The following is a 115,343-nucleotide window of genomic DNA, read 5'->3' as shown; positions in this document are numbered from 1 at the left end:
TCAGTCCATATGGCCCCTCTGAGATAATATTATTTAAAGGTATATCCTTTTCTAAAAAATCAGCAATTGAATACTCAGCTGATCTTCCCATGAGAATCTCAACATTCCCCATGCCGATATCCAAATCGAATAACAATACTCTGTGGCCCGTTTTGGATAGGGAAATAGAGAAATTCAATGAAAAATTTGTTTTCCCTACTCCCCCTTTTCCGCTTACCACTGCTATTGTTTTAAATTGATGACTTCGTCTCTCTTCTTCTTTCAGCCTTGACCTTAGCCTTTCTGCCTGATCGTTCATTTCTTATTCCCCATGAGTTGTTTTACAATAGCTTCCGGCCCTGCCATCAGGATATCATCCGGAACATCCTGGCCATTTGTAATATAAGCTGCGCCTTTTTTGTATTTATGAATGATGTTGTACATGGCACCGTAAGTTGACGTTTCATCTGCCTTTGTGAAGATAAGTTTATCAATGTCAATAATTGAAAACTGGTTATATATATCTTCCATATCCTTTTGTTTCGCGGTAAGCGACAGCACTAAAAAGGTTTCCATATCCTTCTCAAAGTCAATCACATTCTTCAAATCTTCCACATACTGTCTGTTTCTGAAATTCCGTCCGGCTGTATCTATTAGTACAAGGTCGTAATCTTTCAGTTTCTCTGCTGCCTGTCTGAAGTCATCTATTGTATAGCAAACTTCTAAAGGTATATCCAAGATGCCTGCATATGTTTTTAATTGATCGATCGCCGCGATCCTGTAGGTGTCGGCTGTGATAAATGCAGCCTTTTTTTTATGTTTAATTACACACTCTGCTGCCATCTTCGCCAAGGTAGTTGTTTTCCCTACGCCAGTTGGACCTGCTACATTGATATATTTTTTGGTGAATGAAATCCCGCTGAATGGAATATTCTCAATTTGCTTTATCAGTTCTTCATGCAGCCAGGCTTCTACTTCAGCAACTTTAGCTTTGGCACCGCCAAGGTACCATTTTTCCAGCATTACTTGCAGCACCTGGTCCTGAATAGAATTGTCAATTTCCTGTTCATAAAGAACATGCATGACTTTTCTTATCGCTTCAGGGTAAACAGTACTTGTCTGCTGTCCACCGGCCAATGAGGACATCATTTTTTTCAGGCCGTTTATCTCTTTAATCAGCTCATCTGATGTTCTAGATCCGGGAAATTGAGACTCTTCAGTGGTTCCCTTGAAATGATTTGAAGCAGCAGGGATGGCTGCAGGCTTAACAGCAGGTTTTTGCTCTATCTCCTTATATGAATCCGCTGCCGCCATCACTTCTATATTTCTCTTTTTAAAAAAGCCTAAAACCCCGCCGGTATATACTACTCGTGAATTCAAAATTACGGCATCCTTACCCAGTTCCGCGCGTATCTGTTTCATCGCATCAGGCATGGAAGCAGCCATGAACTTTTTTACCTTCAATCTATATTCACCACCCCGACACTTTGAACTTCCGCATTTGCTTCCAGCTCGTTATAGGAAAGGATCGGTATCTGCGGGAAATACCTTTCTGTTAATTGCCTGACATACATTCTGACTGCTGGAGAACAAAGGACAATAGGCGTCTGCTCCATCAAGGAAAGCTGTTCTACCTGGGAAGCAATCGATTCAAGAATATTCTGCGAGACCGTTGGATCCATGGATAAATAATTGCCATGTTCTGTCTGCTGAACACCTTCAGCAACCATTTTCTCGACTCTCCCTGATAGGGTAACGACTTTTATAGAGTCACCCTGCTGTGAAAACTGGTTCGTAATTTGTCTGGCCAAAGCCTGACGGGCATATTCTGTAAGCAAATCTGTATCACTTGTAGATTTGGCAAAATCGGCAAGCGTTTCAAAAATAACCGGCAAATTCCGGATCGAAACGTTTTCCCTCAATAACTTTGCAAGCACCTTTTGAACTTCACCAACAGACATTGGATTTGGTGTAACTTCTTCAACAAGGATCGGATAGCTTTCCTTAACATGATCAATCAGCTGTTTTGTTTCCTGGCGGCCTAATAACTCATGGGCATTGCTTTTTATTACTTCTGTGATATGAGTAGAAACAACTGATGGAGGGTCAACGACTGTATAGCCGAAAATTTCTGCCTGCTCCTTCATTTCTTCTGTTATCCATTTTGCAGGCAGGCCAAAGGAAGGTTCAATTGTATCAATTCCTTCGATGCTATCATCTTCAATACCGGGACTCATTGCCAAATAATGATCTAGCAGAAGCTCGCCGCGGGCCATTTCATTTCCTTTAATCTTCAATCTGTATTCATTCGGCTGCAGCTGAATATTATCACGTATTCTAACTACCGGAATGACTAGGCCCAATTCAATCGCCAGCTGTCTTCTGATCATGACAATCCTATCTAGAAGGTCCCCGCCCTGATTCGTATCGGCAAGAGGTATTAACCCATAGCCAAACTCGAATTCTATCGGATCTACATTTAATAGGTTAACCACGCTTTCAGGACTTTTCATTTCATCGGTTTCGACCTCTTCTTCCATCTCCAGCAACTGATCTTTATCTGGCTGTGGAGTCTTAGCTATCGTATATCCGCCAAAAATCATCAAGCCGCCAATCGGCAGTGTTAAAACGAGCCCTATGGGTGTCAACAACCCTAGCAGAATGATAGTTCCGCCAGTAACATATAACATTTTAGGATAAGCAAACAGCTGGGAAGTAATGTCCTTTCCAATATTTCCATCTGATGCTGCCCTTGTTACTACAATACCCGTCGCGGTGGAGATTAACAGGGCCGGAATTTGACTGACGATTCCGTCCCCAACCGTCAGCATTGAATATTTCATGGCAGCCTCTGCAAACGGAAGCCCCAGCTGCATCATTCCGATGACAACTCCGAATAGAAGATTTATTAGAGTTATAATGATTCCTGCTATGGCGTCACCTTTTACAAATTTACTCGCACCATCCATTGCACCATAGAAATCAGATTCACGGCTGATTTTTTCACGGCGTTCCCGGGCTTCGTGCTCAGAGATCATTCCTGCATTCAAGTCTGCATCGATGCTCATCTGTTTACCCGGCATGGCATCAAGTGTAAAACGCGCTGCCACTTCGGAAACCCTCTCAGATCCTTTGGTAATGACGATAAATTGAATAATAATGAGGATTAAGAAAACAACGAGTCCGACTATAACATTACCGCCGGTTACGAATGAACCAAATGTTTCAACGACCTTTCCTGCTTCCCCTTCAGATAAAATGGACCTGGTTGTAGAAACATTCAATCCCAGCCTGAATAATGTCATTAACAATATTAAGGAAGGAAAAATGGAAAATTCGAGCGCTTCCTTCATATTCATGGCCATCAGCAAAACCATAAGTGCAAGCGCAATATTAATGATTATCAGTACACTTAAAAGCCAATGCGGAAAAGGAATAATAAGCATGGCTACTATTAAAATTACACTCATCAATACTGATAAGTCTCTTAATTGCATTGAAAACTCTCTCCTTACAAAAGCGGAAACGCCTTGGCAGCCATCCAACAGCTTCCTAAGACCAGCTATTTCATATTTCTCTGGTTAAATTTTGTTTTTAGTTCTGTACACATAAGCTAGAATCTCTGCAACAGCTTTGAAAAACTCTTCAGGGATAGCCTGGCCAATTTCTGCCTGACTATAAAGAGCCCTGGCAAGCGGCCTGTTTTCAACAGCGATTACATCATGCTCCTTTGCGATTAATTTAATCTTTTGGGCAACAAAGTCCACACCTTTCGCCACTACAATAGGAGCATCACTTTTTGTTTCTTCATAGCTCAAGGCTATGGCAAAATGTGTCGGATTGGTAATAACCACATCTGCTTTAGGGACTTCCTGCATCATCCTTCTCATTGCCATTTCCCTCTGTCTTTGCTTAATCTTGGATTTAATTAACGGATCCCCTTCAATATTTTTGTGTTCATCCTTAATGTCCTGTTTTGACATGCGAATGTTCTTTTCAAAATCATATTTTTGATACAGATAGTCCAGGACGGATAAAAATAGAAGTGCCGCTGAAGCAATTAAACCCATTTGAACGGTCAGGCTGGCAATTGTGGCCATCGCCGTTCCTACTGATTTTTGAGAAAGAATTAATATTTCATCTATCCTTAACCATAAGACGGTAAACGCAGCGACACCGACAAAAGCAATCTTAAGCATTGACTTTAGCAGCTCCACGATCGCCCTCATGGAAAAAATGCGCTTAAAGCCTTTTATCGGATCCAGTTTCTCCAATTTAGGCTGTATGGCTTCTGTTGAAAAAAGAGTACCTACCTGCATGAAGTTTGCAGCTACACCCGCAAGCATAGCAATCAGCATGATAGGAGCTAAAAAAAGCACCAGTTCCTTTAGTACATCAAGAAAAATCACCTGAACATTCGCCTCTGTCAGCGGCATCATCATATAATCATTAAATGAATGCGTAAATATATAAAGGATGATATTCTTCAAATACGATCCGGCAAACAGCAAAAATAGAAACACAGCTAAAAGGACGATGGCTGTATTAACATCCTGGCTTTTGGCTACTTGTCCTTTTTTTCTGGAATCCTGCCTTTTTTTCGGAGTGGCTCTTTCTGTTTTTTCTCCGGAAAACAGCTGAAGATCTAAAGAAAGCAGTAACCTCATTCTATGAACCTCCCATAAGCTCCATAAGCCCTCTCATTGTCTGCAGCATCGTTTCAATTGCAAGGGAAAAAGCATATATTAATACACTCATAACAACGATCAGAACAATAAAACTGACGCCTATTTTCAAAGGAAGTCCTACGACGAAAACATTTAGCTGAGGAACTGTCCTGGCGACAATCCCTAAAGCAACATCTACAAGAAACAGACTGCCGACAACAGGGATGGACATCTGAAAGGCAATAACGAACATCGTATTCATGGCTTTAATGACATATTCAGCCATATTTTCATCCCCGAAAGAAATCCATGCCTGATCCAGCGGGATAAAATTATAGCTGTAAAACACTCCATCTAGCATGAGATGGTGGCCATTAACGGTTAATAAAAAAAAGAGAGCGATCGTATACAAATACTGTCCCATTAAAGGGCTCTGCGCTCCTGTCTGCGGATCAATCACATTCGCAATGGCAAAGCCCATCTGAAAATCAATAAATCCTCCGGCAATTTGAATGGCTGAAAGGATTAAATAGGCAATAAATCCAACCATCAGCCCAACCAATGCTTCTTTTATGATTAAAAGAAAAAATGTGCCGTCAATTTCAAGTGCAGGGACATCCATGCCCAGGAACATAATCCAGGCCAAAAAGAAGCCAAGGCCAATTTTATGTGATGCCGGGATGGATCTGTAAGAAAAAAGAGGCATCATTAAAAAGAAAGATGTCACCCTTACAAAAATAAGTAAAAAAGCCGGAAAAGAAGGCAGAAAATCTAACATGTCATCAGCCTACAAACCTGGTCAAATTAGAGAAAATCTCATTTGCATACGAGAGCATGTGGCTAAGCATCCAAGGACCAAAGAATACAACACCGACAAGGACCGCTACAATTTTAGGAATGAAAGCCAGCGTCTGTTCCTGAATTTGAGTTGTAGCCTGAAAAATGCTGACAACTAAGCCGACTACTAGTGCCAGAATTAGCAAGGGACCGCAAATCATCAATACTGTGATGATCCCTCTTTCTGCAATGGATATAACTGTTTCTGGAGTCATTCTGAATGTTCACCTGCTTAAAAGCTTTGTAAAAGGGATTTAACTACTAAGTACCATCCGTCCACCAGTACAAATAATAATATTTTGAACGGAAGCGAAATCATAACCGGAGGAAGCATCATCATCCCCATGGACATCAACACACTGGCAACAACCATGTCGATAACCAGAAAAGGAATAAAAATCATAAAGCCAATTTGAAAAGCTGTTTTAATTTCACTTATAGCAAATGCCGGAACAAGACTCGTAAGCGGAATATCTTCAATGGAAGCCGGAGCTTCAGCCCCGGAGTATTCAAGAAATAGAGCCAAGTCCTTCTGCCTTGTGTGGGCACTCATAAATTCCTTGAAGGGTATTGATGCTTTTTCGTACGCTTGTTCCAGATTTATTTCTTCATTGAATAAAGGAGTTAAAGCCTGTTCGTTCACTTCCTGCATGGTTGGAGCCATAATAAAGAATGTCAGGAATAAGGATAGGCCGATTAAAACCTGGTTCGGCGGCATTTGCTGAGTAGCAAGCGCCGTTCTGACAAAGGAAAGAACGATGACAATCCTTGTAAAGCATGTCATTAATATTAGAATACTCGGTGCGAGAGAAAGTACCGTCAGCAATAAAAAAAGCTTCACAGATGTAGATACATTTTCAGGAGAGCTGCTATTAAAAAACTCCATGAATTCATTCATCTTTCTTCTGGCCCTTTCTTTCTAATTCATCAAACAGTTTTTTTCTGCCCTTTTTCATTTCAGCCAGCTGAATCCCGAGCAGTGTACTGAAATTTTGGCTGCCTTGCTTGCTTTCCTCTGTTTGCTGTGTTCTTTTCATCACCTTTGTCACAATATCGCTTGGACGGATAAGCTGTTCCAGTTTGTCATTATGCTCTTTGATGATCTGGCTGTACTCTTCTGAGTTGTCTATTTCTTTTAACAGCTGAATATTTTCTCCTACCCCTACTACCAAAATGCGTTGTCCAACTTTAATCAGCTGTATTGACCTGTTTGCACCTAAAGCTGTCCCTCCGAGGTTTTCAACCAATTGCGACCTGTTATACACCTTACTTTTTTTATTGATGAACTTTAGAAGACCATACAGTAATCCAATCGTGAAGCCTGTTGCTAAAATCATCTTTATAAAATCCCAAAAAGTAAGACCAATTTTGCCGCTTTCATCCTGTTGGTTCTGTCCTTCTGCCGTCTTTGAATCCTTTGATTCTTTTAATTCCTGTTTTCCGCATTCCTCAGAATTTTTCATACATTCTTTAACACTATTATTCAATTGCTCTGCCTGGGCCTGCGGCTGCACGCCCAGCAGAACAATTGAAAACAACAGCAGCAAAGAAATCACTTTCTTTACATTACACACTATTTTGCACCCTCTAAAAAGAATAATGACTAGCCCAAAGTTTTGCCGATTGCTTCCAGTACTCTATCAGCCTGGAACGGTTTTACGATAAAATCCTTTGCCCCAGCCTGAATAGCATCAATAACCATCGCCTGCTGGCCCATTGCAGAACACATAATGACTTTTGCAGCTGGATTTAATTTTTTAATTTCTTTCAGAGCTGTAATTCCGTCCATTTCCGGCATGGTTATATCCATTGTGACAAGGTCAGGCTGTGTTTCCTTATATTTTTCAACAGCCTGTGCACCGTCAGCAGCTTCGCCTACTACGTCATACCCATTCTTGGATAAAATATCTTTGATCATCATTCGCATAAAAGCTGCATCGTCAACTATTAAAATTTTATGTGCCATTCTAATAACCCCCACTTTTTATCTTAATTTTTTTATTCGGTCACTCTGGCTGATAATATCTGTAACTCTCACACCAAAGTTTTCATCAATGACAACCACTTCTCCCTGCGCAATTAACCGGTTATTCACCAGAATATCAACAGGTTCACCTGCCAGTTTATCCAGTTCTATAATTGAACCGGAAGACAATTCAAGAATCTCCTTTACGGAACGTTTGGTTCTTCCCAGCTCGACCGTTACCTGAAGAGGAATATCCAAAAGCATATCCAAATTTTTTGTTTCAGTCTCTTGCATATGGTATGGTTCAAAACTCGAAAAGGCTGCGGGCTGTACATTCGGCTGCACTCCATTTGCATAAGAGCCTCCGAAATGCTGCGGTCCTGAATGCTGAGCCTGGTTTTGAGCAGGTGGATAGCTTTGAGGGTTTGATGCCTGACCCATAACCGGCTGCGAATATGTCGGCTGCTCTCCGGAATAACTCGTTTGAGTGTATGGCTGATCTAATCCGCCTGTGTGTACTTCAGGTTTATGATCATACGAAAGCTGACTTTCCTGATAATCGGGCTGTGTTTGCGCCACTGGCTTCTCTTCAGTTACAGCGCTATTTTCTGGAAGATTCTGACCCGGATTTAATAATTCATTTACTAGGCTTTTGCCAAATTCCAAAGGAAGCAGCTGCATAATATTCGAGTCAATCAGACTGCCAATTTTTAATCGGAACGAAATCCTTACAAGCATTTCATCAGCCGGGACTCGTTCGGCACCTTCTCCCTGAGGCAAATCAAGGATGTCGATTGCCGGCGGTGAAATATCTACCTTTTTACCAAAAATGGTTGACATCGAAGTGGCTGCAGAACCCATCATCTGGTTCATTGCCTCCTGAACAGCGCTTAACTGAATTTCTCCCAGTAGGTCAGCCGGGCTGGTTCCGTCGCCCCCAAGCATTAAGTCAGCAATGATGGCTGCATCTGATTGCTGTATTACAAGCAGGTTGCTTCCAAAGAAACCTTCCGTATAACTCACCTGAATTGCTACATAAGGATGCGGGAATTCATCAGCTAATTTTTTGCGCAAAACAACTGATACAGCAGGTGTTGTGATATCAACTTTTTGATTTAACAAAGTAGACAATGCTGTTGCAGAGCTTCCAAAAGAGATATTGCCGATTTCACCTAATGCATCCTGCTCCATATGGGATAAATAATCTTCTGTTTGAAAAAATGCCTCATTATAACTTTCCGTTTCGTCGCTGTCGTCAGCTGCTCCCCTTAATAGAGCATCAATTTCATCTTGCGAAAGCATATCATCACTCATCATCCTCATCTCCCCCTTTCACAGTGTCTAAAATTTGCACTGCCATTTTTTTATTCATTTTTCCGGGCTGCCCGATGAATTTTGGGATATTGCCGACTTTTATTGTAAGCGCCTGGTCAATCCCCTGGTTTAACTCAATGACATCTCCAATATCGAGTGTTAAGAAATCCTGAATGGCTATGTCAGAACTGCCGAGTTCACATATGACCGGAACTTCCGCTTTCTGAATGTTTCGTTCCAGCCGGGCAATGACCTCCGGCTCCCTTTCCTTTTTGTCCGTCTGCATCCAATAATGTACAGACAGCTTAGGAATAATGGGCTCAAGAACAACGTGAGGGATACATATATTAATCATTCCGCTCGTTTCCCCAATGATCGTATTTAGTGAGATCACGACAACTGTTTCATTTGGAGAGACCATTTGCAGAAATTGCGGATTTACCTCAAAATCAAATAATATCGGATCAATGTCAGCGATTGTACTCCAGGCTTCCCTTAAGTTTTCAAAAGCCCTTTCAAATGTAGCTGACATGATTTTTGTTTCAATTTCTGTTAAATTATCAATTTTATTGATGCTTGTTCCTCTGCCGCCCATCAGCCTGTCCATCATGGCATAGGCCACGTTCGGGTTCACTTCCATGAGAATTCTTCCATCCAGAGGGGGCACTTCAATTACATTCAATATGGTCATTTTCGGTATGGACCGGATAAATTCTTCATATGGTATCTGGTCCGCAGAAGCAACCGAAATCTGCACATAGGTCCTTAGCTGCGCAGAAAAAAAGGTAGTTAAAAGCCGGGCAAAATTCTCATGAATTCTCGTTAAACTTCGTATTTGATCTTTAGAAAATCTTAATGCTCTTTTAAAATCATAAACTTTTACTTTTTTCTCAGTTTGTTCCTTTTTCAGCTCATCTGCATCCATTTCTCCGGTAGAGAGAGCCGAAAGCAGGGCATCAATCTCGCTCTGCGATAAAACCTCACCTGACATGAATCTTCACCTCCATCTAATGCAGTTAATTATTTGGTTATCACTGGAGGAGAGATTCGGTAATGTACACCTGAACGATCTTTCCTTCTTGCATTAAACCGTTAATCTTGGTTTTTAAATCTTCCTGCAGCTTGATTTGGCCTTCTTTCCCCTGTATATCCTCTGCTTTCATTTCGGACAATTCCTGAATGATGAGATTTTTCACCTGAAAATCTCTTTTTTGCAATTCCTCTTTTGCTTTTTTGTTTTCAGTCTGAATTTTAAAAGAAATCCTGATATAATCATCACTCGCTAAATTAGCTGTTACCTGCGGAATATCAACAGAGGCCTCCAGAACTTCATCTATGTCTGGCTCATTTGAACCATCATCATCCGTAAATTTCATCACAATCACCAGGGCAATAGCTCCTACAAGCGTGATCGCTACAAGCATCATTAACATAATCATTAATAGCTTATTATTCTTCATTTTCATTCCCCTCCGCCAGCTGCTGCCCCAGTAGATTAACAGATTGATAAAATTTAATAATCGATTGCATGACTCGATCTTCAGATTCCTTTACAACATACTTCTTCCCATTCGTGAGCGTAATTGTAGTATCTGGAAAAGACTCTACTGTTTCTATGTACAAAGCATTCAATACAAAAGTTTTGCCGTTCAGGCGAGATACTTTAATCAATGTTTTTTTCAGGGCTAAAGATCCTGTACCTTCAGCCCTGACCCTCCTTTAGATTAACGTTTTAAATTAACAAGCTCCTGCAGGATTTCATCAGATGTTGTTATGATGCGGGTGTTTGCCTGGAATCCGCGCTGCGCTGTGATCATTTCAGTGAATTCTTCTGACAGGTCTACATTGGACATTTCCAGGGAGCCGGAAGCGATTGAGCCACGTCCATCACCTGCTACATTGATATTTGCTGTACCAGAGTTAATAGATTCCTGGAATAAATTGTTGCCAGCTTTGGTTAGACCTGATGGATTGCTGAATTTAGCTAATGCTAATTGACCTAAAGTCACAACTAGACCATTAGAATATACACCATTAATCTCTCCAAGAGCACCGATATTAAAGCTTTCTAAAGCACCTTCTGTGTTTCCATTAGGATTTACTAAAGCAGTAGTTGTCCCATTTTTCTGTGTTAAATTACTAAAATCAAAACTTACTGTTATATTCTTAACACTTTCATCAGCAGCAGCAGTACTTGGGTCATCATTTATACCTGAAGGAATACTTATCGACTTACCTGTAACAAGAGCATTAGCAGCATTTATTTTACCATTTACAAAAGTTAATGTGTGATCAGGAGTAACACCGGCACCATTAGGATCTTTATTAATAAATAATTCCCATTGATTGCTTGTAGTTGTCTTTTTAAAATGAACCTCTACTGATCTTTCTTCTCCAAGCTCATCAACAATCTTTATTTGTTGAGTAAAGATAGAACCATTATTAGAATTTGCAGCTAAGTTTTCAGAAAATGTTATTTTGTCCGTTTTTACAGCAGGTAATAAAGCATTAACATTCACTGAAACATCGCCAATTTGACCAGTTGATTTCCCGGTAGCAGGATCAACTTCATAAGCTTGAACTTTCATACCATCGCCATTAACTAAAGTTCCATTATCATCTAAATAAAGATTTCCTGCTCTGGTAAAAAATTGTGCATCCCCTTGTTTTACAACAAAATATCCATCACCGGAAATAGCAAGATCAAGTGATCGTCCAGTAGTTTGCAAACTAGATTGCGTATGAATCGTATCAATCGTAGCAATCGTCGAACCCAGTCCAACCTGCATCGGGTTTTTACCACCGCGATTATCCTGGGCGGCACTTGCTCCGGAAATTGTCTGGTTCATCGTATCTTTAAAAGTTACACGGCCCTTTTTGTAGCCGAATGTGTTTACATTCGCAATATTATTTCCAATAACATCAAGCTTCGTTTGGAAGTTTTTCATACCGCTTATTCCTGAGTACATAGAACGTAGCATATCTTAAATTGCTCCTCTCATTATTGGCAGCTTCTGTCATTCCGCAGCCCAGGCTTCCTTTATAAAGGTCCAGCCTTGTTAATTTAATCAAGAATAATAGTTCCATTAATGTTGGTGAATATTTGAGTACCTGCTTCTTGTCTATCCATAGCAGTTATTACTGTATTGTTTTTGGCGCTTACAACAAGTGCAGCATCTTTCAGTAATACAAGCGATTCATTTACACCCAGCTTTTTTGCTTCACGCATTTTATTTTCAATTTGATGCCAGCGTTCACTTGTAATTTCTATGCCTCTTTGGTTCATCCGCTGTTCTGCATGTTTACTGACAATTAGTTTGCAGTTATTTTCCAGGGCAGTCTGCAAATGATTTGAAAAACCATTTTGCACCTTGTTTGGTAAATGAACAGTGCTAGCCTGTTTGGTGACTGCATTCTGGGTATGGATCGGACGAAACATCAACTTATCCATCCAATCACACTCCTTTGTTTATTCAACACCGATTATTTGAGACGCTGTTATGCTCATTTTGCCATCTTCCAATTGGAAAAGTGTCTTGCCATCTCTAAAAGAAACTGACTTGATTATAGAAGAATCTTCCTTTTCGTCAGCATTCAGAAAAGTAACCTTTTTGCCTATCATCATACTGGCCTGCTGTACATGACTATCATTAGATGCTTCTTTAACCTCTGATATATTTGCAGGTTCCAGCTTGGTTCCATCTTCTAAGATAAAGAGGACACTGCTGTCCTTAAATAGAATAGAAGCTACTTTGCCATTCCCCTCTTCAATAGTTGGCGGCTTAGCTGGATCATCTGATTCTTTCAATTTATGCCATGTAACATTCTTCCCAACAAATTGATTGTATGAAATTAATTGATTTTGCTCATTGGCTTGTACAAACTTCTCCATCGTCTTATTCATATTGGTCATCTGCTCCAAAGACGAGAATGTTGCCATTTGCGCAATGAAGTCTTTGTCCTGCATCGGATTCATGGGATCCTGGTTTTGCAGCTGTGTCATTAGAATTTTCAGAAAATCATCTTTGCCTAATATATCTGAGCCGGTTTTTCGAGTTTGGCTTTGGTAGTTTGATAGCATTAAGGAAGAATCTATTGTATTTGCCATTTACTATCACTCCTATGCTTCTGTATTAAGAAGTGCTTCTTCAAAAGAGCTGTTAAATTCTCTCTCAGGCTGCGTATTATCATCCTTATTCTGCTGCTGCCTCTGTTCCTGCTGCTGAGGATCTTTGTTGAAGGCCCGATCCTGCTGTGTCATTTGCTGAGAGATTTCTATTCTCTCTATCTGGATACTTTGTGAACTAAAGGCCTGCTTCAATCCGTTAATATGTGAATCCAGAATTTCTTTTGCTGCTCCAGAGGAAGTAAGTATCCTGGCAATCATCGCAGAGTCCTTTTGAATAAGCTCTATACGCAGCGCTCCAAGATGGTCAGGGTTAAGCTTAATAAATAGCTTTTGTGTCCCTCCCGTTTTAAGGAAGCTGCTCCGGGATAATATGTTTTCAAATTGCTGCATAATCTGGTCTGCACTTACTGTCTTTCCCTGTGGATTTAAGAGAGACATCTGTTCAGGTTTAGAAAAGGTTTGAACCTGAATAAATCCCTGTAAACCAGTTTCTGCTCTGTGAACAATTTTAGCGGCAGTCTGACCCGCAGGTTCATTAGCAGCATTCTTTTGTTGTTTTAAAGAGTTTAATTCGCTTGCGAGCGGGGTAACAATTTTCTGTAAAATACCCTCTCTATTGTTTAGCAGACTCTCAATTTTCACTTGAACATCTTTCAGGAAATCTTTCAGATTTAATTTACTAGTGTGAAAGTCTTGTTTCGAAGAAAGCAATTCATACAATTTCAGAACCTTTAATGCCCCGCTAAGATCTTTGCCCTCCAAGTTGATGCTTATCTTATGATTTGATATTGCAGAAATTAGTAAACTGATTTTATTTTCTGCATCTATATCTTCTTCAGGATATACATCCTTACGCTTTACTTCCGGAAGAACATGTCCAATAAAACCTTCAAGCATTTGCACCAATTCTTCCTGTGAAAGATCCAGCTGCTCTGAAATGATTTCAATGATGTCAGTTCCATTTTGAAAGGAATTCTTCCCTAGCAGCTCGCTTCCATTTTCTATTTCAGAGATCTCACTTACTTTAAGAAATTTAATTATTTCCTGTAACTGTTCAATCCTATTCTCATCTGCAGCAGAAGTTAAGCTTTCTCCTTGAGCTTTAGCGGTTCCGGTTAAAGCGGAGAAAAGACTTCCAAAACCACTGCTGGATGCATCCTGCAGAGATACTTTATCTTCGGATGAATATTGTGACTGAATAAATCCCAATCCTCCAATTTCCACTTAGTTTCACCTCCTCTCAAAACTTGGTGTTAATCATCCGATCCGCTTTTTTCTTTGGCTGCCGTCAGGAGTGCTGTATATCGAGCGGCATCTTCCGGGTTCATCTTCTCCATAATGGCAGCCAGCGCGTCAGAATTAACATTTGATAATATTTTTACAGCTTCTTCATCCTTCATCTCAGTTAGAATGGGTGCTGCTTTTTTAGCAGAAATATTTTCATAAGTCTTTACGATATCTTTAAAGGCCCGCTTGTTCTCTTCCTTTATAGCCGTAAGCTCGCTGATTTCTTCCTCCAGCCTTTGCTTTTCGAGCCCTGCTCTTTCTATTTCCAGCTCTTTGCTGTCAAGCTCGCTTTCCAGCTGAGATATTCTTGCTTCACGATCTTTAACTTCTGCCTGCAGTCCGATGAGCTGCTCTTCCATTACTTCCTGTGAACGGGACTTCTTATCATCAAACACCGTAGCTAAAAATGGCACTTCCTGGCTATATTTTTTGGCTGTTTCAAAAATATTGTTTCCTGATAGCGTGAAAACCAGCAGGGCTACAGTTATTACGAACAGGATCGGGATTAAGAAAGCAAATATAAACCATTGAAACCGGCTAGTTTTGCGTGTCTCTTGCTTTTCTGGTATTTTTTCCATTTAACCACCTAATTTCCCCGATTCATATACAGCTGAATCGAGATATCATCCATTTGCCTTCCTTCTGCTTGCTTCATGCTTTCCAAAAATCCTGCTAAATCTTTTTCTTGAATTTTTTCAAATTTCTTTACTTCAATATTTTTTTCCATTAGTTTTTCCTGCTGGAAATTCATTTGGCTTCTTGCATTTGCGACCATCTTTTGATAATGGTCAATTGTTTTCTCAATGCTGCTCACAAAATGCTGGTGATGCCTGATTTCCTGAACCGGAAGTCCTTCAGCCAGTCTTGATTGCTGATATTCTTCCAGATCTTCTTTCTTTTTCAGCAGATCGTACAGTTTCTTTGCAGTTTCTTCAAATCGTTTTACAGCCTGATTATATACATCAAATGCCTGATCTTTTTCTCTTTCTTTAATCGTCAGGATTTTATTGAATTTAAATTGGTACTGCATTTATTATTCCCCTTTTCCAGCTAATCCCTTTAATTGGCCAACGCTTTCCAAGATAGAAATTTTTTCGTTCGTTTCTTGTTTCAAAAAAGAGATGATCGAAGGATATAATCGTATAGCTTCATCTATTTCCATCGATGAGCCGCGTTTGTAGGCTCCAATATTAATTAAATCCTCTGCATTGATATATGTGCTCAGCATTTCTCTTACCTTTTCAGCTGATTTAACATGAGATGCATCTGCTATATGATTCATTACACGGCTTACACTTTTCAATACATTAATAGCTGGATACTGTCCCTTGTTCGCTAATGACCGGTCAAGAACAAAGTGTCCATCCAATATTCCCCTGACTGTATCCGCGATTGGCTCATTCATATCGTCCCCGTCCACCAGTACGGTATAAAATGCCGTTATAGAGCCGTATTCGTTTGTACCTGTTCTTTCAAGAAGCTTAGGCAATACAGCAAAAACAGATGGCGTATACCCTTTAGTTGTTGGCGGTTCTCCGACTGCAAGACCGACTTCCCGCTGAGCCATTGCCACCCTGGTTACTGAATCCATCATTAACATGACATTTAAGCCTTTGTCCCTGAAATATTCAGCAATTGCTGTGGCTGTGTATGCCCCTTTAATTCTCATGAGTGCCGGCTGGTCAGACGTAGCGACAACCACTATGGATCTTCTCAAACCTTCCGGCCCCAGGTCCCTCTCAATAAACTCCCTGACCTCTCTGCCCCTCTCGCCAATAAGGGCAATCACATTTAGATCTGCATTAGTATTGCGGGCTATCATTCCAAGAAGAGTGCTCTTCCCAACTCCGCTACCTGCAAATATCCCGACCCGCTGTCCGTTTCCTACAGTCAGCAGACTGTCGATCATTCTTACACCTACTTCAATAGGTTCAGAAATCGGCGGTCTTTTCAGAGGATTAGGAGGAGTTTGTTCCGTTAGGACTGGCGTCAGCCCTTTTGGCAGCAAGGACCCGTCGAGAGGCTGTCCCAGTGAATCTATTGCTTGTCCAATTAGAGCCGGGCCTATCTTCACCTCAAGAGGTCTCGAGGTTGTCTCGACAAGAGAGCCTGGTGAAATATCCTGTACATCTGTATAAGGCATAAGTATCACATTCTCATTCTTAAATCCGACTACTTCCGCCTGGATCTTTCTTGTGCGTCCTTTGCCGATATGAATAATGCATACATCCCCAATAGAACTTTCCGGGCCTTGGGACTCAATCATCAGACCCACTACTCTTTTTACTCTGCCAAAACGCTTAAAGCTATCAATTTTTTCTATCTCGCTGATCAGCTGTTCAAGTTTCAATTTGGTTCACTCTCCAGCATCTCAAAGAGTTTTCTTTTTATTTCTTCAAGCTGGCTGTCAACACTGGCTTCAATTCGTCCGTTGGCTGATTCAATTATGCAGCTTGTATTACTTAGTTCCTCATCCGGATAAATATATAAATCTGTCTCTTTAGGAAATACCCGGATTAGTTCTTCCTTATGAGACAAAAGCAAATCATAGTGCATTGGGTGTACATGAAGCTGAATCTCAGTATATTCTCTCGCTTCTTTTAAAGCCCTTTTTACTATAGAAAGGAATTGGTCACTATTCTGTTCAAGAACTTCGCTGAGTATTTTCCCTGCAACCTTTAATCCGAGGTTCAGTATGGTCCGTTCAGATGATTCGATGTGCTGCTGATAATCATGTTTGGCTGTGTTTACAACTTCTCTTGCCATATGAATCAGTTCACTGTATTCCCTGAGACCGCTTTGTCTGCCTTCATCAGCTCCAGCAGCAAACCCTTGTATTCTGGCTTCTTCAAATATTTTTTGTTTTTCCTGTTCAAGCGCCATGCGTTGTTCGTCCATTTGCCGGGCCACATTTTCAGAATCTATTCTTGCAGCGTTTAGAATCCTCTCAGCTTCCTCACGGGCACTGTTCAGCATAGCTTGAAGCTCTTCATGGGGACTCGCAGCACTCTGCTCCACTGTCTCTTCTTTGTGATTTGAATTACTTTGCAGCAGTCTGATCGAAATGACTTTCTTTTCTTCTTTTGGCACTGCGGGAGAGTATGATTTTATTAGCCTAGACAATAATATCATCTCCTCCGCCGCGAGCGACGATGATCTCCCCTGATTCTTCCAGTCTTCTTATTATGCCAACTATTCTTGATTGAGCTTCTTCAACATCTCTTAATCTCACAGGACCCATGTATTCCATTTCATCCTTAAAGGTTTCAACCATTCTGGAAGACATGTTTTTAAAGACAATTCCTTTAACTTCTTCACTGGATACCTTGAGTGAAAGCATAAGGTCTTCACTTTCACAATCCCGGATAACACGCTGTATAGCGCGACTGTCAAGAGTAACGATGTCTTCAAACACAAACATCCTCTTCTTAATTTCTTCAGCAAGCTCCGGATCCTGAATCTCCAGTGCATCCAGAATAGTCCTTTCTGTTGCACGATCAACTCCATTAAGAACATCTACCACAGACTCGATGCCGCCGGTCTGAGTATAATCCTGAGTTACAGTAGAAGACAGCTTTCTTTCAAGAATCTGTTCAACTTCATTAATAATCTCAGGAGATGTACTATCCATAACAGCAATCCTTCTTGCAATATCCGCCTGCATTTCCTGCGGCAGCTCTGACAGAATTTGCCCTGCCTGTGCTGGATCTAGATAAGATAATATCAAGGAGATCGTTTGCGGATGTTCATTCTGAATAAAATTCAGGATTTGTGCCGGATCTGCTTTTCTGGCGAAATCGAATGGCCTTACCTGCAGAGAAGACGTCAATCTGTTAATAATAGCTGAAGCCTGCTCTGTACCGAGTGCTTTTTCCAGAACTGTTTTTGCATATCCAATTCCTCCCTGCGTAATATAATCCTGCGCAAGGGCAATTTGATGGAATTCTTCGAGAATTTCTTCTTTTGCAACCGAATCAACTTTTCGGACTCCTGAGATCTCCAGGGTCAATTTTTCAATTTCTTCCTCGCTTAGGTGTTTATAAACAGAGGATGCAACATCAGGACCAAGAGAAATAAGAAGAATAGCCGCTTTTTGCTTACCTGTGAGTTCTCTTTGTTCTTTTTTTGGCATTTTTTATCCTCCTTAATCTTCTGCGATCCATGTGCGAAGAAGCTTCGCAAAGTCTTCAGGCTTTTCCTTTGCCATTTTCTCCAGCTGTTTGCGCCTCATTGTACTTTCTGTTTCATGCTCGTCATTAACATCCGGAAGGTTGAATGTCTCTGGTTCCTGTAATTCAATCTCTTCTTCTTGTTTCTGCTTCTTTCTGGCTTTGGCAAAAAGGAAGATTAATAGAGCAATGATAATAAGCAATACTCCCCCGATTGCATAAATCCACCAGGGAATGCTGGTGCTTGCCTGATCAGGGAACTCAACTTTACCGTTGAATGGCTGTACTGAAACGACAATTTTATCCTGAATTGCCTCATCTGTTAATTCTGCATCAGCTGCCGCATCCTTATTAATTGTCGTGCGGACTACAGTTCCAAGAATTTGAGTAATATCATTAATTCTCTCTTGCGGAAGCGATGCAGGGTCATCCGCTGTCGGCGGTTCCACCATTACCTGAATGCCCAGGTCTCTGACTTTATATGGGCTTTCAACGATCTCTTTGCGGATTTTATTTACTTCATTATTAATAGTCTCTTCTATTCGTTCATAATCCCCGTTGGAATTTCCGCTTTCCTGATAAGTAGCAGCGTCAGTGCCCGCAGGTTCATCATTGCCTCCAGCCGGAGTAAATCCGCCTGCAGCATCACCGTTTCCAGTAAACGTTTCCGTAATCTTTTGAGCACTGATCGCTATACCTTCCATATTTTCTTCATCAACAGGCGTAACCAGGTTTTCTTCCCTGTTTTCCTGGGTAAAGTCAATATCGGCAGTTACGGATACAACCACCTTATCCTGTCCCATTAAAGTGCCCAGCATATTCTGTACCTGGCGCTGTACATCACGCTCAATTTCTTTTTTGATTTCATGCTGTGCCGCAAAAGTGCTTTCAGGAGAAGAATTTTGTTCATTTTTTAAATCAAAATACTCAAAAAACTGGTTGGTAATGACGATATTATCAGTGGGAAGGTTTGGTACACTTTTCGCAGCCAGGTGATAAAGCGCCTGAATTTGCGATTCTTCAAACTGATGACCTGGTTTTGTGTTAAGGACAATAGATGCGGAGGCTTCCTCTGAAGGATCATTTACAAAGATGCCTTTCGCCGGGAGGTTAATCATTACCTTGGCATCATTGACTCCATCGATCCCTTTCATCAAATTCGCAAGCTCAGTCTGCATTGCTTCCAGCTTTAGAACATTGAACTCGTTTTCTGTCATGCCAATCCCTGCATTTTGGCTGAAAAATGAATAATCAATGCTTCCTGATTTCGGAATTCCTTCTGCTGCCAGTTCTACTTTCAGGGTATCTACTGACTCTTCAGGTACTTTAATTGTAGTTCCGCCATCTGCTATTTCTGATACAATTCCTCTAGTATCGAGACTTTCTTTTATCGTTCCAGTTTCTGAAGGTGTCAGGTTGCTGTATAGAGGAACGAGATTGGTCCTGGTACTAAAGATAGCTGCAGCTGCAATCAGCAGTATACATATTGCAGCTGCACTAATCATAATTGTCTTTTGTTTTTTTGACCTGCTTCCCCAGTACTCTTTCAATTTGCTTATATATCTCTGCAGCGTCTCTTTCATCACAATCCTCCGGTTATTCTGTCTTAGCTAATAACCGCCATAACTAGTTTTTAGCTTTAATCAATTTCCTTCATTAAAAAATTGAAAAAACCCCACCAATCAGCGGATTCTTTCAATTCCTAAGTTTTTTCAATGAAACAGCTGTATTATTAAACCTGCATTCTCATAGCTTCCTGATAAGCTTCAATAACTTTATTTCTAATTTCCAGTGCAGCCTGCATTGTAATGCTCGCTTTTTGAGATGTAATCATCACCTGGTGAAGATCAATATTTTCTCCCCTAGCAAGTTTTTCAGTCATAACATCTGACTGAATCTGTGCATTATTGATGTTTTCAATTGATTGCTTTAAGACCGACGAAAAACTCTGCTGAGCATCGAATGATGTATACGTATGAGTCTTTTGATTTTCAGCAGGCTTTATAGCATTTACTGGCATAAAAGTTACATTATTCATTTAAGGTTCTCCTTATTTGCCGATTTCCAAAGCTTTCATCATCATGCCTTTAGAGGCATTAAAAACCGTTACATTTGCTTCATAGGATCTTGTTGCACTAATAAGATCTGTCATTTCTCTCAAAGGGTCCACATTGGGCATTTCAACATATCCATCTTCATTAGCATCAACATGGGAAGGATCATAAACCATTTTAGTTGGGGTCACCCGATCTTCTACAATTCTTGACACCTTTACTCCATTCCCTGCAGAACTACCTCCTTTTTGGCTCATGGCCATATTTAAAAAAGAGGAAAATTGTCCTTCTCTCGGTTCCAGTACTACCGACTTCCTTCTGTAGGGTCCATCTCCATTTATACTTCTTGTAGAATCTGCATTGGCCATATTAGAAGAAATTACATCCATACGGAGCCTTTGGGCAGTTAGTGCCGATGCAGTGTTATTCATACTATGAAACATAGACATTACTATTTGCCTCCCCGCAATACATTCTGCAGACTGGAAAACTTACCGCTTACCCGTTCAATAACTGCATTATAGTAAATCTGATTTGTAGCCAGTTCCGCCATTTCCTTATCTAAATCAACGCTATTGCCATTATGATTGTAAGAAGTATCAGGTTTTGTCACTATACCTTGCCCTGAGGATGAACCATTTTTAAAATCGTAATGTCTGTAGTCACTTTTTTTTGCTTCCATTGAATCATTTAAAGCGTTTTTGAAAGCAGCTTTAAAGCTGGCATCTTTTGCTTTATAGTTTGGAGTATCTGCATTTGCAATATTTTGTGATATTACTTTTTGTTTAAGCGAAGAATAGTTCAGTGCTTGTTCTAATGTAGATATAGTACCGGAAAACAGCTTCAATCATAACACCTCGTATTAAAAACAATTTTTACATGGTAATTATTGTAGAATTTTGGTGATAATGGACAAAATATGTCATCATAAACATTATTGTAATGAATATGAAATAATATGTCTATGTACTTAAGGTTAAAATTAGTGATTCTTTCGACCTATTTTCGACAAATCTTTTAAATATGCTGAAAGTTATATAAGTATTTTTGTAATAATTACCATAATTACTATATCCTTTATCCTTTCTGATTTTTCCTTACATCTCCTTCAATAGTTCTTTTTTACTATTTTTTTTAATATTACACTTTATGATTAGGTTATCTATGACTAATGAACTTATAAATTTTGTTTTAATTACATAAATTTACCAAATTTATTCGTAATAATTTTGTAACAAAAAAACCCGCCACTGAGGGACGGGTTTCAGATTATATTAGTTGGATTTAAGCTTTTCCAATTCAACCAGGAACTTATCATTTAGGACTTTAATATACGTACCCTTCATTCCTAAAGAACGGGACTCAATAACTCCTGCACTTTCCAGTTTTCTTAGGGCATTTACGATTACAGAGCGGGTAATTCCTACACGATCAGCAATTTTTGACGCAACAAGAAGTCCTTCGTTGCCGTTAAGCTCTTCGAAAATATGCTCGATCGCTTCAAGCTCGCTGTAAGAAAGAGAACTGATTGCCATTTGCACAACAGCTTTGCTGCGCGCTTCTTCTTCAATTTCTTCCGCTTTTTCACGCAGAATTTCCATGCCAACTACAGTAGCACCATATTCAGCAAGAATTAAATCATCATCATGGAACTGTTCCTGCAATCTCGCAAGAATAAGTGTGCCGAGACGCTCACCGCCGCCAATGATTGGAACAATTGTAGTCAAACCACTTGCAAAAAGGTCCTTGTTTTCAACTGGGAATGCAGTATATTCGCTTTCCATATCCAGGTTTGATGAAGTTTCCTGGATGTTAAATAAGTTTTTCGTATATTCCTCAGGGAACTGACGATCTTCAAGCATTTGCTTCATGCGTTCATTCTCGATTTGCTGGTTTACTGCAAATCCAAGCAGTTTGCCCCTGCGGCTTACTACGAAGATATTTGCTTCGATTACATCACTAAGTGTTTCTGACATTTCTTTGAAGTTAACCGGCTTTCCGGCTGCCCTTTGAAGCATTGCATTAATTTTTCTTGTTTTTGTTAATAAATCCATTGTATTTCCTCCTATTTGCTGCAACCCATAAACATATATTTTGTTAAAATTAGATATCTAATTGCTTCTGTTTGAATCAAAAGTAATTTTACTTTTTTCAGGATTCACTTTCCGTTACCCTCTGTCCTTAATCTTTAAACTATGAGATCACAGAATAAACTGGCTTAAATCCTTATTGCGGGATATGGCTCCGAGCTTTTCCTCAACATACTGAGGGGTAATCGTGATTTTTTCCATGGTGATGTCCGGTGCTTCAAACGATAAATCTTCGAGCAGCTTTTCCATGATTGTATGAAGACGCCTTGCACCGATATTATCTGTATTTTGATTAACTTCGAAAGCAAATTGAGCAATCCTACGAATAGCATCGTCAGAAAATTCAATTTGTATACCTTCAGTTACCAATAATGCTTCATATTGTTTAATTAAGGCATTATCGGGCTCCACAAGTATTTTGTAGAAGTCTTCTACCGTTAGCTTTGTAAGCTCGACACGAATCGGAAAACGTCCCTGTAATTCAGGAATAAGGTCAGAGGGCTTAGCCATATGGAAAGCACCCGCAGCAATAAACAATACATGATCCGTTTTAACAGAACCGTATTTGGTTACTACTGTTGAACCTTCTACCACCGGCAAAATATCTCTTTGAACCCCTTCCCTTGAGACATCTGCTGATGAACCGCCGCTGTTTTTGCTGGCAATTTTATCGATCTCATCAATGAATATTATTCCTGACTGTTCAGCACGGAATACAGCCTCCTGGCTGACTTCATCCATATCAATCAGCTTTTGGGCTTCTTCATTTGTCAGGATCTTTCTGGCTTCCCTTACAGTCAGTTTTCTCTTTTTCCTTTTCTTTGGCATAAGGCTGCTGAGGGCATCCTGCATATTCATGCCCATTTGCTCCATCCCAGAGCCCTGCAGCATGTCAAACATGGAAGGCTGCTGCTCTTCCACCTCAACGGTAATCACTTCATTTTCCAATTCGCCAAGTGCAAGCTTTTCTTTTACAATCTTGCGCTTTTCCTGAAGATTTAAATCTTCTGTCTGATTCGTATCCTGCTGCTGATCATTACCTCCGCCAAATAGCATTTCAAGTGGATTTTTATAATTAGCGGCCTTTTTGGCACCAGGCACAAGCAGTTCAAGTATGCGGCGGTTGGCACTTTCTTCTGCTCTTTCCCTTACACTGGCCATCTTCTCTTCTTTTACCAGACGGACGGATGTTTCCACAAGATCTCTGACCATGGATTCAACATCCCTGCCCACATATCCTACTTCAGTGAATTTGGTTGCCTCCACTTTTACAAATGGTGCGCCCACCAATTTAGCCATTCTGCGCGCTATTTCAGTTTTTCCAACACCAGTTGGCCCGATCATCAATATATTTTTAGGATTTACTTCTTCCCGCAATTTTTCTTCCAGCAAGCTGCGGCGATAACGATTTCGAAGAGCTATAGCAACCGCTTTTTTTGCATCCTTTTGACCGATAATATATTGATCCAAGCGCTCAACAATTTGGCGCGGAGTTAAGCTTGTTCCTTTACCCATTCAACAGCACTCCTTTATTAGAGTTCTTCCACAATAATATTGTGGTTTGTATATACACATATTTCGGCAGCCATTTCAAGTGAGGCCTTGGCAATTTCTCTTGCTGACAAGTGTTCGCCTGCGAACCTTTTTAAAGAACGTCCTGCTGCCAGAGCATAATTGCCTCCTGATCCAATAGCCAGAATTCCATCATCCGGCTCGATAACTTCACCTGTACCTGAGATAAGCAGCAGACTATCCTTGTTCATAACGATAAGCATTGCTTCAAGCTTGCGCAAAACCTTGTCGCTTCTCCATTCTTTTGCAAGCTCCACAGCTGCTCTCTCAAGGTTGCCATTATACTCTTCAAGCTTTCCTTCAAACATTTCGAATAACGTAAAAGCATCAGCTACTGAGCCTGCAAATCCAGCAAGCACCTTCCCGTTAAAAAGCTTTCTGACTTTTCTTGCAGTGTGTTTCATTACAACTGCATTTCCAAAGGTAACCTGGCCGTCGCCAGACATTGCACATTCTCCATTATGATGCACAGCAAATATTGTTGTTGCATGAAATTCGGACATGAAAGACTCCTCCTTTGGAGCATATTGCCTTTGATTTTTTTCTGCAGACTATTCGATAATGGCTGTTTTTCCGCTACGCCCGCGGATGATGGGCCATATACGTTTTTTTCAAGTATTCATTCGTAACATGTGTATATACCTGGGTCGAAGAAAGAAATGCGTGTCCCAGCAATTCCTGGACCGTTCTCATGTCAGCCCCATTAGCCATTAAATGAGTCGCAAATGTGTGGCGAAGCATATGGGGATGAATTTTGCCTGTTAAGGATGATTTCTCTATGATCCGGTCAAGAATTGTCCTGATTCCCCTTGCTGTAAGAGGACCGCCCCGGGCGTTCAAAAACAAATTTTCCTGCACGTTCCCATTTGCAAGCAATTCTTTACGTCCATGGTTTATGTATGTGTCAATTGCGTCCTGGGCGAAGCTGCCGAAAGGAACATATCGTTCTTTGCTGCCCTTTCCCCGTACAAGAACAGTTGATAAATGCATATCCAGGTCTTTTAAGCGGATTTGACTGCACTCACTTACACGGATGCCGGTTGCATATAATAATTCAAGAAGGGCTTTATTTCTTTGCCCAAGAGGAGTGCTGGATTCACAAGCATTAAAAAGCTGTTTCATTTCCTCTTCATAGAAAAATTCCGGCAGCTTTTTCTGTGCTTTGGGAATGGAAACAAGTGCGAAAGGATTCTCAGCGACTATCTCTTCTCTTAGCAAAAATTTAAAAAAGCTCCTTAGACTTGATATCTTTCTGGCAACAGACTTGCGTGACATCTTTCTTTCAAAAAGATTAGTGAGATGTATCCTGACATCCTGATACTCGACTTTTGTTAAATCTGAAATGGCTTGTTCAGACATGAACATAAAGAACTCACTTATATCATGCTGGTAATGTTCAATAGTATATTGTGAATAATTTTTCTCTATTTGTAAATATTCAATAAACAACTTTAAAGAAACGTTCACATTTTCAGACATTAATTGGTCACCTCGCATGGGCTACTAAATAGTATCACAACTCAGCAGCGCACGCAACATAATTTACAAATTTTTCATAAAGTTCTGAATTGTTCCTAATGCTCTTTCTGCATGTTTTTCATTTCTTTCTTTTTTTCCTCTAATTTTTTCAGGAAGTTCCGGGAATAATCCAAAGTTAGCATTCATAGGCTGGAAACTCTTCGGATTTGCTGTAGTAATATATCGAGCCATACTTCCAATCGCCGTTTCATGAGGAAACTCTATTGGATCTTCTCCTGTAACAAGCCTTGCAGCATTGATGCCTGCCACAAGTCCGCTGGCTGCAGATTCCACATACCCTTCAACTCCGGTCATTTGTCCTGCAAAGAATAAATCATCCCTATTCTTGAACTGATATGTTGCACGAAGGACTTTTGGAGAATTGATGAATGTATTCCGGTGCATAACACCATATCTTACTATCTCAGCATTTTCAAGACCAGGAATCAATCGGATTACTTCTTTTTGAGGACCCCATTTCAGATGTGTCTGAAAACCTACTATATTATAAAGAGTTCCTGCTGCATCATCCTGGCGAAGCTGGACAACTGCATATGGCCTTTTTCCTGTTTTAGGATCTTCTAATCCAACAGGCTTCATCGGGCCGAAAAGCATGGTTTTCTTCCCCCTGTTTGCCATCACTTCTATTGGCATACAGCCCTCGAAAAAGATTTCCTTTTCAAATTCCTTTAACGGAACTGTTTCCGCTGTGGTAAGAGCCTCGTAAAAGCGGTCAAATTCTTCTTCTGTCATTGGACAATTCAGATATGCCGCTTCTCCCTTATCATAACGTGATTTCAAATAAACTTTATTCATATCGATTGAATCTTTTTCGAGAATTGGAGCAGCCGCATCATAAAAATATAAATAATCTTCCCCGGACAGCTCTTTTAATTTTGCGGATAAAGCTTCACTTGTGAGCGGTCCAGTAGCAATAACAGTTGGCCCTTCCGGAATATCTGTTACTTCTTCGTTTATTACTGTTACGTTCGGATGGTTTTTGACTTGTTCGGTTACGCGGGCAGCAAAATCATGGCGGTCAACTGCCAATGCGCCACCGGCAGGAACTGCACTGCTGTCAGCTGAATGGATAATGACAGAATTCAGCTTTCTCATTTCTTCTTTTAAAACCCCGACTGCATTTGTTAAAGTATTTGCACGCAGGGAGTTGCTGCAGACAAGTTCTGCAAATTTATCTGTGTGATGAGCAGGAGTCTGCCTTACCGGCCTCATTTCATATAAATTTACCTTTATCCCCCTGCTGGCAAGCTGCCAAGCGGCCTCACTGCCTGCCAATCCTGCGCCAATTACATTCACTGCTGTATCTTTCATAAATTGAACCTCCATATATATTTATGATGACGATATCATGAATAATTTATATTTATTAAAAACAGTCTCTCTTACTTTACCCTGTTCTTATTCATTTTGCCATTTTACAATACGATTTAAAAATAAAAAAGTTTCATGTACTAATTCCTTTGAAAATAGCCAGACTGAAAGTATTTTGGATCCTCATCCCTCAATAGAAAAGAGTGAGCATTTAAGCTCACCCTTAACTTTGCTTTTCTTCCTTATAGTCGCATTCAACACACTGAACCTGAACACCTTTTTTGAGTTTTTTCTCAACCAGCAGGTTATCACATTTTGGACAGCTTCTCGGCAGGGGCTTATCCCAAGAAATAAAGTCACATTCAGGGAACCTGTCACAGCCGTAGAAGATCCGGCGTTTTTTGCTTTTTCTTTCAATGATATTGCCTTCTTCGCACTTTGGACATTTCACACCGATATCCTTGACAATCGGTTTAGTATTGCGGCAGTCAGGGAAATTGCTGCAGGCCATGAACTTTCCATAGCGTCCCATCTTGAACACCATAGGATTTCCGCATTGTTCGCAATCCTCACCGGCAGGTTCATCCTTAATTTCTACTTCCTGCATTTCCTTTTCCGCTATTTTAAGATTTTTTTCAAAATCTATATAGAAATCATCTATGATCTGTACCCAGTTGACTTTGCCTTCTTCAACATAGTCCAGGTCTTTTTCCATTTTCGCGGTAAACTCGATATCAAGGATTTCAGGGAAGAATTCCATGATTAATTCCAGGACGATTTCACCCAGTTCGGTCGGTATAAAACGTTTATTATCCAGAGCAACATAGCCCCGTTTTTGGATTGTATCAAGTGTCGGAGCGAAGGTGGATGGCCGCCCAATGCCCTGTTCTTCAAGTGTTTTTACCAGCCTTGCCTCAGTATACCTTGGAGGGGGCTGTGTGAAGTGCTGTTTAGGTTCGATGTCTTTTTTAAGGACTTCATCCCCTTCCTTCAGATCAGGGAGCATATTATCTTTTTCCTCCGACTGGTCATCAGTGCCTTCAACATATACTTTCATGAATCCTGCGAATTTCACTTTTGAGCCTGTTGCCCGGAAGATCACTTCACCATTTTTCAAATCAACACTCATGGTGTCCATAACCGCTGGTGCCATTTGGCTTGCAACAAATCGTTCCCATATAAGCCTGTATAATCGAAGCTGATCACGCGACAAGTATTCTTTTAAACTTGCAGGCGATCTTAATGTGCTTGTCGGGCGGATGGCCTCATGGGCATCCTGGGCATTGCTGTTTTTCTTTTCTTTTTTCTTTTCACTCTGCAGGAACTCTTTCCCGTAAGAGCTTTGAATATAGTCCGCAGCTTCACTTTGCGCAATTTCGGATATGCGTGTTGAGTCAGTTCTCATATAAGTGATTAAACCGACAGTTCCTTCCTTGCCGAGTTCAATTCCTTCATAAAGCTGCTGTGCAAGCATCATCGTTTTCTTGGCACGGAAATTTAATTTTCTTGCAGCTTCCTGCTGAAGTGATGACGTAGTAAAAGGGGCTGCCGGATTCCGCCTTCTTTCCTTCTTGGTAACCGATTCCACCTTGAATTTATTGCCCTTCATTTTACTTAAAATATTTTGAACATCGCTTTCCGACTTCAATTCAACTTTTTCATTCTTAAATCCGTAAAATGATGCATCAAAGGCTGTTTTTCCTTTAAGGAATTCCCCATCAATTGACCAGTACTCTTCTGGGATAAAGTCCTTAATTTCCTTTTCACGGTCGATGATCAATCGGACAGCAACAGACTGTACTCTCCCCGCACTTAAGCCTTTTTTCACTTTCTTCCATAGTAAAGGGCTGATATTATAGCCGACCAGTCTGTCCAGCATCCTTCTTGCCTGCTGCGCATCAACAAGATCCATGTTGATCGGCCTAGGATGTTTGAAGGATTCTTTAATGGCATCTTTCGTGATTTCATTAAAGACAACACGGCAATCCGACTTAATATCCATATCCAGGCTATGTGCCAAATGCCAGGCAATGGCTTCACCTTCTCTGTCGGGGTCAGCCGCGAGATAAATTTTCTTAGCTTTTTTGGCCGCTGTCTTAAGCTCCTTTAATACAGGGCCCTTTCCGCGAATTGTTATGTATTTGGGTTCAAAATTATTTTCCACATCAATGCCCATTTGGCTTTTGGGCAGATCCCTGACATGTCCCATGGAAGCTTTTACTTTATATTTTTTTCCTAAATAACGTTCAATCGTTTTTGCCTTTGCAGGTGACTCAACGATAACAAGAAACTCTGACATCAATAGTCCTCCTTGAGAGGGAATTTTAAAACACTCAGGCAAAATCTTTTTGAAACACGGTATTTTTCACCTGCTAAAATTGCCTGTCTTCTTTATCTATATCAATAGAACAGCCTCTTTATTGCATGTGTATTGAAATATTCATTATTATTCTACATTCTATTCAAGTTTGTCAAACTTAATCGGATTATTTCCGCAACCGTTTCCAAGAAAAGATCCTAAATTAACGAACTAAGCATTCTCTTACTTTCATTCATACCTGTTGCAAAATGTATAACAGTTTTAATAGAATTTCAACCTTTTTGTAAAAAATCCTTTAAATAAACAAATTTATTATGACTAATGAAAGATTAGGAGCCTTTAATCTATATCAAGGCTCCTTTTTTATTTGACCTGATCAGTAATGGAACTCCTCTAAGATTTCTTCAGCTGATTTAACCAGTTTGGCGCCTTGCTGAATTAGCTCATTGGTTCCACACGAGAATGGGCTAAAAATATTCCCTGGTACCGCAAACACTTCCCGGCCTTCTTGCACAGCATAATTAGCTGTAATAAGAGAGCCGCTTTTGCTTTTCGCCTGAATAATCAGTGTTCCTCTGCTAATGCCGCTTATGATTCGGTTTCTCATTGGAAACTGCCATCTTGAGGGCCTTGTGTCTGGCGGATATTCAGAAATAACCAGATGGTTTTTCATCATTTCATAAGCAAGCTTCTGGTTTGCCTGTGGATAAATATTAAACAGGCCCCCGGCTATGACACCGATTGTTTTTCCTTTATTTTTTATTGTTTCTTTATGCGCAATGGCATCGATGCCGGCCGCCAGCCCGCTTACAATAATAACCCCCTGTTCAATAAGCTTGGGGAAAATGGACTGAATGGCTTTTTCGCCATAATCTGTTGCCTGTCTGGAACCAACAACGGCCAGATGGACTCCGCTATTCAAAAGACAGGTATCACCCCGGGCATATAAAACCCAAGGCGGCTGGTATGTTTCTTTTAACAGAACCGGATATTCCTCGTCAAAAATTGTAATGGCTTTAATGCCATTTGGTGAGTATTGGCGAATTTGTTCCTGGATTCGATTAGAATGCAGATCCTCGAGTGCATTGGAAAGTGTTTCCTGAGTGGTGATTACCTGGGGCATAATTTGGCGGGGTGTATCATTATACAGAAATTTCAATTCGGGATCTGTTTTCAGAATGTAATAAATCATCTTCCAGCTCATTCCTCTGCAGTGGTGGAGATGGGTGAGCCTCATATTAAATTCATTCATGGGAGCCTCCTGAAATGTTTTTTAAAAAACGGGGTAAGTGGGGGGATAACCGTATTTGACAATGCAGAAATAGTCCCTCAAAAAGAGGGACTACTCTTTAGTTATTCGAAAAGATTAGTGTGTTTTACACTGGTCATAAAGGCCTTTTTCTTTCAGGACCTTAATCAGGGTTTCACCCATTACGGATGGAGTGTCAGCTACCTGAATTCCGCATTCATTCATTACACGGATCTTTTCATCAGCTGTTCCTTTGCCTCCTGAAATAATTGCGCCTGCATGGCCCATACGCTTTCCTGGAGGTGCAGTGCGCCCTCCGATGAAGCCTACAACAGGCTTAGTCATGTTCTCTTTAACCCATTCTGCAGCTTCTTCTTCAGCAGTTCCGCCAATTTCACCAATCATGATGACAGCATAAGTTTCAGGATCTTCATTGAATGCTTTTAAAACATCAATGAAGTTTGTTCCGTTAACCGGATCTCCGCCGATTCCAACAGCAGTAGATTGGCCGATTCCTTCCTGTGTCAGCTGATGTACAGCTTCATAAGTCAATGTTCCGGAACGGGACACAACTCCAACATGGCCTTTAGTGTGGATGTAACCAGGCATAATGCCGATCTTACACTCTTCAGGAGTGATAACACCTGGGCAGTTAGGACCTACAAGGCGTGTCTTCTTGCCTTCCATATAACGCTTAACTTTAACCATATCCAATACTGGAATATGCTCAGTGATACAAATTGCAAGATCCAATTCTGCATCTACAGCCTCAAGAATAGCATCTGCAGCAAATGGAGCCGGAACATAGATTACGGAGGCATTTGCACCCGTTGCCTTAACTGCTTCCTCCACTGTATTGAAGACAGGAACACCCTCTACTTCAGTACCGCCTTTACCCGGAGTTACACCGCCGACAATTTGCGTTCCGTATTCAAGCATTTGCTTTGTATGGAAGAGGGCTGTTGAGCCGGTAATCCCTTGAACTATAACTTTAGTATCTTTATTAATAAATACGCTCACATTAATTCTCCTTCCTGGTCTAAAGAGTGCCGTCATATGCTCAAAGGCTTAAATCAAAAACTGAAGATCGGTTTCCGCTATATGCCTTTAATGCTGAACGGCCGCTCATTTTTAATTCTTAGCCTACTAAAGAAACGATTTTTTGTGCGCCGTCAGCCATGGATTCAGCTGCGATAATATCGATATCGGATTCAGCAAGAATTTTCTTGCCCATTTCAACATTCGTGCCTTCCAGACGTACAACTAATGGCACATTCAAGCCTACTTGCTTCGCTGCTTCCACTACACCAGTGGCGATGATGTCGCACTTCATGATTCCGCCGAAGATATTTACAAAAATACCTTTTACGTTTTTATCAGAAAGGATGATTTTGAAAGCTTCTGTTACTTTCTCAGCTGTTGCTCCGCCCCCAACATCAAGGAAATTGGCCGGGTCTCCGCCATAATGCTTAACGATATCCATAGTAGCCATCGCTAAACCTGCACCGTTAACCATGCAGCCGATGTTTCCATCAAGGGAAATATAGCTTAGGTCATATTTTGATGCTTCGATTTCCTTTGCATCCTCTTCTTCAAGGTCACGAAGATCCATGATGTCTTTTTGACGGTAAAGGGCATTCCCATCAAAGTTCAGCTTAGCATCCAGAGCCATAACCTTGCCGTCGCCAGTTACAACTAATGGATTGATTTCAGCAATAGAGCAATCTTTTTCAATATAAGCTCTGTATAAGCCCATCATGAATTTAACAGCTTGTCCGACAAGCTTTGATGGAATATTGATATTAAAAGCGATTCTCCGGGCCTGGAATGCTGTTAAACCAAGAACAGGATCGATTTCTTCCTTGAAGATTTTTTCTGGCGTTTTTTCAGCCACTTCTTCGATTTCTGTACCGCCCTCTTCTGAAGCCATTAATACTACGCGAGATGTAGCTCGGTCCAGTACAAGGCCCACATAATATTCCTTCTTAATGTCACAGCCCTCTTCAATAAGTAAACGTTTTACTTCCTTGCCTTCCGGGCCTGTTTGATGTGTAACAAGTGTTTTTCCTAAGATTTCACTTGCATATGTACGAACTTCGTCAAGATTTTTGGCAACTTTTACACCGCCAGCTTTACCGCGTCCTCCGGCATGGATTTGCGCTTTAACCACACACACCTCAGTGCCAAGTTCTTTCGCAGCTTCAACAGCTTCTTCAACTGTAAATGCAACTTTTCCGTTCGGAACGGCTACCCCGTATTGTCTGAGGACTTCTTTACCTTGATACTCATGTATATTCATTTCCCATCCTCCTATCTAACTCTTCAAAAAAATAGACTGCGCTTTCATTTTATTAAATGACACAACCCTTGTCTACCATTTACTCTAAAATATTATATTTCTTTAAAAATTATAAATATTGGTCAGTGCACAAACCCTGTTATCATAGCGGATTTGAACCTGATCTCACAGGAAAATATTTTATTAAAATAAAAAAAAACTGCCCTTCGACAGCTTTCGATTCTAGTTGATTTAAGTATTATCCCGTTTTTTTATACTTGGAATGATTACTTTAAGAGAAACATATTGGTTTACCAGAATAGATTATTTACTATTTTTCCTCTTTCCAGCCTCCTGATCAGCCCTGTAGATGAAAGCAAATACCTCAGCAACAGCCTGATAAAGCTCTTCAGGAATCCCTTCATTGATATTAAGCTTGCCAAGAAGCTCAACAAGGGCAGGGTCTTCCTGAACCGGAATACCATGTTCCTTAGCCTTTTCAAGGATATTTTCAGCTGTCAGACCCTTCCCTTTTGCAGATATCCTAGGTGCCCCATGACTCTCAGAATCATATGTTAATGCTACCGCTTCTTTCCTTTGTGCAACACGCTCTTTTTTCATATTCTAATATCTACTCCGCTGAATTGATTTGCCTGTACAATTGATGTCATTGTTTCTCTTGCTAAAAGTGAATCACCTTCAGGCTCAGGCTTCTGGAAGGAAACCGAGGACATCTTATAATTTAATTTCAATAAATTTGCTTTTAATTCAGCTGCAAATGGAGCTGTCAAATCCTTTATTTCGCTGTGCCCGTTAATAACTGAAATGCTGATGATTCTGTTTTGGACCTGAAGGTCGATAATCGTTTCATTCAGGTGCTCCAAATCTAAATAAAAGATAACACGGCAATGGTTTGGATCAATATTTCCGCCTTCTGTTCTCCTTCCGCTCCACTGCATTGTCATATCAGAGATCTTTCCCCATAAAGAAACCGGAAGCTGAAAGATAAAATGCTGCAATGGCCCTGATTCCTGCGAGAGAGCCTGAAAGCCGGTTATTTTATGCAGCAGCCGTTCCGCTGCATCTTTAGCTGCATGTGCTGGTTCTTCGGTTAAGAAGCCCATCAGAAGCTGTTTGAGAGTATCCAGATTTTTGACGGCTCCATCATCATGCTGTTTTAATAACTTTAGGACGTCATGTTCATGAGAAAACCCTAATGCTGTGATTATTCTCTTTAACTCACTATGTATATTACGCTGATCATATGGGAAATGAGATTCGGGACGCAGGCTATTTTTTATTTCTTCCAGCATTGTGATTTCCTGAGGGCTTAGTGCAGCTGCAGCGAAGGGTTTTTCACCGCCCAATAATTTCCCCGCCTGAACAGCAGCCAGACGGAACTTGTCTCCATCTAATAAATGTTCTATATCATCATTAATTATAAGAGATAGGACCGATTTAAAAACGGTGTTAAGTATATTTTTTTCTGCAGGAAAAGATATACTGCCATTTCGAAAATCATTGAGTAAGTTTTGTAGAGCTTGTGCTTGTCCGCTGCTTTTAGAACTTTGTACGATAACTCCATTGAGTTTGGCTAAATTCAATATAAATTGCTGCCTGTTCCCTGATTCGCTTGTTTTCAGAAGGTCATTCAGTGTTTGAATAATCGGTATATTTTGCACGCCGTCCCCAATAAGCTTTTTTATGGCAGCACCCTCGTCAGCCTCAGCTGGAAACATCCCCACTGCTTTCAGGAGCTGGAAAGCTGAGAGGGATCCTGCCTGATCTTTTGCATTCAGCCACTCTGAAAACAGTCTGACAACTGCCTGCTGGCCAAGTTTGTCCCTTGAAGTCTTTGTCATATTGCCCAGCAGGGAGTATATTTTCTGCCCATTGGATGATAAATCGGCTCTCTTTAACTCATCCTGTAATTCTCCCATAATCGAAGAAAGAGAGTCACCGTTTAAGACTGAAAATAGCGCTGAATAAACATCTTTCGAAAAGGGAAGCTGCCTTAATATCATCTCTTTTACCGTCCTCAGGCCTTCCGCTGCAGATTTGCTTTCATAGATCCATTCCGATGCCATTCTTAAAGTTTCACCTGTAATCGGCAGCTGCTCTTTAAGAAAATATTGAATCAGCATTTTATTTTCCCTGGACAATTTCATTCCCAGCTGACTTAAAAGGCTTTCAGCAGGAGCTCCTTTACTTTGGCCGTTTACAGATTCCATAACTCTTAAGCGCAGCAGTCCTTCACCAGTTTCTACTCTGAACCAATATCTATTGTCCGCTGACAAAGGGGTTTCAAGCTGCGCAATCACTTTATGTGACCCGATCTGCACCTCTGCCGTTTGATTAGGAAATAGCTTTGCTACTTTTCCGCTGACAATTTGCCCTGGCCTGAGCGCAGCCGTCTTTTCTGCATTGCTCTGGTCATGCCTTATGATTTTTTGAATTATTTCAGACGGCTTCATACCTTCACCTTCTATTCTATTTCAATAAGAATCTTTTATTGGCGCAAAACTTTTCCGGTGATAAGGCGTAATTCCATGAAGTGTTATCGCTTCAAGATGCTCCTTAGTTCCATAGCCCATATTTTTCCCGAATCCATACTGTGGAAACTCTTTGTCTATTTCAGCCATCATTCTGTCTCTTGTAACCTTGGCTATGATTGAGGCTGCAGCAATCGTTGCGCTTTTGCCATCTCCCTTAATGATTGCTTCCATTGGATAAGGTGTTAAAAGTTTTACGGCATCTACAAGCAGGAATTCCGGTTTTGGATTCAGGCCTTCAATCGCTGACAGCATTGCCTTTTTTGTCGCTTCAAAAATATTGATGCGGTCGATTTCCTCTGGCTCGATGATCCCAACGCTGACCGCCTCGGCCTCAGCGTTAATGATTTGAAAATATTCTGCTCTTTTTTGTTCAGGCACTTTTTTTGAATCATCTAATCCCGGCAGATAAAAGTTTTCAGGCAGAATAACTGCTGCAGCTACTACCGGCCCCGCAAGCGGCCCTCTGCCGACTTCATCTATTCCGGCAATTAATTGAAAACCCTGGCTTCTGTACTGACGTTCATACCTGGTCATTTCTTTATGCTTCTCATATATTTTCTTTTGCAGCAGCTGACGTGAATGCCATTTTGCCAAAAGCTGCTGCACGCCTTTTCTGTCATCCTGTTTGATTGAGTGAAGGAATGGATCATCCTCTAACTCAATTGTTTTCATCTTTTCTTCTATTTGGCGAATGGTTAGCTTTTCCATTATTTCTCCTTTATCATCTCAGGCTCTTTTTTAATGATTGTTGTTTTGAATTCAGCCCGTTGATTTCCGCTCCAGGCACTTGCTTTCCGCGGGGAGGAATGCGAGCCTCCTCGGCTTCGCCTGCGGGGTCTCACACTTCCCTCTCCTCCCGCAGGAGTCAAGTGCCCTCCGCTCCAATCAACTCAGAGGTCTAATTTAGTTACCTGCCGAAAAGCAACAAACTTTACGAATACATTCTAATCTATCCTATGTATCGGCATTTCTGCAAAAAAATAAAGGCCTTCTGTGAACAGAAGGTCTTCATTAAAATTATTCAGCTTCATTCCGCACTGCCATTTCCTCCGGCAGCTCCAATGTAATTGGTCCCATTTTTTCAGAACGGAATTCCCTGATTACCAGCTCTGTTACTTTATCATAATCAATTTCGCCGCCGCCCATCAGGCAGCCGCGCAGCCTGCCAATTTTATCAAAGACTTCAACGATATCTTCCGGGATTTCTTCGATCTGGTAGCGGTCATTCAGACGATCCGGATATCTGTCGCCGAGAAAGCGCAGGGCGTATATTGCAACATCCTGGAGATTTAGAATAGTATCCTTGATCGCTCCTGTCAGAGCAAGCTTAAGACCCACTTCCTGATCTTCGAATTTCGGCCATAAAATTCCCGGTGTATCGAGCAGCTCCAGCTCTTTCCCTACCTTTATCCACTGCTGGGCTTTCGTAACGCCGGGAGTATTTCCTGTCTTTGCAATATTCTTTTTGGCCAGCCGATTGATAAGTGTGGATTTTCCGGCGTTCGGAATACCAACAATCATTGCCCGAATTGCCCTTGGCTTGACACCTTTCGCTCTCATTCGATCGAATTTCTCCTGAAGGATTTCCTGAGATGCGGAGACGATTTCTTTCATGCCTAGTCCGGCTTGTGAATTTATCGCAAGTGCTCTTATGCCCTTATTTTCAAAATGTCTGATCCACTTCTTCGTCGCTTCTTTATCAGCCATGTCAGCTTTATTCAACAAAACAAGCCGGGGTTTGTGCTGAATGATTTCATCGATCATCGGATTTCGTGATGAATAAGGAATCCTTGCATCAACGAGCTCAAAGATGATATCAACCAGTTTTAATTTTTCTGTAACCTGCCTTCTGGCCTTCGCCATATGGCCGGGAAACCACTGGATTGTCACAGCCGGCACCTCCATCCAATATGTATTTATATAACAAACAATCGTCAATCAACGATGCGAATATCCTCTATTGGCCAATATATTACTCCGGCATCGCCCAGTACTTCTTCCATTGCAACAGGGCCAATATGACGGCTGTCCTTGCTGAAGCGGCGGTTGTCGCCCATTACAAACAAATGCCCTTCTGGAACTGTTTCCTGTCCGATCTTTTCCTTTAGAGTAAATGGCTCTGTCAAAGGTCCATCGATTACCTGTTTCTTATATTCATCCAGGTAAGGCTCTTCATAGGCTTTTCCATTTACATAAAGAGTATCATCTTTATATTCAATCTTATCTCCTGGAAGACCTATTACTCTTTTGATGTAATCTTTGTTTTCCGGTGCATGGAATACAATGATGTCGAAGCGCTCCGGCTCTCCAATCTTATAGCTGAACTTATTAACAATCATTCGATCCTGATCATGCAATGTTGGCATCATTGATAAGCCGTCAACCACAATCGGCGCAAATAAAAAATATCTGATGACTGCCGCTAACAGGACTGCGATTACAAGAGCTTTTGTCCATTCCCACAATTCATTTTTCTTTTTTGCCATAGCCTTCCCCACCATTCTTCCGTCAAAAATTATGCTTATATCCCTGCATGTCCCGCAGTAAGTGATTTCTATTGTTTATTGTACAAAAATTCATCTTAATAAACACGATGGGAATCTCATTTATATATTATTTAACATTTATGTAATATTATTTGCATTCTGCTTCATGAAAGAAAAAGGAGCTTGATTATCAAGCTCCTTCTTTTCTTTATTATCGAATTTCTTTGATACGAGCTTTTTTACCGCGAAGGTTACGCAGGTAGTAAAGTTTCGCACGGCGGACTTTACCGCGGCGGATAACTTCAAGCTTCGCAATCTTAGGTGTGTGCACAGGGAATGTACGCTCAACGCCTACACCGTAAGAAATCTTACGAACTGTGAAAGTTTCGCTGATTCCACCACCACGACGCTTAATCACAACACCTTCGTATACCTGAACACGCTCACGAGTTCCCTCAACAATACTTACGTGTACACGTACAGTATCACCAGGACGGAAAGACGGAAGGTCAGTACGAAGCTGTTCTTTTGTGATTTCTTCAATTAACTTTTGCATCGTTTTCAACTCCTCTCAACAGACGCTCTTGCACAACCTATGTTTGCAGCGGAACATCTTTATCAGACGCAAACTGAACAAGTTCAGCCTAAGTCACAAAAAGTATCATATCATATTTGGACGGCAACTTCAATGTTATTTATCTTCTTTTTTTATTTCATTTAGCCATTTTTGCTGTTCACTTGTTAATTCTGCATCTTCAAGAAGATCCGGTCGTCTTAAATACGTTCTTCTCAAGGATTCTTTGGCTCTCCATTCTTCGACAAGACGGTGATTGCCTGACATGAGAACATCCGGAACTTTGATGCCTCTGAAGTCGGCAGGACGTGTATAATGAGGATGTTCAAGAAACCCTGTACTAAAAGAATCTTTCATATGAGATTCCTGATTGCCTAATACACCAGGCAGCAATCGGACGACACTGTCGATTACAACCATCGCTCCAAGCTCTCCGCCAGTCAGCACAAAATCACCAATTGAAATTTCATCTGTCACAACATGTTCACGTATTCTTTCATCATACCCCTCGTAATGGCCGCATACAAAAATCAGGTGATCTGCTTCTGCCAGTTCTTCGGCTTTTTTTTGCGTATAGCGTTCCCCTTGGGGACACAGCAGGATAACCCTCGGAGACGCACCGCTTTTACTGCGAAGATCCTCAACCGCATCAAATATCGGCTGCGGTTTTAAAACCATCCCCGCTCCTCCGCCATATGGGTAGTCATCAACGGTTTTGTGCTTATTGTCGGCATACTCCCTAAAGTTGACCACATTGTACGTTACCGCTTCATTTTCTGCGGCTTTTTTTAATATGGAATGCCCAAAGACCCCTTCAAACATTTCAGGAAACAGCGTGAGCACATCAATATTCATCATGAAAGCAATCCTTCAATCGCATTAATTTTCACAAGTTTATCTTCCACATTAACTTCCTTAACAACATCTTCAATATACGGGATTAGAATTTCCTTACCGCCTTTTGCTTTAATTACCCACACATCATTTGCTCCGGGAGAAAGAATTTCTTTGATTTTGCCTACTTCATCTCCATCAAGAGTTTCAACCGTACACCCTATGATTTCATGGTAGTAAAATTCATCCTCTTCAAGATCGCCAAGCTGATCTTCTGAAATTTTCAGAATGCCGCCCTTCATTTTTTCAATCTGATTGATGTTCTCGTATCCTTCAAAGGTAAGCAGATCAAACGATTTATGAGTGCGGTGTGATTTCACTGTCAGCTCAACGGGATCACCTTCTGTGTCAGGCATGAACAAATAAAGTTTATTTCCCGGCTTATACCTCTCTTCAGCAAAGTCTGTTTTTGAAATGACTCTCGCTTCCCCTTTAATGCCATGGGTGTTCACAATTTTTCCAACGTTAAACCATTTCTGCATGCACTATCACCTCTAGCGTATTTCATCAACAATTCCATCTCTTATGATGATTGTTTTCCCTTTTTCTATGTCTTCCCAGGGTGTACCCTTTTGAACCTCGATAATCGCCTGGACTTCTTTTTCTTTTAATTCACTTCCTAATGGTAGCATATGTAATTGTTCTATTTGAAAATCCAGCAGCTGAACTTTTTCCTGCCTCAGTTGAATTTCCTTTTCAAAGTGCTGTTTCAGACTGGCAGGATGCAGCTTTTTGGTTTTTTCCTGTTTTTTCAGTTCAAACCTTAGCTGATCACTTTCTTTCTGCAGCTGCTTTTTTTTGGCCGCATAGCCTTCCAGCAGTTCCTGCTTGCTGTTCTCTGTCAGCACCTGTTTAACTGTAACCGTTTGGATAATGTTCATGTACAGCGCCTCCCAAATCATAATCCGAATGAAAAAACGGCGTTACTGACACTGCTGTCATGTTCTTAGTTGGCGATGTTATTTTTTTAAATTGTAAAAAAAGGAGGGGAAACCCCTCCTTTTTTGGCTGCATCCTGCTCATTGCAGGATAATTATTCGATGATCTCTAAAAAGATCTTCTTTTGTTCTGATGAACCTGCTGCATAAACAACGGTCCGTATTGCTTTCGCAACGCGCCCTTGCTTCCCAATTACTTTCCCCATGTCATTCTTGTTGACAGAAAGCTGATAGGTTACGCGCTGATCCTCTTCTTGGACATTCACTAGAACATCTTCCGGAAAATCAACAAGGGGCTTAACAATCGTTTCGATAAGCTCTTTCATCTTATAATGAATTACTTACCGTTTTTAGCGTTATGGAATTTTTCCATAATGCCTTGCTTAGAGAAAAGGTTACGTACTGTATCAGATGGCTTAGCACCTGTCTGAAGCCATTTAAGAGCCAACTCTTCATTGATTTCAACGATCGCTGGTTGAGCAACCGGATTGTAAGTTCCTACTGTTTCAATGAAACGTCCGTCACGAGGAGAACGAGAATCAGCTACAACGATACGATAGAAAGGGTTTTTATGAGCACCCATACGCTTTAAACGAATTTTTACTGCCATTTTAAATAAGCACCTCCGAATAGTTTCACACAAGATAGTATAATATCAGATAGTTAATTAGTTTGTAAAGGTTTTTTTCTTTACATGTTATGAAAAGCTTAAATAGCGGCTTAAAAAGGGTTAAAAGGAAGCTTGAATCCGCCTTTTTTCTTGCCTTTTTGCTGCATGCCTGCCATTTGCTTCATCATCTTTTTCATGTCTTCAAACTGCTTCAGCAGACGGTTAACTTCAGGGACGGTTCTTCCGCTTCCCTTGGCAATCCGTTTGCGGCGGCTTGAATTGATGATTTCCGGATGAGTTTTCTCTTCCTTAGTCATCGACTTAATAATGGCTTCAACGTGAGTGATTTGCTTCTCATCGATTTGCATATTATTCAAGCCTTTAATTTTGTTGGCGCCAGGCATCATTTTCAGAAGCTCATCAAGAGGTCCCATTTGGCGGACCTGACCAAGCTGATCCAAAAAGTCATCAAATGTGAAAGAAGCAGTGCGCATCTTCTGCTCAAGCTCTTTTGCCTTTTCTTCATCCACATTGGCCTGTGCTTTTTCAATTAGGGATAAGACATCCCCCATACCTAAAATACGGGATGCCATCCTTTCTGGATGGAACGCTTCAAGGGCATCCAGTTTTTCGCCCAGACCGACGAATTTAATCGGCGTGTTTGTTACGGATCTAATAGATAGAGCCGCTCCGCCTCGGGTATCGCCATCCAGCTTTGTCAGGACTACTCCTGTAAGACCCAGCAGATCATTGAAGCTTTGTGCTACATTAACCGCATCTTGACCAGTCATGGCATCTACAACAAGGAAAATTTCATCTGGATTGGAAAGCTCTTTGATTTGCTTCAGCTCATCCATTAAAGCTTCATCCACATGCAGTCTTCCTGCTGTATCGATTAGAACATAATCATTATGATCCTCTTTTGCCTTTGCGATCGCCTGTTTTGCAATTTCAACAGGACTGACTTGATCGCCAAGGGAGAAGACAGGCATATTCAGCTGTTTGCCAAGCGTTTCGAGCTGTTTAATCGCCGCAGGGCGGTAAATGTCTGCAGCAACCAGCATCGGATTGCGGTTATACTTTTTGCGGAGCAGGTTCGCAAGCTTTCCGGTTGTAGTCGTTTTACCGGCACCCTGAAGACCGACCATCATAATGACTGTCGGCGGGCGATTGGAAACAGCAATTTTACTCTGCTCTCCGCCCATCAGTTCCGTTAATTCTTCTTTAACAACCTTTATTACCTGCTGTCCCGGCGTCAGGCTCTTTAATACTTCCTGCCCGACAGCGCGTTCACTGACTTTTTTGACGAACTCCTTGACAACTTTGAAGTTAACATCCGCTTCCAAAAGGGCGAGACGGACTTCACGCATCATTTCTTTTACATCCGCTTCATTAATTTTGCCTTTTCCGCGGATCTTCTGAATTGTATTTTGCAGTCGGTCGGCCAATCCTTCAAATGCCATATATGCCGCCTCCTAATCTAATTTCTCAAGCTCTGCCACTGCTTCTTCCAATGCCTCCCGGGAAGGGGAGCCTTCCTGAAGCATCTCTTTTATTTCTGCAATCAGCTTGCTGCGCTCTTGAAATTTATGAAATAATAGTAGCTTTTCTTCATACTCTTCAAGCATTGCCTCTGTTCTCTTAATGTTGTCATAAACCGCTTGCCGGCTAACTTCATATTCCTCGGCAATCTCTCCAAGCGAAAAATCATCCAGGTAGTAAAGGGACATATAGCTTCTCTGCTTAGGAGTTAACAACGATTGATAGAAATCATAAAGGTAGTTCATCCTCGTTGTCTTTTCGAGCATCCCTATTCCCCCTTGTTAAGTGAAAAGCCTTTACAAAGTAAAGTTTACATAGATTTTTACATCATGTCAAGAAAATATCTTTACAGTGTTGGCAGTATCTAATTCCGGGTGAACCCTGAAGGCATCATTCAACTCTGATTTCACTTATTTTTTCCTGTTTTTTGCATCCAGCAGTCTTTTCATCCGCTCCTCTCTCTCTTTCGGCGAGAGTTCTGCTGCTGGATTTGGACGGTTCGGCTTCTTTGCTTTTGTTTTCTCCGGTGTTTCCTTGACAGGAATATCACCTTGAAGTTTAACAGTTGCCTGTTCGGAAGGAGAGGTTTTTTTTCTGGATGCTTTAAGTTTTGGTACCTTCAGAGGCGCTTCTGGCTTTTCTTTTACTTTTCTGTTTTTCTTCAAAATTCCCGCTGCAAGACCCGTTAGGCCAAAGCGCCTTACTGTGATTTCTGAAAAAAAGAACAGGAATGCAGCGAGAAGAAGCCATTCGCTGATTGGCTGTTTGGTGCTTGCCGGTTTTTTCAGCGGCCGGAATGCTTCATCTCCGCTCGCGAGCTCCTTGCCTCCAGTCATTTTTGAGAGTGACTTCAAATGCTCTTTATTTGTTCCCTTTTGCAAATACTCCTCAGAGTAGGGAATAGTAAAACCGGTCTGATGAACCTGAACATTCCCATTATGATCTGTCTGTTTAATATTTAAAAAATACATGCCCGCACTTTCAGGCATCAGCGCCTCATACTTACCTGGCGCAGTAAGCCTCATATTAGCTTCTATCTGTTCACCCGTTTCTGACACGATTGATGTCTCAATAGGCAAAGAAATACTTGCCGCAGACTCCAGGCTGAGTACTGTATTACCATCCTTGTTCTCAACATCGACTCTATATGGTTCACTTTCATACTGCGGCAGGGTTTTAGTAACAAGCTGATTAATAAAGGCCGGCCACTTTTCCCAGCTTGCCCATTCTCCCGACCACTTGCCTGAGATGTCGGATGTAAAGGCCGCTGTCCACCCCATTCCATATTGCCATTCAGCAAGTATCGGGTCTTTTTTTTCACTTAACAGCGGCACCTGTGCCCTCGGCTTAGCAGTGGAAGCTATATAGGCATTCATTTCCGGCACACCTTTTTCAAAAAGAGAGGACCAGTCAGGGTAAGGCTGGATACTTGGGTAAAAAGGTTTGTCCTCGATATAAGTTCGCGTGGCCATTACGGTTTCACGTGATAAAATGCTTGGTATAACGGAAGAGTCTGTAACATCGTAAAAACGCCCAGATCCCATTCCCGCAAGTTCTTCCAGCAGGCCTCTATCAGCATCCTGGCCAAGTGCAACAGTTGAGAGAGTGATATTCTTCTCTTTCCCGCTTTCAATTAAAAGCTCATAGTCTCCATTTGTGGCAGATTGGCCATCTGTCAGCAAAATGATATGCTTTCTTTGCAGCTGTAAATCTTCAAGCTCACTGTATGCCTGTTCCAGAGAGGTAAAGATTTCTGTACCCCCGCCCGGTGTAATGGATTTGATTTTTTCAATTGCCTTTTGCTTATCCTTGAGAGGCTTGGTTTCAAGGATTTCCCATGGGCGGTCATCAAATGCAATGAATCCGAGTGTATCTTCTTCACGCAGCAGTTCAACTGAACGGGCAGCCGCCTCTTTCGCCAATTCGATTTTATTTCCTGCCATGCTTCCAGAACGGTCCATAACTAACACAAGACCTAAGGAAGGCATTTCTTTCTTGCCTTTGATATCCATATCCACCGGTAGCAATTTCTCAATCGGAGTTTTAAAATAGCCCCCCAGCCCGAAGCTTTCTTCACCGCCAAACATAATAAAACCAGTGCCGAATTCTTTCACTGCCTTCTCCATCAGCATCATTTGCTGCTCTGAGATGACAGTTGCAGGGACATTATTAAAAATAATCGACTGATATTGCAAATAACCTGAGAGTACGGTCGGAAGCTTCTCTGGAATAACGATGTCTGTCTCCAGGCCTGAACCCTTTAAAAGATTTGCAAGATCGCCAGCTTCCTCTCCTTGTACGATTAGGATCTTAGGGGTACCCTTCACATTCACAACTGAATGAAGTGCATTGTTTTCAGAGTAGGCATCCCGGTCTGCAGCTATCTCTGCTTTATATACCGTTAACCCTGCGGTATCCGCTTTGTGGGTAAACGTATAAACATTTTTCCCTTCGTTCACATGAACAGTTTCCTTTAATACTTCTTTATGATTTACCGATAGCCTGATATCAGCTTCTTTGGCAGCGTTGCTGGTAACTTCTATTGTAATCGGAGCCTCTTCTCCTAAATATAGTGAAGGAGGAACATTTAATTCTGAGATTGAGACATCGTCTCCTGCTGCCGTTTTTAATGGCACATGGTCAATCTCGATATTCCGATTTTTTAAAACTGCTGCTGCTTCCAGGCTTTTTCCTTCCGTTTCATTCCCGTCCGTCATCAGGACAATTCTGCCGGAAGACTCCCTCGGAATGAGTGATGCGGCAAATTGCAGGCCTGCTTCCAGATTCGTTTGAGAATCTTCAGCCACCCCGTTAAATTCGTTTATAGCTTCACGGTTTCTGCCCAGATTCTGTTCAAGTACTGCATTTTTCCCAAATGCAGCCACTGCAAATTGGTCGTCATTTTTCCTGTGGCTGGTGCTGTTTTCTATCCAGGCAAGTGCTTCCTCATTTGTGCCAATGCTTGCAGAACGGTCGGCAAGAAATATGACGGTCTGTCCCTTTACCGGAAGAACCACTTGGGGAACGGTCAGTGCAATAATTAACAATGAGAAAATGATCAGCCTCAAACCGGCAATCCAAAATTTTTCATTTCCTTTTCCGCTGTGATTTCGAATAAATAAAAAGACGATAATGACAGCAGGAATCAGGAGCAGAAACAGGAAGGGATATTTAACCTCTATGCCCACGGCGATATACCTCCCATTCGATAGCAATCAGTATTAAAGCTATTAACGCCAGCCAGAACCAGAGACTTTCATTAGGTCTTTGGGTCATGCTGCTTTTTTCAGATGATTTAGCGTTCAGTGTGAAGGATTCTTCTGTTCCTGCACTTTTCTCCCTTTCATCCAGAAGGACGGAAAAAAAATAAACTTGATTACCTGATACAGCCTGGTAAGTTCCGGGGATAATAGGAGCTTTAAAGGTTTCCTTGTTTAGATCAAGAGAGAATAGATTTTCGTCTTTATTATTGAAAATTTCCCAGCTTCCAGTTCCATTGCCGATATTTATCCATCTTTCTTCTCCGGAGCTGAAATATCCGAGGAAATCTGATTGCTGAGATAGCCACTGGTAAGAGTTATATAGAAAGATTGGAAAACCTGGCAGGAGAGGCCAATCTGTGTCGGATAGATCAAAATTGACGATAATAATTGGCTGTCCATTATGCATTCCCCTTTGGACTAAAGGAATATCCCCGCTTTTCAATAAAGTCTCCCATTCTCCTTTCAGAGCGGAGGAGGCAGAACTGATATACACCTTTTCAAAGTTTGCATATTCAAAAAGAGGATCCTCATCCCCCGAAATTGCTTCTTCAAGTTTTGCTTTATCTTTGCTTGTATTAAAAAAGATCATCGGCAGCTCCGGGAGTTCCGATAAAGTGCTTCCTTCCGCCACAACGACACCTTTCATATCCAAACCTTTGAGAGCAGCCGGATCTGTCTGCAGCAATTCGGCTCCAATTGTTTGAAATCCCTTCACCGCAAATGGATTTACATCTCCCATTGTGTAAACCTTTGGTTTCGGGTCGGTGTAAATAGAAGCTGAATGATTATCCGCTCTATACCCATCGCTAATAGAGATAGCTGCCTCGTAGTAAGGTTTTTCCAGCAGATTTTTTATTTGGACGGTTTTCTCCTCATTAGCTTTTAATGAGAGATTCTGTTCAAACAGGATTTCTTCCTCAAATTTCACTGTAAAACCTGTCTCTATACTTCCAGAAGACTGGTTTTCTATCACTGCAGCCGCCGAAATACCATCACCGGCGGCCGCTGTCCCAAACGACTGCAGTGACACATTCCCCGCGTTCTCTCCAATATTATGTACCACAGTATATAGACCGGCCAATTCCTTCATTAAATCTTTCTTTCCAGCAGAATCTGAAAATATATGAAGAGCCGTGTCTTTTCCTGAAGATAAGGAGCCTGCCAAAAGAACGGCTTTTTTCATATTCTCATGTTCATAAGTAGGCTCCAGCCCCTCAATGGTTCTTCCAATAGCATTTAGATCATCTTCCCGGCTTAAGAGAATCTCATTTTTCTCTCCTGATTTAATTAAGCTTACCTGCTGGCCATTAAGCTTGCCTGCCAGATCAAGCATTTCCTCTTTTGCGGTCTCAAAACGGCTTTTCCCTCCACTTTCAGCTGTCATAGAAGCGGATGGATCAATGATGATGATTATGTGTTCTCCTTTTAAAGAATCTTCAAGCCAAAATGGACGCACAAGGGCCAGCATCAATAATACAAGTGCCAATAATTGCAGCCAAAATAACAGATTCTGCTGGAGCTTTTTCAGCCAGGGGGAAGCCTGCCATTCATTCAGCACCTGTTCCCAGAGCAAATTGGATGAATTGGTCTTTTCCGCATACTGCTTCCGAAAGAAATAAAATAAGACAAACGCTCCGATAAAAATGGATAAAATAAAATAAACAGGATTTAAGAATTGCATGTTGTTCTCACCTGACCAGCCCCTTCGCATACAGATCCCTGAAAAGAACAGTCTGAAGATCTCTTGTTTCAGGAGCAAAGATATATTGGCCGCCATACCGCTTGCATAAAATCTCAAGCTGTTCATTATGTTTTTTTAGTCGCTTTTCATATTCGGCCAATACGGCAGGACTCATACTCACATTTACAGCGGTCCCTGTTTCACTATCAATTAACTTTACATCTCCAGAATATGACGGTGTCATTTCTTCTTCAGCCTGCACCTGAAATAGCCAGAACTCCTGTTTCAGCCCTCTTAGCTTCCTAAACAGGCTTTCCCATTCCTGAAGCGGTTCAAAACCATCCGCTATTATTACAGCAAGCTGCTGGTGCCTTGAAAGAGTGTCTTTTAAGCTGCCCAGAAAGTTATTGGACAGAGCTGAAGGTTCAATTTTCTGGATTTCCATGAATGTTCGCCTGCTGTAAACAGAGCCTTTTCTTTTAATAGGCTGTAAGCCAGCAGAAGAAACAGGTGAAAACAGGAGCCGGTCTTCACCAGAAAGAATCATAAAGCTCAAAGCCGCAGCCAGCGCTTTGGCATACTCCCATTTTGCTTCCATTTTGGTCATTGATGAAGTGGCATCCAGATAAACAGCAATAGACAGTTCCTGCTCATCAAGGAAACGTTTAATATAATGTTTTTGTGTTCTGCCATAGACATTCCAATCTATTTGCCGGATATCGTCTCCGGGCTGATATGCTCTGAAGTCAGAAAATTCCATGGAAGATCCAAATTTATGGGATTGCCTGGAACCTGAATGAAACCCTCTTTTTCTTGTCTTTACAGCAACTTTACGCTTCTGCAGCTTTCCAAGAAGGATTTGATGGCTGTTCATCAGCTCTTAGCTCCCCTGGAATTTTCTTTTATCAGAGCTTCAATAATCGAATCTGTCGTAATCCCCGCTGCTTCTCCTTCAAAGTTTATAATGAGGCGATGGCGCAGAACGGGATAGGCAACATTTTTAAGGTCGCCTATGGAAACATGGAACCTTCCTAAGCATAATGCTCTTGCCTTGGCCATATTTATCAGACTCTGAAGTCCGCGGGGACCGCTCCCGTATTGGACGTATTCTTTCACTGTTTCCGGCGCATCCTCTGAACCCGGATGTGTGGCAGTGATCAGCCAAACAGCATAATCAAGGATATCCTCTGATACGAGGATTTCTCTTGTGAGTTCCTGAAGAGCAACTACATCATTTAGCCCGGCCGCTTTATTTAAATGAGTATTTTGCACACCTGTAGTTCTCCGGGCAATTTCTTTTAATTCTTCCTGCGACGGATAAGCTACGTTTACCTTACAGATAAACCGGTCGGTTTGCGCCTCCGGCAGAGGATATGTTCCTTCCATATCAATCGGGTTTTGAGTTGCAAGAACAAAAAATGGCTTTTCCATTCTTTTGGTTTCACCCATAATGGTAACCGTTTTTTCTCCCATTGCCTCAAGCAGGGCACTTTGTGTTTTAGGTGTTGCCCTGTTAATTTCATCTGCCAGGATGATGTTGGCGAATATGGGCCCTTTATGAAAACTGAACGTTTGCCTGCCTGCTTCATCAGGCTGAAGCAGCATCGTTCCGGTTATATCGGATGGCATAATATCAGGGGTAAATTGAATACGGGAAAATTTCAGGTCCAGCACTTCTGCAATAGTCTTAATCAGCATCGTTTTACCAAGCCCAGGCAAACCTTCAAGCAAAACATGGCCTCCTGAGAAAATGCTCCATAATACTTGTTCGACTACTTCCTCCTGGCCTACTATAAATGATTGAATTTCATCTCTCACTCTTGCAATAATATCTGCTGCTTGTGCGAATTGCTGTTCTTTTTCCTGTGTTACGGACATTGAAGTCACTCCTTGTCAGGATCTATACTTGTAAAATAATTTTTAACGATTTCCTCTAAATCAGCCGGCAGCTTATACCGGTCGGTGCTCTGCCTGTATGACGCCTCATAATTTCCAAATACCTCACTGTAAGGTCTGATCGTTCCCTTTAATACAGGACCTTCCCCGTCAAATTGCTGGCCTGGAGTCCCTTGACCAAGACTGCCATTGTCATTTTCAATATTCGTCTTCCCTTCCATGCCGGATGGAATGGTGAGCAGATCCCTGGATCCCTGTCCAAGTCCGGCACCTCCACCTAGACCGCTGCCCGAACCACTCCCTGCGCCTGAGCCTGAACCAGATCCTGAACCAGATCCTGAACCACTTCCGGAGCCGCTGCCTGAACCACTTCCGGAGCTGCTGCCATTTCCGTTGTTTGGGCTATTGCCAGGCTGATTTTGATTATTTTGCGGATTTGGATTATTCTGCTGCGAAGACGGCGATGAATTAGGATTATTTACCTGGCTACCCGGCTGCCCGGGAGGTGAAAATGCAAGCTGTCCCGGCGTCAGTCCATTGGCAGCCATTTGCTGCTGTAATGAAAGACCTGAACTCTGAAGAGCTTTTTGAGCTGCTGCCAGCTGTTTTATGAGCTCTTCTGATTGCAATAGGTTCTCGAGCTGTTCAATAAGTTTTGACAGTTCCTCTTCAGACAGCTGCCCCTCACTGCCGGTAAGCTGTTTCAATGCATTGCTTTGTTCTTCAGTAAGTTCTTTCTTCTCCTTCTCAAGTTTTGCTAATTCTTCCCGGAAAGAAGCCAGATCTTTCTCCTCCAGCATTCGGCTTAATTGCTTTAAACCGCTATTATCAAGGGTGTTTTTCATGTTTTCCAGGCTCAGGGATTTTTCTTTTTCTTTGATCGCCTTTAATTCCAGACTTTTTGTTTGTTTCGCAAGCTCCTTCAAAGCTTCCTCAGCAGACTTTTTTTCTGCAATCTTCTCTTTCGCTTTCTCTAATGCTTTTTTTACTTCAGGATTCTTTTCTTTTTCAGCTTTTTTCTCAAGTTCCTCTTTTGCTGCTTCCACTAACTTGTTTTCCTTCTCCCATTTTTGAGCCAATTCCATTTTATCTCCCGGAATCATGTATAAAAGTACTGCCAGGCCTAGAAAAGCCAAACACAATAAAACAGGTATAGGGTGGATGAAAGCCTTCTTCCTGCCTAAAACCTGATGGTGTACCTTTTTCATATGCTTTACTGCATCTGCAAGCTGCAATCTTGCCAGAACAGCATCATCCAAAAGGAAAGAATGGGCTGTAATAACCCTGTCTTCCGCTACAAACCCGTTATATAATGAAGCCGCCTGCATTATGTCAGGCCGCTTCTTCCAAATCCGAAAAGCAGCGACAAAAGCTGAGAGCAATATAATCAGCAGGAAATAGTTTTGCAGGTAGGGGATTACGAAAATTCTTGCTAAAACCATAAGACACAGGGCCAAGACAGCGGCTGCTAAAAGGAATACCTGAAATTCCTTAACGATCAGCTGAATGAGGAGCTGTCTTTTTACCGGTTTTAAGAGTTTAAGATATTGATTGCGGTCTTCCACCGATATCATTCCCTTATTATAAATTTCGGGCAATTCCCTCTCCTGGGATTTGCCCGAATAAAGTGAAACTTCAATCAGTGGGGGGCTTTATCCCCCACTGATTGTTAGTTGAGGCCCACAGGACAAGGAAGGCTTCGTCAGCATGAGCATCGCACGACCGAAAGCGGTAGCTTTTGGGAGGACGTGGCGTTCTTAGTCTTTGTCCTTCTTTCGGGCCTTTACATTATAAAGCGAGGCGACTTGCCTAGGGGTGACAAGCATAAGACGAGCAGATGGCGGGAAGTGCTTTTCTTCCCATCAGCTGATTGGCTTATGACCTCGAGCCCCTAGGAGCCGCAGCTGGATTGGGCAGTTTGACTCACTTTTCCTCCTTTGATTCCTTTTAGTCTTGAAGTGGGGGTCTTACTGCCCGTTAGACTGCGATAAACTGCTAACCTTTTTTCATATTGGGACGGAGTTTTTTAATGCTAAGCAGCACAGCTCCAATGAAAATCAAAGTATATGAAATTAAGTATGAAATCCACAAAGGAAATTCAATGCCTGTTGATCTTGTAATTTCATTGGTCATTTCCGGCTCAAAGGTACTCATCAGAATAATGACCGGATTGAGCATAGCCGGGAAATATGCCAGCGGATTCGTCGGCTGAGTTCCAGTATACCCATATGCATTTGTTAATTGCATAAAAATTAAAGCAAGGAAAGCCGTTCCGCCTGCTAAGAATAAAGTAACCCCATAGGTGGTAACCATCGAGACAATGGTTTTTCTGATTAGCGTTGAAAATAAGACCCCAATGCTTCCGAAAACCACGATTGTAAACAAATAAAATCCCATTGTCGTAAGCAGCTGGCCTGGAGAAATACCTCCAAATAAAAACACAAAGCTATAAAGAGGCAAACTTGCCGCAATCAGCAGAATTAAATATGAAATGGAAGAGATCAGCTTGCTTAATATTATGCTTGAGGAGCTTTGAGTCGTCGTGAGCATGATATTTAAGGTCTGCCTCTCTCTTTCACTGCTGATAACGCCTGCTGTTAATCCAGGGGTAATAAATAGAATCAGGCATAGCTGCAATATAGATAAAACCATAAACATTGTCCGGCTCTGTTCCGGTTTAAAAAAGCCCTGCATGTTGTTTGACAGTGATTCAATAAAAATGAATCCAACAATGATAAGCCCTAATGCCAAGAGGTAAAATAGGACCCCAAGGTAACTTTTAAAGCTTCGGAAGCGGAGCTTAAATTCTTTATTCAGTACAGGATTTACGACTAAATTCTTCATGTCAGCTCAACTCCCTTTGTAATTTCCATAAAGACATCTTCCAGATCTGTTTCCGCTTCTGCAAAGCTGGTGATGGCCAGATTACTTAATATGGCTCTTTTAAGAAGTTCTGTTTGCTGTTCAGGCGTCCCTTTATAAATAAACCGAAAAGATAACCCGTCCTCCAGCAAAGATAATTTAAAAATATTTGGATCATCTTCGAAAAAGGAGATGGCATTTTCAGCATTTCCATGAACTTTTACAAGAATCAGCCTTTCTCCTCTAAGCTGCGACTGGATATCAGCAACAGACCCCTGAGCCACAAGTTTACCCTGATCAATAATGCCGATGGTATCGCACATTTCTGCAAGCTCAGGCAGAATATGTGAAGATATTAAAATCGTCTTGCCCATACTTTTCAATTCTTTTAATATTTCCCTCATTTCTACCCTTGCCCGCGGGTCAAGTCCTGATGCAGGTTCATCCAGAATCAGCACTTCAGGGTCATGAATCAGGCATCTTGCCAGGCATAGACGCTGTTTCATCCCTCTCGATAGAAGGTCCACATATGAATCTCTTTTATGTGACAAGTTGACAAGGTCCAGCAGCTGGGGAATCAGCTTCTCGCGTTCTGCGAATGGAATACCGTAACTTGCACCGTAGAAGTGAAGGTACTCATCAGCCTTAAGCTGATCATAAACCCCGAAGAAGTCCGGCATATAGCCAATTTGCTTTCGTACGAGCTTTGGCTCCTTTTGCACATCAAACCCGTTTACATAAGCCGATCCCGAAGTTGGGGCAAGCAGTGTTGCCAAAATGGAAAAGGTTGTGGATTTTCCTGCACCATTCTGTCCGACAAAACCAAAGACACTGCCTTTTTCAATAGTAAGATTTAAGGAATCAAGTGCTGTGAATTTTCCATATTGTTTCGTTAAATCTATTATTTCGATCATTTCGCCACCTCCCCTTTTATTGTTACAGCCGGCAATGGAACGAATGGATCTCCCTGTGAAGATTTAATAAGCTTTAAAATAAATTGCCCCTCTTTTGAGACATACTGTGACAAGTCATCTTTACTTGTCAGCTTTAAGCTCCTTTGATCGGGTTCAATCGGCAGCCATTCACCTGTTTTATGGTTTTTTAATGAATACTGTACGTTTTGGCTATTAATCCTTACCGAAATTTCTTCCAGTTTATAGGTTTTCTCCTTAAGCTGCTTCGGAAGGCTTAGAGAATATTCATATTCTCCATCTTCGAGCATCATTTCACCACTCGTGCTATCCATGCCTTTTTCATAAATCTGTCCCTTAATCACATTCCAATCAGCTGCCATCATGCCATCCTTCAATGTAAATTCGCCGGAAAACTCATTTTTGGCCTCAAATGGCTGAATAATCAGATTGGTGTTATTCTGTTTTGCTTTCTTCCCTTTCATGGTTACATCAATGACAGATTCTCTTGTAATTCCTGCAAGGACTGGCTGTGCAAGATCTCCCAGCAGAAATGTATTGGAAGCATATTGAAGCTTTTCTCTTCTCAATTTATTAATATCATTTTGGCTATTGGCCGGATTTCCTCCATTAAATGCTCCTCCGTACGGTCTGCTCAGAAGGGACTGTTTTGTGGCTTTATCTACTTTAATGGTCTCACCTTTTTTGATTGAACCCAGTTTAATTGCTTCATTTCCTGACCAAATATATAATTCTTCAAAATCAAAGTCACTTTGGTTTTGGATTGTTCCTGTTAATCTTTTTTCTTTAAGGGTGATATCTGCAGTCAATTTCCCATTTATTTCTGTTTGAGCTTTTCCGTAAATGGTTTTGGATGACCAATATTCTACCTCCGGGAAAATTATCTCATTGTTTTTTACTCTTTCAGCCAAGATTCCGCCTCTAAGCGGGTCAGATGACGTGGAATTGTTTGAATAAACCACAGCATTATATTCACCTTTTGGCATTGAGAGGATGTATTCACCGCTTTTATTTGACAGCAGGGTTGAAGCCTGATAACCGGTAAGCAGATTGTTATTCACTTTATATATCCCCATCTGGTTCAGCTGCGGCTGAGAAATTCTGTCTTTTGCCCCCATTCCAAAGACAGCTGCCCCCATTAAAATGGCTATAGAAGGAATGATCCACCAGGAATGCTCCCGTTTATCAAGCTTTCTTAACACAAAATAAAGCACAGGCACTATTAGAATAATATAACCGGCAAAAAGTCCTATAAGCTGTCCGACTGAAAAATTGGATGCAGGAAAGAATTCATTTATTTCTGCAAATTCCCAATAAAGCTGGTCGAGATAATCCTGTGAATAGGGGCTCGATCCAATGCCTGAACCTGATGCCTGTTTCATATAGTCTTCAAACCATGTATCATATCCCTGCCATGAAGATAAAGGCTCATCCCCAAGTGAAAAAGCTGTCTGTAAAATTGTCCCGCTTCCATACTCCTTTTTCAACGCTGCAGGGAGATCGCCGCTTTTTGCAATAACTTCTGCACTCTTATCAACCGGACCAGTGAAGAAGTTGAGCTCATCAAATTTTGGCTCATCTCCCTTTGCCGGCTGCAGGAATTTGACTGGGGCGGATGCCTCATTTTCTGATTTCATCGGCAGAAGTGAATATAAATTTCCATAGGAGCCGCTTGCATCTGGTCCTCCTCCGGCAATCAGTGTTCCACCACTGAATATCCAGTCCCTTATAGCTTTTTGCTGTTTTTCACTAAGCTGGGAAACCTTAAATTCATCAATAAGCAAGTAATCGAGTGTCTCCAGACCTGTTGCATCATCCGGCAAATCTTCCCCTTTAAGTTCAAGCAGCGATTTAGAAGGAAGTGTCCGAAGCTCTTTTACACGGTCATAGTTTTCACTTAGAACTCCAATTACTTCAGTAGCCATATCTATAAATTTAGGTTTTAGTGTATTTTCTCCTTTAAAACTAACTTTTTTTCCGTCTTCCCAATCTCCTTCATAAAGAGTCAGCAATGGAATGTTCTGATACATGGAGGGGTGGTCCTCCGTCATTCCAGGTATGGAAACCAGATACTCCTTAGCTGTTCCGGCAGGCAGCTCTACTTTTACAGAAACCGCACCACTGGTATTGTAGGATGGATGGTAACTTATCAGCAAATCACCGCTAAATGATTCACCTGAGTTTTCCATCTTTATACGCAGGGGAAATCCCTCTCCTCTTTTTACTTTTCCGCCAAAGCCCTCATCGAGAGTAACTTTAATGCCTGTACCGGCAGCTTCTGCTGATTGGAATGGATGAAACATTAATACAAAGCAGAATAAAACCATAATGATTACTTTTAATTTACCGTGCAACCCAATCTCCCCTTTAAATATCGTAAATATTAGCTTTTTATATTTATAGGCAGCTTTTATAACTATAAATTATTGCCAGCCTGATAACTTCTTCCATTGTATAGACGCAGCTTAATGACAAAAAGTTCCTGAGGATATTAAAATAATTTGTTTTACAGGTTAATCTTGATGAAGAACAGCAGTATTATAGTGTAATTTTACACTATAAATCGCACTTTTTAAACTATTTTTTATTTTCATTCTATTTCTATAATATAAAAAACAGCCTGAGAACGAATTCTCAGGCTGTTTGATCAGTAATATTTTTATTCTTCCTCTTCTTCTGCTTCTTTTTCAACTATGTCGGCAAAGAGTCCATAGACATATTGTTCTGCATTAAATTCCTGCAGGTCATCCATTTTTTCACCTAAACCTACGAATTTCACAGGTATTTCCAGCTCATTTCTGATTGCCAGTACGATGCCGCCTTTTGCAGTACCATCCAGCTTTGTAAGAACAATACCGGAAACATCTGTTGCTTCCTTGAAGGTTTTAGCCTGAATCATGGCGTTTTGTCCGGTAGTAGCGTCAAGAACAAGCAATACCTCGTGCGGGGCACCAGGTACTTCTCTTTCAATTACACGCTTTACCTTTTCCAATTCTTTCATCAAATTAACTTTATTTTGGAGACGTCCCGCTGTATCACAGATTAAAATATCGGCCTTGCGCGACTTTGCAGACTGAACAGCATCATACATGACAGCTGCAGGATCAGAACCGGCTCCCTGCTTAATGACATCAACTCCGACACGTTCGCCCCACACCTCAAGCTGTTCAATCGCTCCTGCACGGAAAGTATCACCTGCTGCAAGAAGGACATTTTTCCCTTCACTTTTGAACTTATGGGCAAGTTTTCCGATTGTCGTTGTTTTTCCTACACCGTTAACACCAACAAACAGGATAACCGTAAGTCCATCGGTCTGTATATTTATTTCTGTAGAAGTTTCGCCTGCGCTGTCATAAATGTCTACAAGCTTCTCGGATATTACTGCCTGAACTTCGCGCGGATCCTGAATATTCTTGCGCTTTACTTCTCTTCTCAGCTCATCCACCAGTTCCATGACAGTGTCAAAACCTACATCCGCCCCAATTAAGATTTCTTCCAGTTCCTCGAAAAATTCCTCATCCACTTTCCGGTATCTTGAAACAAGGTCATTTACCTTATTTGAAAAATTATCGCGGGTTTTGGTTAATCCGTCTTTAAACTTTTCAGTAACACTATCTGTCTGCATTGTGATTTTTTCTTTTAGTTTTTTAAAGAAACTCATGTTTTCACTTCCTTAATCCAATATGTATAAGTGCGGAACAATGCTTCACGCGGTTCCGCACTAAGCCTGCTATTGAGTAATTAATTCTCTGCTTTCTTCCAGACGCACAGATACCAGTTTGGAGACACCGGATTCCTGCATGGTCACACCGTAAAGGACATCTGCTTCTTCCATTGTTCCTTTTCTGTGGGTGATAACGATGAACTGGGTTTCTGCACTGTATCTTTTTAAGTATTGGCTGAACCTTTGGACATTCGCTTCATCCAAAGCAGCCTCAACTTCATCAAGAATACAGAATGGAACAGGCCGTACTTTCAAAATGGAAAACAGTAAAGCAATGGCTGTAAGTGCTCTTTCTCCCCCAGATAATAATCCGAGGTTCTGCAATTTCTTGCCTGGCGGCTGTGCGACAATTTCCACACCTGTATTCAATAAATCTTCAGGCTGGGTCAAGCGTAAATCCGCTCTGCCGCCGCCGAATAAAGATTGGAAAACCGACTCAAAATGAAAACGGATCCCTTCAAATGTTTCTTCAAATCGCCTTTTCATTTCTACATCCATTTCATCAATTACCTGGAATAATGTATCTTTTGCTTCCTGAAGGTCTGTTTTTTGCTCAAGCAGGAATTCAAAGCGTTCCGATACTCTTTCATATTCCTCTATTGCCCCGAGATTTACTGCACCAAGTTCCTCGATAGCCAGCTTTATAAGTTTTACTCTTTTTCGCGCTTCCTCAATTTCAATTTGCAGCGGGTATTCTTCTTTAGCCGCTTCAAAAGACAGCAGGTATTCTTCCCTTAAATGATTCAGCCTATTCTCAAGCTCAACATCCAGCCTGTTCTGTTTAACTTCCTCATCTTTCAGCACTTCTATAAGGCCTTTATGCTGACGTTTTAATTCTTTCGCCTCAAGCTCAAGGTCCTCTAAAGATGCTTGGAGTTTTAATCGCTCATTCCTTCTTGAAGCAATTAGTTCAAGCGTTTCATTCTTTTCCCTCAGTTTTCGCTGTGCTGCTTCTTCCAGATGCTGTTCACCTGAAGAGCTGTTTGTCATTTCGGATGAAAGCAATTCTAAATCTTCTTTAATGGTTTTCAGCTTATCCTGGGTAACAGCAAGCTCAGAATTTATAGCGGCCAGCTTGTCCTCAGCATGGTTCAGCTGCTCACTTTTGGAAGCGAAGCTAATTTTCAGCTCATTAATTTCAGATACTACAGTTTCCTTTGAAGTCTGCTGGGTGTTTTTTCTTTCTGTTAATGCTTTGATCTCCTGATCAAGATTAGTGATTTGCTTTTGCTGCTGTTCCAATAAAACTGAAAGCTCGCTTTTTCTTGCCAGCAGTCTCTCTATATCTTGCGAAAACTGTGCTTTGTCCATATCATAAAGGGATAGACGCTCATTAATGCTTTTCTCTTCAAACTCTGCTTCTAAAAGTTCTCCTTTTACCTTCTGTTCCATCAAACGAAGCTCTTCGCCTGTTTTTCTAAGCTGTTCAATGCGTAAATCCTGTTTTTGAATTTCACTTTTTTGCAGTTTTACTTGCTTTTCGAGATTTGCTGTTTTGGATTCCATATCCTTTATTCTGGACTTCAGCTCTTCAAGTTCACCTTTACGGGAAAGAATTGAAGTACTTTTTTGTTTCACAGCTCCACCGGTCATGGATCCGCCGGGATTAACCACATCTCCGTCAATTGTTACGAGCCTCACACGGTATTGAAGCAGCTTCGCAAGTTCATTGGCACCTTTAAGATCCCGGGCAATAACCACATTGCCAAGCAAGCTCTCGATAGCAGGCTGGTGCCTCTCTTCAAATTCTATCAGTGAAGCAGCTTCACCAATAAAGGCAGGGTGGGCTTGAACCGACTGCATTTGCATGGTATTCAGCTTCTTCCCCTTAATTACACTTAAAGGCAGGAATGTGGCTCTGCCGTATGAATTCTTCTTCAGGAATTGGATGGCACTTCTTCCGTCCTGTTCATCCTGTACAATGATATGCTGCATGGCACCGCCGAGAGCTGTTTCAATCGCAGTTTCGTACTCTTTTGGCACCTGAATTAATTCCGCTACGGCTCCTTCTATTCCCTGCAGCTTGCTGCCTCTTGCTTTCAATACTTCTTTTACTCCTTGGAAAAAACCCGAAAAATCCTCTTCCATTTCTTCAAGCATTTCCTGGCGGGATTTCGCCTGCTGCAAATATTGATAAGCCTGATACAAGGTTTTTTCCTGCTTTTGATAATTATTCTTTAATGATTCAAGCTTGCGGTCTTCATTACGGAATAAATGAACTTGATTTTCTAATTCCTTTTGCAGGTTTTCAAGATTGGATTGTATCTTTTGTTTTTTCTCTTCATTTTTCTTGCGGTCAGCAATATATTTTTCATTATCCATTTCAAGCCTTGAACTGCGCTGCCCCTGCTGACTCAGCTGCTGATCAATATTCTGCAATTCATTCCTTGAAGCTGCCTGGCTGTTCAGCACTTCAATATAATCACTTTTCAGTGACTCTATTTTTTCTTCTGTATTTTCACTGAATAGTTTGAGCTGCTCCTGCTTTTCCTTTAATGCTTTTTGAAGCTTAACAGCTTCTGCCTTCACTTTTCCCCTGAGAGCCGAGTGCTTTTCTTTCTGCTCTTTTAACTCAGCAATCTTCATGGTAAGTTCTTTCATATTTCTATGAAGCTGGTCTTTATTCTGGGTGGCATTTTTCTTTCGCTCTTTGAGCACTTCTTTTCTGCCTTCCAGTTTTTCCAGCTCTTCACTGGCATGAAGGAGGACATCCTGCAGATCATTGACTGATTCATCAATTGCAGCAATATGATCCTTTAACTCTTCCACTTTCGCTTCTTTGTTTTGGATAACGGCAGAGAGTTTCATTTCATCTTCGGTATGCAGCTCGAGCTGACGTGAAAGCTGCTCCCATTTTGAATGCAGGTCCTCGATCTCATAAACGGTAAGGGCAACCTCTATTTTCTCCAGCTCTTCTTTCTGCTGCAGATAATCTTTTGCGATTGAGGCCTGTATTTTTAAAGGCTCTACCTGGGTTTCCAGTTCATGAAGAATATCATTCACCCTGTTTAAGTTATCCTGGGTTTCAGATAGCTTGCCTTCCGCCTTTTTCTTTCTTGTCTTGTATTTAAGTACGCCAGCCGCTTCTTCAAATATAGTCCGGCGTTCTTCAGCTTTGCTGTTTAGAATTTCTTCAACTCTGCCCTGGCTTATGATTGAAAAAGCTTCCCTGCCAAGGCCTGAATCCATAAATAAATCTACAATATCTTTAAGTCTGCATGTTTGCTTATTGATCAGGTATTCACTGTCTCCGGATCGGTAGACCCTTCTGGTAACACTGACTTCGCTATAGTCGATCGGCAGACCCTGATCGGCATTATCAAGCGTCAGTGTCACCTCTGCAAAATTCTGTGCTCTCCGGGAATCACTGCCCGCAAAAATGACATCCTCCATTTTCGCACCGCGAAGGGACTTAGCTGATTGTTCACCTAATACCCAGCGGATGGCATCAGTAATATTGCTTTTCCCGCTTCCATTCGGACCGACAACTGCTGTGACGCCTGGAACAAAATCAACCGTTATCCGCTCAGCAAACGACTTAAATCCAATAACATCAAGCCTTTTTAAAAACAACCTTGGTCCCCCTCTGTCTCCTCATGTTTCTGCTCTTTGATGTCAGAGTTAGAAAATGTTTCACTTTATATGATTTTTTAATACCTCAAGAGCCATTTGGGCCGCATGCTGTTCGGCTTCTTTCTTTGACCGGCCAGTGCCTGTCCCAAGTTCCCTGCTATTTAGAGAAACAGTGGAAACAAATTCACGATTGTGGGCAGGCCCCTTTTCCTGAAGGATTTTATATTCAATTGCACCTGCACCATCCCGCTGCACAAGCTCCTGCAGCTGGCTTTTAAAATCCATCACATGCGAAAAAGCACCTGAATCAATCTTTGGAAAAATAACTTTTTCCAAAAAACCGACAACTGTATCTAATCCTTTATCCAGGTACAATGCACCTATAAAGGCTTCAAATACATCTGCAAGCAGGGCTGGACGGGTTCTTCCTCCTGTCATTTCCTCCCCTTTACCAAGGAGCACCAGGCTGCCAAATGACAATTCGTGGGCAAATGAGACCAGGGATGGTTCACAGACAACCGCAGCCCTCAGCTTTGTTAATTCACCCTCGCTCATCATCGGATATTTAAGGTAAAGGAATTTTGAAACAGTCAATTCGAGGACGGCATCCCCCAGGAATTCCAGTCTTTCATTGTCTTCATAAGGCTTTCTCCGGTGCTCATTCACATAGGATGAATGGGTAAAAGCTTGTTTTAGTAATTTTTCATTTTCAAAGTGAATTCCGATTTCCGTCTGGAATTCTTTAAATTGTTTTTCGATTGCGCGAAATGATTTTCTTTCTTTATCTTTATTGCTGCGCATATTGCATCCACCTTGCTAAAATTAATATTCTTTTTAATAATAGGCTCATTTCAAAAATATTGAGTTTTTAGTTTTGAACTATGCCCGTTGATTTCCGCTACAGGTACTCGCTTTCCGCGGGGCGGGCGGTGAGCCTCCTCGAAAGAACACCGCACGAAGAAAATGCGGCAGCATTTTCGAGGATCTCGCACCTTCCGCTCCAATCAACTCAACGAAAAATATAAATAAATGCCCAAAAGCCATAAGGCTTAAGGAAACTTACATTCATAAAATCTAAATAATTGGTCTTCCCTAATTTTACGTAATAAAGAGGAAAAACGCAAAAAAACTTGGATATAAAGCAATTTTATGTTTCATATGGTTACGGCCATTTTCACAGAAGAAAGCCCCGTTATCAAACGGAGCTTTTGAGAATCGTATTTACTGTCCACAGTCACCTGCTAAAGGCTGAAAGCCTAATTCCAAGCTGCCCTTTCGATGCTGCAGGTAACACCGGACAGTAAACATCTGAAAAAATTGCTGCAGTGAGGGGGGATTCCCTCACTGCAGAGTGGTTCTACTAACGATTATTGGCTAGCTTTTATGTAATTTACAGCGTCACCGACTGTTGCGATTTTCTCAGCGTCATCGTCAGAAATTTCCATGTCGAACTCATCTTCTAATTCCATTACTAATTCTACTACATCAAGGGAATCAGCACCTAGATCATCTTTGAAAGAAGCCTCCAATTTCACTTCAGACTCTTCAACACCAAGACGGTCCACGATGATCTTTGTTACACGTTCTAATACTTCTGCCATGCTTGTTCACCTCCCCTCAAGTATTATAGATTATTTTTAGCCTTTATTGAAAGCTTTTATAAAAAATTTTGCATTACAACCCTGTTACAAATTACATGACCATTCCGCCATCAACATGCAGTGTTTGCCCTGTCATATAACGGCTGTCCTCTGAAGCTAGAAACACTGCTACATTTGCAATATCTGCAGGATCGCCGAAGCGTGCCAATGGGATTTGTTTTAGCATCTGATCCCTTACATCCTCGTTCAGCTTATCCGTCATATCAGTTGTGATGAAGCCTGGTGCAATGGCATTGACTGTTATCCCTCTTGATGCAAGTTCCTTTGCTGAGGTTTTTGTCAGACCGATAACCCCTGATTTGGCAGCGACATAGTTAGCCTGTCCAGGATTTCCGCTGACACCGACAATGGATGAAATATTGATAATGCGGCCGCTGCGCTGTTTCATCATCTGCCTTGTAACAGCTTTTGTACATAGGAAAACACCTTTCAGATTAATGTTAATAACATCATCCCATTCGTCTTCCTTCATTCTCATAAGCAGGTTGTCCCTCGTAATCCCCGCATTATTAACCAGAATATCAAGCTTGCCAAACTTTTCTACTGTTTCTTTTACCATGCTTGTCACGGAATCACTATTTGACACATCGCATTGGATAGCAAAAGCATTTCTGCCTAATGCCTTTATTTCATCAACGACTTCGTTCGCCGCAGCCATACTTCCGGAGTAGTTAACCGCAATATCTGCACCTTGCCTGGCAAGACCTAAAGCGATTTCTCTTCCGATTCCGCGGGAAGCTCCTGTTACTAAAGCGGCTTTTCCCTCTAGCTTCATCTCAATTCCTCCTTCAAGGATTCTGTAACTGCCTGGCATGATTCTGCATCTGAAACGGCATACGTTTTAAGGGAACGATCTACCTTTTTCACTAAGCCTGACAGTACTTTTCCTGGCCCTATTTCTATAAATGTATCCACTCCAAGCTCTATCATCCTGCGGATTGAATCCTCCCAGAGCACAGGAGAATACAGCTGTTCAATCAATCTGCCATTTATTTCTGAAGCAGATGTCATTTCAGAAGCTGTTACATTGGCAATGACAGGAACCTTTGCATCTTTAATCTCAATTTCATCAAGGATTCCCCTGAACTTCTCCGCAGCAGGCTTCATTAATTGGGAATGGAAAGGGCCGCTTACCTCCAGCGGAAGCACACGCTTGGCACCTTCTTCTTTAGCCTTTAGAGAAGCCAGTTCCACGCCTGCTTTTGAACCTGAAATGACAATTTGTCCAGGACAGTTCAGGTTTGCAAGCTGCACCGGATTTCCTCCTGCAGTAACCTCTTCTGTAACTGCAGTAAGCTTGTCCCTGTCGAGGCCCAATACAGCAGCCATTGTTCCCTCGCCATTAGGAACGGCTTCTTCCATGAATTCGCCCCGCTTACGGACAGCATATACCCCATCCTCAAAGGATATAGCTTCCGCAGCGACTAGTGCAGTATACTCACCAAGGCTATGTCCCGCAACAAAATCAGGTGTTATACCAGATCTTTTAAAATAATCGAGAATGGCAATGCCAGTAGTCAATAGTGCAGGCTGTGCGTTTGTTGTTAACGTCAATTTGTCCTGAGGCCCTTCAAAAATAAGTTTCGATAATGAAAAGCCAAGTTTTTGATCGGCACTCTCGAAGTATGATTTTACTTTTTCATCCTGTTCAGCTAAGGCTTTCCCCATTCCTGCCGTCTGGGATCCCTGCCCAGGGAATAAAAAGGCGATTTTACCCATCATGCTTCCCCCCAAGTTTAAAATGTTTATTGAAGAGCTGTTTTATTGGCTTCTTTTTCAACCGCTTCCTTAATCGTATCAGCGACATTGTTTTCGACCATGTTCCTGGTCTGCCTCACAGCACTGTATAAAGCTGTTGCATCTGAAGAGCCATGCGCCTTGATAACCGGCGCCTTTAATCCAAATAAACCGGCACCGCCGTATTCGGAATAATCCATTTTGGATTTCAGCTGGTATAAATCAGGCTTTAAGGCTGCTGCTGCCAATTTTGTTTTAAAGCTGCTGGTCAGTGCTGTTTTTAGCATTTTAAATACAGATAGAGCAGTACCCTCAATTGTCTTGAGCACCATATTGCCGGTAAATCCATCTGTCACGACCACATCTGCAGCTCCCTCAAGCAAATCGCGGGCTTCCACATTGCCGATAAAGTTGATATCCGCATTCTTCAGCAGATCAAATGTATTTTTTGCCAGCTCATTGCCTTTTTTCTCTTCCGTTCCGATATTTAGAAGGCCTACTCTCGGATTGGCAACACCCCGGACCTTTTCGGTATATATAGATCCCATAATTGCATATTGAAGAAGATGCTCCGGCTTTGCGTCCACATTCGCCCCTACATCCAGCAAAAGGAACCCTTCTCCGTCTATTGTCGGAAGCGTAGGTGACAATGCCGGGCGTTCAATGCCCTCAATCCTTCCTACCACAAAAAGCCCTGCGGCCATAAGAGCACCCGTATTTCCTGCAGAAATGCATGCATCCGCATTGCCATCTGTGACAAGCTGCGTTGCAAGCACCATGGATGCTTTTTTCTTTCTGCGTACAGCTCTCACCGGCTCATCATCCGGCAAGATGACTTCATCTGTATGTAGTATATCAATTCGCTCATTTGAAGTAAGGTATTGGTTTATTTTTGACTCATCACCTACAAGGGTGATATGTACATCTTTAAATTCTGCGGCAGCTTTCATTGCCCCAAGGACAATTTCCTTTGGGGCATTGTCGCCACCCATTGCGTCTATGGCAATTTTCATGATGCTTCATCCTTTAATGATTATTTTTTTCTGAACATGTCAAATTCTCCCTTGAATACCTGTTCGTTATTGACAAAGCTATTGACTTCAACCATTGTCCTTCCGCTGTCAATATCTATTGTAAGGACTTTTGCTTTTGCGATGACACGTTCATTTAATCTCACTGGCCTTGTAAATTGAATATTGGCTTTTGCCGTTAATGCCAGCTCATCATTTATGACGGCGACCGCCAGTGAGTTGGCCTGTGCAAACAGGTGGTGGCCCCGGGCAATTCCATTACGCTTGAAGACATGTTCACTTTTTACATCGAAAATGGATATCGCCGTTTTATCCAATTCTATATCTATTATTTCACCGATTATTTCTTCTATTGGTAAAGATCGCACTTCATCCTCAAAACTTTTCTCGGCAACATGCTTGATTCGCTCACGCAATTCCGGAATTGATAATTCCAGCCGATCGAGCCTGATTGTCTGGACGCTGACAGAGAACTTGTCCGCAAGTTCCTCGTCCGTGACAAAAGGATTTTCTTTTATGGTGTCCGTTAATAATGCTTGACGTTCTTTTTTGTTTCTTTTCATTAAAATCCCACCGTCCGAGATATTAAGACTAGGTACTAATAGTAGTATATAATCAAAAAAAGCAGATTGCAAGAAAGAACTTTTCTGCAATCCGCTCTGAATACCTTATTTCTAGTCCAGTTTTTCCCCTTCCAGCACTCCTGCTTCCTTTAAGTATTGCCGTAAAGGCAGGTACTCATCCGAGTGCCAGAATTCATCCGATTCCACTAGCATGGAGGCATCATTTCTGGCGGTTTCGAGTGCGCGGTAATCATGGACCATATCAGCGACTTTAAATTCCGGGAGCCCGCTTTGCTTTCTTCCGAAAAAGTCTCCAGGACCCCGAAGCTCAAGGTCCTTTTCACTTAGGGCAAAGCCATCATTGGTTTCTGTCATGATTTTCATGCGTTCTTTTCCAACTTCCGATTTCGGGTCAGCCAGAAGCACACAATACGATTGTTTATCTCCTCTTCCTACCCTGCCCCTCAGCTGATGCAGCTGTGCAAGTCCAAACCGCTCCGCATCATAGATCACCATCATCGTTGCATTTGGAACATTTACACCCACCTCAACAACCGTCGTCGAAACAAGAACCTGAGTTTCATTACGGCTGAAAGCTTTCATAACACTTTCCTTTTCATCCGGATGAAGCCTGCCATGCATGAGTCCGGCATCATAACGGCCATGAAAATGATGCATCAAAGTCGCATGGACATCTATAGCGTTTTGAACATCCAATTTGTCTGATTCCTCAATAAGCGGGCAGATCACATAAACCTGCTGACCTGCTGAAAGCTCCTTTTCCATAAAACCCAGGACCCTGTCCAGCATTTCAGGTTTTGCCCAATAGGTTTCAATTGCTTTTCGTCCTGCCGGCATTTCATCTATGATGGATACATCCATTTCACCAAAAACGGTAATGGCCAATGTTCTTGGGATTGGCGTTGCAGTCATGAACAGAACATCAGGATTTTCCCCTTTTTCCCTGAGTATCCGTCGCTGCCCTACCCCAAATCTATGCTGCTCATCAGTAATGACAAGTCCCAGTTTATTAAATTCCACTTCATCCTGGATAAGTGCATGTGTGCCTATGAGAACATCAATCTCTCCATCCTTTAAAAGCTGGAGAATTTCTCTTCTTCGCTTTCCTTTAACAGAGCTTGTCAGGAGTTCACATCTCAGCCCAAACGGCTCGAGCATCGACTTTAAAGATTCCGCATGCTGCTCTGCCAGAATTTCGGTCGGGACCATTAATGCTCCCTGAAAGCCTGCTGTCCTGCTGGCGAAAAGAGCAATCGCCGCCACTGCCGTTTTGCCGGAACCAACATCCCCCTGTAATAGCCTGTTCATCCTGTATGGAGATTTCAAATCAGACATGATCTCATTAACTACTCTTTTTTGTGCTCCGGTTAAATCAAATGGCAGTGAGTCAATGAACTCCATTAGCCTTGAAAGATCATAAGCCTGCGCAACCCCTTTTGACTGCTCTCTTTCAATCTTTCTTAGTGCCTGCATTTTTAATTGAAAATAGAAAAACTCCTCATAAACAAAACGCCGCCTTCCCTGCTTGAGTTCCTGTTCATTGGCGGGAAAATGAAGCGATCTCACAGCATCTCGCCTATTCAATAGTCTATATTGCAATAAATATTTTTCAGGCAAAGTTTCTGATATGTCATTTCCATACTGTGAGAAAGCCAGTTTAATAAATCGCCTGATGCCCTTGACCGTGACATTACCTTTTACAGCATAAACCGGCTCAAAATCCTTATTGCCAGAGGCATTTCCTAATTTAAGTTCACTGGCTGTAATCACCTGCCGATGCTGGTCCCATTTTCCAGTCACCGTAACCGTTTCGTTTAATACAATTTTGTTCTTCAGATAAGGCTGATTGAACAGAATCACTTGGATGAGATACCGTCCTACAAGCACCCGAACAGTGAGCCTGGAGCGTTTCCTGCCGTAATAAGCAAGTGAAGGTTCACTGTGAACCTTTCCTTCAACCGTCACTCTTTCATCATGCTTCATTTCTGCCAGGTCCTTGAGCCTGTAATCTTCATATCTATATGGAAAATATTCAAGCAAGTCTTTTACAGTGTAAATATTCATTTCAGCCAGTAATTCGGCTGATTCCTCCCCAATGCCTTTAACAGCTGTAACAGACTGGATTAAATTTGGATTCACGTTTATTGAACGGCTGCCTATTATTTTTTCTTTCAGGCAGTCCGCCATCCCTCCCTGCTCCGTTACTTTTATATACAGGCTTCTAAAGCGCCTGCTTTATAACTAGCACATTGTGATTAAAAAACGCAAGAAAGTAACCTTAAACCAAATAAAAACTCATGCTTCAAAGCATTTAATAAAGGTTTAAAATGGACAAAAGCGAAGGCTGGGCCCTCGCTTTGTTTATTGGTTATTCAATTGCGAAAATAAAAGAGTATAGAGGCTGTTTTCCATCATGAAGCTCAACCTCAATATCATCATATTTATCTTTAATATAGCTGATAAGTGAGTCTACTTCCTCTTCTGCTGCATCTTCACCTTTTAAGACGGTAAGGATCTCAGAGTCATCGTCGATCATTCCTTCCAGAAGATCTTTGGCAGCCTGAACTCTATTCTTGTTTTTCACAACAATTTTGCCGTCTGCAATGCCCATGAAATCATCTTTCTCGATCTCAAGGCCATCGATGCTTGTATCACGGACAGCAAACGTGATTTGGCCAGTTTTCACATGCTGAAGTGCATCTGTCATGCCTTCTTCGTTTTCTGTAAGCTCAGCACTTGGATTAAAGGCAAGAAGTGCCGCCATTCCCTGAGGAACAGTCTTTGAAGGAACAACCACTGCTTCTTCTTCAGTCACTTCTGCAGCCTGCTGTGCAGCCATAATAATATTTTTATTGTTTGGCAAAATGATTACTTTTTTTGCATTTACTTCTTTGATGGCTTTTACAATATCTTCCGTGCTGGGATTCATTGTCTGTCCGCCTTCAATGACAGCATGTGCGCCGATGCTTCGGAAAAGATCCGCGATGCCGCTGCCCATTGATACTGTCACAATTCCGTACTCCTGCTTTTCTTTTGGCTTAGCCTGAGCAGCCAAAGGTGTAGGAACGTCTTCGACTAAGTTGGTGTGCTGCTGGCGCATGTTTTCAATCTTCATATTGATTAAACTGCCATAGCGCTGTCCGTATGTCAGGCAATCTCCCGGCTGTTCAGAGTGGATATGTACTTTTACAAGCTGCTCATCCGCAATCACCAGAAGTGAGTCGCCATATTGGCTTAAGTCCTGGCGGAATCTGTCTTCTGAAAAAGGATTAGCAGAAAGCTTTTCATCTTCGAATTTGACCATAAATTCAGTGCAATAACCGAACTCAATATCCTCAGTGTTCATAAAACTGTGAACATTTTTATGGTGTTCTGCGCTAACCAGGTCATCCATTTTTGGAAGGGCTGCCGGTGTATCAGGAAGTTTTTCGCCCTTTAGCTCGGCAAGGAATCCTTCATATACAAACACAAGGCCCTGGCCGCCGCTGTCTACAACTCCTACTTCTTTTAAGACTGGAAGAAGATCTGGAGTGCGGTTTAGGGAAGCCCTTGCTTCTTTCAAAACTTCCTCCATAATCACGATAATATCATCTTCATGATTAGCAGCCTGAACCGCTTTCTTAGCGGAATCTTTTGCAACAGTAAGGATCGTTCCTTCAACCGGCTTCATCACAGCTTTATATGCCGTCTCCACACCAGAATTCAGAGCATCAGCAAACTCTTTTCCATTTATGGAAGCTTTATGTTCAATCGCTTTTGAGAAGCCTCTGAACAGCTGGGAGAGAATTACTCCCGAGTTCCCTCGTGCTCCCATAAGCAAACCTTTAGAAAGAGCAGAACCTACCTTTCCAATATGCTCCTGGATATTAGCTTTAACTTCCTTTGCTCCGGAAGTCATTGACAAATTCATGTTGGTTCCTGTGTCTCCATCAGGAACAGGGAAAACATTTAACGCATCCACTAATTTTGCATTAGCAGATAAATGGTTCGCTCCTTGTATGACCATTTCGGCAAAAAGCTTCCCATCTAAATCTTTTTTTGACACAAGTCTTTCCTCCTCACTACGGGTTCGTTACTCGAACTCCCTGAACGTAAATATTAACCGAGTCAGTGCTAAGCCCAACTGTTTTATCAAGGGTGTATTTCACTTTAGATTGCACATTGTGGGCAACCTCGGAAATTTTCGTTCCGTAACTTACAATAATATACATATCGATATGTACTTCATCTTCTTCCTGGCGAACAATTACACCACGGGTAAAATTCTCTTTTCGCAGTATATCTGTAAGACCATCCTTAATTTGATTTTTAGAGGCCATTCCTACGATGCCGTAGCAGTCAACTGCTGCTCCGCCTGCGATTGTTGCAATTACGTCATTAGAGATATCAATTTGCCCGAAATTTGTTTTTAATTCGATGGACATGGTTCGTTCCCCCTTTGGAAATTGCTTTTCATAAAAGCTTCTTCAGGCACTGCCGCTTAACGATAGTGCTGGCTTTCCCCTGAATTGCATCCTGGAGGCTAAGCCTTCCGGCAAGAGACAATTCACCTTTTTTAGCTGGGCAGCGGTCTTTCTAACTTCAAAGCTTAAAGCATACCTTATAATATTTTACTATATGGGCTGTGATATTGAAAGTTATACTTCTCCATCTCTATTATAGCTCATGTTCCATCCCCCTATGTCAAGGAAATTTTCTTGAAAGCAAACTATTGCAATCAGAAGGGTTGTATGATAAATTATTAAAGTATCTTTTAATGTCGAAATCCGCACAGGGATTCCGCATTAATTCAGATGGATGAATCTGACTATTGCAGATGAAAGCATTGAAAAATAGTTTCAGCTTATGCTTTTAGTAAGGAGGGAAACATACATGCCACGCAAATGTGTAGTAACTGGTAAAAAAACAACTTCAGGTAACGCACGTTCTCACGCAATGAACGCTAACAAGCGCACTTGGGGTGCTAACCTTCAGAAGGTACGTATTCTTGTAGACGGTAAACCTAAACGTGTTTGGGTTTCTGCAAGAGCACTTAAATCAGGTAAAGTTGAGCGCGTATAACATGCTCAGGGACATCCCTTTTGGATGTCCTTTTTATTTTCCTTTTTTGACCCACTATCATTCTCCCCCATTTAGGCAAAAAATAAAAGCACCCCAGGTGAGGTGCCAAGTTTTGATGCTATTTTCTTTTTAATTTATGGGTGTCTACCCCTTTTTGAAGGTCCCTAACATGGCACGCACAATGCCCCCTAAAAATTTAGGAAGTTTGATTGTATAAAATCTCATTACTCGTGTCCCTCCTCACGATCTTACGCATCCATTCTGTCCTTAAATCGTCTTTACCATCTTATTCAAATAATGAAAGATGAGTACTCATGATTACAAAAAATGATCAGAAAGCAATTCATGCTAAGACTCATATCCAGCTTTCCCGCATCTTGCAGGGAAGCACCGGCCCGGCACTTAATCCTTGCTTCTTACAACCATTAATATGCCTTCAGTAAAAGAAAAAGTACCACAATCATCAATAAGTTCATTACTGATACAAAGAGTAGAACCGGCAGGGACGGTCCGATCTGTCAGTGGATACTTGAAATTTCTCAGGGTGAGGCCTTTAATTTCCATAGTAATCGGAACAAACGAAATGTATTTGAAATTTGAATGCTGCTTTATGCTGTATTTACCTGGAGTCTTAATGTAAATCTTATTAGACTTGTCAATAATTTCGACAGGAACAAAGTCTTCCGCTAGTGCAGGCTTTATTAACAGCTGAATGTTTGCGAATAAGTGGTCAAGCCTGCCGCCTGTGGCACCAAGCAAACTGACTTTTTCAGGTTTTTGGCCGAGTGCCCAATTCAAGGCAAGCTCCATGTCCGTTTCATCCTTCTCCGGTTTGAACCTGTTCAGCTCTTTTACATTTTCTTCAATGAGTAAAAGCTCTTCATCCGACACAGAATCAAAATCACCAAATGCCATTTCCGGCTGAATGCCGCTTTGAATTAGAGTAAGCACCCCTCTGTCTACTCCGACCCAAATATCAGCTGTATTACTGAACGAATGCAGATCAGGCAGCAAGTCATCCGGGCCGCCAGCTAAAATATTGATAATCATTATACATTGCTCCATTCATTAATGTATCTTATATATGACAAAAAGCCAGCTGTATTCCAGCTGGCTTCTTTTTATTGCGAACCCTTTAAAGCAGCAATCGCTGCTGCTCTGTCTTTCTGATTATAAATCGCCGACCCGGCAACCAGCACATTGGCTCCAGCTTCAATGCACAATTGCGCTGTTTCTTCATTTACTCCGCCGTCCACTTCTATTTCAATGTTTAGGCCTTTTGCGTCAGCCAATTTTTTTACGGCTGCAATCTTCGGAAGAACGGATGGGATGAATTTCTGCCCTCCAAAACCGGGATTAACAGACATAAGCAATACCATATCGATATCTTCGATAACATGCTCTATCATATTAACTGGTGTAGCTGGATTAAGAACCACTCCAGCCTTGACGCCAAAGGATTTAATAAAATGAACCGTTCTGTGGAGATGCCTGCATGCTTCTGCATGAACAGTGATGTAATCGGCACCCGCATTAGCAAATGCCTCAATGTAACTATCCGGATCTTCTATCATCAAATGAACGTCAAGGGGCAGCTTTGTTACAGGACGGATGGCATCCACTATTAATGGACCAATTGTAATATTCGGCACAAAATGGCCGTCCATTACATCAACGTGAATATAATCAGCTCCGCCGCGTTCAACATCTTTAATCTCTTCTCCCAATTTAGAAAAGTCTGCCGATAAAATAGAAGGTGCGATTTTTACCATAAATTAATACCTCGGCTTTCTATCTTTGATTTCCTGCAGAAAGGTTTTGTAGTGTTCATACCTGTAGGATGGAATTTCACCGTTTTCACAGGCGGCTTTTACAGCGCATTTAGGCTCAGCCATGTGCAGGCATCCTCTAAATTTACAAAGTTCACTTTTCTCCTGAATTTCAGGGAAGCAATAATTGAGATCCTCCAATTCGATATCCGTGAATTCGAGGGAGCTGAATCCCGGGGTATCAGCAACAAGCCCTTTTCCAACCTCGAGCAGCTCTACATGCCTGGTCGTATGCTTTCCTCTGCCCAAATGCGAAGATATATCATTTGTTTTCAGCTCCAGGTCCGGTCTTAGAACGTTTAACAAAGAAGATTTCCCCACACCTGACTGTCCGGCAAAAACAGATATCTCACCTTCCAGATAGGGCATCAGATCTTTAACACCTTCTTCTGTTTCAGAGGATGTCAGCAAAACATCATAGCCGGCTTTGCGGTAATCAGATGCATATTGCTGAATTTTCCTATACTCACTTTCATCTGCCAGGTCAATTTTAGTAATGCAGATGAGCGGCTTTATATGATTAAATTCAACCAGCACCAGGAAACGATCTAAAAGAGAGGTGCTAAAGCCCGGTTCAACAGCTGAAAATACAAGAATGGCCTGATCAACATTGGCAATCGGCGGACGAATCAGCTCATTTTTCCGTTCCTTTACTTCTAAGATGTATCCTTCTGTATTACTTTCTGCCTGAAACACTACTTCATCACCGACAAGCGGTGTAACTTTATTTTTCCTGAAAACTCCGCGTCCGCGGCACTGAATGGTTTCATTTCCGCTTAATACATAATAAAACCCTGCTATGGCTTTAATAATTTTGCCTTCAGGCATAGCAACACTCCTTGCTTATGATTCTTCATCCGGATAAGGTATTTCTTTTTCCTCAAAAACCTGGCCATCGCGCAGAACCTTATAAGAAGCATTCTGTCCAGGAGCGATTGTCAGATCAATTGGTATTACTACATCTTCATAGATCAGCTCTGTATGCATTGGTTCAGAACCTGTATTATTCAAATCCTTAATGATAATCTGAACTTCATTGGGCTCACCTTCGGCGGCAGGCTCATATGGAATGCTGATCTCAATATTTTCAGTCTTAGGAAGGAGTTCTTTTTTTCCTTTTGAAAGAACCACCGTCACCTTCTGTCCCCTTGTCAGATTTGCGCCTGGTGCCGGGTCCTGTTTGATGACCAGCCCTTCAGGGACTTCCTCATGGTACTCTTCTTCCCCGTATTCTACCTTCAATCCTGAAGATTCTTCGTACTCCTGAAGACCCTTTTCGTTATAGCCGCGTAAATCTTTTAATGCTATTGGCGCCGGTCCTTTGCTCACAGTGAAAATCAATTCCGTATCCTCTGGAACGACAAGGTCGCCTTCTGATAAGTTTTGATCCAGGATGGTCCCAGCCGGCTCACTATCATCGGTTTCTTCGTTTTTTTCAATGCTTTTAAAATTTTTGCTTTCAAGCAGGCGGACAACATCACCATATTGCCTGCCCTGGTAATCTGCTAATTCAAATTTTTCTTTGCCGGAGCTTTCATAGATATCAATGGAGGTTCCCTCTTTAACAGTCCTGCCTGCTTTCGGATCTGTTTTAACTACGAGGCCTTCATCAACATCCGGGTCACTGATCGGCTTTGTATCCCTAACCGTAAACCCTGCGGCAATCAGCTCTGCTATTGCATCTTCCACCTCTTTGCCGGATACATCCGGAACCTGAACATCCTTTGGCTCCATCAGATCAGGAAAAACGGTTATAGCAAGGATCCCTGTCACAATCAGAAACATAAAGACTGATACCAGGATTATCGGCCATTTCTTTTTCTTCTTCTTTTTTTCCTTCTTCTTCTTTTCAGGGAGGGGGTTTGCCACAGGCTGCGTGTCACCCTTTGGATCCTTTGCATGAACTAAGGTCTCATCCATACTTTCATATGGGCGGTCATCTGTAATAACAGGTATAGCTTTTGTAGCATCATCGTCAATCGGCACTATGAACTTTTTTTCATGCAGTCTTTCGGGCTCAAGAGCTGTTCTGATATCTTCTTCCATTTCTTCAACGGTATCATACCTGTGAAAAGGATCTTTAGCGGTCGCTTTTAAAACGATATTTTCAACACTTTGCGGTATGGATGGATTCCATCTCTTCAGAGAAGGCGTCTCCGATTGCAGATGTTTGAGTGCTATTGATACCGCAGATTCACCTGAGAAAGGAAGCCTTCCTGTCAACAGCTCAAACATAACAATTCCAAGGGAATAGATATCAGACTTTCTGTTGGCCATTCCCCCTCTGGCCTGTTCAGGAGAAAGATAATGAACAGAGCCCAGCACTGAATTTGTCTGGGTTATGCTTGTAGCGCTTAGTGCCATGGCAATTCCAAAATCAGTAATCTTAACATTACCATGCCTGTCTATCAAAATATTATGCGGTTTAATATCCCGGTGTATGATATGGTTTTGATGTGCATGAGATATGGCTGAGGTCAGCTGTTTCAAAATTTCCAGGGCATCATCTATGCGAATAGGGCTGTTTTGCTGTATGTATTGCTTTAACGTTTGTCCATCTACATATTCCATCACAATATAATAGATTGAGTCCTCCTCGCCAACATCATAGATATTGACGATATGCGGGTGGGCTAAGCTGGTTGCAGACTGGGCTTCACGATGAAAACGGCGGATAAATTCTTCATCTTCGGCAAAGTCCATCCGAAGCACTTTCACGGCTACATCACGATCAAGAATCATATCATGGGCCAGGTAGACATTCGCCATGCCTCCTCCGCCGATCATATCAATAATTCTATAGCGGCCGCTTAATCTTCTTCCCTTAATCATCATTTATCATCCCGCTCTCATTGCTTTCATCATACTCAGCAATCACGAGCGTAATATTATCTTCGCCGCCATTATCATTGGCCTTATCAATCAGGACTGAAGCTTTTTCTTCAAGTGTACCTCCACTATTGAGGATTTCGCTCATTTCTGCCACAGATACCTTATTGGACAATCCGTCAGAACATAATAATAATAAGTCGCCGTCTTCGAATGTAATAGTTTTAATATCCATCTCAACAGCTGCTTCCGTTCCCAACGCTCTCAGCAGCACATTTTTTCTTGGATGATGCTCGGCATCTTCCTTTGAAATCTGCCCTGACCTTACAAGTTCATTCACCAGGGAATGGTCTTCCGTCAGCTGCTGAAAACCTGACTCATTTAAAATATAACATCTGCTGTCGCCGATATTCGCAATAGTCGCAAAACGATCGGTACATATGGCAGCAACAACAGTAGTGCCCATACCTTCGCATTGTTCATTTACTTTTGAATGTTCATAAAGGATGGTGTTGACCTCTGCAATATACTTCTGCAGCCACCCTTCAGCCTCATCGGCAGTCTGAAAGTCATCTGTCTGATCCCAGAATTCTTTCAAACTTGTTAAAGTCATTTCGCTTGCCACATCGCCAGCACGGTGGCCGCCCATGCCATCTGCTACGATGGCAAGGCGCTGACCGCTGCTGTTCACATAGATGCCGCCATTATCTTCATTATGCTGCCTGACTTTGCCTCTATCTGTCATGAAAACAGCTTTCATTCTGTCACCTCGTCTCCTCTTTTCGCTCCTTTGCACGAAGTTGTCCGCATGCTGCATCTATATCGTGACCGTGCTCCCTGCGAATGGTTACATTAATGCCGTGATTCTTCAGTGTCTTTTCAAAAGCAAAAATCTGATCCTTGGGTGTTCTTACATAATCCCGTTCCGGCACATAGTTTACTGGAATCAGGTTAACATGGCACTTAACATTTTTTATTAACTTTGCCAGCTCTTCAGCATGTTCCACCTGATCATTTACCCCTCCGAATAAGCCATATTCGAAGCTTACACGTCTGCCTGTCTTATTTATATAATACCTGATTGAATCCATAAGGTCCGGCAGCTTATATGCTCTATTTATAGGCATCAGGCGGCTCCTGATTTCGGTGTTTGGAGCATGTAAGGAAATCGCGAAATTAATCTGCATGTTTTCATCTGCAAATTTATAAATTTTCGGAATGATCCCACTTGTCGAAACAGTTATATGGCGTGCGCCGATATTCAGCCCTTTATCATGGTTGATAATTTTAAGGAATGAGAGCATGCTGTCATAATTATCAAAAGGTTCACCGATACCCATAATGACAACTGAGCTGACCCGTTCATCTGTTTCATCAAGTGCCTGTTGTACTTTTACGACCTGAGCAACGATTTCTCCTGCTTCAAGATTACGTTTTAATCCGCCTAATGTGGAGGCACAGAATGTACATCCGATCCTGCAGCCCACCTGAGTGGTTACACATACTGAATTCCCATAGTCATGCCTCATCAGTACAGTTTCAATTGAATAGCCATCATGAAGTTCAAATAAGAATTTTATTGTTCCATCAGCAGACTCCTGCTGGATGATCGTTTTAAGGGTTGTCAGCGAAAAATTTGCTGATAGCGTATCCCGCATCCCTTTTGAAAGATTCGTCATATCCTCAAATGATGTGACCCTCTTTGTGTAAAGCCAATCAAATATTTGCTCAGCCCTGAAGGCTTTCTCATTATTTTCTTTTAGCCATTCCCTCAGCTCATGAAGCTGTAAAGTATAAATGGATGGTTTTTGTTCTGATGCTGTCATTTTCTCTTCTGCTTTTTGTTCCATTTATTGCACCTTCTTTCTCAGACAGGAAATATAAAACCCGTCCGAACCAATATCCTGCGGTAAAACCTGCAGTTCAAAGCCATCTATTAAAGAAGCAATTGCATTAGGCATCCGCTCCTGAACAGATAGATCTCCCTCAAATTCCGCATTGTCTTTTAAAAACGCGTGAACAACATGCTGATTTTCTTCTTTGTCCACTGTACATGTACTATAAACAAGAATACCACCTTTTTTCAGTAAAGGTGAAACGGCATCCAATAGATTCCTCTGAATCTTATGGAGGTGATATAAATCTTCTTCTTTTTTGGTGTATTTCATATCAGGCTTTCTTCTCATAACTCCAAGGCCTGAACATGGGGCATCCACTAAAATACGGTCAAAAGATTCTTTTTCATAATGCTCCTGGACTTTTCTGCTGTCAAGGGCATTTGTCTTAATATTTGTTAGTCCCAGTCTATCGGCATTATCATTTATCAGCCTTACTTTATGCTCGTGAAGGTCCAGTGAAATGACCTGACCGGTATTTTGCAGTTTTTCTGCTATATGTGTCGTTTTTCCTCCCGGAGCTGCACAGGCATCCAGGATCTTCTCATCGGGATTGCCTCCAAGAGCATAAGCAGCAAGCATCGAGCTTTCATCCTGAATAGTAATCAGTCCTTCTTTGAATACACGGGAATTGGCCAGATTGCCCCTTAAACATTTAATGGCAACTGGAATAAACGGACTTGGCTCCACTTCAAATCCCTCTTCCTGAAGAAGTGACAGGCACTCCTCCCTTGAAGCCTTTACCTCATTTACCCTTGCCGTCTGCAGCGGGGCAGTTAAGTTTATTTCGCACATTTTCTTTGTTTCTTCAAATCCCAGCTGATCGGCCCATCTTTTTACAAGCCATTCTGGATGGCTGGTCTCAACGGAGAGGCGCTTCACCCTGTCCTCAATTTGTTCGGGATCCGGCAGCCCCTTCCTTTGAATGTTTCTCAGCACACCGTTGACCATGCCGGAAATCCCTTTATGCCCTCTTCGTTTTGCTATTTCTACTGCCTCATAAATTGCTGCCCGGTCAGGAATTTTATCAAGATAAACCATCTGATACAGCGTCAGCCTCAAGAGCTGATTTACCCAGCTTTCGATTTTTTTATTGCCTGCCAAAAAGGGCTTCAGGTAAAAATCGAGTGTCATCCGGCGCTGAAGGGTACCATATGTCAGTTCGGTAAGCAGCCCAATGTCCTTCTGATCAATTTCATTCTTTTTTATGGCGTTATTCAGTAAAAGATTGCTGTAGGACTGATTTTTTTCAATCGCCTCAAGAAGCTCCATTGCCGTTTCTCTAACATTTTTCGTCTGCAGCTTTTTCATTCGATGTCTCCCAGACGGCCGCCGGCAGTCAGATTGGACCCTGCACCTCTTAAAAATTGTTCTGCTGGCATCTTTTTCTTTCCTGAAGGCTGCAGTTCAGTAATTTTAACGGCTGTATCATTCCCGGATGCCACAACCACCCCGTCTTCCTCAAGCCTGATGATTGTTCCCGGTTCTTCGCTTTTAGCATGTTTGACTTTCTTTGAATTCCAGATTTTAACCACTTTGCCGTCAAATGTTGTATAAGCAACCGGCCATGGGTTTAACCCTCTAATGTGGTTATAGATTTCTTCTCCGGTTTTGCTCCAGTCGATTTTTTCCTGTTCTCTTTTAATATTATAGGCAAAAGTGGCTTCTTCTTCATTTTGCTTAATGGGATTCAGTTCGCCATTCAGCAGTTTCGGCAGGGTTTCAGACAAAAGCTTGCATCCTGCCTTGCTAAGTTTATCGTGAAGAGTGCCCACTGTATCTGTTTCAGTAATCGGCACCTCAACTTGTGTTAATATATCGCCGGCATCCAGCTTTTCAGCCATATACATAATGGTGATGCCTGTTTTTTCTTTTCCCTGCAGAATGGAGTAATGAATGGGTGCACCGCCACGCAATTCCGGAAGCAATGATGCATGTACATTTATACAGCCATACTTAGGCGCATCCAGCAGCTCCTTGGGCAAGATTTGCCCAAACGCTGCTGTGACAACAAGGTCTGGCTTAAGAGCAAGAACTTTCTCCAATTCATCCGGCTGGCGGATTTTTTCAGGCTGATACACAGGGATGCCCTGTTTTTCAGCTTCGACTTTTACAGGAGGGGGAGTAAGGACTTTTTTCCTTCCAACCGGCCTGTCAGGCTGAGTAACCACTCCGATCACTTCATATCCGTCGTCTATTATTTGCTTTAGTACCGGCACTGAAAAATCGGGTGTGCCCATAAAAACGATTTTTGTCATTCAGCTTCCAATCCTTCCAACTCTTCTTCATTCAAGTATCTAGTTACTTTTGAGGTAAATAGCACCCCATGCAAATGATCAATTTCATGGAGGATCGCTCTTGCCAGGAAATCCTCAGCCTCCAGGGTAAAAAATTTCCCTTTGCGGTCCTGCGCCTTTATTTTGACATATTCAGGCCTTGTAACATCACCATATAACCCCGGAAAACTCAAGCATCCCTCAGGGCCTGTCTGCTCCCCATCCGTTTCAAGAATTTCCGGATTGATCATTTCAATTGTTCCAAACTCATCATCTATATCAACAATGGCAATTTGCAGCTTTTGCCCAATTTGGGGAGCAGCAAGCCCGACACCATCGAATTCAAGCATCGTATCATACATATCATTTAGCAATTTGCCAAGCTTCTTATCAAAGACTTTAACTGGTTCGCATTCTGCCTCCAGAATTTCAGCCGGATAAGTAACAATTTTTTTTACTGCCAAAACGTTTCCTCCATTTTTATCTATTTTCAACCAATTTGGGTTTATTCATAACCAGAAAAGCAGAAGTGCCTTAATGCACTCCTTCTAAAGCTGACTCTTTTAGAAACTACATTAAAATATATGGATTCAGGTCAATTGAGACAGTTAAGCCCCCTGAAGAAATTTCCTGCTGGTAATTATCCAGAATCTTTTTCAGCGTCTGTCCAAGTTCCGGCTCCCGCTTGTATTTTATCAGACATTGATAACGATATCTATTGTTGATCCGCGGTATCGGGGAGGCAACCGGTCCAAGAACAATGCTCTCTGCAGATAATTTTGACTGAATGTACTGCGTGATCTTCTCGGTTACAGAAACAGCCTTCATTAATTCCTCGTGACTGACTGTGACAAGGGAGATATAGAAGAAAGGAGGATATCTATGAATTTTGCGGACCATCATTTCTCTGTCGTAAAATTTATCGTAATCCTGCTCCCCCGCCAGCTCAATACTATAATGTTCAGGAGTGTAGGTCTGAATGATTACCTCACCCTCTAATTCATGCCTCCCTGCTCGCCCGCTTACCTGTGTCAGCAGCTGAAAGGTTTTTTCAGAAGAGCGGAAATCAGGCAAGTGCAGCATTGTGTCTGCCGAGAGTACGCCCACTAAAGTAATATTGGGAAAATCAAGGCCTTTAGCAATCATCTGGGTCCCAAGAAGAATATCTGCATGTCCTTCCTGGAATTGATCGAGGAGCTTTTCATGTGCCCCCTTCCTGCTGGTGGTGTCGACATCCATCCGTATTACCTTCGCTTCCGGCAGAATCTTTGCCAACTCCTCTTCCACTTTCTGCGTACCGGTCCCAAAATAGCGGATATGCTCACTTTCACATTCCGGGCATGCATTTGGAACCGATGCCTCATATCCGCAGTAATGGCATTTCATCTGCTGGTTATAACGATGATACGTCAAAGAAATATCACAATGCGGACAATTAATAACATATCCGCAGTCTCTGCACATAACAAATGAGGAGTGTCCTCTTTTATTTAAAAATAATACGATTTGTTCTTTTTTCACAAGACGGTCTTTTATTTTTTCAAGGAGCTTCCTTGAGAACATAGACCGGTTTCCTTCTCGCAGCTCTTCCCGCATATCAATGATATCAACGGCAGGGAGAGCCTGATTGTTCATCCTGTTTTCGAGAGTGAGGAGATGGTAAACTCCTTTTTGTGCCCGTGCGAAAGATTCCAATGAGGGAGTTGCACTGCCGAGCACCACAGGACATTTATGATTTTCCGCTCTTTTGATGGCAACGTCCCTTGCATGGTATCTTGGGTTTTCTTCCTGCTTATAGCTGGTTTCGTGCTCTTCATCAATTATAATAATTCCGAGGTTTTCAAATGGGGCAAAGATCGCCGACCGGGCTCCGACAACCACCTTGACTTCCTTCCGCTGAACCTTTCTCCACTCATCATATTTTTCTCCTGCTGACAGGCCGCTGTGCATAACCGCAACCTGATCGCCAAACCTTCCTTTAAAGCGTTTGACCATTTGCGGAGTTAAAGAAATCTCAGGAACAAGGACAATGGCTTCTTTGCCATCTTCAAGCACCCGCTGGATGGATTGCAGATAAACCTCCGTTTTCCCGCTCCCTGTTACTCCATAGAGCAAAAAGGTTTCATGCCTGCTATCTTCAATAGAATCAAGGATGGGGATAATGGCTTTTCTTTGTCCATCAGTCAAAGAGAGCGGTTCTGTTCTTTCGAATTCACGGTCTCCAAAGGGATTGCGGTATATTTCCACGTCCTTCTGGCCAAGCAGCCCTTTTTGCAAAAGCCCTTTTAATGTGGAAGAAGTGATTCCAAGCAAGGAAAATAACTCTTTCTGATCGACCGGTCCTTCCTCCTGAAGAAAATACTCAAGCACTTCCTTTTGCTTAGTTGCATTGCCTGGAAGGTTTTGAAGGTAATCAGCAAGCTCTTTAGGGGGTGCCGCCGCAAACACCTGCTTGACTTTTTTCTTTTTCACCCGTTCTTTTACCTGGTAAATAATATCGATATTTCCATTGGTTGCTTCCTTCTGAAGAAGCGGCAAAGCACCGCCCTTTACTGCATCATCCCAGGTAATTTCATCAGCATTCTGAAAGAGTGCGCATACTTTTTCAGGGAGCAGCTTATGATTTGCATTTTCCGCCATGACAAGCTTTTTTTCATATCTTGCCTTCAATGCTGCAGGCAGCATAGCCTGAAAAGCTGAAATTTTGTAGCATAATGTTTTTTCTGTCAGCCATTCACCAAGATTCAAAAGCTCCTGATTAAGAACTGGATTTAAATCCATCGGCTCTAAAATGGATTTTAACTGCTGAAAATCCGACTCTTCTTTTAATCCTGTAACAAACCCCTGTATTTTTCTCGGCCCAAATGGAACAACCACCCTCATGCCAGGGAAAATGACACCTTTCAGATGAGAGGGTATTTTATAGTCAAACGCCCGGTCAGTCTGTTTGGCAGGAACATCGACAATTACACTGGCTATGTTCATTCATGCTCATCCTTTAGAAGCTTCGAGGCTTCTTCAAGAATTTTTACAGCCACATCTTTTTTAGACATTAGCGGAAGTTTTTCCGACGATCCATCCTTTTTAAAAAGTGTAACAATATTAGTGTCAGTTCCAAAGCCCGCACCTTCAGCAGTTACATTATTGGCAACGATCATATCGGCGTTTTTCTTCATTAGCTTGCCCTTTGCATACTCTTCGACCTGTTCGGTTTCAGCCGCAAAGCCTATCAGGATTTGCTTCTCCTTTTTTTGACCCAGCTCGAACAATATATCCTTTGTTCTTTCAAGCTCCAATACTTCATCCCCGGGCTGTTTCTTCATTTTTTGCGCAGAAGCCACCTTAGGACGATAATCGGAGACTGCAGCTGTCTTTATGACAACATCAGCATAATCAAATTCATTCAAGGCCGCTTGATACATTTCTTCAGCAGATTCCACCTTTAACAGTTTTAATCCGGCAGGCGCATTAATCGAAACCGGGCCGGATATTAATACAACTTCAGCACCTGCAGAGACGGCAGCTTCCGCTAATGCATAGCCCATTTTCCCAGTAGAATGGTTTGTAATATAACGGACAGGATCAATTTTTTCCCTCGTTGGGCCCGCAGTTATGACCACTTTTCGGCCAGTAAGCTCCAATCTGGAAGTCTTGAAAAATTCACTGATCGTTTCTGTAATTTTCTCAGGCTCTTCAAGCCTGCCTCTTCCAACATAGCCGCATGCAAGATACCCTTCTGAAGGCTCTATGAATCTGCAGCCAAAACCATATAAGGTTTCAATGTTTTTTTTGACAGCGGGATGGCTGTACATATGCACATTCATTGCAGGTGCAATCCAAATCGGTGATGATGCAGCCAAAAGGGTTGTAGTGATCATATTATCTGCAATTCCATTGGCAAGCTTCCCGATCACATTTGCTGTAGCCGGAGCAACAAGAATTAAATCGGCCCAATCAGCCAGGTCGATGTGCGCAATAACCTTCGAGTCCTTTTCATCAAAAGTGTCTGTGTAAACATCATGTCTTGAAAGGGCCTGAAAAGTTAATGGTGCAACAAAGTTAACAGCCGATTCACTTAGGATAACTTTCACCTGCGCTCCTGCCTGTGTCAGTTTGCTTGTTAAGGCTGCAGCTTTATAAACAGCAATTCCTCCGGTTACACATAATAATATCTTCTTTCCAGTCAGCATTATATGACCCCACCAATCTCAAAAATAATTCTTCTCTATGAAAAACGGCCTGGCTGTCTATTTCTATATAAAGCCTGGCCATTAATGGCAAATAGTTTTCATGATAGTTTTATTATGCAAGAAGAGCAGTGAATTTTCATCTAATAAAACCTCAAACAAAAATAACAACCTTTTGAAAGGTTGTTATTCAGCGATTTCACTCGTATGATTCATTGGCTGTTTTTTCGCCCAGGCGGTAATGAAGCTGGTCTGCATGTATTTCCTCAAGTGCTTTGCCCACATTTTTATGTGATTTGTATCTTTCAAGCTGCGGTCTGGCATTAAGCTGAAGCTTGCGGGCACGCTTGGCAGCAACAGAAACAAGTGAATATTTGGAGTCAATCTTTGTCATTAGAGAATCAATAGAAGGATAAAGCATATTTATTCTACCTCCAGCATTTTTTTATATTTAGGTTCGACACGTTCCCTGCGGCAGTGTTCAGCTACCACTATGGACTTTATTCTTTCACAGGCCAGATCGATTTGATCATTCTCTACAACATAATCATACAGATTCATCATTTCAATCTCTTCTCTCGCTGCATTCATGCGATTGTTGATGATATCTTCTGACTCTGTCCCTCTCGTCACGATACGGTTCTTAAGCTCTGACAGACTAGGGGGAACCAGGAAGATGAACAGGCCGTCTGGAAATTTCTCGCGTACCTGGCGGGCACCCTGAACTTCAATTTCAAGGAAAACATCTTTGCCGCGATCGAGTGTTTCTCTGACATAATCAACCGGTGTTCCGTAGTAGTTCCCGACAAACTCTGCATATTCCAGCAGCTTATCCTGCCTGATGAGCTCTTCAAACTCCTCACGCGTTTTGAAAAAATAATCAACTCCATTGACTTCTCCCTCTCTCGGAGATCTCGTTGTCATTGAAATAGAATATTCAAACGCAGTATCAGACTGAGCAAATATCTCTTTTCTTACTGTTCCTTTTCCTACACCTGAGGGTCCGGATAGAACGATCAATAACCCTTTTTCTTTCATTTATAAAATCCTACCCTTCCTCAATAATTTCATCACGGTCATTTAATCGGTGTGCGACGGTTTCCGGCTGGACCGCAGACAAAATGACATGGTCACTGTCCATAACGATAACAGCACGGGTGCGCCTGCCATATGTAGCATCTATTAAAGAGCCCCGGTCCCGCGCGTCCTGAATAATCCGTTTTATAGGGGCAGATTCGGGACTGACTATTGATATAATCCGGTTGGCAGATACAATATTGCCAAAACCGATATTGATCAGCTTTATTGACATTTGGGTCCTCCAATCATCAGTTATTTAGTTTGACCCCCAGAGCCGGAATCTAAACAACTGCTATTCAATATTTTGAACCTGTTCCTTCATTTTTTCCAATAAACTCTTTATTTCTACGACTTCAGCAGCTATATCTGCACTATTTGCCTTGGAGCCGATCGTATTGGCCTCCCGGTTCATTTCCTGCAGAATAAAGTCGAGCTTTCTGCCTGCCGGATCTGTAAGCTGAAGTGTATGCTCAAACTGGCTTATATGGCTTTGCAGCCTTATCAGTTCTTCACTGATATCCGCTTTATCAGCGAATACTGCTACCTCTGTCAAAATTCTGGATTCATCCACCTGGCCATCAAGAAATTCCTTCATACGCTTATGCAATCTTTCCTGGTATAGCTGAGCAACCTTTGGCGCATACTCTCTCAGTTTGCTGACACTATTGCTTAAAAGACTAAGATGGCTGCGAAGATCTCTTTCCAGCTCATCGCCCTCTGCTTTCCTCATTTGCATTAACTGCAGGCATGCCTCTTCAGCAGCAGAAAGGACCAGCTGGCTCATTTCCTCATTGCCGGACTCTTTCTCTTCAATGCCAATTAATTCTTCACGAATGACATCCCCGATGGATAATTCCGATTGAATTTGATACTTTGCTTGAATTGCAGTTATGTATTGATAATATTCATCTAATAGTTCCCAGTCAACATTTACTTTCCTGCTGGCCAGGACATCACCGTCAACGGTGATAAAAACCTCGATTCTTCCTCTTTTGATATGCCTATTAAGCTTTTTCTTTATTTTGTCTTCAATATGCATCAGCTGTCTGGGCATTCTTATTTGAAATTCGGAAAAACGATGATTTACAGTTTTGATTTCAACCGTAATGGAGCCTTGCCCGGAATCTTTCTTGCTTCTGCCATAACCAGTCATGCTTACTGCCATTTCTCACACTTCCTTTTGGGAAAAGCACAGCTTATAAAAGCACTTACTTTCAGTTAGCGGCATGGTGCCTGTGCAGTTTATGTATAAAAATCAAGTAGTGATGGAGATTTATATGTTTGCGCAAAAAAGAAAGGTAATAGAGTTCTTCTCTACTACCTAAAGGATTATAACATATTTTATTTTGTTTTTCTTGCCAAAAATGTGCCTGCCAGTAAAAATGTTGGAATGGCTGAGAGTCCTGTGATCATAAACCAGTCGCGCAATTCAATAGGGACCGTGTGGAAAATTGGCTGAAGCGGCGGATAGTATATGACAATCAGCACTAAAACCAGGGAAGAGATGACTGCCCAGACTAAATATTTATTGCCAAATGGATTTCTTGAGAACACGGATTTTTCACTGCGGCAATCAAATACATGGATCAGCTGAGCCATTACCAATGTGGCAAACGCTACTGTCTGTGCGTATGCAAGATGATCCGGATTTGCCCGGTAGGCAAAAATAAACGCAAGTAATGTCACAAGGCCAATTAAAAATCCCCTTGAAACCACTTTCCAGCCAAGCCCTCTTGAAAAGACACCTTCCTTAGGGCTCCTTGGTTTCCGCTTCATCACATTCTCCTCAGGCTGATCAAGGCCCAGAGCCATTGCCGGAAGTCCATCCGTTACGAGGTTCACCCAGAGAATCTGAATGGGCACTAACGGCAGTGGAAGGGCTAGAAGCATAGCAAACAGCATAACCAGAATCTCGCCAACATTTGATGCAAGCAAATACCTGATAAACTTGCGGATATTTTCGTATATATTTCTTCCTTCTTTTATCGCGGCTTTTATGGTAGCAAAATTATCATCCAGCAATACAAGTGCAGATGCCTCTTTAGCCACATCTGTGCCTGTAATGCCCATTGAAATGCCAATATCTGCTGCTTTAATGGCCGGAGCATCATTGACTCCATCACCTGTCATGGCAACGATATGACCTCTATTCTGGAGAGCCTTGACAATTTTCAATTTATGCTCAGGTGATACTCTGGCAAATACTGCGACATCCTCAACCACATCTTCAAGGTCTTCTACAGACATCTCTGCCAGGTCTTTCCCCTGAAGTACTTTTGAACCTTCTGTTAAAATGCCTAACTGTTTGGCAATAGCCTGTGCTGTAATCACATGATCTCCTGTGATCATGATCGTTTTGATTCCTGCTTCCCTGCATTCCCTGACTGCTTCTTTAACCTCCGGCCTTGGCGGATCAATCATCCCCTGCAGCCCGATAAAAGTTAATCCCTTCTCCGCCTCTTTTTCATCAAGAATGACATTTTTAGATGGGATTTCTTTATAACCAATCGCGATCGTTCTCAATGCTTGTGAAGCCAGATCTTCTATGGCTGCCTGAATTTCACCTGAAAGCTCTCTCGAAAGAATCTGCCGCCTTCCCTCCCAAAGAACCGATTCGCTTTTCCCGACTAAGACATCGGGAGCACCTTTGGTAACAATAAATTGTCTTCCATTATGATCCTTTACCACAACACTCATCATTTTTCTGGCAGAGTCAAACGGAAACTCATTAATAATCTGAAATTGATTCAGCAGACTGCTTCTGTTATAGCCAGCTTTCATGGCTGCTACAAGGAGAGCACCTTCAGTTGGGTCCCCGTCAATCACAAACTCATTATTTTTCTGCTGTATTTCCGCATGGTTGCATAGCATGCCAAACATCAGCATCTGCTGGAGGGCTTTATCACTTTTCGGCTCAATTTGGCTCTCATTTCGATAAAACTGCCCTTGCGGTTCATACCCGACTCCGTCTACTCTCCATTCTTTCCCTCCGCTCCAGAGATGGGTGACGGTCATTTTGTTTTGAGTCATGGTTCCGGTTTTGTCTGAACAAATAACAGACGCACAGCCAAGTGTTTCAACTGCAGGAAGTTTCCGTACGATTGCCTTTTTCCTGATCATTCTTTGAACACCAAGCGAGAGCGCCACCGTGACAATGGCAGGCAGCCCTTCGGGAATTGCCGCAACAGCCAATGAGACACCAGCAAGGAACATTGTATATAATTCCTGTCCCTGCATCACACCTGCCGCAACAACGAGAACTGTAAGGAATATCGCTGCCGTAATGAGAATTTTGCCGAGCTGTTCCAATCTCCGCTGAAGCGGTGTTGTCATGGTTTCGGCATTTTGCAGAAGATCAGCAATTTGTCCCATAGCGGTATTCATCCCTGTACCGACAACCACACCCAATCCATTGCCGCGGGTCACCATTGTACCCATAAAAGCCATATTTTCCATATCTCCAATAGCGAGGTTAGGCGTTTTCAGGGATCCGGTCCTCTTTTGAACAGGCAGCGACTCTCCCGTTAGGGCAGACTCTTCAATTTCAAGGCTATTGGATTCTACTATTCTTACATCTGCACCAACTCTATCACCCGTGGAAAATTTAAGCAGGTCCCCGACTGCCACTTCTTTGGAAGGGATTTTCTTCCACTCTCTATCTCGAAGAGCAATTACCTGGGGAGCGGATAACTCTTTAAGTGCACTCAGAGACTTTTCCGCTTTCCTTTCCTGAAAAAAGCCCAGAAACCCATTTATGACTACAATCGCAATAATGGCAATCGCATCAATATATTCACCAAGCAGCCCCGAAATCAAGGTGGCAGCTAATAAAACAAGAACCATGAAATCTTTAAATTGACTAAAAAATAAGAGTAAAGCAGACTGCTTTTCTCCCTCTTTCAATTCATTAAAGCCATATTGTTTGTGGCGTTTTTTTACATCATCCTCTGTTAAGCCTGCCTTAATGTCTGTATTTAAGGCCTGCTCAACCTCCCTTTCATTCATTTCATGAAACTTCATCCGGACATCACACTTCCTCCTTTGTGGTTTGAGAAAAGCCATGAGTGCCTCCGGTGCAGGAATAAACCCAAAAAGAATCCCCGAAGCACTAACAGCCAGACTTTAAAGGGAATCCGCCAGATGGCAGACTATCCTCTTCTGCTAAAACAAGGCAGAGTTGTCCAATCTCACTCTAAAGAAAGCATATTCAGCCCTGTCCAAAAAAATGCTATTATTAATAAGAAAAGCGGAAGCGCCTTGCCCACCCCCGACAAGCACAAGACGGGGCTCCCGGAAAGGCGTCCTTTGCCTTTTTGGGAGGTCCTGCTTGTGACCTCGAGGGGGTAGGCGCTGGAGCTAGACAGCTTTAGAAAAGCGGAAGGCGCCCGCTTATCGGCGACAAGCATAAGACGAGCCGACATGAAGGTTGTTTTTTAACCTTCTTGGCGGATTGGCTTATGACCTCGAGCCGATGGTGCCTGGAGCTAGACAATATTAGAAAAGCGGAAGGCGCCCGCTTATAAAGGAACGCAGACTAAAACCGCCACGTCCTCCTAAAAGCTACCGCTTTTGGTCGTGCGATGTATCGCTGCCGTAGCGTTCCTTGTCCTGTGGCAACGTCTGTATGACCCGCATCCTCCCAAAAGCTGTCGCTTTCGGTCGTGCGATGTTTATGCTGACGAAGCCTTCCTTGTCCTGCGGGCCTCAAGCATAAGACGAGCCGATAGCGACTGAAATAGAAAAACCAAGCAGTAAAACTTGATTTTTATTTAATAAATGAAAGAATAATGTATATCTAATGTAATTTTTATAGAAGAGGATGTTCCGATATGTCATTTGATGGTTTGTTCACAAGAGCTATGACGAAAGAGCTCATAGATACTTTAAAGGGCGGCAGAATCAATAAGATTCAGCAGCCATATAAAAATGAAATCATTTTAGTTGTGCGGGCAAATGGGAAGAATCACAGGCTTTTGCTGTCAGCCCATCCAAGCTATGCGAGAGTCCAGCTGACGAATGAAACACACGAAAACCCTTCAGAACCGCCGATGTTCTGCATGCTTTTAAGAAAGCACCTGGAAGGCTACATACTTGAAGATGTCCATCAAATCGGGCTTGACCGTATAATCGTGTTCGAGGTGAAAGGCAGGAATGAGATTGGCGATACATCCTATAAACAGCTGATTGTTGAGATTATGGGCAGGCACAGCAATATTACACTGGTGGATAAATCCCGCAACATCATTCTCGACAGCATCAAACATGTTTCTTTTGCCGTTAATAGCCATCGTGCGATTTTGCCCGGACAGGAGTACATACTCCCTCCATCTCAGGATAAAATGAATCCCTTCGAGGCAGATGAAGAAGTTATACTGCGTAAAATTGATTTTAACAGCGGGAAAGTTGATAAACAGCTTGTGGCGGGTTTCTCCGGAATCTCACCGCTTTTTGCCAAAGAAGTGATACACCATGCAGGTCTAGTAAACAGGACAACTGTTCCTAAGAGTTTCCAGCATTTTATCGACTTGCTGAAAGACCATAGATTAAGGCCGGCTATTACCGAAGGGGAAAATAAAGAAAGCTTTTATTTATTGCCCCTTCAGCATCTAAAAGGGGAAAGCCGGGAGTTTAATTCCCTGAGTGAAATGCTGGAACGCTTTTATTTTGGCAAAGCCGAAAGAGACCGGGTCAAACAGCAATCCAATGATCTTGAACGGTTTATAGTAAATGAGAAAGAAAAGAATGAAAAGAAAATTGAAAAGCTGAAAAGAACTCTTCATGAAGCGGAAAATGCCGATAAACATCAATTATATGGGGAATTGATCACGGCAAATATTTATGCGATTCAAAAGGGTATGAAGGAAGCGGAAGTCGTCAATTATTACGATGAAAATAGCGCTTCAGTGACGATTCCTTTGGATCCTCAAAAGACTCCTTCGGAGAATGCACAAAAGTATTTTACAAGATACCAAAAAGCAAAGAATGCCGTAATTGCAGTAAAAGAGCAAATTAAAAAAGCAGAAGAGGAAGCGGCATACTTCGAGTCTCTTCTTCAGCAAGTCGAAACGGCTTCAACAAGAGACATTTCCGAAATTAGAGAAGAGCTTGCAGAAGGCGGTTATATTCGTGAAAGGCAGAAACGGGGAAACAAGAAACAGCAAAACCTAAAGCCTGTTTTGGACCGTTATACCGCCACTGACGGAACGGAAATTCTAGTCGGGAAAAACAACAAGCAAAATGACTATTTAACGAACAAATTAGCTGGAAGGGATGAAATCTGGCTGCATACCAAAGATATCCCCGGTTCACATGTGGTGATTCGAAGCAAGGAACCGGCAGAAGACACAATTCTTGAAGCTGCATCCCTCGCAGCTTACTTCAGCAAGGCCCGCAATTCCAGTTCCGTACCCGTTGACTTCACCCAAGTCAGGCACGTGAAAAAGCCAAGCGGCGCTAAACCTGGATTTGTTATATATGACAATCAGCAGACTGTTTACGTTACACCTGATGAAGAAACGGTTCTGTCCTTAAAACAAAATCTTTAAATAAATGAAAAAAGCAAGCTCCGATGCTTGCTTTTTTTCATTTGACTAAACCTGAGATACTTTTCCCCACTCAGCAGGGTCTTTTCGCCATTCAATCAGCTTGTTCATATCCTCTTCCTGGATAAAGCCCTTTTCCACAGCTACTTCTGTGAGAGCTTCAATATCAGTCAGAGTATATGCTTTGATGTTCTCTTCAGCCAGCATTTCTTTTCCTTTTTCAAGCTGGTATGTGAAGATGGCCGCCACACCCAGCACCTCACAGCCTGCTTCTCTTAAAGCTTTGACAGCAGTAATGGCACTTCCACCTGTTGAGATCAGGTCTTCTACAACAACAACCTTCTGGCCTTTATTTGCTTGACCTTCAATTTGCTTTCCTTTTCCATGTCCCTTTGCCTTGGAACGAACATAGCACATTGGCAGTTCCATATTGCCACTGACCCAGGCTGCATGAGGAATGCCCGCTGTGGCAGTCCCGGCAATTAGTTCTGCTTCAGGAAATTTATTTAGAATGATAGCCTGAAGACCGGCAGCAATTTCTTTTCTGACTTCAGGATAAGACAGTGTCAGACGGTTATCACAATAAATTGGGGCACGCAGTCCTGAAGACCAAGTAAACGGATCGTTTGGGTTTAATGCTACAGCCTTTATATCCAGTAATTTTTCTGCAATTTTATGCTTCATTCAGAACACCCTCCCAGGATTGTTTGCATTGAATATACTTTTCGAAAGGATTTTCCGCTCTGGTAATCGACCGTCCCACCACAATGGCAGAAGCTCCTTCTTTTCTCGCGAATTCTGGTGTGGCCACTCTCTTCTGATCTCCATTATCGTCTGATGACAGGCGTATTCCCGGTGTTACAGTCAGAAAGGCAGAGCCTATTTTTGAACCTATCGCCCTTGCCTCAAAGCTTGAACAAACCACACCATCAAGTCCCGCTTCTTTGGCAAGATTGGCATAATGAAGAACAGATTCGTTTAATGAAACAGCGATTAATTGGTCAGATCTCATTTGCTGTTCCGATGTGCTTGTCAGCTGTGTCACCGCAATACAAGATGGCCTTTTTCCGGTGCTGCCTGCTTCTAGTCCTTCACATGCTGCTTCCATCATGGCTTTTCCTCCTGCGGCATGCACATTAACCATATCGCAGCCAAGCCCGGCAAGACGTTTCATTGCACTTTGTACTGTATTCGGAATATCATGAAGCTTGAGATCAAGGAAAATATTGTGCCCTTGTTCTTTTAAATCGTAAACAATGGAAGGTCCCTCCTGGTAAAACAACTCCATGCCGACCTTAAGAAATAACTTTTCATTTTCAAAGTTTTTCAGAAAATGATGAACTTCCTGTTTTCCTGGAAAATCAAGAGCAATAATGAGCGGATTTTTCAAGTTTCTTCCAGCTCCTTCCTGTGCATTCTGAAATATGTTCATAACCCAGCTTTCCAATAAGTTCCGGCAGTTCACCGATAATTTTCGGACACACAAAAGGATCTACGAAGTTAGCTGTTCCAACCGCTACTGCACTTGCCCCTGCGTAGAAGTATTCGATGACATCCTCAGCAGATTCAATTCCTCCCATGCCGATGATCGGAAGGGATACCTGCTGGCTCACTTCATAGATCATCCGGAGTGCGACTGGCTTAATGGCTGGCCCTGAAAGACCGCCTGATTTGTTTGCCAGAATAGGCTTGCCGGTTTTCAGATCGATTCTCATGCCGACAAGCGTGTTGATCATCGTTAAACCATCAGCTCCGCCATCTTCTGCTGCTTTAGCCATTTCTACAATATTTGTGACATTTGGTGAAAGCTTCACATAGACAGGTACCTCAGAAACCTCTTTTACTTTTTTCGTTAAGTTTTTTGCAATTTCCGGAATAGTGCCGAATGCTATTCCGCCTGTTTTCACATTCGGGCATGAGATGTTGAGTTCAAGTGCATGTACATTCCGGCTTGCAGAAATTTTCCTGGCAACCGCCATATAATCTTCTTCCTGCGAACCGGCTACATTGGCAATGATCGGGACATCGTATTGTTCAAGCCATACAAGCTCTTCATTTACCACTTTATCCAGGCCGGGATTCTGCAGCCCGATTGCATTTAGCATACCTGCAGATGTCTCAGCCACTCTTGGTGTTGGATTTCCAAATCGGGGCTCTAAAGTCGTCGCCTTTATCATGATTGCGCCCAATTGGCTCAATTCATAAAGCTGGCTGAATTCCCTGCCGAAGCCAAAGCATCCTGATGCAGGCATGATTGGATTTTTTAACTCCAGCCCAGGCAGACTGACGTTTAATGAATTCATAGAACTACCTCCCCTGCTTTAAAGACCGGTCCGTCACTGCAGATTTTTTTATAACTGTATCCTTCAGGGTCATTCCCTGTATGGCAGACACATGCAAAACATGCCCCGATGCCGCATCCCATTCGTTCTTCCAATGACAGGAATACCTTTTTATGAGGGAATTGATTTTCAAGCGCCTTCAGCATCGGTGTAGGGCCGCAGGAATATAAAACATCGAAATCAATATTCAACCGATTAATAACATCTGTAACAAAGCCTTTCGTTCCTGCGCTTCCATCAGCTGTGGCAAGGCAGGTCTCGCCCAGCCGGGCAAACTTTTCCTCATAAAATACCGCGCCGGCCGATTGAAATCCCAGGACGTGAATTACCTTAACGCCGCGGTTTACAAGCTGATTGGACAGTTCATATAAAGGGGGGACTCCGATTCCTCCCCCTACAAGAAGGGCCGTCTCTCCCCGGCCAGCTTCACTGATCGGAAACCCATTTCCAAGCGGTCCCAGTACATCAGTGAAATCACCAGGTTTTTTTTCTGAAAGCAATGCCGTTCCTCTGCCTTCAGCACGGTAAATCATTTTAAACTGGCTTTCATCAGGTAAAATTTCTGCAATGCTGATTGGCCTTCTCAGCATTGGATCATAGCCCTCTGATATTTTCAAATGGACGAATTGCCCGGGCTCTTTCATTTCATGAACAAGCTCACCTTGAAGGGTGAGCTCGTAAATGTTTTCGGCCAGTTTAATTTGTGATATGACTTTACATTGTTCCTGTCTGATCAAGATAAAACCGCCTCCCGGACTTCCTCTGGCTTATCCATCGCGTCTGCTGAAAAATTCATTGATTCGATTACTTGAAGAATTGCTTCTGCCGTATCAAGTGAGGTTAGACATGGCACCCCATTTTCCACTGATTCACGGCGGATGCGGAAGCCATCTCTTGCAGGCTGTTTCCCTTTTGTTAAAGTATTAATAACAAATTGCGCTTCGCCATTTTTTATGACATCCAGAAGGTTAGGCCCTGCTGAGCCGATTTTTCCAGTTACTTTTACAGGTATGCCTTCAGTTTTCAGGAATAAAGCCGTTCCGCTTGTCGCCATTAGCCTGTAGCCGATGGATACAAATCTTTTTGCCAGCTGCAGAGCTTCTTCCTTATCCTTGTCGGCGACAGTCATTAGAACAGTTCCAAACGGCTGGATTTTCATGCCGGAAGCAACAAGACCTTTATAAAGGGCTTTTTCAAGCGTGGAATCTTTCCCCATAACTTCACCGGTTGACTTCATTTCAGGCCCTAAAGTGATGTCTACTCTTCTTAATTTCGCGAAAGAGAACACCGGCACTTTTACGAACACGCCTTTTCTCTCCGGAACAAGGCCGGATCCAAAGCCCTGCTGAGCAAGAGTTTGGCCCATGATAACCTTTGTGGCGATTTTAGCCATTGGCACATTTGTAATCTTGCTCAAGAACGGAACTGTCCGGCTTGAACGCGGATTGACTTCCAGAACATATACTTCCCCTTTAGCCACTACATACTGGATATTTAGCAGACCTATAATGCCAAGGCCTTTAGCCATCTTCTCCGTATACTCAACAAGCTTGTCTTTGATTGCTTCTGAAACATTTTGCGGAGGATAGACCGCAATAGAATCACCTGAGTGAACTCCTGCTCTTTCTATATGCTCCATGATGCCCGGTATGAGTACATTTTCCCCATCCGAGATAGCGTCCACTTCAATTTCCTTCCCAGTCAAATATCGGTCAATTAATACGGGATGCTCCGGGTTTACTTTTACGGCATTTTCCATATAGTATAGAAGCTCATCTTCTTTATAAACGATCTCCATGGCTCTTCCGCCAAGTACATATGATGGACGGACGACCACTGGATATCCGATTTCACCGGCAATTTCTACTGCCTGCTCCACCGACAGGGCAGTCTTTCCTTTAGGCATCGGGATGCCAAGCTCTGCAAGAGCTTGCTCAAATTTATCCCGGTCTTCTGCCCGGTCTAAGCTTTCAAGCGAAGTTCCCAGAATTTTTACGCCTCTTTCTACCAGATCTGCTGCAAGATTAATAGCGGTTTGTCCGCCAAATTGTACAACTACACCTTCCGGTTTCTGAAGATCGATAATGTGCATCACATCTTCAATCGTTAGCGGCTCAAAATAGAGCTTATCGGAGATGCTAAAGTCAGTAGAGACTGTTTCAGGATTATTATTAATGATGATTGCTTCATATCCTGCTTCCTTGATGGCCCATACCGCGTGAACAGTTGAATAATCAAACTCCACTCCCTGCCCGATCCGGATTGGCCCTGAGCCCAGAACGACAACACTTTTGCGGCCGGACACTTCTGATTCGTTCTCATCTTCATAAGTTCCATAGAAATACGGAGTTTCCGATTCAAATTCCGCTGCACATGTATCAACCATTTTGTAAACCGGTACAATCGCATGTTCTTTTCTCCAGCTGTATACTTCCAACTCATTTGAATCCCACAGCCTGGCAATTACCAGATCGGCAAAGCCCATTTCCTTTGCAGCTTTCCCTGTTTCAGGGTCAAAAGGATTTTCAGTTAGTACATTCTCAAAATCTATGATTTTCTTAATCTTATAAAGGAAGAATAAATCAATTTTGCTCCATTCATGAATCGTCTCGATAGTGACTCCCCTTCTGATGGCTTCACCGATATAAAACAGGCGTTCATCTCCTGCTTTACGGATTCGCTTTTCGATCAATTCATCAGAAATTTTACCGGCATCCTTCAGCTCAAGATGATAAATGTTTGCTTCAAGTGAACGTACTGCTTTCAGGAGAGATTCTTCAAATGTCCGTCCTATCGCCATTACTTCACCTGTAGCCTTCATTTGGGTGCCAAGCGAACGGTTTGCAGATTCGAACTTATCAAACGGCCAGCGCGGGATTTTTGAGACAATATAATCCAATGCCGGTTCAAAGCAGGCATATGTTTTCCCTGTCACAGGATTCATCATTTCATCAAGTGTCAGCCCTACCGCTATCTTGGCTGCCAATTTGGCAATCGGATAACCTGTTGCCTTTGATGCCAGCGCAGATGAACGGCTTACACGCGGGTTAACTTCGATGATGTAATAATTGAAGCTATCCGGATCAAGCGCCAGCTGCACGTTGCATCCACCTTCAATCTCGAGGGCGCGGATAATTTTTAATGAGGTGTTTCTAAGCAGCTGATACTCACGATCACTCAAAGTTTGGCTGGGGGCTACAACGATTGAATCTCCTGTGTGGACCCCTACAGGATCAAAGTTTTCCATATTGCAGACAACAATCGCATTGTCATTGGAGTCCCGCATCACTTCATACTCAATTTCCTTGAAACCCGCAATGCTCTTTTCAAGCAAACACTGTGTAACAGGGCTATTCTTTAAGCCGCTTGTCACAATTTCTATCAGCTCTTCTTCATCATGGCAGATGCCCCCGCCTGTTCCCCCCAATGTAAAAGCAGGGCGTACAATGACCGGATAGCCAATCCTGTTTACAAATTCATATGCTTCATCCAGGTTATGAATAATTTCACTTTCAGGCACTGGTTCGCCAAGCTCATTCATCAAGTTTCTGAAAAGGTCCCGGTCTTCCGCCTTTTGGATAGCAGACAATTTTGTACCGAGGATTTCAACCCCGCATTCTTCCAAAACACCTGATTCAGCAAGCTCTACTGCCAGGTTTAATCCTGTCTGTCCCCCAAGAGTTGGAACGAGCGCATCAGGCCGTTCTTTCCGGATAATGCGGCTGACGAATTCCAGCGTAAGCGGCTCTATATATACCGCGTCAGCAATCTCGGTATCTGTCATAATAGTGGCAGGATTTGAGTTTACAAGAATTACGCGGTATCCTTCCTCTTTCAAAGCAATGCAAGCCTGTGTTCCAGCATAATCAAACTCTGCTGCCTGCCCGATGACAATTGGTCCTGAACCGATTACTAAAATGCTTTTTATATCTGTACGCTTTGGCATGCTGCAGCACCTTCCTCTTTATGTGATTCAATCATTTGCAAGAATTGTTCAAATAATCCGTTTGCATCCTCAGGTCCCGGTGAAGCTTCAGGATGATATTGCACAGTGAATGCAGGGACTTCTTTATGCTTTAAGCCTTCAATTGTTCCATCGTTTAAGGCGATATGTGTTACTTCAAGCGGAGTACCAGTAATTGAATTTTCTTCTACTGAGTATCCATGGTTTTGAGATGTTAAAGCGACTTTTCCGGTTTGCAGATCTTTCACCGGATGGTTTGAACCGCGATGGCCGAATTTCAGTTTTTCTGTATTGGCACCGCAAGCAAGGGCAAAAAGCTGATGTCCCAGACAAATTCCGAAAATCGGTACATTTCCCAGCAGTCCTTTAATCATTGTGATGGCTTCCGGAACATCTTTCGGGTCTCCAGGGCCATTTGAAAGCATAACACCATCCGGGCTCATGCTGAGTATTTCTTCAGCTGCTGTGTTATAAGGCACAACAATCACATCACAACCCCGTTTGTTCAATTCTCTTAAGATTCCGTGTTTCATGCCGAAATCTACAAGGACTACCCTTCTGCCGCGGCCAGGGCTTGGATATGGTGTCTTAGTTGAGACTTGCTTAACCTGATCGTTTCGCAGCTTGGTTGCCCTCAGTTTTTCAATGATCACTTCCGGGTTTTCACTTATGCTGCAAATAGCACCTTTCAGCGTACCATGCTGCCTGATAATTCTTGTTAATTTTCTTGTATCGATGCCAGCAATTCCAGGGATGTTTTTCATCTTAAAATATTCTTCAATCGATTGTTCATTTCTCCAGTTTGAAGGAAACTCGCACGCTTCTTTCACAATAAAACCGGAGATTGCCGGGGAGATCGATTCAAAATCGTCTCTGTTTATCCCATAATTTCCGATTAAGGGGTATGTCAAGGTTACGATTTGGCCGCAGTAGGATGGGTCAGACAGGATTTCCTGATAACCCGTCATTCCTGTATTGAATACTACTTCTCCTATCGAATTCGTATCACTTCCGAATCCCTTTCCAATAAAAATTGTTCCGTCTTCCAGAATCAGCTGTTTTTTCATGCTTTTACACTCCCTCTGTTCCAAACAATTTTTCCGCCTGCTATTGTCACTACCGGCCAGCCTTTACAATCCCAGCCAGTAAATGGCGTGTTTTTCCCTTTTGATAAGAACTGAGCTGGATCAATCTTTTCCTGACGGTTCAGGTCAAGCAGGACAAGATCTGCTATTTCACCAGCTTCCAATTTTCCTGATTGAATGCCGAATGCCTCTGCTGGCTTGATTGTTAAGTAATCAATCAGCTGCTTTAGTGTGAATATCCCCTTCTCAACGAATTGGGTGTAAAGAAGCGGAAAGGCAGTTTCAAGTCCGACAATCCCAAAAGGCGCCAGTGCCATCCCCTCTTCTTTTTCTGCTGCTGTATGTGGTGCATGGTCGGTGGCGATAAAGTCTATTGTGCCATCCTGCAATCCTTCGATTAAGGCAGCTCTGTCATCTGCTCCTCTTAATGGAGGATTCATTTTAAATTTAGCATCCAGACCCGGGATATCCTCTTCACATAGAAGGAGATGATGAGGTGTCACCTCGGCTGTTACCTTGATGCCTGCCCGCTTTGCATCTCTTACCACCCTGACAGACTCTTTCGTGCTGATGTGGCAGACATGATAATGGCAGCCGGCAGCTTCGGCAAGAAGAACATCCCTTGCGATTTGCACTGATTCACAGACAGAAGGAATACCATTTAAACCGTTCTCTTTAGCAAAAACTCCATCATGTACGGAACCTTTGTTAATGAGGGTATTTTCTTCGCAGTGCGCAACTATCGGCATGCTGATCTCTGCGGCATTTCTCATTGCCTCAAGCATCATGGCTGCTGATTGCACTCCTACTCCATCATCTGTAAAAGCAAACGCCCCAGCTTCCTTCAAAGCTTTAAAATCTGTTAATTCCTGGCCAAGCTCACGGATTGTAATCGATGCATAAGGCAGAACCTTGACCGCCGCAGTCTCATCAATACGGCTGTTCAATTTTTCAAGCTGTTCTTTTGTATCAGGTACCGGCCGGGTATTCGGCATCGCAGCAACCGTTGTGAAACCGCCTTTAGCAGCTGCTCTTGTGCCAGTTTCGATTGTTTCTTTTTTTTCGCCGCCTGGTTCACGCAAGTGGACGTGCAGGTCTATAAAACCTGGAGCAACCAGCAATCCTTCTGCATCAATCACTTCCTGTGCCTCTCTCCCCACACCTGCACCTATCTCAGCGATTTTTCCTGACTTTATGTAAATGTCCGTTTTTTCAAAGTTCCCTTTCTTAGTAAGCAACTGGCCATTTTTTATCAATGTTGACATGTTTAGCTCCCCCTTCAATATGTTCAATTGATCGTTTTAATACAGCCATTCGGATGTACACACCATTTTGCATCTGCTTGAAGATCCTGGAGCGCCCGCATTCCACTAAACAATCTGCTATTTCAACACCCCGATTTACAGGTGCCGGATGCATTATAATGCTGCTTGGCTTCATTGTTCTTTCACGTTCTTCTGTAAGGCCGTATGCCAGGTGGTATTCTTCAGCCGTTTGGTCAGCTTTCGATTCATGCCGCTCATGCTGTATTCTCAGGAGCATGACAACATCAGAAGTTTCCATAGCTGTGTCAACATCTTCATACATTCCATTCTCAAGCAATTCTTCATTAAACCATTCTTTTGGACCTGAAAAAACAACCTTCGCACCGAGCCTGACAAGTGCATCTGCGTTGGACCTTGCGACACGGCTATGTGCGATATCACCGATGATGGCTACTTTTAATCCTTCAAAGGATCCGAATTCCTGTTTAATCGTCAGCAGATCCAGCAGTGATTGTGTTGGATGGTGCCCGCAGCCATCCCCTGCATTCAGGATGGACACACCGCTTTTGTCTGCCAATTCGTCAAAGTAGCGATCCTCGCTATGGCGGATGACGACTGCGTGCACACCGATCGCTTCCAGTGTTTTGACTGTGTCGTATAATGACTCACCCTTGGATACACTTGATGTGCTGACTTCAAAAGGAATTATGTCCAGTCCAAGCCGCCTTTCAGCCACTTCAAAGCTGCATTTAGTTCTTGTGCTATTCTCAAAGAAAAGGTTTGCGACAAAAACCTTTCGTTCAGGGGTCCATGTTCCGCCGTTTAAAAAATATTGCGCATCTTCAAGAATTTTATTGATTTCTTTAATTTCCAACTCTGAGGTAGTGAGCAAATGTTTCATTTTTTATCCTCCTCTTCAAAAAAAGCACCCTGCCGATTTGGTCAGGGTGCTGCAAAGTTGAGGCAGCCGGATATACGGATACACTGATACCGTATAGCCAGGTTTGCCGCCAACACCCTTTTAAGCCTCTCGGGACTTAGTTAAAAAGCATTAAGCTACATTATTTTTTTTTTCGTTTTCTGTTTCAAAAATATCTTCCTTAGTCTCTTCCCTGCCAGGGAGAATCAGGTTCAGGAGAACCCCGCTGATTGCTGCCAGTGCCATTCCTTCCAGTTTGAATGCCCAAATCTCGATATGAGCTCCCCCAATTCCCAGGACAAGGATGACTGATGAGATAACCAGATTGCGGTTGTTTCCAAAATCCACTTTGCTGTCAACCAGCATTCTTAATCCTGATGAAGCGATGATCCCGAACAGCAGGATCGATACGCCGCCCATTACTGGAGTAGGGATCGAGCTGATCAGTGCTGTCACCTTGCCAATGAATCCGAAGATGATGGCAATGACTGCAGCCCCCGCAAGTACATAGACACTGTAAATTTTCGTGATGGCGAGTACACCAATGTTTTCACCGTAAGTTGTCTTTGGCGGACCCCCGATTAATGCCGAGATCATTGTTCCTGTTCCATCAGCAAGGATGGAGCGGTGAAGACCCGGTTCTTTAATGTAATCTTTTCCAACTACTTTTCCAAGGACAAGCTGATGGCCGATATGTTCAGAGATTGTCACAACAGCTACCGGAATCATTAGAAGCGCAAGATCCAGAGTTATCCTCACTTCATAATCTGCGAACGGGAATAAGAATTCCGGCATTTCGAACCAGGCTGCCTGCTGTACAAGAGAGAAGTCGATCAGGCCCACAGCCAGTGAGTAAACATAGCCGATGATGATCCCTGCCAGAATCGGCACCATACTGAGCATACCTTTTGCATAGATGGAAAAGATGATTGTTGCACCTAAAGTGATAAGCGCTGCTGAGAAATGCAGCATGCTGTATTCACCAGTTTCAGGATTGTTCATAGCCATTCCGACTGCTGTCCCTGCTAATGCCAATCCGATTACAATGATCACAGGTCCTACCACAATTGGCGGTAGCAAATTCATAATCCAGCGGTAGCCTGCTTTTTTGATGATCAGGGCTACTGCCCCATACACAAGTCCAGCCATGAAGCTGCCGATCATGGCAGCACCCGGACCTCCGGCAGCTTTGGCAGCTAGGATCGGGGCAATGAATGCGAAAGATGAACCAAGGTATGCCGGCACCTGCCATTTTGTAATGATTAGAAAGGCTATCGTTGCCAGTCCGCTTGAGATTAGCGCAATGGCAGGATTTAATCCTACTAAGTATGGTACAAGTATAGTGGCTCCGAACATTGCGAATAAATGCTGTAAACTTAATGTCAGCCAATGGGCTGGTTTTGGAACATCCTTTATATCTAAAATAGGCTTATTCATTACGATCTCTCCTCTGCATTTTATTAAAAAACCCTCTTTGCAGGAGTGCAAAGAGGGTGCAAGAGCACAGCAAAAGACAGACCGATTCTGCTGTGTTCCCCTTTGCCAGCCTCTCTGGACTGCATTTAAAAGGGCTATTTAATTTTCAAATATACTTACCTGGTCGTTTTCATCCACTTCCTTCAGCTCGACGACAATTTTTTCCGAACTGGAGGTTGGAATGTTCTTTCCTACATAATCAGCTCTTATCGGAAGCTCTCTATGGCCGCGGTCCACAAGGACTGCAAGCTGAATCTGAGATGGCCTCCCAATATCGATCAGCGCATCAAGGGCAGCTCTAACTGTTCTTCCTGTATAAAGAACATCATCGATCAGGATCACCTTCTGATCGTTAATATCTTTTGGAACATCGGAGCCTTTGACAAGCGGCTCCTGATTTTCAGTCTTTTTCGTAAGATCATCTCTATAGAGAGTGATATCAAGTTCGCCTACATCAATTTTGGCTCCCTCGATTTGTTCAATTCTTTCCGCCAGGCGGTTCGCCAGGTAAATCCCCCTGGTCCGGATGCCAATCAGAATGCAATTTTCAATTCCTTTATTTTTCTCTATGATTTCATGAGCAATCCTTGTCAGCGCTCTCCTGATTGCCTGGTCATCCAAAACAATTGCTTTTTGCTGCGGCATCATGATCACCCCTATTATCAGATTTTATATACAAAAAACCCTCTCACCGATCAGGTGAGAGGGTAAACGACTTCTTTCTGCAGAATAAGGACATAATTCTCCTTATTCAATCCGTTTCCTTCCCAGCCTCACGGGACTGTTTTAAAGGACTTATTCAACTATAGTCATCATATAGCACAATTGGACAATTGTCAACGATTATTTGCCAGGTTCTCTTCTAGTTCCTTAAAATAAGCAGGTGCAGGTGCTTCAAATTCAAGGTACTCGCCAGAACGTGGATGTTCAAAGCCAAGAACGCCTGCATGAAGTGCCTGTCCTCCGATATCAAGTGTCTTTCTGGGACCGTATTTAGGATCTCCCGCCAGTGGATAGCCAATGTATTTCATATGAACCCGGATTTGATGTGTTCTTCCCGTTTCCAGCTGGCATTCCACCAGGGTGAAATCCCTGAAACGCTCAATGACCTGAAAATGTGTAACAGCATGTTTTCCATTGTCCACAACACTCATACTTTGACGATCTTTGGGATCACGGGCGATTGGCGCATCAATAGTACCGTAGTCGTGTGGAATAACTCCATGGACAATGGCCCGGTACTTACGTGTAACAGTTTTGTTCATCAGCTGGTTCACAAGACTCTCATGGGCCATATCATTCTTTGCAACCATAAGAAGTCCCGACGTATCTTTATCGATTCTATGAACTATTCCGGGCCTCATGACCCCATTAATTCCTGATAAGTCTTTGCAATGAGCCATAAGCCCATTTACAAGTGTTCCTGTTCCATGCCCGGCTGCAGGATGGACAACCATTCCTCTCGGTTTATTTACAACGAGGACATCCTGGTCCTCATAATAAATATCCAAATCCATTTCTTCAGGCACTACATCCAGTTCTTCTGGTTCAGGTATTGATATTTCAATTTTATCATTTGCGGAACATTTGTAATTAGTTTTAGGCTTTTGGCCATTCACTAAAACATTGCCATCCTTGATCCATTGCTGTACCTGAGTTCTTGACCAATCAGCATTTAATGTGGATAACACTTTATCTATTCTTTCTCCTGCCTGTTCATCAGGAATGATGTGTTCCATTTTCTCCATAAGATTTCTCCTTTTTCTTTGCTTCTCTCTCTTCAAGCAGCATCTGAATCATCAATAGTCCTACACCAATGACCAGCGCCGAGTCAGCAATATTGAAAACAGGAAAGTCATAGCCAAAAATATAAGTGTTTACGAAATCCACTACTTCTTTTCGAAATACCCTGTCAATAAAGTTTCCAATTGCCCCGCCCAGCATCAGGCCCAAAGAGACTCCAAGAAGCAATTTGCCTTTAGCTGCTTTTTGAATGTAATAAATGATACCAATTATGACAATAACGGTTATAACATAGAAAAACCACATTTGCCCCTGCAGGATGCCCCAGGCAGCGCCACGGTTGCGGTGCGATGTAATATAAAGAAAGTCCTCAATAACTTTAACACTTTCCCCTAATTCAAAGTTCTTTACAATCAGCCACTTAGTAAACTGATCAAGTGCAATAACGAACAATGCAATTATGTAATAAAACACAAAGGCAACCCCCATATCTCATATCATTACCTTTGCATTTTAGCACAATCTGAATAAAAAACACAGCACACGCTTAAACTCAGTGAAAAATAGACTTTCTGTAGAAATTCCCCAATCTGCTGCAATCCTCCATTGTTTTTAAAGTAGGAATCATCTGCAGCAAATCCTCCGGCAGCAGCTCACCCGAAATTTCACACTTGCCGAATTTTCCTGATTCAATTTTGGTGAGTGTTTGTTCAATATCATGCAGCTCTTCCAATAATATAGGCTTTATCAACGGGGAACTGTTGCCTTCCATAAGCTTTTCCAATATTTCCTGTCTTGTATTACGGAGTTCTGTATATAGCCCTTCTGCTTTTGCATCCATGCTTTTTCCTCCGTTCTGAGATGTTTACTTTATTATTTTCTCGGAACGGAATTCAGACACGGACAAACTTTTAGCAAACGGCACAACATTTAGTGAAGGTGGAATTATTTATAAAAAGGATTTGAAGAAGTTAATGAAAAACAGCCCCCCAATATTTGAGGGACTGCCGGTATTTAAGCCAAGTGGCTATAATTATTTTTTACAACATCAGCACAGCGAGGGCAAAGCGTGTCATATCCTTCTGTCTTGCCAACTTCTGGAGTGACTGTCCAGCAGCGGTCGCATGTTTCGCCTTCTGCTTTGGAAACAACAATAGCAGTGTTTTCAAATTTAACGGCATTTTCAGGAGCATCTGAAAGGCTGCCTGCTACTTCGAATCCAGATACGATAAAGAGCTGCTGAAGACTTTCCTGAATTGAATCCAGAAGGCTCTTGGATTGATCGTTTACATAAAGGGTTACTTTAGCAGTAAGTGATTTGCCGATCACCTTCTCATTACGCGCTTCTTCCAATGCCTTAAGGACATCATTGCGAAGCTTCATGAATGCAGTCCATTTTTCTTCCAGCTGTTTAGCGTTCGGAAGCTCCGTATATTCAGGCATATCCGTTAATTGAACACTTTCTTCTTTCACATTCGGAATAAAGCTCCAAACCTCATCTGATGTATGGGAAAGAATAGGTGCAACAAGCTTCGTAAGAGCAATTAGGCTCTCATAAAGAACAGTTTGAATTGCACGGCGCTCTGCATTATCTTTTGCTTCAATATAAAGGACATCTTTAGCAAAATCAAGGTAGAATGCACTAAGGTCCAATGTACAGAAATTGTTCACAGCATGGTAGATGCTTGCAAATTCATAGCGATCATATGACTCACGGACGCTCTTGATAAGCTTGTTCAGCTTCACCAGCATAAACTGATCCACTTCACGCAGGTTCTCAAACGATACCAAGTCTGCTGCTGGATTAAAGTCATCCAGATTTCCAAGCAAAAAGCGGAAAGTATTGCGGATCTTTCTATACACTTCAGCAACCTGCTTCAGAATAGCATCAGATACCCGGACATCAGCCTGATAATCAACTGAAGCCACCCATAAGCGCAAAATGTCAGCTCCAAGCTGGTTCATTACTTTTGCCGGAACAACTACGTTACCGATGGATTTACTCATTTTTCTTCCTTCACCATCGAGTGTAAAACCGTGACTCAGCACTCCTTTGTAAGGCGCTTTCCCTGTAACTGCCACGGCAGTTGAAAGTGAAGAGTTAAACCAGCCTCGGTACTGGTCAGAACCTTCAAGGTATAAATCTGCAGGACGCTGTAAATCGTCGCGCTCTAAAAGAACTGCCTGGTGGGAAGAACCGGAATCAAACCAAACATCCATGATATCCGTTTCTTTTGTAAACTGGCCATTCGGGCTTCCGGTATGTGTAAACCCTTCAGGCAGCAATTCTTTCGCTTCTTTCTCGAACCAGATGTTTGAACCGTGTTCACGGAAAAGGTTTGATACATGTTCAATTGTCTCATCTGTGATAATTTCTTCGCCATTTTCCGCATAAAATACCGGAATAGGCACTCCCCATACACGCTGGCGGGAGATGCACCAATCTCCGCGATCCCGGACCATATTAAATAGTCTGGTCTCACCCCATGCAGGATACCAATTTGTTTCTTTAACAGCTTCCAGAAGTTCATTGCGGAAATCCTTAATGGATGCAAACCATTGGGCAGTAGCACGGAAAATAACAGGCTTTTTCGTTCTCCAGTCATGCGGATAAGAGTGAGTAATAAAAGTCAGTTTTAATAATGCTCCGGCTTCCTCAAGTTTCTCAGTAATCGGCTTATTGGCTGCATCATAGAATAACCCTTCAAACCCGGGAGCTTCATTTGTCATGTTTCCTTTATCATCTACCGGGCATAATACGTCAAGCCCGTACTTCATGCCGACTTGGAAATCATCTTCCCCATGTCCGGGAGCAGTATGAACACACCCTGTACCGGCATCAGTTGTAACATGTTCACCCAGCATGACAAGAGAATCACGGCCATAAAGGGGATGTTCAGCAACCACATTCTCAAGGTCAGTCCCCTTAACCGTCTGGACAACTTGATAACCTTCCCATTCGAACTCTTTAGCCACAGCTGCCAATAAATCTTCTGCAACCATAAACTTTTTGCCGTTTGCCTCAACTACAGTATAAGAAAGGTCAGGATGAACTGAAATTCCAAGGTTTGCCGGAATGGTCCATGGAGTTGTAGTCCAAATGACGATATGAGTATCTTGATCCAATACTTCTTTGCCATCTTTTACTTTAAATGCAACATAAATGGATGGCGAACGTTTGTCTTTATATTCAATTTCCGCTTCCGCCAAAGCAGATTCAGAAGATGGAGACCAATAAACAGGTTTTTTGCCTTTATAGATATAGCCTTTTTTTGCCATCTCCCCAAAAACTTTAATTTGCTGGGCTTCATACTCCGGCTTAAGTGTGATGTATGGGTTCTCCCAATCACCCCGGACACCTAAGCGCTTAAATTGTCCGCGCTGGCTGTCGATCTGCTCATATGCGTATTCTTCACATAACTCGCGGAACTCAGCAACACTCATTTCTTTACGCTTTACGCCTTTGTTTGTCAGCGCCTGCTCAATTGGCAGACCATGTGTATCCCAGCCAGGAACATAAGGAGCATTATAGCCAGTCATCGACTTAGAACGTACGATGAAATCCTTTAAGATCTTGTTCAGCGCATGGCCAATGTGGATGTCGCCATTTGCATATGGAGGGCCATCATGCAGAACAAACATCGGACGCCCTTTTGTCCGTTCCTGGACCTTTTCATAAATATTCATCTCTTCCCATTTCGCCTGGATTTCAGGTTCCCGCTTTGGAAGATTGCCGCGCATTGGGAATTCAGTTTTTGGCATTAATAAACTATCTTTGTAATCCATTCCTTTTCCTCCTGTTTGTAACTCATTAAATACCATGATAGCCAATGAGAGCTTAGAAAAACCTCGGGAAAATACAAAAAACCCTCTCATCCCAAAAAGGGACGAGAAGGTTTTATTCTCCCGCGGTACCACCCTTGTAGATGAAATATAATGAAATTTCATCCGCTCAAAGCATTCTTAACGTGAATGATCCGCCTTGGCCTACTGATTACTTAACGTTCGGCAAGGAACTCAAGGGTGATTTTCCAGCTTTGGCTTATACCCGGGCTTCCACCATCCCCGGCTCGCTTACAGAGTGAGTATACCGCTCTGAACATAAGCTATTTAAAAAGACTGTACTGTCCCTCTCATTGTTGATAAACATTGTATTTACTTTGTTTTAAAATTATATGCGATATTTCCAGCTTTCGTCAAGCCAGTGATTCTTCTTCTTCTCTTAATGATTTGAGTTCAGTAGAGTCCAGCTTATATTCCATTAAGTGATCCCAATCATCGTTATTCAGCATATCAAGCTGTGCTTCAACAAGCATTTTAAAGCGTGTTCGGAATACTTTGGACTGTTTCTTTAAATCTTCAATATCCAGTGCGATTTTTCTCGCTTTGGATAGGGATTCATTCACAATCCTGTCAGCATTTTTTTCAGCTTCTTTGATGATAAGCTTTGCTTCTTTGTGAGCATTGCGTTTTAATTCTTCTGCTGCTTCCTGTGCAACCACAATAGATTTATTAAGTGTTTCTTCAATTGTGGTAAAGTGGCCAATGCGGTCATTCGTTTCATTGAGCTTTTCTTCAAGCTCTTTTTTTTCCCGGATCAGGATTTCGTAGTCCTTTATGATTTGGTCTAGGAATTCGTTCACTTCATCTTCGTCATAACCTCGGAATCCTTTGCTGAATTCCTTGTTATGAATATCTAACGGTGTTAATGGCATGAGTGCCACCTCCCAGGTCTGTTGATCTTATGTAAATTGTATGAGCCTGCTGGTTCTATTTAATTATAGCAGACTCCGCTGTCTTTTGATTATTTATTCGACAGGTTGTTTCAAAATCCTTCAAATTTAAATTATTTCTTTTAACTGTCTTTTAATTGTTTTTGGCTTTTAAATGCAGCCCGTTGATTTCCGCTGCGGACACTTGCTTTCCGCGGGGCGGACGGTGAGCCTCCTCGGTGCTTTGCACTTTTGGGGTCTCAACTCTCCCGCTGCTCCCGCCGGAGTCAAATGCCCTACGCTCCAATCAACTCAGCAAATGAACAAAATGTTGCATTTTGAACAACAAACTTAAAAAACAGCCTCAATATAGGTTTGTTAAAACCCTCTCCTACTTTACTATCTCTGTCTCCCGGCAATTATTCTCCATTTGTCCTTTTTTGTTTTCCCATCTATTTCTATGATTTTGGATCGGCCTTGTCCCCTGACTGAGAGGATGTCGCTTTGCTGGCATTCAAATGAGGGGTTTTCTATTTGCGTCCAATTGACTTTAACCAGCCCCTGTTGGATATAGAGCTGGGATTTTTGTCTTGAGATGTTGTATACGGCTGAGATGACTGTGTCCAATCTTAGGGATGAAGTGGTGATGGAGCTTTCTTTCCACACTTCTGATGATTGGATCGCCTGAGAAAAGGGCTGTTTTTTCAAAGATACTGCCGCTCTGCCAATTGACTGCAGCTGCAGGCTGATATACTCTTCAATTTCTTGAGCTGCAAAAAACTGGATTCTGTCCTCTTCAAATAGGATATCACCAAATTTCCCTCTTTTTAGTCCCAGTGACATCAGGCTGCCGAGGACTTGCGGGTGTTCAATGGTAACAAACTTCTTTGGATATTCCAATTCAAACAGCCGAATTTTAAAATCTTCTTCATCGCTTGTATAATAATCCGGAAATATCAGTGCTCTCTTTCTTTCAGCCCCTGTTGTTCCGCCAAATAAAGCAAATAAGATTCCCGAATCCTGTCCTATGATGCTTTTTAGGATTTGCTGCTCCCTTGGATCAAGAAAATCAGTAAGCTTCGGTGCATATGTATTTTCCACAAGATTTTTCCAGTTAAGGACCAGGTCAATAAATTCTCTTTCTTCCGGCCGAAAGTGCTGATAAATAGACAAATTTTTGCGGGCCTCCTTTTACACAAATAAAAAAGGGCCATTTTGATAGCCCAGTTTTGTCAGTCTTATGAAATCCAATAAAAAAGCTGCTGCAAGCCTCCAGTGGCAAATCGCAAAACTAAGATAGCCACAATTGGAGAAATATCAATCATTCCGAGCGGCGGAATGATTTTGCGGAAAGGCTCAAGGTACGGTTCACAAATCCTTGCCAGAAACTGGCCAAAAGCCGATTCCCTTGCATTAGGGAACCAGGACAGCAGAATATAAATAATCAGTGCCCATGAGTAATAATAAATTGCAGATGACAATATTCCAAATACTAATTCCATTAAGTGCTACCACCTCGTATTTTCTAATTCTTGTTCTTTCATCAGCTGAGAGATGTTCCCTGATACTTCAACATTGTCAGGTGTACACAGGAAAATATCAGTGCCAATCTTCTGAATGTCTCCGCCGATGGCATAAACGGTTCCGCTTAGGAAGTCAACAATGCGCTTTGCCTGATCTTTTTCTATTCTCTGCAGATTGACTACAACAGCTCTTCTGTTCTTCAGCTGATCCGCAATATCCTGCGCTTCGGCATATACCCGCGGTTCAACAAGAACTACTTTAGAAGATTTCTGCACACTTTGAAGGCTGACAATGTTCTGTTTTTGAACTGGCTGCTGCTGTTTCTGCACCTGCTTCACCGGCTCTCTTTCTTCTTCGATGATTTCCTCTTCCTTATAGTCATATTCATCATCTAGGAAGAAAAATGTTTTAAATTTTGATTTTATACTCATTTTATTAAACCTCCTGACCCTCTTGGCCTACTAAAGCTGTCCCAATCCTAACCATTGTGGCACCTTCTTCAATTGCCAGAGAAAAATCATTGGACATGCCCATTGAAAGCTCAGTGCAAGGAGCAAAATCAAATCCCAGATCTTTAACCTGTTTTTGAAGGTCCTTGAGCTTCCGGAAACAGGCACGCAGCAGATCCTTGTCTGATGTATGTGGCGCCATTGTCATCAGGCCAATGATATTGAGATTTTTATAATCAGCCAGGCTTGAAATAAAGTCAGCTGCCTCTTCAGGATTTATTCCCTGTTTCGACGCTTCGCCTGAAACATTGACCTGTACAAAGCAATTTATCTTTCGATCCGCCCGCTTGTCGATTTCCTTCGCAAGGGATAGCCTGTCCAGTGAATGAATATAGTCAACTTTATCAATAATATTTTTTACTTTACGAGTTTGCAGTGTTCCGATAAAATGCCAGGTTGGCCTGTCTTTTAAAACTTCCCATTTAGCAAGAAGTCCTTCATCCCTGTTTTCACCTAAATGATGAATACCTGCTTCAAAGGCTTCTTGTGCCCTTTCCGCTGAAACGTACTTAGTAACAGCAATTACGGTAATTTCTTCCGGCTTGCGGTTGGCCTTTATACACGCTCCGCGGATGGCAGTCTCTATTTGCTTTAAATTATCCTCTACTCTCATTTAATTCCCTGCTTCCTCCTTCCAGCCAATAAAACTCATCATCCTGCCGGTATTCCCCCTATCTCTTCGGTGGGAGAAAAAATAGTCTGCATGACAGCTTGTGCAATAATCAGTCATCATGATATTTTCATGTGGGATCCCTGCGTTTACAAGGATTTTCGTATTTAGTTCTTTTAGGTCAAGCTGGAATTGATTGTCACTAATTTGATTATATGGCTTTATATCGACATCTTCTAGTATTTTTTGCACTTTTGAAATAACACGATCATCAACAATATAACAGTTTCCGCAAATGGAAGGGCCAATCACGGCTTGGACCTCTTTTAAGTCTATGCCTTCACCTGCAAACAGTTCAGCCATATTCCTGCCAATCCCGCCAACAGTGCCTTTCCAGCCGGCATGGGCAATGCCTATGGCTCCTGTCTTTTCATGCAGGAAATAAAGGGGCACACAATCGGCATAACATAGGGTCATAAGGACACCTTTAGAATATGTGAAAAAGCCGTCGGTACCTGGAAAGGAATCCTCGTAAACAAGAGCACCTTTTCCTTTATCATTTTCAGTAACTTTTTTTATATTTACATCATGTGTTTGTTCAGCGCCAACCCAATTTTCAATTGAAAAGCCAAGCAAGTCAGCCACATGCTGCCGATTTTGGCTGACTGCTTCATAGCTGTCATTCACATGTAATCCTACATTTAGAGTTTCAAATTCATTGCGGCTGAAGCCGTCATTTTTTGTTGTAAAACCAGCGGTTATATTGGGAAAACGATCCGCCCACTCTTTTATGACAAAATACTCTTCCTTTTTTAAAGTAAATGGTTCCATGCGATTAACCCCATTTTATTTTTCTATAGTTTACCACAAGGAAGGCAGTGATGACACCATTAACAACTCTTATGCTTCATCCTCTATATATTTCGGCTCAATCGCATCCTGATAGCGGACAAGTATGACATCCTCACCGATTTTTATAATGTTTTTCCAGGGAATGACAATATCTGCGTCTCTGCCAAAGAAGCCTAATACTTTCCCCGCTCCTCCAATAATGACCGCTTCAATTTTCCCTGTACTAATATTAATATCTATATCCCCAATATTTCCAAGCTTTTTGCCGTCAGCTACATTTACAACATCCTTCATTTGAAATTCAGATATTTTCACCATCGACACTTCACTCCCAATTTATGTTCTTATTCAATATATGTTTGCTTCTATGAGAAAAATGTTTGCTAAATATAAAAAGCAGCCAAATTGGCTGCTAGCTTTGAATATTTTTATTCATTTGTTTGATGGCCGCTTTTTCAAGCCTTGAAACTTGTGCCTGGGAAATGCCGATTTCCTCTGCCACTTCCATTTGAGTTTTGCCTTGGAAGAAGCGTTTTCTGAGAATCAGTTTTTCCCGTTCATTCAGTCTCCTCATTCCCTCTTTGAGCGCTATTTCCTCAATCCATTGAATATCTTTGTTCCGTTCATCGCTAAGCTGATCCATCACATAAATTGGATCCCCGCCATCATTATAAATCGGCTCAAATAAGGAAACAGGATCCTGGATGGCATCTAATGCAAAAACGATTTCTTCATGTGGCACATCCAGCTCTTTAGCTATTTCTTCGGCTGTAGGCTCTCTGGATGTTTTACTCATGAGACGTTCCCTTACTTGCAGAGCTTTATAAGCAATGTCCCTTAAAGAACGAGAGACACGGATCGGATTATTATCACGCAGATACCTGCGTATTTCCCCAATAATCATCGGAACGGCATAGGTGGAAAACTTAACGTTTTGACTTAAATCAAAATTATCAATAGATTTCATCAGACCGATACAGCCGACCTGGAAAAGGTCATCAACAAATTCGCCTCTGTTGTTAAAACGCTGAATCACACTCAAGACGAGGCGCAAATTGCCGTTGACGAGTTTTTCCCGTGCGGTTATATCCCCCTTATGCATTTGCTTGAAGAGCTCTCTCATTTCTTCGTTTTTTAAAACTGGAAGCTTTGAAGTATCAACACCGCAAATTTCTACTTTATTTCGAGTCAATCCATTTCCCTCCTCACAGGAGCTGCTGTACAAAAAACAGTATCTCCTTGGAAAGGAAAAATATGCACCGGCTAATCAGGCTTCCGGATGGGGAAATGGTCAAAGCATCATTAACACTAGGTTTTCACCTTGCAAAATTTTGTAAAAAATATTCAAGGCTTTAAACTTCTAAACCATCTTATTAAATTCTTTTTTAAGTCTTTTTATAATTCTTTTTTCCAGGCGGGAAATATAGGACTGGGAAATTCCCAGCATATCTGCCACATCCTTTTGAGTTTTTTCTTCACCTGATCCGAGGCCGAATCTAAGTTCCATGATCTGTTTTTCACGATCCGAAAGCTGATGCAATGCCTTTAACAGCAGCTTTTTATCAACATTTGCTTCGAGATCTTTTGTAATGATGTCATCCTCAGTGCCCAGAACATCAGATAGAAGAAGTTCATTGCCATCCCAATCAATATTTAATGGTTCATCAAAGGAAACTTCAGAACGAATTTTATTGTTCCTTCTTAAATACATGAGAATTTCATTCTCAATACAGCGCGATGCATATGTAGCCAGTTTGATTTTTTTCTCCGGGTTAAAAGTATTTACTGCTTTAATAAGCCCAATGGTTCCAATACTGATTAAGTCCTCTATATTAATGCCTGTATTTTCAAACTTCCTGGCAATATACACAACAAGGCGAAGATTTCTTTCAATTAAAATGGACCTTGCCGCTTTATCCCCTTTTGGAAGCTTAATCAGGAGCATTTCTTCTTCTTCCTTACTGAGTGGAGGAGGTAATGCTTCGCTGCCGCCTATATAATATACTTCATCTGTTTTGATCCCCAGCTTAATCAACAATTTATACCAATAGTAGGATAAGCGAAGTTTTAACTTTTTCATGAATTGTCCTCCTTCTAAATTAAGTTCGTGCAGAGTATAGTATATTAACTTACTTTTGCATCCGGCTTCATTGTACTTCTGCCTGTAAGCATCTTTGGGTGTACGATGCACTGAAATGAATCGTCTGATGAAAGCTGCTGCATGGAAAATGATATTAATCCGCGGTCTGCTTCGATTATTTCATTCTCTTTTTCAAAGAGAATCCGGTCAGGCTTAAACCCTATGATTAATTGGTGTTCTTGTCCAACAACCTTACATGGAATGACCCTCATTTTATGCTCCCAATCCACTCCAATTGACTCGCTGCCCATAATGATATCCTCCGGGTTTCCTGCCAGTTTACTAATTTCAGGCGGAAACTCATCCAGCCTGTCTTTTATGGATATGAACATAACAGGCATCTTCGAAATGGGATCGTATAACTGGTTGCCGCTGTCAATCAGGCCATTGAAACAATATTCTGTTTCATTGATCACAACACGCACCAGGATAAAAGAGTCATACTGAATTTTTGTCATCTCAATTCCCTCAACATTTCTCTTTGAAAAATGCCAGGCAAGAGGAAACCCTATAACCACGCACAGCCAGCTGATTGGATCACCAAAGCCTTTAATACTGGCCATCATGACAGATGAAGAAAGCTTAAAATCAAAATTGATAAAATAATGAATTCCTATTAAGGAGCCTCCAACTAAAAAAGTAGCAAAATAAAAAGTCATGAGAGCTTTTACAAAATAACGTAACCTCTTAAAGCCGAAAACAACCAGTACCATTACAATCGAGAATAGCAGCTTAGTGAACGGATGACCTGAATATTCATTAAAAGGTGTAAATGCTAATAAAATAATGATGGATCCTATGAAGCCACCCGCAAAAATTCTCCATAGTCCGGTTTCTCTTTTTAGAATTATGGCTGTTAAATAAAGGAGCAGGCTGTCAAACATAAAATTCAATGCCCAGATAACATCCAAATAGACCGTCAATTATCTTCCTCCTTTATAAAGTGAAACTTCAATCAGTGGGGGTTTTCTTTATCCCCCGCTGATTGTTAGTTGAACCAATCGGGCCTTTACGGGCAGTTTGACCCCCACTTTTCCTCCGTTGATTTCTCTGAGTCTTGAAGTGGGGTCTTACTGCCCGTTAGACTGCGATAAAGTGAAACTTCAATCAGTGGGGTTTTCCTTATCCCCCGCTGATTGTTAGTTGAACCAATCGGGCCTTTACGGGCAGTTTGACCCCCACTTTTCCTCCGTTGATTT

The 115,343-nt window shown here is 42.2% G+C and carries 110 protein-coding genes and 1 other annotated feature (1 of these 111 cut by a window edge); of the genes, 2 read left to right on the top strand and 108 right to left on the bottom strand.

Annotated features, from left to right (window positions below):
- The 67 genes from ACTHRG_RS01640 to ACTHRG_RS01310 all read right to left on the bottom strand — a co-directional run.
- Positions 1 to 298 carry the 5' portion of a MinD/ParA family protein gene (locus ACTHRG_RS01640; protein WP_440230437.1) on the bottom strand. It extends 575 nt beyond the left edge of the window, so 298 of the gene's 873 nt are visible here — the first part of the coding sequence; it begins with the start codon at positions 296 to 298; its stop codon lies off the left edge, out of view.
- Entirely contained in the window at positions 295 to 1,443 is a 1,149-nt protein-coding gene (gene flhF / locus ACTHRG_RS01635; RefSeq protein WP_076255807.1) for a flagellar biosynthesis protein FlhF, read from the bottom strand. Before flhF ends, ACTHRG_RS01640 begins: the two co-directional genes overlap by 4 nt.
- A complete protein-coding gene (gene flhA / locus ACTHRG_RS01630) occupies positions 1,440 to 3,476 on the bottom strand; it encodes a flagellar biosynthesis protein FlhA (protein WP_076255805.1) in 2,037 nt (678 codons plus the stop codon). Before flhA ends, flhF begins: the two co-directional genes overlap by 4 nt.
- 84 nt (positions 3,477 to 3,560) lie before the next feature.
- Positions 3,561 to 4,646 (bottom strand): flagellar biosynthesis protein FlhB, encoded by a 1,086-nt coding sequence (flhB, locus tag ACTHRG_RS01625; protein ID WP_076255804.1) that lies wholly within the window; start codon positions 4,644 to 4,646, stop codon positions 3,561 to 3,563.
- 1 nt (position 4,647) lies between these two features.
- The gene (gene fliR / locus ACTHRG_RS01620; RefSeq protein WP_076255802.1) at positions 4,648 to 5,424 is read right to left on the bottom strand and encodes a flagellar biosynthetic protein FliR; all 777 of its coding nucleotides are present in this window, start codon (positions 5,422 to 5,424) and stop codon (positions 4,648 to 4,650) included.
- A gap of 4 nt (positions 5,425 to 5,428) precedes the next feature.
- Complete coding sequence (gene fliQ, locus ACTHRG_RS01615) at positions 5,429 to 5,698, bottom strand: flagellar biosynthesis protein FliQ (protein WP_009330744.1); 270 nt, start codon at positions 5,696 to 5,698, stop codon at positions 5,429 to 5,431.
- 17 nt (positions 5,699 to 5,715) lie between these two features.
- Complete coding sequence (gene fliP, locus ACTHRG_RS01610; protein WP_035328986.1) at positions 5,716 to 6,381, bottom strand: flagellar type III secretion system pore protein FliP; 666 nt, start codon at positions 6,379 to 6,381, stop codon at positions 5,716 to 5,718.
- A complete protein-coding gene (locus ACTHRG_RS01605; RefSeq protein WP_286147485.1) occupies positions 6,374 to 7,057 on the bottom strand; it encodes a flagellar biosynthetic protein FliO in 684 nt (227 codons plus the stop codon). The genes fliP and ACTHRG_RS01605 overlap by 8 nt, the downstream gene beginning before the upstream one ends.
- A gap of 29 nt (positions 7,058 to 7,086) precedes the next feature.
- Positions 7,087 to 7,449: a response regulator gene (locus ACTHRG_RS01600; protein WP_048009014.1), complete on the bottom strand. Its 363-nt coding sequence runs from the start codon at positions 7,447 to 7,449 to the stop codon at positions 7,087 to 7,089.
- Positions 7,450 to 7,467: 18 nt separating this feature from the next.
- Positions 7,468 to 8,766, bottom strand: a complete 1,299-nt coding sequence (gene fliY, locus ACTHRG_RS01595; protein ID WP_076255799.1) for a flagellar motor switch phosphatase FliY — start codon at positions 8,764 to 8,766, stop codon at positions 7,468 to 7,470.
- Positions 8,756 to 9,754 carry a flagellar motor switch protein FliM gene (fliM, locus tag ACTHRG_RS01590; protein WP_076255797.1) on the bottom strand — a complete coding sequence of 333 codons (999 nt, stop codon included), beginning with the start codon at positions 9,752 to 9,754 and terminating at the stop codon, positions 8,756 to 8,758. The genes fliY and fliM overlap by 11 nt, the downstream gene beginning before the upstream one ends.
- A 40-nt stretch (positions 9,755 to 9,794) precedes the next feature.
- Positions 9,795 to 10,223: a flagellar basal body-associated protein FliL gene (gene fliL, locus ACTHRG_RS01585; RefSeq protein ID WP_076255795.1), complete on the bottom strand. Its 429-nt coding sequence runs from the start codon at positions 10,221 to 10,223 to the stop codon at positions 9,795 to 9,797.
- Complete coding sequence (locus ACTHRG_RS01580; protein WP_076255794.1) at positions 10,213 to 10,434, bottom strand: flagellar FlbD family protein; 222 nt, start codon at positions 10,432 to 10,434, stop codon at positions 10,213 to 10,215. The genes fliL and ACTHRG_RS01580 overlap by 11 nt, the downstream gene beginning before the upstream one ends.
- 53 nt (positions 10,435 to 10,487) lie before the next feature.
- Positions 10,488 to 11,744, bottom strand: coding sequence for a flagellar hook protein FlgE (locus ACTHRG_RS01575; RefSeq protein WP_076255792.1), 1,257 nt, complete (start codon positions 11,742 to 11,744; stop codon positions 10,488 to 10,490).
- 83 nt (positions 11,745 to 11,827) lie between these two features.
- The gene (locus ACTHRG_RS01570) at positions 11,828 to 12,214 is read right to left on the bottom strand and encodes a TIGR02530 family flagellar biosynthesis protein (protein ID WP_076255791.1); all 387 of its coding nucleotides are present in this window, start codon (positions 12,212 to 12,214) and stop codon (positions 11,828 to 11,830) included.
- 18 nt (positions 12,215 to 12,232) lie between these two features.
- A complete protein-coding gene (gene flgD, locus ACTHRG_RS01565) occupies positions 12,233 to 12,871 on the bottom strand; it encodes a flagellar hook assembly protein FlgD (protein ID WP_076255789.1) in 639 nt (212 codons plus the stop codon).
- A 12-nt stretch (positions 12,872 to 12,883) separates the two neighbouring features.
- On the bottom strand, positions 12,884 to 14,116 hold the full coding sequence (locus ACTHRG_RS01560) for a flagellar hook-length control protein FliK (protein ID WP_076255787.1): 1,233 nt from the start codon (positions 14,114 to 14,116) through the stop codon (positions 12,884 to 12,886).
- A 29-nt stretch (positions 14,117 to 14,145) separates the two neighbouring features.
- Positions 14,146 to 14,757: a MotE family protein gene (locus ACTHRG_RS01555; RefSeq protein WP_076255785.1), complete on the bottom strand. Its 612-nt coding sequence runs from the start codon at positions 14,755 to 14,757 to the stop codon at positions 14,146 to 14,148.
- Between the two features lie 8 nt (positions 14,758 to 14,765).
- Positions 14,766 to 15,209, bottom strand: a complete 444-nt coding sequence (gene fliJ / locus ACTHRG_RS01550; protein WP_076255783.1) for a flagellar export protein FliJ — start codon at positions 15,207 to 15,209, stop codon at positions 14,766 to 14,768.
- A gap of 3 nt (positions 15,210 to 15,212) precedes the next feature.
- Positions 15,213 to 16,529 carry a flagellar protein export ATPase FliI gene (fliI, locus tag ACTHRG_RS01545; RefSeq protein WP_076255781.1) on the bottom strand — a complete coding sequence of 439 codons (1,317 nt, stop codon included), beginning with the start codon at positions 16,527 to 16,529 and terminating at the stop codon, positions 15,213 to 15,215.
- Positions 16,526 to 17,311, bottom strand: coding sequence for a flagellar assembly protein FliH (gene fliH, locus ACTHRG_RS01540; RefSeq protein ID WP_083675265.1), 786 nt, complete (start codon positions 17,309 to 17,311; stop codon positions 16,526 to 16,528). Before fliH ends, fliI begins: the two co-directional genes overlap by 4 nt.
- Positions 17,295 to 18,311 (bottom strand): flagellar motor switch protein FliG, encoded by a 1,017-nt coding sequence (fliG, locus tag ACTHRG_RS01535; RefSeq protein ID WP_076255777.1) that lies wholly within the window; start codon positions 18,309 to 18,311, stop codon positions 17,295 to 17,297. Before fliG ends, fliH begins: the two co-directional genes overlap by 17 nt.
- Before the next feature lie 12 nt (positions 18,312 to 18,323).
- Entirely contained in the window at positions 18,324 to 19,931 is a 1,608-nt protein-coding gene (fliF, locus tag ACTHRG_RS01530) for a flagellar basal-body MS-ring/collar protein FliF (protein ID WP_076255776.1), read from the bottom strand.
- A 149-nt stretch (positions 19,932 to 20,080) separates the two neighbouring features.
- Positions 20,081 to 20,386 carry a flagellar hook-basal body complex protein FliE gene (fliE, locus tag ACTHRG_RS01525; protein WP_076255774.1) on the bottom strand — a complete coding sequence of 102 codons (306 nt, stop codon included), beginning with the start codon at positions 20,384 to 20,386 and terminating at the stop codon, positions 20,081 to 20,083.
- Positions 20,387 to 20,398: 12 nt separating this feature from the next.
- Positions 20,399 to 20,851, bottom strand: coding sequence for a flagellar basal body rod protein FlgC (flgC, locus tag ACTHRG_RS01520; protein ID WP_076255772.1), 453 nt, complete (start codon positions 20,849 to 20,851; stop codon positions 20,399 to 20,401).
- Positions 20,852 to 20,853: 2 nt separating this feature from the next.
- Positions 20,854 to 21,249 carry a flagellar basal body rod protein FlgB gene (flgB, locus tag ACTHRG_RS01515; RefSeq protein ID WP_076255771.1) on the bottom strand — a complete coding sequence of 132 codons (396 nt, stop codon included), beginning with the start codon at positions 21,247 to 21,249 and terminating at the stop codon, positions 20,854 to 20,856.
- A gap of 427 nt (positions 21,250 to 21,676) precedes the next feature.
- Entirely contained in the window at positions 21,677 to 22,456 is a 780-nt protein-coding gene (gene codY / locus ACTHRG_RS01510; protein ID WP_035328947.1) for a GTP-sensing pleiotropic transcriptional regulator CodY, read from the bottom strand.
- Positions 22,457 to 22,603: 147 nt separating this feature from the next.
- Positions 22,604 to 24,007, bottom strand: a complete 1,404-nt coding sequence (gene hslU, locus ACTHRG_RS01505; RefSeq protein WP_076255769.1) for an HslU--HslV peptidase ATPase subunit — start codon at positions 24,005 to 24,007, stop codon at positions 22,604 to 22,606.
- Positions 24,008 to 24,024: 17 nt separating this feature from the next.
- Entirely contained in the window at positions 24,025 to 24,567 is a 543-nt protein-coding gene (gene hslV, locus ACTHRG_RS01500) for an ATP-dependent protease subunit HslV (RefSeq protein WP_076255766.1), read from the bottom strand.
- A gap of 73 nt (positions 24,568 to 24,640) precedes the next feature.
- Positions 24,641 to 25,543 (bottom strand): tyrosine recombinase XerC, encoded by a 903-nt coding sequence (xerC, locus tag ACTHRG_RS01495; RefSeq protein ID WP_076255764.1) that lies wholly within the window; start codon positions 25,541 to 25,543, stop codon positions 24,641 to 24,643.
- Positions 25,544 to 25,606: 63 nt separating this feature from the next.
- Positions 25,607 to 26,914: an FADH(2)-oxidizing methylenetetrahydrofolate--tRNA-(uracil(54)-C(5))-methyltransferase TrmFO gene (gene trmFO / locus ACTHRG_RS01490; RefSeq protein WP_076255762.1), complete on the bottom strand. Its 1,308-nt coding sequence runs from the start codon at positions 26,912 to 26,914 to the stop codon at positions 25,607 to 25,609.
- 223 nt (positions 26,915 to 27,137) lie between these two features.
- Positions 27,138 to 29,213 carry a type I DNA topoisomerase gene (topA, locus tag ACTHRG_RS01485; protein ID WP_076255760.1) on the bottom strand — a complete coding sequence of 692 codons (2,076 nt, stop codon included), beginning with the start codon at positions 29,211 to 29,213 and terminating at the stop codon, positions 27,138 to 27,140.
- Positions 29,214 to 29,610: 397 nt separating this feature from the next.
- Positions 29,611 to 30,486, bottom strand: a complete 876-nt coding sequence (gene dprA / locus ACTHRG_RS01480; RefSeq protein ID WP_076255758.1) for a DNA-processing protein DprA — start codon at positions 30,484 to 30,486, stop codon at positions 29,611 to 29,613.
- Between the two features lie 114 nt (positions 30,487 to 30,600).
- The gene (gene sucD, locus ACTHRG_RS01475; RefSeq protein ID WP_035328940.1) at positions 30,601 to 31,503 is read right to left on the bottom strand and encodes a succinate--CoA ligase subunit alpha; all 903 of its coding nucleotides are present in this window, start codon (positions 31,501 to 31,503) and stop codon (positions 30,601 to 30,603) included.
- A 118-nt stretch (positions 31,504 to 31,621) separates the two neighbouring features.
- On the bottom strand, positions 31,622 to 32,782 hold the full coding sequence (gene sucC, locus ACTHRG_RS01470) for an ADP-forming succinate--CoA ligase subunit beta (RefSeq protein ID WP_076255756.1): 1,161 nt from the start codon (positions 32,780 to 32,782) through the stop codon (positions 31,622 to 31,624).
- Positions 32,783 to 33,085: 303 nt separating this feature from the next.
- Positions 33,086 to 33,382, bottom strand: a complete 297-nt coding sequence (locus ACTHRG_RS01465) for an EscU/YscU/HrcU family type III secretion system export apparatus switch protein (protein WP_076255754.1) — start codon at positions 33,380 to 33,382, stop codon at positions 33,086 to 33,088.
- Positions 33,379 to 35,235 (bottom strand): hypothetical protein, encoded by a 1,857-nt coding sequence (locus tag ACTHRG_RS01460; protein ID WP_440230436.1) that lies wholly within the window; start codon positions 35,233 to 35,235, stop codon positions 33,379 to 33,381. The genes ACTHRG_RS01465 and ACTHRG_RS01460 overlap by 4 nt, the downstream gene beginning before the upstream one ends.
- A gap of 21 nt (positions 35,236 to 35,256) precedes the next feature.
- Positions 35,257 to 36,024 carry a ribonuclease HII gene (locus tag ACTHRG_RS01455; RefSeq protein ID WP_076255750.1) on the bottom strand — a complete coding sequence of 256 codons (768 nt, stop codon included), beginning with the start codon at positions 36,022 to 36,024 and terminating at the stop codon, positions 35,257 to 35,259.
- A 309-nt stretch (positions 36,025 to 36,333) separates the two neighbouring features.
- Entirely contained in the window at positions 36,334 to 37,206 is an 873-nt protein-coding gene (ylqF, locus tag ACTHRG_RS01450; protein WP_076255748.1) for a ribosome biogenesis GTPase YlqF, read from the bottom strand.
- A gap of 44 nt (positions 37,207 to 37,250) precedes the next feature.
- On the bottom strand, positions 37,251 to 37,802 hold the full coding sequence (gene lepB, locus ACTHRG_RS01445; protein WP_035328928.1) for a signal peptidase I: 552 nt from the start codon (positions 37,800 to 37,802) through the stop codon (positions 37,251 to 37,253).
- A 211-nt stretch (positions 37,803 to 38,013) separates the two neighbouring features.
- Entirely contained in the window at positions 38,014 to 38,358 is a 345-nt protein-coding gene (rplS, locus tag ACTHRG_RS01440) for a 50S ribosomal protein L19 (protein ID WP_009330779.1), read from the bottom strand.
- Between the two features lie 135 nt (positions 38,359 to 38,493).
- Positions 38,494 to 39,231, bottom strand: a complete 738-nt coding sequence (gene trmD, locus ACTHRG_RS01435; protein WP_076256222.1) for a tRNA (guanosine(37)-N1)-methyltransferase TrmD — start codon at positions 39,229 to 39,231, stop codon at positions 38,494 to 38,496.
- A complete protein-coding gene (gene rimM, locus ACTHRG_RS01430; protein WP_076255747.1) occupies positions 39,231 to 39,752 on the bottom strand; it encodes a ribosome maturation factor RimM in 522 nt (173 codons plus the stop codon). The genes trmD and rimM overlap by 1 nt, the downstream gene beginning before the upstream one ends.
- Before the next feature lie 12 nt (positions 39,753 to 39,764).
- Complete coding sequence (locus tag ACTHRG_RS01425) at positions 39,765 to 40,151, bottom strand: YlqD family protein (RefSeq protein ID WP_048009044.1); 387 nt, start codon at positions 40,149 to 40,151, stop codon at positions 39,765 to 39,767.
- 152 nt (positions 40,152 to 40,303) lie between these two features.
- Entirely contained in the window at positions 40,304 to 40,534 is a 231-nt protein-coding gene (locus tag ACTHRG_RS01420) for a KH domain-containing protein (RefSeq protein ID WP_048009045.1), read from the bottom strand.
- An 11-nt stretch (positions 40,535 to 40,545) separates the two neighbouring features.
- Positions 40,546 to 40,818 (bottom strand): 30S ribosomal protein S16, encoded by a 273-nt coding sequence (gene rpsP / locus ACTHRG_RS01415; RefSeq protein ID WP_009330784.1) that lies wholly within the window; start codon positions 40,816 to 40,818, stop codon positions 40,546 to 40,548.
- A 110-nt stretch (positions 40,819 to 40,928) separates the two neighbouring features.
- Complete coding sequence (gene ffh, locus ACTHRG_RS01410) at positions 40,929 to 42,281, bottom strand: signal recognition particle protein (protein ID WP_035328920.1); 1,353 nt, start codon at positions 42,279 to 42,281, stop codon at positions 40,929 to 40,931.
- 12 nt (positions 42,282 to 42,293) lie between these two features.
- Positions 42,294 to 42,626 (bottom strand): putative DNA-binding protein, encoded by a 333-nt coding sequence (locus ACTHRG_RS01405; protein WP_076255745.1) that lies wholly within the window; start codon positions 42,624 to 42,626, stop codon positions 42,294 to 42,296.
- Positions 42,627 to 42,770: 144 nt separating this feature from the next.
- Entirely contained in the window at positions 42,771 to 45,548 is a 2,778-nt protein-coding gene (locus ACTHRG_RS01400; RefSeq protein ID WP_076255743.1) for a VWA domain-containing protein, read from the bottom strand.
- Positions 45,532 to 47,304 (bottom strand): vWA domain-containing protein, encoded by a 1,773-nt coding sequence (locus tag ACTHRG_RS01395; RefSeq protein WP_076255742.1) that lies wholly within the window; start codon positions 47,302 to 47,304, stop codon positions 45,532 to 45,534. The genes ACTHRG_RS01400 and ACTHRG_RS01395 overlap by 17 nt, the downstream gene beginning before the upstream one ends.
- A 7-nt stretch (positions 47,305 to 47,311) precedes the next feature.
- Positions 47,312 to 48,178 carry a DUF58 domain-containing protein gene (locus ACTHRG_RS01390; protein WP_076255740.1) on the bottom strand — a complete coding sequence of 289 codons (867 nt, stop codon included), beginning with the start codon at positions 48,176 to 48,178 and terminating at the stop codon, positions 47,312 to 47,314.
- Positions 48,178 to 49,182, bottom strand: a complete 1,005-nt coding sequence (locus tag ACTHRG_RS01385) for an AAA family ATPase (RefSeq protein WP_440230435.1) — start codon at positions 49,180 to 49,182, stop codon at positions 48,178 to 48,180. Before ACTHRG_RS01385 ends, ACTHRG_RS01390 begins: the two co-directional genes overlap by 1 nt.
- 5 nt (positions 49,183 to 49,187) lie before the next feature.
- Positions 49,188 to 50,798 (bottom strand): hypothetical protein, encoded by a 1,611-nt coding sequence (locus ACTHRG_RS01380; protein ID WP_076255735.1) that lies wholly within the window; start codon positions 50,796 to 50,798, stop codon positions 49,188 to 49,190.
- Positions 50,799 to 51,195: 397 nt separating this feature from the next.
- Complete coding sequence (locus ACTHRG_RS01375) at positions 51,196 to 52,044, bottom strand: ABC transporter permease (protein ID WP_076255733.1); 849 nt, start codon at positions 52,042 to 52,044, stop codon at positions 51,196 to 51,198.
- Positions 52,041 to 52,976, bottom strand: a complete 936-nt coding sequence (locus ACTHRG_RS01370; RefSeq protein ID WP_076255730.1) for an ABC transporter ATP-binding protein — start codon at positions 52,974 to 52,976, stop codon at positions 52,041 to 52,043. The genes ACTHRG_RS01375 and ACTHRG_RS01370 overlap by 4 nt, the downstream gene beginning before the upstream one ends.
- Positions 52,973 to 55,348, bottom strand: a complete 2,376-nt coding sequence (locus ACTHRG_RS01365) for a hypothetical protein (RefSeq protein ID WP_440230434.1) — start codon at positions 55,346 to 55,348, stop codon at positions 52,973 to 52,975. Before ACTHRG_RS01365 ends, ACTHRG_RS01370 begins: the two co-directional genes overlap by 4 nt.
- A gap of 305 nt (positions 55,349 to 55,653) precedes the next feature.
- On the bottom strand, positions 55,654 to 56,655 hold the full coding sequence (ftsY, locus tag ACTHRG_RS01360; RefSeq protein ID WP_076255726.1) for a signal recognition particle-docking protein FtsY: 1,002 nt from the start codon (positions 56,653 to 56,655) through the stop codon (positions 55,654 to 55,656).
- A gap of 69 nt (positions 56,656 to 56,724) precedes the next feature.
- Entirely contained in the window at positions 56,725 to 60,291 is a 3,567-nt protein-coding gene (gene smc / locus ACTHRG_RS01355) for a chromosome segregation protein SMC (protein ID WP_076255724.1), read from the bottom strand.
- Positions 60,292 to 60,351: 60 nt separating this feature from the next.
- Positions 60,352 to 61,092 carry a ribonuclease III gene (gene rnc, locus ACTHRG_RS01350; protein WP_076255722.1) on the bottom strand — a complete coding sequence of 247 codons (741 nt, stop codon included), beginning with the start codon at positions 61,090 to 61,092 and terminating at the stop codon, positions 60,352 to 60,354.
- A 566-nt stretch (positions 61,093 to 61,658) separates the two neighbouring features.
- The gene (locus ACTHRG_RS01345; protein WP_009330799.1) at positions 61,659 to 61,892 is read right to left on the bottom strand and encodes an acyl carrier protein; all 234 of its coding nucleotides are present in this window, start codon (positions 61,890 to 61,892) and stop codon (positions 61,659 to 61,661) included.
- 91 nt (positions 61,893 to 61,983) lie between these two features.
- Positions 61,984 to 62,727: a 3-oxoacyl-[acyl-carrier-protein] reductase gene (gene fabG, locus ACTHRG_RS01340; RefSeq protein ID WP_076255720.1), complete on the bottom strand. Its 744-nt coding sequence runs from the start codon at positions 62,725 to 62,727 to the stop codon at positions 61,984 to 61,986.
- Positions 62,724 to 63,671, bottom strand: coding sequence for an ACP S-malonyltransferase (gene fabD, locus ACTHRG_RS01335; protein ID WP_076255718.1), 948 nt, complete (start codon positions 63,669 to 63,671; stop codon positions 62,724 to 62,726). The genes fabG and fabD overlap by 4 nt, the downstream gene beginning before the upstream one ends.
- A 26-nt stretch (positions 63,672 to 63,697) precedes the next feature.
- The gene (gene plsX / locus ACTHRG_RS01330; RefSeq protein WP_076255716.1) at positions 63,698 to 64,702 is read right to left on the bottom strand and encodes a phosphate acyltransferase PlsX; all 1,005 of its coding nucleotides are present in this window, start codon (positions 64,700 to 64,702) and stop codon (positions 63,698 to 63,700) included.
- A 20-nt stretch (positions 64,703 to 64,722) separates the two neighbouring features.
- Positions 64,723 to 65,283, bottom strand: a complete 561-nt coding sequence (fapR, locus tag ACTHRG_RS01325; RefSeq protein WP_076255713.1) for a transcription factor FapR — start codon at positions 65,281 to 65,283, stop codon at positions 64,723 to 64,725.
- 111 nt (positions 65,284 to 65,394) lie between these two features.
- A complete protein-coding gene (gene recG / locus ACTHRG_RS01320) occupies positions 65,395 to 67,443 on the bottom strand; it encodes an ATP-dependent DNA helicase RecG (protein ID WP_076256220.1) in 2,049 nt (682 codons plus the stop codon).
- 229 nt (positions 67,444 to 67,672) lie between these two features.
- Complete coding sequence (locus tag ACTHRG_RS01315) at positions 67,673 to 69,349, bottom strand: DAK2 domain-containing protein (RefSeq protein WP_076255712.1); 1,677 nt, start codon at positions 69,347 to 69,349, stop codon at positions 67,673 to 67,675.
- Positions 69,350 to 69,365: 16 nt separating this feature from the next.
- The gene (locus ACTHRG_RS01310; protein WP_009330806.1) at positions 69,366 to 69,728 is read right to left on the bottom strand and encodes an Asp23/Gls24 family envelope stress response protein; all 363 of its coding nucleotides are present in this window, start codon (positions 69,726 to 69,728) and stop codon (positions 69,366 to 69,368) included.
- A 448-nt stretch (positions 69,729 to 70,176) separates the two neighbouring features.
- Here ACTHRG_RS01310 and rpmB point away from each other — a divergent pair, with 448 nt between their 5' ends.
- Positions 70,177 to 70,365 (top strand): 50S ribosomal protein L28, encoded by a 189-nt coding sequence (gene rpmB, locus ACTHRG_RS01305; RefSeq protein ID WP_019381740.1) that lies wholly within the window; start codon positions 70,177 to 70,179, stop codon positions 70,363 to 70,365.
- A 144-nt stretch (positions 70,366 to 70,509) separates the two neighbouring features.
- Here rpmB and spoVM read toward each other — a convergent pair whose 3' ends face one another.
- The 17 genes from spoVM to ACTHRG_RS01220 all read right to left on the bottom strand — a co-directional run bounded on the left by spoVM (position 70,510) and on the right by ACTHRG_RS01220 (position 88,481).
- Positions 70,510 to 70,590, bottom strand: a complete 81-nt coding sequence (gene spoVM, locus ACTHRG_RS01300) for a stage V sporulation protein SpoVM (protein ID WP_019381739.1) — start codon at positions 70,588 to 70,590, stop codon at positions 70,510 to 70,512.
- 177 nt (positions 70,591 to 70,767) lie between these two features.
- Entirely contained in the window at positions 70,768 to 71,415 is a 648-nt protein-coding gene (locus tag ACTHRG_RS01295) for a thiamine diphosphokinase (protein ID WP_076255711.1), read from the bottom strand.
- Positions 71,416 to 71,486: 71 nt separating this feature from the next.
- On the bottom strand, positions 71,487 to 72,137 hold the full coding sequence (rpe, locus tag ACTHRG_RS01290) for a ribulose-phosphate 3-epimerase (RefSeq protein ID WP_048007933.1): 651 nt from the start codon (positions 72,135 to 72,137) through the stop codon (positions 71,487 to 71,489).
- 3 nt (positions 72,138 to 72,140) lie between these two features.
- The gene (gene rsgA, locus ACTHRG_RS01285) at positions 72,141 to 73,022 is read right to left on the bottom strand and encodes a ribosome small subunit-dependent GTPase A (protein ID WP_076255709.1); all 882 of its coding nucleotides are present in this window, start codon (positions 73,020 to 73,022) and stop codon (positions 72,141 to 72,143) included.
- A gap of 15 nt (positions 73,023 to 73,037) precedes the next feature.
- Complete coding sequence (gene pknB, locus ACTHRG_RS01280; protein ID WP_076255707.1) at positions 73,038 to 75,026, bottom strand: Stk1 family PASTA domain-containing Ser/Thr kinase; 1,989 nt, start codon at positions 75,024 to 75,026, stop codon at positions 73,038 to 73,040.
- The gene (locus ACTHRG_RS01275; protein WP_076255705.1) at positions 75,019 to 75,783 is read right to left on the bottom strand and encodes a Stp1/IreP family PP2C-type Ser/Thr phosphatase; all 765 of its coding nucleotides are present in this window, start codon (positions 75,781 to 75,783) and stop codon (positions 75,019 to 75,021) included. Before ACTHRG_RS01275 ends, pknB begins: the two co-directional genes overlap by 8 nt.
- Positions 75,784 to 75,787: 4 nt before the next feature.
- Entirely contained in the window at positions 75,788 to 76,873 is a 1,086-nt protein-coding gene (rlmN, locus tag ACTHRG_RS01270) for a 23S rRNA (adenine(2503)-C(2))-methyltransferase RlmN (protein WP_076255703.1), read from the bottom strand.
- Positions 76,874 to 78,229: a 16S rRNA (cytosine(967)-C(5))-methyltransferase RsmB gene (rsmB, locus tag ACTHRG_RS01265; RefSeq protein WP_076255701.1), complete on the bottom strand. Its 1,356-nt coding sequence runs from the start codon at positions 78,227 to 78,229 to the stop codon at positions 76,874 to 76,876. It abuts the gene before it with no gap.
- Positions 78,226 to 79,176, bottom strand: coding sequence for a methionyl-tRNA formyltransferase (gene fmt / locus ACTHRG_RS01260; RefSeq protein ID WP_076255699.1), 951 nt, complete (start codon positions 79,174 to 79,176; stop codon positions 78,226 to 78,228). The genes rsmB and fmt overlap by 4 nt, the downstream gene beginning before the upstream one ends.
- Complete coding sequence (gene def, locus ACTHRG_RS01255; RefSeq protein WP_076255697.1) at positions 79,173 to 79,658, bottom strand: peptide deformylase; 486 nt, start codon at positions 79,656 to 79,658, stop codon at positions 79,173 to 79,175. Before def ends, fmt begins: the two co-directional genes overlap by 4 nt.
- A gap of 106 nt (positions 79,659 to 79,764) precedes the next feature.
- Positions 79,765 to 82,179, bottom strand: coding sequence for a primosomal protein N' (gene priA, locus ACTHRG_RS01250; protein WP_076255695.1), 2,415 nt, complete (start codon positions 82,177 to 82,179; stop codon positions 79,765 to 79,767).
- Positions 82,176 to 83,384 (bottom strand): bifunctional phosphopantothenoylcysteine decarboxylase/phosphopantothenate--cysteine ligase CoaBC, encoded by a 1,209-nt coding sequence (gene coaBC / locus ACTHRG_RS01245; RefSeq protein WP_076255693.1) that lies wholly within the window; start codon positions 83,382 to 83,384, stop codon positions 82,176 to 82,178. Before coaBC ends, priA begins: the two co-directional genes overlap by 4 nt.
- A 196-nt stretch (positions 83,385 to 83,580) precedes the next feature.
- The gene (gene rpoZ, locus ACTHRG_RS01240) at positions 83,581 to 83,802 is read right to left on the bottom strand and encodes a DNA-directed RNA polymerase subunit omega (RefSeq protein WP_035328865.1); all 222 of its coding nucleotides are present in this window, start codon (positions 83,800 to 83,802) and stop codon (positions 83,581 to 83,583) included.
- A 2-nt stretch (positions 83,803 to 83,804) separates the two neighbouring features.
- Entirely contained in the window at positions 83,805 to 84,419 is a 615-nt protein-coding gene (gmk, locus tag ACTHRG_RS01235) for a guanylate kinase (protein ID WP_076255690.1), read from the bottom strand.
- 10 nt (positions 84,420 to 84,429) lie between these two features.
- Positions 84,430 to 84,693, bottom strand: coding sequence for an extracellular matrix/biofilm regulator RemA (remA, locus tag ACTHRG_RS01230; protein ID WP_026585597.1), 264 nt, complete (start codon positions 84,691 to 84,693; stop codon positions 84,430 to 84,432).
- A 60-nt stretch (positions 84,694 to 84,753) separates the two neighbouring features.
- Entirely contained in the window at positions 84,754 to 85,626 is an 873-nt protein-coding gene (locus tag ACTHRG_RS01225) for a YicC/YloC family endoribonuclease (protein WP_076255687.1), read from the bottom strand.
- A 176-nt stretch (positions 85,627 to 85,802) separates the two neighbouring features.
- Complete coding sequence (locus ACTHRG_RS01220; RefSeq protein WP_076255685.1) at positions 85,803 to 88,481, bottom strand: calcium-translocating P-type ATPase, SERCA-type; 2,679 nt, start codon at positions 88,479 to 88,481, stop codon at positions 85,803 to 85,805.
- 809 nt (positions 88,482 to 89,290) lie between these two features.
- On the opposite strand from ACTHRG_RS01220, the gene ACTHRG_RS01215 reads away from it, so the two are divergent.
- The gene (locus ACTHRG_RS01215) at positions 89,291 to 91,006 is read left to right on the top strand and encodes an Rqc2 family fibronectin-binding protein (protein WP_076255681.1); all 1,716 of its coding nucleotides are present in this window, start codon (positions 89,291 to 89,293) and stop codon (positions 91,004 to 91,006) included.
- Positions 91,007 to 91,051: 45 nt separating this feature from the next.
- Here ACTHRG_RS01215 and pyrE read toward each other — a convergent pair whose 3' ends face one another.
- The 24 genes from pyrE to spoIIGA form a co-directional block, all read right to left on the bottom strand.
- Complete coding sequence (gene pyrE / locus ACTHRG_RS01210) at positions 91,052 to 91,687, bottom strand: orotate phosphoribosyltransferase (protein WP_076255679.1); 636 nt, start codon at positions 91,685 to 91,687, stop codon at positions 91,052 to 91,054.
- Positions 91,677 to 92,393: an orotidine-5'-phosphate decarboxylase gene (pyrF, locus tag ACTHRG_RS01205; protein WP_076255677.1), complete on the bottom strand. Its 717-nt coding sequence runs from the start codon at positions 92,391 to 92,393 to the stop codon at positions 91,677 to 91,679. Before pyrF ends, pyrE begins: the two co-directional genes overlap by 11 nt.
- Positions 92,365 to 93,306 (bottom strand): dihydroorotate dehydrogenase, encoded by a 942-nt coding sequence (locus tag ACTHRG_RS01200; RefSeq protein WP_076255674.1) that lies wholly within the window; start codon positions 93,304 to 93,306, stop codon positions 92,365 to 92,367. The genes pyrF and ACTHRG_RS01200 overlap by 29 nt, the downstream gene beginning before the upstream one ends.
- The gene (locus tag ACTHRG_RS01195) at positions 93,303 to 94,079 is read right to left on the bottom strand and encodes a dihydroorotate dehydrogenase electron transfer subunit (protein ID WP_286147638.1); all 777 of its coding nucleotides are present in this window, start codon (positions 94,077 to 94,079) and stop codon (positions 93,303 to 93,305) included. The genes ACTHRG_RS01200 and ACTHRG_RS01195 overlap by 4 nt, the downstream gene beginning before the upstream one ends.
- Complete coding sequence (gene carB / locus ACTHRG_RS01190) at positions 94,079 to 97,291, bottom strand: carbamoyl-phosphate synthase large subunit (protein WP_076255670.1); 3,213 nt, start codon at positions 97,289 to 97,291, stop codon at positions 94,079 to 94,081. Before carB ends, ACTHRG_RS01195 begins: the two co-directional genes overlap by 1 nt.
- The gene (locus ACTHRG_RS01185) at positions 97,270 to 98,376 is read right to left on the bottom strand and encodes a carbamoyl phosphate synthase small subunit (protein WP_076255668.1); all 1,107 of its coding nucleotides are present in this window, start codon (positions 98,374 to 98,376) and stop codon (positions 97,270 to 97,272) included. Before ACTHRG_RS01185 ends, carB begins: the two co-directional genes overlap by 22 nt.
- Positions 98,373 to 99,659 carry a dihydroorotase gene (locus tag ACTHRG_RS01180; protein WP_076255666.1) on the bottom strand — a complete coding sequence of 429 codons (1,287 nt, stop codon included), beginning with the start codon at positions 99,657 to 99,659 and terminating at the stop codon, positions 98,373 to 98,375. The genes ACTHRG_RS01185 and ACTHRG_RS01180 overlap by 4 nt, the downstream gene beginning before the upstream one ends.
- The gene (locus tag ACTHRG_RS01175) at positions 99,622 to 100,560 is read right to left on the bottom strand and encodes an aspartate carbamoyltransferase catalytic subunit (RefSeq protein ID WP_076255664.1); all 939 of its coding nucleotides are present in this window, start codon (positions 100,558 to 100,560) and stop codon (positions 99,622 to 99,624) included. Before ACTHRG_RS01175 ends, ACTHRG_RS01180 begins: the two co-directional genes overlap by 38 nt.
- A 150-nt stretch (positions 100,561 to 100,710) precedes the next feature.
- Positions 100,711 to 102,015, bottom strand: a complete 1,305-nt coding sequence (locus ACTHRG_RS01170) for a solute carrier family 23 protein (protein WP_076255662.1) — start codon at positions 102,013 to 102,015, stop codon at positions 100,711 to 100,713.
- 138 nt (positions 102,016 to 102,153) lie between these two features.
- A complete protein-coding gene (pyrR, locus tag ACTHRG_RS01165) occupies positions 102,154 to 102,699 on the bottom strand; it encodes a bifunctional pyr operon transcriptional regulator/uracil phosphoribosyltransferase PyrR (RefSeq protein WP_076255660.1) in 546 nt (181 codons plus the stop codon).
- A 191-nt stretch (positions 102,700 to 102,890) separates the two neighbouring features.
- Positions 102,891 to 103,802, bottom strand: coding sequence for an RluA family pseudouridine synthase (locus tag ACTHRG_RS01160; RefSeq protein ID WP_076255658.1), 912 nt, complete (start codon positions 103,800 to 103,802; stop codon positions 102,891 to 102,893).
- Positions 103,774 to 104,271, bottom strand: a complete 498-nt coding sequence (gene lspA, locus ACTHRG_RS01155) for a signal peptidase II (protein WP_009330836.1) — start codon at positions 104,269 to 104,271, stop codon at positions 103,774 to 103,776. Before lspA ends, ACTHRG_RS01160 begins: the two co-directional genes overlap by 29 nt.
- A gap of 79 nt (positions 104,272 to 104,350) precedes the next feature.
- The gene (locus tag ACTHRG_RS01150; protein WP_076255655.1) at positions 104,351 to 104,638 is read right to left on the bottom strand and encodes a hypothetical protein; all 288 of its coding nucleotides are present in this window, start codon (positions 104,636 to 104,638) and stop codon (positions 104,351 to 104,353) included.
- A 173-nt stretch (positions 104,639 to 104,811) separates the two neighbouring features.
- Positions 104,812 to 107,583: an isoleucine--tRNA ligase gene (gene ileS / locus ACTHRG_RS01145; protein WP_076255654.1), complete on the bottom strand. Its 2,772-nt coding sequence runs from the start codon at positions 107,581 to 107,583 to the stop codon at positions 104,812 to 104,814.
- 94 nt (positions 107,584 to 107,677) lie between these two features.
- Positions 107,678 to 107,943, bottom strand: a binding site (T-box leader).
- Positions 107,944 to 107,993: 50 nt separating this feature from the next.
- Positions 107,994 to 108,512, bottom strand: coding sequence for a DivIVA domain-containing protein (locus ACTHRG_RS01140; protein WP_035328829.1), 519 nt, complete (start codon positions 108,510 to 108,512; stop codon positions 107,994 to 107,996).
- A gap of 396 nt (positions 108,513 to 108,908) precedes the next feature.
- Positions 108,909 to 109,682, bottom strand: a complete 774-nt coding sequence (locus ACTHRG_RS01135; protein ID WP_076255652.1) for an RNA-binding protein — start codon at positions 109,680 to 109,682, stop codon at positions 108,909 to 108,911.
- A gap of 65 nt (positions 109,683 to 109,747) precedes the next feature.
- Positions 109,748 to 110,011: a YggT family protein gene (locus ACTHRG_RS01130; protein WP_009330847.1), complete on the bottom strand. Its 264-nt coding sequence runs from the start codon at positions 110,009 to 110,011 to the stop codon at positions 109,748 to 109,750.
- A 6-nt stretch (positions 110,012 to 110,017) separates the two neighbouring features.
- On the bottom strand, positions 110,018 to 110,464 hold the full coding sequence (locus ACTHRG_RS01125; protein ID WP_048007904.1) for a cell division protein SepF: 447 nt from the start codon (positions 110,462 to 110,464) through the stop codon (positions 110,018 to 110,020).
- Positions 110,465 to 110,468: 4 nt separating this feature from the next.
- Complete coding sequence (locus tag ACTHRG_RS01120) at positions 110,469 to 111,155, bottom strand: YggS family pyridoxal phosphate-dependent enzyme (protein WP_076255650.1); 687 nt, start codon at positions 111,153 to 111,155, stop codon at positions 110,469 to 110,471.
- A complete protein-coding gene (gene pgeF / locus ACTHRG_RS01115) occupies positions 111,156 to 111,983 on the bottom strand; it encodes a peptidoglycan editing factor PgeF (RefSeq protein ID WP_076255648.1) in 828 nt (275 codons plus the stop codon). It lies immediately after the preceding gene.
- Positions 111,984 to 112,052: 69 nt separating this feature from the next.
- Complete coding sequence (locus ACTHRG_RS01110; RefSeq protein ID WP_076255646.1) at positions 112,053 to 112,322, bottom strand: YlmC/YmxH family sporulation protein; 270 nt, start codon at positions 112,320 to 112,322, stop codon at positions 112,053 to 112,055.
- Between the two features lie 94 nt (positions 112,323 to 112,416).
- Positions 112,417 to 113,196, bottom strand: a complete 780-nt coding sequence (gene sigG, locus ACTHRG_RS01105) for an RNA polymerase sporulation sigma factor SigG (protein WP_026041699.1) — start codon at positions 113,194 to 113,196, stop codon at positions 112,417 to 112,419.
- A gap of 168 nt (positions 113,197 to 113,364) precedes the next feature.
- A complete protein-coding gene (gene sigE / locus ACTHRG_RS01100) occupies positions 113,365 to 114,084 on the bottom strand; it encodes an RNA polymerase sporulation sigma factor SigE (RefSeq protein WP_009330857.1) in 720 nt (239 codons plus the stop codon).
- Positions 114,085 to 114,128: 44 nt separating this feature from the next.
- On the bottom strand, positions 114,129 to 115,067 hold the full coding sequence (gene spoIIGA / locus ACTHRG_RS01095) for a sigma-E processing peptidase SpoIIGA (RefSeq protein ID WP_076255644.1): 939 nt from the start codon (positions 115,065 to 115,067) through the stop codon (positions 114,129 to 114,131).
- Positions 115,068 to 115,343: the final 276 nt, after the last annotated feature.

The sequence above is a fragment of the Cytobacillus sp. SAFR-174 genome, from assembly GCF_051964675.1.
Lineage (GTDB): Bacteria > Bacillota > Bacilli > Bacillales > Cytobacillaceae > Cytobacillus.
This window is presented reverse-complemented; position numbering and strand designations above follow the sequence as displayed.

Coding starts and splice junctions, on each gene's coding strand:
- rimM (WP_076255747.1), bottom strand. CDS start 39,752: ATGCAGAAATGGTTTAACGTTGGAAAAATTGTGAACACCCATGGCATT.
- trmD (WP_076256222.1), bottom strand. CDS start 39,231: ATGAATATTGATGTGCTCACGCTGTTTCCTGAAATGTTTGAAGGGGTC.
- flhA (WP_076255805.1), bottom strand. CDS start 3,476: ATGCAATTAAGAGACTTATCAGTATTGATGAGTGTAATTTTAATAGTA.
- plsX (WP_076255716.1), bottom strand. CDS start 64,702: ATGAAAATTGCCATAGACGCAATGGGTGGCGACAATGCCCCAAAGGAA.
- ACTHRG_RS01120 (WP_076255650.1), bottom strand. CDS start 111,155: ATGAGAGTAGAGGATAATTTAAAGCAAATAGAGACTGCCATCCGCGGA.
- ACTHRG_RS01460 (WP_440230436.1), bottom strand. CDS start 35,235: ATGAAGCCGTCTGAAATAATTCAAAAAATCATAAGGCATGACCAGAGC.
- ACTHRG_RS01175 (WP_076255664.1), bottom strand. CDS start 100,560: ATGAAACATTTGCTCACTACCTCAGAGTTGGAAATTAAAGAAATCAAT.
- ACTHRG_RS01125 (WP_048007904.1), bottom strand. CDS start 110,464: ATGAGTATAAAATCAAAATTTAAAACATTTTTCTTCCTAGATGATGAA.
- hslV (WP_076255766.1), bottom strand. CDS start 24,567: ATGTCCGAATTTCATGCAACAACAATATTTGCTGTGCATCATAATGGA.
- ACTHRG_RS01150 (WP_076255655.1), bottom strand. CDS start 104,638: ATGGATGCAAAAGCAGAAGGGCTATATACAGAACTCCGTAATACAAGA.
- sucC (WP_076255756.1), bottom strand. CDS start 32,782: ATGAATATACATGAGTATCAAGGTAAAGAAGTCCTCAGACAATACGGG.
- fliJ (WP_076255783.1), bottom strand. CDS start 15,209: ATGCAGTACCAATTTAAATTCAATAAAATCCTGACGATTAAAGAAAGA.
- fliL (WP_076255795.1), bottom strand. CDS start 10,223: ATGAAGAATAATAAGCTATTAATGATTATGTTAATGATGCTTGTAGCG.
- ACTHRG_RS01185 (WP_076255668.1), bottom strand. CDS start 98,376: ATGAAAAAACAGCTGATTCTGGAAGACGGAACAATTTTTATTGGAAAG.
- flhB (WP_076255804.1), bottom strand. CDS start 4,646: ATGAGGTTACTGCTTTCTTTAGATCTTCAGCTGTTTTCCGGAGAAAAA.
- ACTHRG_RS01180 (WP_076255666.1), bottom strand. CDS start 99,659: ATGTCAACATTGATAAAAAATGGCCAGTTGCTTACTAAGAAAGGGAAC.
- pyrE (WP_076255679.1), bottom strand. CDS start 91,687: ATGAAGCATAAAATTGCAGAAAAATTACTGGATATAAAGGCTGTAGCA.
- priA (WP_076255695.1), bottom strand. CDS start 82,179: ATGAACATAGCCAGTGTAATTGTCGATGTTCCTGCCAAACAGACTGAC.
- ACTHRG_RS01465 (WP_076255754.1), bottom strand. CDS start 33,382: ATGAAAAAAGAGCGTGTTGCACAAAGGAAAGAAGCGGTAGCATTAACA.
- ACTHRG_RS01390 (WP_076255740.1), bottom strand. CDS start 48,178: ATGAACAGCCATCAAATCCTTCTTGGAAAGCTGCAGAAGCGTAAAGTT.
- ACTHRG_RS01570 (WP_076255791.1), bottom strand. CDS start 12,214: ATGGATAAGTTGATGTTTCGTCCGATCCATACCCAGAATGCAGTCACC.
- ACTHRG_RS01220 (WP_076255685.1), bottom strand. CDS start 88,481: ATGAAGTTTCATGAAATGAATGAAAGGGAGGTTGAGCAGGCCTTAAAT.
- coaBC (WP_076255693.1), bottom strand. CDS start 83,384: ATGCTGACTGGAAAGAAGATATTATTATGTGTAACCGGAGGAATTGCT.
- ACTHRG_RS01455 (WP_076255750.1), bottom strand. CDS start 36,024: ATGGAAAAGCTAACCATTCGCCAAATAGAAGAAAAGATGAAAACAATT.
- ACTHRG_RS01295 (WP_076255711.1), bottom strand. CDS start 71,415: ATGATTATCAATATTTTAGCTGGCGGCCCGGATGACTTGCTGCCTGAT.
- ACTHRG_RS01140 (WP_035328829.1), bottom strand. CDS start 108,512: ATGCCATTAACACCGTTAGATATTCATAACAAGGAATTCAGCAAAGGA.
- hslU (WP_076255769.1), bottom strand. CDS start 24,007: ATGGGTAAAGGAACAAGCTTAACTCCGCGCCAAATTGTTGAGCGCTTG.
- fliP (WP_035328986.1), bottom strand. CDS start 6,381: ATGAATGAATTCATGGAGTTTTTTAATAGCAGCTCTCCTGAAAATGTA.
- ACTHRG_RS01370 (WP_076255730.1), bottom strand. CDS start 52,976: ATGATCGAAATAATAGATTTAACGAAACAATATGGAAAATTCACAGCA.
- fliQ (WP_009330744.1), bottom strand. CDS start 5,698: ATGACTCCAGAAACAGTTATATCCATTGCAGAAAGAGGGATCATCACA.
- pyrR (WP_076255660.1), bottom strand. CDS start 102,699: ATGCCGCAGCAAAAAGCAATTGTTTTGGATGACCAGGCAATCAGGAGA.
- fliF (WP_076255776.1), bottom strand. CDS start 19,931: ATGAAAGAGACGCTGCAGAGATATATAAGCAAATTGAAAGAGTACTGG.
- ACTHRG_RS01275 (WP_076255705.1), bottom strand. CDS start 75,783: ATGAAAGCTGTTTTCATGACAGATAGAGGCAAAGTCAGGCAGCATAAT.
- ACTHRG_RS01425 (WP_048009044.1), bottom strand. CDS start 40,151: ATGAACATTATCCAAACGGTTACAGTTAAACAGGTGCTGACAGAGAAC.
- flgD (WP_076255789.1), bottom strand. CDS start 12,871: ATGGCAAATACAATAGATTCTTCCTTAATGCTATCAAACTACCAAAGC.
- ACTHRG_RS01375 (WP_076255733.1), bottom strand. CDS start 52,044: ATGAAGAATTTAGTCGTAAATCCTGTACTGAATAAAGAATTTAAGCTC.
- ACTHRG_RS01345 (WP_009330799.1), bottom strand. CDS start 61,892: ATGGCAGAAGTATTAGAACGTGTAACAAAGATCATCGTGGACCGTCTT.
- carB (WP_076255670.1), bottom strand. CDS start 97,291: ATGCCAAAGCGTACAGATATAAAAAGCATTTTAGTAATCGGTTCAGGA.
- ACTHRG_RS01310 (WP_009330806.1), bottom strand. CDS start 69,728: ATGTCCATCGAATTAAAAACAAATTTCGGGCAAATTGATATCTCTAAT.
- topA (WP_076255760.1), bottom strand. CDS start 29,213: ATGTCAGAGTTTCTTGTTATCGTTGAGTCACCTGCAAAGGCAAAAACG.
- fmt (WP_076255699.1), bottom strand. CDS start 79,176: ATGACAAAAATCGTTTTTATGGGCACACCCGATTTTTCAGTGCCGGTA.
- fliY (WP_076255799.1), bottom strand. CDS start 8,766: ATGATGAGTGATGATATGCTTTCGCAAGATGAAATTGATGCTCTATTA.
- ACTHRG_RS01170 (WP_076255662.1), bottom strand. CDS start 102,015: ATGAATAAGCCTATTTTAGATATAAAGGATGTTCCAAAACCAGCCCAT.
- rplS (WP_009330779.1), bottom strand. CDS start 38,358: ATGCAAAAGTTAATTGAAGAAATCACAAAAGAACAGCTTCGTACTGAC.
- ftsY (WP_076255726.1), bottom strand. CDS start 56,655: ATGAGTTTCTTTAAAAAACTAAAAGAAAAAATCACAATGCAGACAGAT.
- pgeF (WP_076255648.1), bottom strand. CDS start 111,983: ATGGAACCATTTACTTTAAAAAAGGAAGAGTATTTTGTCATAAAAGAG.
- lepB (WP_035328928.1), bottom strand. CDS start 37,802: ATGGCAAAAAAGAAAAATGAATTGTGGGAATGGACAAAAGCTCTTGTA.
- gmk (WP_076255690.1), bottom strand. CDS start 84,419: ATGAAAGAAAAAGGGTTATTGATCGTTCTATCCGGACCCTCAGGTGTA.
- sigE (WP_009330857.1), bottom strand. CDS start 114,084: ATGAAAAAGTTAAAACTTCGCTTATCCTACTATTGGTATAAATTGTTG.
- ACTHRG_RS01600 (WP_048009014.1), bottom strand. CDS start 7,449: ATGGCACATAAAATTTTAATAGTTGACGATGCAGCTTTTATGCGAATG.
- ACTHRG_RS01395 (WP_076255742.1), bottom strand. CDS start 47,304: ATGCAATTCTTAAATCCTGTTTATTTTATTTTATCCATTTTTATCGGA.
- rsmB (WP_076255701.1), bottom strand. CDS start 78,229: ATGAAAAAGCTGCAGACGAAAAATGTTAGAGAAACGGCAATGGAGCTT.
- ffh (WP_035328920.1), bottom strand. CDS start 42,281: ATGGCATTTGAAGGATTGGCCGACCGACTGCAAAATACAATTCAGAAG.
- dprA (WP_076255758.1), bottom strand. CDS start 30,486: ATGAATGAATTTAATATGAGGCTCACCCATCTCCACCACTGCAGAGGA.
- remA (WP_026585597.1), bottom strand. CDS start 84,693: ATGTCAATAAAGCTGATCAATATCGGTTTTGGCAATATTGTATCTGCC.
- ACTHRG_RS01110 (WP_076255646.1), bottom strand. CDS start 112,322: ATGGTGAAAATATCTGAATTTCAAATGAAGGATGTTGTAAATGTAGCT.
- ACTHRG_RS01385 (WP_440230435.1), bottom strand. CDS start 49,182: ATGTCCGTAACACAGGAAAAAGAACAGCAATTCGCACAAGCAGCAGAT.
- fliH (WP_083675265.1), bottom strand. CDS start 17,311: ATGATATTATTGTCTAGGCTAATAAAATCATACTCTCCCGCAGTGCCA.
- ACTHRG_RS01555 (WP_076255785.1), bottom strand. CDS start 14,757: ATGGAAAAAATACCAGAAAAGCAAGAGACACGCAAAACTAGCCGGTTT.
- fliE (WP_076255774.1), bottom strand. CDS start 20,386: ATGAATAATGTAACTTTTATGCCAGTAAATGCTATAAAGCCTGCTGAA.
- ACTHRG_RS01575 (WP_076255792.1), bottom strand. CDS start 11,744: ATGCTACGTTCTATGTACTCAGGAATAAGCGGTATGAAAAACTTCCAA.
- fapR (WP_076255713.1), bottom strand. CDS start 65,283: ATGAAAAGAAACAAAAAAGAACGTCAAGCATTATTAACGGACACCATA.
- rnc (WP_076255722.1), bottom strand. CDS start 61,092: ATGCGCAGCAATAAAGATAAAGAAAGAAAATCATTTCGCGCAATCGAA.
- rpe (WP_048007933.1), bottom strand. CDS start 72,137: ATGGTAAAAATCGCACCTTCTATTTTATCGGCAGACTTTTCTAAATTG.
- ACTHRG_RS01225 (WP_076255687.1), bottom strand. CDS start 85,626: ATGGCAGTAAGCATGACTGGTTATGGCAGAAGCAAGAAAGATTCCGGG.
- ACTHRG_RS01215 (WP_076255681.1), top strand. CDS start 89,291: ATGTCATTTGATGGTTTGTTCACAAGAGCTATGACGAAAGAGCTCATA.
- rpoZ (WP_035328865.1), bottom strand. CDS start 83,802: ATGCTTTATCCTTCTATTGATTCTCTAATGACAAAGATTGACTCCAAA.
- fliG (WP_076255777.1), bottom strand. CDS start 18,311: ATGCCAAAAAAAGAACAAAGAGAACTCACAGGTAAGCAAAAAGCGGCT.
- pknB (WP_076255707.1), bottom strand. CDS start 75,026: ATGATTAAGGGAAGAAGATTAAGCGGCCGCTATAGAATTATTGATATG.
- fabD (WP_076255718.1), bottom strand. CDS start 63,671: ATGGGTAAAATCGCCTTTTTATTCCCTGGGCAGGGATCCCAGACGGCA.
- rsgA (WP_076255709.1), bottom strand. CDS start 73,022: ATGCCTGAAGGCAAAATTATTAAAGCCATAGCAGGGTTTTATTATGTA.
- fliR (WP_076255802.1), bottom strand. CDS start 5,424: ATGTTAGATTTTCTGCCTTCTTTTCCGGCTTTTTTACTTATTTTTGTA.
- fliM (WP_076255797.1), bottom strand. CDS start 9,754: ATGTCAGGTGAGGTTTTATCGCAGAGCGAGATTGATGCCCTGCTTTCG.
- ACTHRG_RS01405 (WP_076255745.1), bottom strand. CDS start 42,626: ATGCTCGAAAAGACAACGAGGATGAACTACCTTTATGATTTCTATCAA.
- ACTHRG_RS01160 (WP_076255658.1), bottom strand. CDS start 103,802: ATGGAGAAAATGGAACACATCATTCCTGATGAACAGGCAGGAGAAAGA.
- rpsP (WP_009330784.1), bottom strand. CDS start 40,818: ATGGCAGTAAAAATTCGTTTAAAGCGTATGGGTGCTCATAAAAACCCT.
- ACTHRG_RS01420 (WP_048009045.1), bottom strand. CDS start 40,534: ATGAAAGAGCTTATCGAAACGATTGTTAAGCCCCTTGTTGATTTTCCG.
- spoVM (WP_019381739.1), bottom strand. CDS start 70,590: ATGAGATTTTATACAATCAAACTTCCTAAATTTTTAGGGGGCATTGTG.
- rpmB (WP_019381740.1), top strand. CDS start 70,177: ATGCCACGCAAATGTGTAGTAACTGGTAAAAAAACAACTTCAGGTAAC.
- xerC (WP_076255764.1), bottom strand. CDS start 25,543: ATGTCTGAAAATGTGAACGTTTCTTTAAAGTTGTTTATTGAATATTTA.
- fabG (WP_076255720.1), bottom strand. CDS start 62,727: ATGAAGCTAGAGGGAAAAGCCGCTTTAGTAACAGGAGCTTCCCGCGGA.
- trmFO (WP_076255762.1), bottom strand. CDS start 26,914: ATGAAAGATACAGCAGTGAATGTAATTGGCGCAGGATTGGCAGGCAGT.
- rlmN (WP_076255703.1), bottom strand. CDS start 76,873: ATGGAACAAAAAGCAGAAGAGAAAATGACAGCATCAGAACAAAAACCA.
- ACTHRG_RS01200 (WP_076255674.1), bottom strand. CDS start 93,306: ATGAATTCATTAAACGTCAGTCTGCCTGGGCTGGAGTTAAAAAATCCA.
- codY (WP_035328947.1), bottom strand. CDS start 22,456: ATGGATTTATTAACAAAAACAAGAAAAATTAATGCAATGCTTCAAAGG.
- ACTHRG_RS01130 (WP_009330847.1), bottom strand. CDS start 110,011: ATGGAATTAGTATTTGGAATATTGTCATCTGCAATTTATTATTACTCA.
- ileS (WP_076255654.1), bottom strand. CDS start 107,583: ATGGATTACAAAGATAGTTTATTAATGCCAAAAACTGAATTCCCAATG.
- flgC (WP_076255772.1), bottom strand. CDS start 20,851: ATGTCTATGTTTCATAGTATGAATAACACTGCATCGGCACTAACTGCC.